98 protein-coding genes, 1 pseudogene and 1 riboswitch (2 of these 100 running past the window's edge) are annotated in these 112,515 nt (G+C 74.2%); of the genes and pseudogenes, 66 read left to right on the plus strand and 33 right to left on the minus strand.

Annotated features, from left to right (window positions below; all coding sequences use genetic code 11):
* Window positions 1–517, plus strand: partial view of a glycerol-3-phosphate dehydrogenase/oxidase gene (locus tag ACZ7LK_RS07045; RefSeq protein ID WP_392272482.1) — the 3' end only. It extends 1,190 nt beyond the left edge of the window; the window shows 517 of its 1,707 coding nt (coding positions 1,191–1,707); its start codon lies off the left edge, out of view; it ends in the stop codon at window positions 515–517.
* Window positions 518–619: 102 nt separating this feature from the next.
* On the opposite strand, the gene ACZ7LK_RS07050 is transcribed toward ACZ7LK_RS07045, so the two are convergent.
* Entirely contained in the window at window positions 620–1,696 is a 1,077-nt protein-coding gene (locus ACZ7LK_RS07050; RefSeq protein WP_471138801.1) for a serine hydrolase domain-containing protein, read from the minus strand.
* Window positions 1,697–2,013: 317 nt separating this feature from the next.
* Between ACZ7LK_RS07050 and ACZ7LK_RS07055 the strand changes: the two genes are divergently transcribed.
* The 6 genes from ACZ7LK_RS07055 (at window position 2,014) to ACZ7LK_RS07080 (ending at window position 15,009) form a co-directional block, all read left to right on the plus strand.
* The gene (locus ACZ7LK_RS07055; protein WP_471138804.1) at window positions 2,014–4,479 is read left to right on the plus strand and encodes a serine/threonine-protein kinase; all 2,466 of its coding nucleotides are present in this window, start codon (window positions 2,014–2,016) and stop codon (window positions 4,477–4,479) included.
* 155 nt (window positions 4,480–4,634) lie between these two features.
* Window positions 4,635–7,235 carry a protein kinase gene (locus tag ACZ7LK_RS07060; RefSeq protein ID WP_471138806.1) on the plus strand — a complete coding sequence of 867 codons (2,601 nt, stop codon included), beginning with the start codon at window positions 4,635–4,637 and terminating at the stop codon, window positions 7,233–7,235.
* 163 nt (window positions 7,236–7,398) lie between these two features.
* Complete coding sequence (locus ACZ7LK_RS07065; protein WP_471138808.1) at window positions 7,399–9,210, plus strand: serine/threonine-protein kinase; 1,812 nt, start codon at window positions 7,399–7,401, stop codon at window positions 9,208–9,210.
* Between the two features lie 100 nt (window positions 9,211–9,310).
* Entirely contained in the window at window positions 9,311–11,242 is a 1,932-nt protein-coding gene (locus ACZ7LK_RS07070) for a serine/threonine-protein kinase (protein WP_471138811.1), read from the plus strand.
* Between the two features lie 103 nt (window positions 11,243–11,345).
* Window positions 11,346–12,971 carry a succinic semialdehyde dehydrogenase gene (locus tag ACZ7LK_RS07075; protein ID WP_471138814.1) on the plus strand — a complete coding sequence of 542 codons (1,626 nt, stop codon included), beginning with the start codon at window positions 11,346–11,348 and terminating at the stop codon, window positions 12,969–12,971.
* 232 nt (window positions 12,972–13,203) lie between these two features.
* Window positions 13,204–15,009, plus strand: coding sequence for a GMC oxidoreductase (locus tag ACZ7LK_RS07080; protein WP_392272475.1), 1,806 nt, complete (start codon window positions 13,204–13,206; stop codon window positions 15,007–15,009).
* Between the two features lie 75 nt (window positions 15,010–15,084).
* Here the strand turns inward: ACZ7LK_RS07080 and ACZ7LK_RS07085 are convergent, their stop codons facing one another.
* Together ACZ7LK_RS07085 and ACZ7LK_RS07090 are read right to left on the minus strand one after the other, a co-directional pair.
* On the minus strand, window positions 15,085–16,224 hold the full coding sequence (locus ACZ7LK_RS07085) for an LPXTG cell wall anchor domain-containing protein (protein WP_471138817.1): 1,140 nt from the start codon (window positions 16,222–16,224) through the stop codon (window positions 15,085–15,087).
* Window positions 16,225–16,920: 696 nt separating this feature from the next.
* Window positions 16,921–17,232 carry a chorismate mutase gene (locus tag ACZ7LK_RS07090; protein WP_392272473.1) on the minus strand — a complete coding sequence of 104 codons (312 nt, stop codon included), beginning with the start codon at window positions 17,230–17,232 and terminating at the stop codon, window positions 16,921–16,923.
* Between the two features lie 307 nt (window positions 17,233–17,539).
* On the opposite strand from ACZ7LK_RS07090, the gene guaA reads away from it, so the two are divergent.
* Window positions 17,540–19,123 (plus strand): glutamine-hydrolyzing GMP synthase, encoded by a 1,584-nt coding sequence (gene guaA, locus ACZ7LK_RS07095; protein ID WP_392272472.1) that lies wholly within the window; start codon window positions 17,540–17,542, stop codon window positions 19,121–19,123.
* Between the two features lie 47 nt (window positions 19,124–19,170).
* Here guaA and ACZ7LK_RS07100 read toward each other — a convergent pair whose 3' ends face one another.
* Window positions 19,171–19,635, minus strand: coding sequence for a cupin domain-containing protein (locus ACZ7LK_RS07100; RefSeq protein WP_392272471.1), 465 nt, complete (start codon window positions 19,633–19,635; stop codon window positions 19,171–19,173).
* 217 nt (window positions 19,636–19,852) lie between these two features.
* Here ACZ7LK_RS07100 and ACZ7LK_RS07105 point away from each other — a divergent pair, with 217 nt between their 5' ends.
* Window positions 19,853–20,371, plus strand: a complete 519-nt coding sequence (locus tag ACZ7LK_RS07105; protein ID WP_392272689.1) for a DoxX family protein — start codon at window positions 19,853–19,855, stop codon at window positions 20,369–20,371.
* Here ACZ7LK_RS07105 and ACZ7LK_RS07110 read toward each other — a convergent pair.
* Window positions 20,278–20,565 (minus strand): hypothetical protein, encoded by a 288-nt coding sequence (locus tag ACZ7LK_RS07110; RefSeq protein WP_392272470.1) that lies wholly within the window; start codon window positions 20,563–20,565, stop codon window positions 20,278–20,280. The genes ACZ7LK_RS07105 and ACZ7LK_RS07110 overlap by 94 nt on opposite strands.
* The gene (locus ACZ7LK_RS07115) at window positions 20,552–21,853 is read right to left on the minus strand and encodes a PspC domain-containing protein (protein WP_471138822.1); all 1,302 of its coding nucleotides are present in this window, start codon (window positions 21,851–21,853) and stop codon (window positions 20,552–20,554) included. The genes ACZ7LK_RS07110 and ACZ7LK_RS07115 overlap by 14 nt, the downstream gene beginning before the upstream one ends.
* 150 nt (window positions 21,854–22,003) lie before the next feature.
* On the opposite strand from ACZ7LK_RS07115, the gene ACZ7LK_RS07120 reads away from it, so the two are divergent.
* The 3 genes from ACZ7LK_RS07120 (at window position 22,004) to ACZ7LK_RS07130 (ending at window position 25,396) form a co-directional block, all read left to right on the plus strand.
* Window positions 22,004–23,278 (plus strand): PspC domain-containing protein, encoded by a 1,275-nt coding sequence (locus ACZ7LK_RS07120; RefSeq protein WP_469463662.1) that lies wholly within the window; start codon window positions 22,004–22,006, stop codon window positions 23,276–23,278.
* Entirely contained in the window at window positions 23,275–23,967 is a 693-nt protein-coding gene (locus ACZ7LK_RS07125; protein ID WP_469463663.1) for a LuxR C-terminal-related transcriptional regulator, read from the plus strand. The genes ACZ7LK_RS07120 and ACZ7LK_RS07125 overlap by 4 nt, the downstream gene beginning before the upstream one ends.
* 91 nt (window positions 23,968–24,058) lie before the next feature.
* On the plus strand, window positions 24,059–25,396 hold the full coding sequence (locus ACZ7LK_RS07130; protein ID WP_392272466.1) for an alpha/beta hydrolase: 1,338 nt from the start codon (window positions 24,059–24,061) through the stop codon (window positions 25,394–25,396).
* 59 nt (window positions 25,397–25,455) lie between these two features.
* On the opposite strand, the gene ACZ7LK_RS07135 is transcribed toward ACZ7LK_RS07130, so the two are convergent.
* A complete protein-coding gene (locus tag ACZ7LK_RS07135; protein WP_471138826.1) occupies window positions 25,456–26,484 on the minus strand; it encodes a C40 family peptidase in 1,029 nt (342 codons plus the stop codon).
* Window positions 26,485–26,735: 251 nt separating this feature from the next.
* On the opposite strand from ACZ7LK_RS07135, the gene ACZ7LK_RS07140 reads away from it, so the two are divergent.
* The gene (locus ACZ7LK_RS07140) at window positions 26,736–27,089 is read left to right on the plus strand and encodes a hypothetical protein (RefSeq protein ID WP_392272464.1); all 354 of its coding nucleotides are present in this window, start codon (window positions 26,736–26,738) and stop codon (window positions 27,087–27,089) included.
* A 16-nt stretch (window positions 27,090–27,105) separates the two neighbouring features.
* On the opposite strand, the gene ACZ7LK_RS07145 is transcribed toward ACZ7LK_RS07140, so the two are convergent.
* Complete coding sequence (locus ACZ7LK_RS07145; RefSeq protein WP_471138830.1) at window positions 27,106–28,263, minus strand: C40 family peptidase; 1,158 nt, start codon at window positions 28,261–28,263, stop codon at window positions 27,106–27,108.
* 329 nt (window positions 28,264–28,592) lie between these two features.
* Between ACZ7LK_RS07145 and pcrA the strand changes: the two genes are divergently transcribed.
* Window positions 28,593–31,061, plus strand: a complete 2,469-nt coding sequence (pcrA, locus tag ACZ7LK_RS07150) for a DNA helicase PcrA (RefSeq protein WP_469463664.1) — start codon at window positions 28,593–28,595, stop codon at window positions 31,059–31,061.
* 89 nt (window positions 31,062–31,150) lie between these two features.
* Here pcrA and ACZ7LK_RS07155 read toward each other — a convergent pair whose 3' ends face one another.
* Window positions 31,151–32,671 (minus strand): M23 family metallopeptidase, encoded by a 1,521-nt coding sequence (locus ACZ7LK_RS07155; protein ID WP_471138833.1) that lies wholly within the window; start codon window positions 32,669–32,671, stop codon window positions 31,151–31,153.
* A gap of 227 nt (window positions 32,672–32,898) precedes the next feature.
* Window positions 32,899–33,738, minus strand: a complete 840-nt coding sequence (locus ACZ7LK_RS07160) for a lipase family alpha/beta hydrolase (protein ID WP_392272460.1) — start codon at window positions 33,736–33,738, stop codon at window positions 32,899–32,901.
* Window positions 33,739–34,034: 296 nt separating this feature from the next.
* On the opposite strand from ACZ7LK_RS07160, the gene ACZ7LK_RS07165 reads away from it, so the two are divergent.
* Window positions 34,035–34,448, plus strand: a complete 414-nt coding sequence (locus ACZ7LK_RS07165) for a cobalamin B12-binding domain-containing protein (RefSeq protein ID WP_064069885.1) — start codon at window positions 34,035–34,037, stop codon at window positions 34,446–34,448.
* A 112-nt stretch (window positions 34,449–34,560) separates the two neighbouring features.
* Here ACZ7LK_RS07165 and ACZ7LK_RS07170 read toward each other — a convergent pair whose 3' ends face one another.
* Both ACZ7LK_RS07170 and ACZ7LK_RS07175 read right to left on the minus strand, forming a co-directional pair.
* Window positions 34,561–36,195, minus strand: a complete 1,635-nt coding sequence (locus tag ACZ7LK_RS07170) for a DUF5691 domain-containing protein (RefSeq protein ID WP_471138838.1) — start codon at window positions 36,193–36,195, stop codon at window positions 34,561–34,563.
* A gap of 15 nt (window positions 36,196–36,210) precedes the next feature.
* Window positions 36,211–37,563, minus strand: a complete 1,353-nt coding sequence (locus ACZ7LK_RS07175) for an SWIM zinc finger family protein (protein ID WP_469463667.1) — start codon at window positions 37,561–37,563, stop codon at window positions 36,211–36,213.
* A 132-nt stretch (window positions 37,564–37,695) separates the two neighbouring features.
* Here ACZ7LK_RS07175 and ACZ7LK_RS07180 point away from each other — a divergent pair, with 132 nt between their 5' ends.
* From ACZ7LK_RS07180 to sucD, 8 genes are all read left to right on the plus strand, one after another.
* Window positions 37,696–38,118 carry an MmpS family transport accessory protein gene (locus ACZ7LK_RS07180; protein WP_469463668.1) on the plus strand — a complete coding sequence of 141 codons (423 nt, stop codon included), beginning with the start codon at window positions 37,696–37,698 and terminating at the stop codon, window positions 38,116–38,118.
* Window positions 38,119–38,241: 123 nt separating this feature from the next.
* Window positions 38,242–39,366 (plus strand): ATP-binding protein, encoded by a 1,125-nt coding sequence (locus tag ACZ7LK_RS07185; RefSeq protein WP_392272688.1) that lies wholly within the window; start codon window positions 38,242–38,244, stop codon window positions 39,364–39,366.
* On the plus strand, window positions 39,363–41,732 hold the full coding sequence (locus ACZ7LK_RS07190) for a DUF5682 family protein (RefSeq protein WP_471138841.1): 2,370 nt from the start codon (window positions 39,363–39,365) through the stop codon (window positions 41,730–41,732). The genes ACZ7LK_RS07185 and ACZ7LK_RS07190 overlap by 4 nt, the downstream gene beginning before the upstream one ends.
* Window positions 41,729–42,895, plus strand: coding sequence for a VWA domain-containing protein (locus tag ACZ7LK_RS07195; RefSeq protein ID WP_471138843.1), 1,167 nt, complete (start codon window positions 41,729–41,731; stop codon window positions 42,893–42,895). Before ACZ7LK_RS07190 ends, ACZ7LK_RS07195 begins: the two co-directional genes overlap by 4 nt.
* Window positions 42,896–42,988: 93 nt before the next feature.
* Window positions 42,989–43,858, plus strand: coding sequence for a hypothetical protein (locus ACZ7LK_RS07200; protein ID WP_471138845.1), 870 nt, complete (start codon window positions 42,989–42,991; stop codon window positions 43,856–43,858).
* 110 nt (window positions 43,859–43,968) lie between these two features.
* Window positions 43,969–44,880 carry a hypothetical protein gene (locus tag ACZ7LK_RS07205; RefSeq protein WP_471138848.1) on the plus strand — a complete coding sequence of 304 codons (912 nt, stop codon included), beginning with the start codon at window positions 43,969–43,971 and terminating at the stop codon, window positions 44,878–44,880.
* A 318-nt stretch (window positions 44,881–45,198) separates the two neighbouring features.
* Entirely contained in the window at window positions 45,199–46,377 is a 1,179-nt protein-coding gene (gene sucC, locus ACZ7LK_RS07210) for an ADP-forming succinate--CoA ligase subunit beta (RefSeq protein ID WP_392272452.1), read from the plus strand.
* A gap of 20 nt (window positions 46,378–46,397) precedes the next feature.
* Window positions 46,398–47,282: a succinate--CoA ligase subunit alpha gene (gene sucD / locus ACZ7LK_RS07215; protein ID WP_392272451.1), complete on the plus strand. Its 885-nt coding sequence runs from the start codon at window positions 46,398–46,400 to the stop codon at window positions 47,280–47,282.
* Window positions 47,283–47,402: 120 nt separating this feature from the next.
* Here sucD and ACZ7LK_RS07220 read toward each other — a convergent pair whose 3' ends face one another.
* Window positions 47,403–48,722 (minus strand): sigma factor-like helix-turn-helix DNA-binding protein, encoded by a 1,320-nt coding sequence (locus tag ACZ7LK_RS07220; RefSeq protein ID WP_471138850.1) that lies wholly within the window; start codon window positions 48,720–48,722, stop codon window positions 47,403–47,405.
* 116 nt (window positions 48,723–48,838) lie between these two features.
* Between ACZ7LK_RS07220 and ACZ7LK_RS07225 the strand changes: the two genes are divergently transcribed.
* Complete coding sequence (locus ACZ7LK_RS07225) at window positions 48,839–50,701, plus strand: cell division protein PerM (protein WP_471138852.1); 1,863 nt, start codon at window positions 48,839–48,841, stop codon at window positions 50,699–50,701.
* Window positions 50,702–50,715: 14 nt separating this feature from the next.
* Here ACZ7LK_RS07225 and ACZ7LK_RS07230 read toward each other — a convergent pair whose 3' ends face one another.
* Window positions 50,716–51,507: a hypothetical protein gene (locus tag ACZ7LK_RS07230; RefSeq protein WP_392272448.1), complete on the minus strand. Its 792-nt coding sequence runs from the start codon at window positions 51,505–51,507 to the stop codon at window positions 50,716–50,718.
* A 250-nt stretch (window positions 51,508–51,757) separates the two neighbouring features.
* Here ACZ7LK_RS07230 and purN point away from each other — a divergent pair, with 250 nt between their 5' ends.
* Both purN and purH read left to right on the plus strand, forming a co-directional pair.
* Window positions 51,758–52,375: a phosphoribosylglycinamide formyltransferase gene (gene purN / locus ACZ7LK_RS07235; protein WP_392272447.1), complete on the plus strand. Its 618-nt coding sequence runs from the start codon at window positions 51,758–51,760 to the stop codon at window positions 52,373–52,375.
* A complete protein-coding gene (gene purH / locus ACZ7LK_RS07240; protein WP_392272446.1) occupies window positions 52,362–53,918 on the plus strand; it encodes a bifunctional phosphoribosylaminoimidazolecarboxamide formyltransferase/IMP cyclohydrolase in 1,557 nt (518 codons plus the stop codon). Before purN ends, purH begins: the two co-directional genes overlap by 14 nt.
* 145 nt (window positions 53,919–54,063) lie before the next feature.
* Here the strand turns inward: purH and ACZ7LK_RS07245 are convergent, their stop codons facing one another.
* A complete protein-coding gene (locus ACZ7LK_RS07245; RefSeq protein WP_392272445.1) occupies window positions 54,064–54,654 on the minus strand; it encodes a hypothetical protein in 591 nt (196 codons plus the stop codon).
* Between the two features lie 257 nt (window positions 54,655–54,911).
* Between ACZ7LK_RS07245 and ACZ7LK_RS07250 the strand changes: the two genes are divergently transcribed.
* The 5 genes from ACZ7LK_RS07250 (at window position 54,912) to ACZ7LK_RS07270 (ending at window position 60,611) form a co-directional block, all read left to right on the plus strand.
* A complete protein-coding gene (locus tag ACZ7LK_RS07250) occupies window positions 54,912–55,775 on the plus strand; it encodes a bifunctional methylenetetrahydrofolate dehydrogenase/methenyltetrahydrofolate cyclohydrolase (protein ID WP_392272444.1) in 864 nt (287 codons plus the stop codon).
* A gap of 23 nt (window positions 55,776–55,798) precedes the next feature.
* The gene (locus ACZ7LK_RS07255) at window positions 55,799–56,500 is read left to right on the plus strand and encodes a DUF3017 domain-containing protein (protein WP_392272443.1); all 702 of its coding nucleotides are present in this window, start codon (window positions 55,799–55,801) and stop codon (window positions 56,498–56,500) included.
* 143 nt (window positions 56,501–56,643) lie between these two features.
* Entirely contained in the window at window positions 56,644–57,864 is a 1,221-nt protein-coding gene (locus ACZ7LK_RS07260; protein ID WP_471138857.1) for an NADP-dependent isocitrate dehydrogenase, read from the plus strand.
* 390 nt (window positions 57,865–58,254) lie between these two features.
* Window positions 58,255–59,472, plus strand: a complete 1,218-nt coding sequence (locus ACZ7LK_RS07265; protein WP_392272441.1) for a DUF2690 domain-containing protein — start codon at window positions 58,255–58,257, stop codon at window positions 59,470–59,472.
* 149 nt (window positions 59,473–59,621) lie between these two features.
* Window positions 59,622–60,611 carry a malate dehydrogenase gene (locus tag ACZ7LK_RS07270; RefSeq protein WP_392272440.1) on the plus strand — a complete coding sequence of 330 codons (990 nt, stop codon included), beginning with the start codon at window positions 59,622–59,624 and terminating at the stop codon, window positions 60,609–60,611.
* A gap of 63 nt (window positions 60,612–60,674) precedes the next feature.
* Here ACZ7LK_RS07270 and ACZ7LK_RS07275 read toward each other — a convergent pair whose 3' ends face one another.
* Window positions 60,675–61,841, minus strand: a complete 1,167-nt coding sequence (locus ACZ7LK_RS07275; RefSeq protein ID WP_392272439.1) for an acyltransferase family protein — start codon at window positions 61,839–61,841, stop codon at window positions 60,675–60,677.
* A gap of 106 nt (window positions 61,842–61,947) precedes the next feature.
* On the opposite strand from ACZ7LK_RS07275, the gene ACZ7LK_RS07280 reads away from it, so the two are divergent.
* From ACZ7LK_RS07280 to ACZ7LK_RS07310, 7 genes are all read left to right on the plus strand, one after another.
* Window positions 61,948–62,202, plus strand: coding sequence for a helix-turn-helix transcriptional regulator (locus ACZ7LK_RS07280; protein WP_392272438.1), 255 nt, complete (start codon window positions 61,948–61,950; stop codon window positions 62,200–62,202).
* Window positions 62,199–62,741 (plus strand): hypothetical protein, encoded by a 543-nt coding sequence (locus ACZ7LK_RS07285; protein ID WP_392272437.1) that lies wholly within the window; start codon window positions 62,199–62,201, stop codon window positions 62,739–62,741. Before ACZ7LK_RS07280 ends, ACZ7LK_RS07285 begins: the two co-directional genes overlap by 4 nt.
* Window positions 62,742–62,876: 135 nt before the next feature.
* Window positions 62,877–64,373, plus strand: coding sequence for an aldehyde dehydrogenase family protein (locus ACZ7LK_RS07290; protein WP_392272436.1), 1,497 nt, complete (start codon window positions 62,877–62,879; stop codon window positions 64,371–64,373).
* Between the two features lie 52 nt (window positions 64,374–64,425).
* Complete coding sequence (locus tag ACZ7LK_RS07295; protein WP_469463694.1) at window positions 64,426–65,958, plus strand: GMC family oxidoreductase; 1,533 nt, start codon at window positions 64,426–64,428, stop codon at window positions 65,956–65,958.
* Entirely contained in the window at window positions 65,958–67,058 is a 1,101-nt protein-coding gene (locus ACZ7LK_RS07300; protein ID WP_471138862.1) for a quaternary amine ABC transporter ATP-binding protein, read from the plus strand. Before ACZ7LK_RS07295 ends, ACZ7LK_RS07300 begins: the two co-directional genes overlap by 1 nt.
* The gene (locus tag ACZ7LK_RS07305; RefSeq protein ID WP_471138865.1) at window positions 67,055–68,956 is read left to right on the plus strand and encodes an ABC transporter permease subunit; all 1,902 of its coding nucleotides are present in this window, start codon (window positions 67,055–67,057) and stop codon (window positions 68,954–68,956) included. Before ACZ7LK_RS07300 ends, ACZ7LK_RS07305 begins: the two co-directional genes overlap by 4 nt.
* A gap of 1 nt (window position 68,957) precedes the next feature.
* Complete coding sequence (locus ACZ7LK_RS07310; protein WP_471138868.1) at window positions 68,958–69,920, plus strand: ABC transporter substrate-binding protein; 963 nt, start codon at window positions 68,958–68,960, stop codon at window positions 69,918–69,920.
* Window positions 69,921–69,991: 71 nt separating this feature from the next.
* Here the strand turns inward: ACZ7LK_RS07310 and ACZ7LK_RS07315 are convergent, their stop codons facing one another.
* Window positions 69,992–70,552: a TetR/AcrR family transcriptional regulator gene (locus ACZ7LK_RS07315; RefSeq protein ID WP_392272431.1), complete on the minus strand. Its 561-nt coding sequence runs from the start codon at window positions 70,550–70,552 to the stop codon at window positions 69,992–69,994.
* Between the two features lie 105 nt (window positions 70,553–70,657).
* On the opposite strand from ACZ7LK_RS07315, the gene ACZ7LK_RS07320 reads away from it, so the two are divergent.
* Both ACZ7LK_RS07320 and ACZ7LK_RS07325 read left to right on the plus strand, forming a co-directional pair.
* Window positions 70,658–71,269 carry a DUF2867 domain-containing protein gene (locus ACZ7LK_RS07320; RefSeq protein WP_471138871.1) on the plus strand — a complete coding sequence of 204 codons (612 nt, stop codon included), beginning with the start codon at window positions 70,658–70,660 and terminating at the stop codon, window positions 71,267–71,269.
* Window positions 71,259–71,738, plus strand: coding sequence for an LIC_13387 family protein (locus tag ACZ7LK_RS07325; RefSeq protein WP_392272429.1), 480 nt, complete (start codon window positions 71,259–71,261; stop codon window positions 71,736–71,738). Before ACZ7LK_RS07320 ends, ACZ7LK_RS07325 begins: the two co-directional genes overlap by 11 nt.
* 69 nt (window positions 71,739–71,807) lie before the next feature.
* On the opposite strand, the gene ACZ7LK_RS07330 is transcribed toward ACZ7LK_RS07325, so the two are convergent.
* Entirely contained in the window at window positions 71,808–74,732 is a 2,925-nt protein-coding gene (locus ACZ7LK_RS07330) for an ATP-binding SpoIIE family protein phosphatase (RefSeq protein ID WP_471138874.1), read from the minus strand.
* A 44-nt stretch (window positions 74,733–74,776) separates the two neighbouring features.
* Window positions 74,777–75,274 carry an SgcJ/EcaC family oxidoreductase gene (locus ACZ7LK_RS07335; RefSeq protein ID WP_392272427.1) on the minus strand — a complete coding sequence of 166 codons (498 nt, stop codon included), beginning with the start codon at window positions 75,272–75,274 and terminating at the stop codon, window positions 74,777–74,779.
* A gap of 184 nt (window positions 75,275–75,458) precedes the next feature.
* Here ACZ7LK_RS07335 and ACZ7LK_RS07340 point away from each other — a divergent pair, with 184 nt between their 5' ends.
* On the plus strand, window positions 75,459–76,052 hold the full coding sequence (locus ACZ7LK_RS07340; protein ID WP_471138878.1) for a GNAT family N-acetyltransferase: 594 nt from the start codon (window positions 75,459–75,461) through the stop codon (window positions 76,050–76,052).
* Window positions 76,049–77,128 (plus strand): GNAT family N-acetyltransferase, encoded by a 1,080-nt coding sequence (locus ACZ7LK_RS07345; RefSeq protein WP_392272425.1) that lies wholly within the window; start codon window positions 76,049–76,051, stop codon window positions 77,126–77,128. The genes ACZ7LK_RS07340 and ACZ7LK_RS07345 overlap by 4 nt, the downstream gene beginning before the upstream one ends.
* Here the strand turns inward: ACZ7LK_RS07345 and ACZ7LK_RS07350 are convergent.
* Both ACZ7LK_RS07350 and ACZ7LK_RS07355 read right to left on the minus strand, forming a co-directional pair.
* Complete coding sequence (locus ACZ7LK_RS07350) at window positions 77,107–77,832, minus strand: isocitrate lyase/PEP mutase family protein (protein ID WP_469463685.1); 726 nt, start codon at window positions 77,830–77,832, stop codon at window positions 77,107–77,109. The genes ACZ7LK_RS07345 and ACZ7LK_RS07350 overlap by 22 nt on opposite strands.
* A complete protein-coding gene (locus tag ACZ7LK_RS07355) occupies window positions 77,829–78,341 on the minus strand; it encodes a carboxymuconolactone decarboxylase family protein (RefSeq protein ID WP_392272423.1) in 513 nt (170 codons plus the stop codon). Before ACZ7LK_RS07355 ends, ACZ7LK_RS07350 begins: the two co-directional genes overlap by 4 nt.
* A 47-nt stretch (window positions 78,342–78,388) precedes the next feature.
* Here ACZ7LK_RS07355 and pdxR point away from each other — a divergent pair, with 47 nt between their 5' ends.
* The gene (pdxR, locus tag ACZ7LK_RS07360; protein ID WP_471138883.1) at window positions 78,389–79,825 is read left to right on the plus strand and encodes a MocR-like pyridoxine biosynthesis transcription factor PdxR; all 1,437 of its coding nucleotides are present in this window, start codon (window positions 78,389–78,391) and stop codon (window positions 79,823–79,825) included.
* An 89-nt stretch (window positions 79,826–79,914) separates the two neighbouring features.
* Here the strand turns inward: pdxR and rocD are convergent, their stop codons facing one another.
* Window positions 79,915–81,117: an ornithine--oxo-acid transaminase gene (gene rocD, locus ACZ7LK_RS07365; protein WP_392272421.1), complete on the minus strand. Its 1,203-nt coding sequence runs from the start codon at window positions 81,115–81,117 to the stop codon at window positions 79,915–79,917.
* Window positions 81,118–81,224: 107 nt separating this feature from the next.
* Window positions 81,225–81,316, plus strand: a riboswitch (ZMP/ZTP riboswitch).
* 36 nt (window positions 81,317–81,352) lie between these two features.
* Here rocD and ACZ7LK_RS07370 point away from each other — a divergent pair.
* The 3 genes from ACZ7LK_RS07370 (at window position 81,353) to ACZ7LK_RS07380 (ending at window position 84,521) form a co-directional block, all read left to right on the plus strand.
* Window positions 81,353–82,630, plus strand: coding sequence for a serine hydroxymethyltransferase (locus ACZ7LK_RS07370; protein ID WP_471138886.1), 1,278 nt, complete (start codon window positions 81,353–81,355; stop codon window positions 82,628–82,630).
* A 161-nt stretch (window positions 82,631–82,791) separates the two neighbouring features.
* On the plus strand, window positions 82,792–83,805 hold the full coding sequence (gene trpS, locus ACZ7LK_RS07375; protein WP_471138889.1) for a tryptophan--tRNA ligase: 1,014 nt from the start codon (window positions 82,792–82,794) through the stop codon (window positions 83,803–83,805).
* A 125-nt stretch (window positions 83,806–83,930) separates the two neighbouring features.
* Window positions 83,931–84,521: a 2'-5' RNA ligase family protein gene (locus ACZ7LK_RS07380; protein WP_392272418.1), complete on the plus strand. Its 591-nt coding sequence runs from the start codon at window positions 83,931–83,933 to the stop codon at window positions 84,519–84,521.
* A gap of 87 nt (window positions 84,522–84,608) precedes the next feature.
* Here ACZ7LK_RS07380 and ACZ7LK_RS07385 read toward each other — a convergent pair whose 3' ends face one another.
* Together ACZ7LK_RS07385 and ACZ7LK_RS07390 are read right to left on the minus strand one after the other, a co-directional pair.
* Complete coding sequence (locus ACZ7LK_RS07385) at window positions 84,609–85,370, minus strand: decaprenylphospho-beta-D-erythro-pentofuranosid-2-ulose 2-reductase (RefSeq protein WP_471138893.1); 762 nt, start codon at window positions 85,368–85,370, stop codon at window positions 84,609–84,611.
* Window positions 85,371–85,385: 15 nt separating this feature from the next.
* A complete protein-coding gene (locus ACZ7LK_RS07390) occupies window positions 85,386–86,780 on the minus strand; it encodes an FAD-binding protein (protein WP_471139556.1) in 1,395 nt (464 codons plus the stop codon).
* Between the two features lie 187 nt (window positions 86,781–86,967).
* Here ACZ7LK_RS07390 and ACZ7LK_RS07395 point away from each other — a divergent pair, with 187 nt between their 5' ends.
* From ACZ7LK_RS07395 to ACZ7LK_RS07410, 4 genes and pseudogenes are all read left to right on the plus strand, one after another.
* A complete protein-coding gene (locus ACZ7LK_RS07395) occupies window positions 86,968–87,624 on the plus strand; it encodes a phosphatase PAP2 family protein (RefSeq protein ID WP_471138896.1) in 657 nt (218 codons plus the stop codon).
* On the plus strand, window positions 87,575–88,531 hold the full coding sequence (locus ACZ7LK_RS07400) for a decaprenyl-phosphate phosphoribosyltransferase (RefSeq protein ID WP_392272415.1): 957 nt from the start codon (window positions 87,575–87,577) through the stop codon (window positions 88,529–88,531). Before ACZ7LK_RS07395 ends, ACZ7LK_RS07400 begins: the two co-directional genes overlap by 50 nt.
* A pseudogene (locus ACZ7LK_RS07405) lies at window positions 88,492–88,936 on the plus strand (GtrA family protein). Before ACZ7LK_RS07400 ends, ACZ7LK_RS07405 begins: the two are co-directional and overlap by 40 nt.
* Window positions 88,924–89,826 carry a YihY/virulence factor BrkB family protein gene (locus tag ACZ7LK_RS07410; protein ID WP_392272414.1) on the plus strand — a complete coding sequence of 301 codons (903 nt, stop codon included), beginning with the start codon at window positions 88,924–88,926 and terminating at the stop codon, window positions 89,824–89,826. Before ACZ7LK_RS07405 ends, ACZ7LK_RS07410 begins: the two are co-directional and overlap by 13 nt.
* Here ACZ7LK_RS07410 and ACZ7LK_RS07415 read toward each other — a convergent pair.
* Window positions 89,759–91,039, minus strand: coding sequence for a D-alanyl-D-alanine carboxypeptidase family protein (locus ACZ7LK_RS07415; RefSeq protein WP_392272413.1), 1,281 nt, complete (start codon window positions 91,037–91,039; stop codon window positions 89,759–89,761). The genes ACZ7LK_RS07410 and ACZ7LK_RS07415 overlap by 68 nt on opposite strands.
* Before the next feature lie 85 nt (window positions 91,040–91,124).
* Here ACZ7LK_RS07415 and ACZ7LK_RS07420 point away from each other — a divergent pair, with 85 nt between their 5' ends.
* On the plus strand, window positions 91,125–91,376 hold the full coding sequence (locus ACZ7LK_RS07420) for an SCO4848 family membrane protein (RefSeq protein WP_392272412.1): 252 nt from the start codon (window positions 91,125–91,127) through the stop codon (window positions 91,374–91,376).
* A gap of 14 nt (window positions 91,377–91,390) precedes the next feature.
* Window positions 91,391–92,662, plus strand: a complete 1,272-nt coding sequence (locus tag ACZ7LK_RS07425; RefSeq protein ID WP_392272411.1) for a metallophosphoesterase — start codon at window positions 91,391–91,393, stop codon at window positions 92,660–92,662.
* Window positions 92,663–92,843: 181 nt separating this feature from the next.
* On the opposite strand, the gene ACZ7LK_RS07430 is transcribed toward ACZ7LK_RS07425, so the two are convergent.
* The 7 genes from ACZ7LK_RS07430 to ACZ7LK_RS07460 form a co-directional block, all read right to left on the minus strand.
* Entirely contained in the window at window positions 92,844–93,035 is a 192-nt protein-coding gene (locus ACZ7LK_RS07430) for a ferredoxin (RefSeq protein ID WP_392272410.1), read from the minus strand.
* Between the two features lie 11 nt (window positions 93,036–93,046).
* Complete coding sequence (locus ACZ7LK_RS07435; protein ID WP_392272409.1) at window positions 93,047–94,237, minus strand: cytochrome P450; 1,191 nt, start codon at window positions 94,235–94,237, stop codon at window positions 93,047–93,049.
* A 163-nt stretch (window positions 94,238–94,400) separates the two neighbouring features.
* A complete protein-coding gene (locus tag ACZ7LK_RS07440; protein ID WP_392272408.1) occupies window positions 94,401–95,159 on the minus strand; it encodes a succinate dehydrogenase iron-sulfur subunit in 759 nt (252 codons plus the stop codon).
* The gene (gene sdhA / locus ACZ7LK_RS07445; RefSeq protein ID WP_469465034.1) at window positions 95,159–96,913 is read right to left on the minus strand and encodes a succinate dehydrogenase flavoprotein subunit; all 1,755 of its coding nucleotides are present in this window, start codon (window positions 96,911–96,913) and stop codon (window positions 95,159–95,161) included. The genes ACZ7LK_RS07440 and sdhA overlap by 1 nt, the downstream gene beginning before the upstream one ends.
* 22 nt (window positions 96,914–96,935) lie before the next feature.
* Complete coding sequence (locus ACZ7LK_RS07450; protein ID WP_392272406.1) at window positions 96,936–97,415, minus strand: succinate dehydrogenase hydrophobic membrane anchor subunit; 480 nt, start codon at window positions 97,413–97,415, stop codon at window positions 96,936–96,938.
* A gap of 8 nt (window positions 97,416–97,423) precedes the next feature.
* Window positions 97,424–97,804 (minus strand): succinate dehydrogenase, cytochrome b556 subunit, encoded by a 381-nt coding sequence (gene sdhC, locus ACZ7LK_RS07455; protein WP_005313117.1) that lies wholly within the window; start codon window positions 97,802–97,804, stop codon window positions 97,424–97,426.
* A gap of 135 nt (window positions 97,805–97,939) precedes the next feature.
* The gene (locus ACZ7LK_RS07460; protein WP_392272405.1) at window positions 97,940–98,581 is read right to left on the minus strand and encodes a 2-oxo-4-hydroxy-4-carboxy-5-ureidoimidazoline decarboxylase; all 642 of its coding nucleotides are present in this window, start codon (window positions 98,579–98,581) and stop codon (window positions 97,940–97,942) included.
* Between the two features lie 144 nt (window positions 98,582–98,725).
* Here ACZ7LK_RS07460 and ACZ7LK_RS07465 point away from each other — a divergent pair, with 144 nt between their 5' ends.
* The 11 genes from ACZ7LK_RS07465 (at window position 98,726) to ACZ7LK_RS07515 (ending at window position 108,718) form a co-directional block, all read left to right on the plus strand.
* Window positions 98,726–100,369 (plus strand): beta-N-acetylhexosaminidase, encoded by a 1,644-nt coding sequence (locus ACZ7LK_RS07465; RefSeq protein ID WP_392272404.1) that lies wholly within the window; start codon window positions 98,726–98,728, stop codon window positions 100,367–100,369.
* Between the two features lie 209 nt (window positions 100,370–100,578).
* Window positions 100,579–101,307 carry a DUF4328 domain-containing protein gene (locus tag ACZ7LK_RS07470; protein WP_469465032.1) on the plus strand — a complete coding sequence of 243 codons (729 nt, stop codon included), beginning with the start codon at window positions 100,579–100,581 and terminating at the stop codon, window positions 101,305–101,307.
* A 58-nt stretch (window positions 101,308–101,365) separates the two neighbouring features.
* The gene (locus tag ACZ7LK_RS07475; RefSeq protein WP_471138907.1) at window positions 101,366–101,872 is read left to right on the plus strand and encodes a hypothetical protein; all 507 of its coding nucleotides are present in this window, start codon (window positions 101,366–101,368) and stop codon (window positions 101,870–101,872) included.
* A 64-nt stretch (window positions 101,873–101,936) separates the two neighbouring features.
* Window positions 101,937–102,617, plus strand: coding sequence for an SMI1/KNR4 family protein (locus tag ACZ7LK_RS07480; protein WP_471138910.1), 681 nt, complete (start codon window positions 101,937–101,939; stop codon window positions 102,615–102,617).
* A 168-nt stretch (window positions 102,618–102,785) separates the two neighbouring features.
* On the plus strand, window positions 102,786–103,808 hold the full coding sequence (locus ACZ7LK_RS07485) for a hypothetical protein (protein ID WP_471138913.1): 1,023 nt from the start codon (window positions 102,786–102,788) through the stop codon (window positions 103,806–103,808).
* A gap of 99 nt (window positions 103,809–103,907) precedes the next feature.
* Entirely contained in the window at window positions 103,908–104,189 is a 282-nt protein-coding gene (locus ACZ7LK_RS07490; RefSeq protein ID WP_392272399.1) for a hypothetical protein, read from the plus strand.
* 148 nt (window positions 104,190–104,337) lie between these two features.
* Complete coding sequence (locus tag ACZ7LK_RS07495; RefSeq protein ID WP_392272398.1) at window positions 104,338–105,000, plus strand: DinB family protein; 663 nt, start codon at window positions 104,338–104,340, stop codon at window positions 104,998–105,000.
* 76 nt (window positions 105,001–105,076) lie between these two features.
* Window positions 105,077–105,637 carry an RNA polymerase sigma factor gene (locus ACZ7LK_RS07500; protein WP_392272397.1) on the plus strand — a complete coding sequence of 187 codons (561 nt, stop codon included), beginning with the start codon at window positions 105,077–105,079 and terminating at the stop codon, window positions 105,635–105,637.
* The gene (locus ACZ7LK_RS07505) at window positions 105,634–106,647 is read left to right on the plus strand and encodes a hypothetical protein (protein WP_471138917.1); all 1,014 of its coding nucleotides are present in this window, start codon (window positions 105,634–105,636) and stop codon (window positions 106,645–106,647) included. Before ACZ7LK_RS07500 ends, ACZ7LK_RS07505 begins: the two co-directional genes overlap by 4 nt.
* A 263-nt stretch (window positions 106,648–106,910) precedes the next feature.
* Entirely contained in the window at window positions 106,911–107,597 is a 687-nt protein-coding gene (locus ACZ7LK_RS07510; protein ID WP_392272686.1) for an RNA polymerase sigma factor, read from the plus strand.
* Entirely contained in the window at window positions 107,597–108,718 is a 1,122-nt protein-coding gene (locus tag ACZ7LK_RS07515; RefSeq protein WP_471138920.1) for a hypothetical protein, read from the plus strand. Before ACZ7LK_RS07510 ends, ACZ7LK_RS07515 begins: the two co-directional genes overlap by 1 nt.
* Window positions 108,719–108,959: 241 nt before the next feature.
* Here ACZ7LK_RS07515 and ACZ7LK_RS07520 read toward each other — a convergent pair whose 3' ends face one another.
* The gene (locus ACZ7LK_RS07520) at window positions 108,960–109,802 is read right to left on the minus strand and encodes a L,D-transpeptidase family protein (RefSeq protein WP_392272394.1); all 843 of its coding nucleotides are present in this window, start codon (window positions 109,800–109,802) and stop codon (window positions 108,960–108,962) included.
* A 183-nt stretch (window positions 109,803–109,985) separates the two neighbouring features.
* Between ACZ7LK_RS07520 and ACZ7LK_RS07525 the strand changes: the two genes are divergently transcribed.
* The 3 genes from ACZ7LK_RS07525 to ACZ7LK_RS07535 all read left to right on the plus strand — a co-directional run.
* Complete coding sequence (locus tag ACZ7LK_RS07525) at window positions 109,986–111,566, plus strand: acyl-CoA mutase large subunit family protein (protein ID WP_392272393.1); 1,581 nt, start codon at window positions 109,986–109,988, stop codon at window positions 111,564–111,566.
* Window positions 111,567–111,648: 82 nt separating this feature from the next.
* Complete coding sequence (leuE, locus tag ACZ7LK_RS07530) at window positions 111,649–112,308, plus strand: leucine efflux protein LeuE (RefSeq protein ID WP_392272392.1); 660 nt, start codon at window positions 111,649–111,651, stop codon at window positions 112,306–112,308.
* A gap of 80 nt (window positions 112,309–112,388) precedes the next feature.
* Window positions 112,389–112,515 carry the 5' end (the start) of a MerR family transcriptional regulator gene (locus ACZ7LK_RS07535; protein ID WP_392272391.1) on the plus strand. It continues 704 nt past the right edge of the window, so 127 of the gene's 831 nt are visible here — the first part of the coding sequence; the start codon lies at window positions 112,389–112,391; its stop codon lies off the right edge, out of view.

Here is a 112,515-nt window from a genome sequence, read left to right on the forward strand (position 1 = left end):
CGACGCGCGGGTGGCGGCCTGCGTCACCGAGGACGTGCCGCTGATGGGCGCCGAGGGGTACCGGGCGCTGTGGAACGCGCGCGCCAGGATCGCCGCCCGGACGGGTCTTCACGTGGCGCGCGTCGAGCACCTGTTGAACCGGTACGGCTCGATGGCGCAGGAGGTGCTGGAACTGGTCGTGGCCGACCCGAAGCTCGGTGAACCGCTCGGCGGCGCCGACGACTACCTGCGGGCCGAGGTCGTCTACGCCGCCTCCCACGAGGGCGCCCGGCACCTGGACGACGTACTGACCCGGCGCACCCGGATCTCCATCGAGACCTTCGACCGGGGCACGCGCTGCGCCCGCGAGGCGGCCGGGCTGATGGCACCCGTCCTGGGATGGGACGAGGGGCACGTCGAGCGGGAGGTGGAGCACTACGAGAAGCGGGTGGAGGCCGAGCGTGAATCGCAGCGGCAGCCGGACGACCTGACCGCGGACGCCGCCCGCCTGGGCGCGCCGGACATCGTCCCGCTGTAACCGGGTGGCCCGGGCGCGCCGGCCCGGGTCCGTCGGGCGGGGGCTCGTCGATCCGGGGCTCGTCGTCCCGGGGCCGCCGGTGGGGGCGCGCGGGGGCCGGATTCAGCGCGCCCCGGCACGGGGCGGGGCGGCGCCGCAGAACTCGGCTTCGAGGAGCGCCGGTTCCAGGGTGGCGAGGGTGTCGACCGGCACGGCGTCCGTGTTGACGCGGAAGGTGACGGTCCGCCGGCCGTCGCCGGTCGCGGCGCTGCGGACGTAGCCGCCGGGGACACGGCCGTTGTGGCCCCACACCGTGGTGCCGCAGGACAGCGTGTGCGGATAGATGCCCAGGGCGTAGACGCCGTGCGTCGGGCGGGTGTCGAGGAGCGCGCGGAGCTGGGGCGGGGGGAGGAGGCGGCCGGTGAGGAGAGCCGCGTAGAAGCGGTTCAGGTCGTCGAGGGTGCTGATGAGTTCACCCGCCGCGTCGGCGGTGCGCGGGTCGAACACGGTGACGTCCCGTCCGGCGGCGTCGTAGGCCCCGCCGTGCGGGGCGGGCAGGGCGCTGCGGGAGCCGGGGAAGGACGTGCCCTTCAGACGCAGGGGGGTGATGATGCGCCGGTGGGCCTCGGCCGCGTAGGGGTGCCGGGTGACCCGCTCGATGACCAGGCCCAGCAGGACGTAGTTGGTGTTGGAGTACGTGTAACGGCCGAGGGGACCCGGCGGGTCGTCCATGACGCGGTGGACGGCCTCGCGCGCGGCGGTCCCCGCCGTGGGGGACCGGCCGTCACCGTGGGCGGTGTAGTCCGGCAGCCCGCTGGTGTGGGTGAGCAGCGCCCGCAGCGTCACGTTGCGGGCGGCGCCGGCGGGTACCAGTCCGGGCAGGTGGCGGCCCAGGGGGTCGTCGAGGTGCAGCCTGCCCTCGGCGGCGAGTTGGAGCACCACCGTCGCGATGAACGTCTTGGTGACGCTGCCCGCCCGGAACCGGTCGGCGCGGTCGATCCCCGGCCCGGCGGCCTGGAACCGTGAAGCGGTGGGCGAGTCGGCCAGCATCGCCGCGGCCGGGGCATGGCCCTCGGAGACGAGTCGCGGTAGAACGGCGGAGGGAGGGGTGGGGGAGGGTTCCCCGGAGAGCTGGCCGGCGCCCAGCCCGAGCAGGGCGGTGACCAGCGGAGCGGCGAGCCGGGCGCGGGGCAGTGGCATCGTGGGGTCCCTCCTTCGGGGGCCATCCTGGCGGACTGAGGACCCGGGAGATTCACCGGTCCCGGAGTGAGAGACAATGGACGCTCTTCCAGGGCGGGTTACCGCATCGCGCGGAAGCGGCAGGCGCGGGCGAGGATCAGGGATCGCAGAGGGGACGCATGTCGGGAGCGGAGCAGTCGCGGAACGCGGCTCGGGAACCTCAGCGGGACACGGCGGAATCGGGTGCCGGAGCGGACGGGCCGGACACGAAGCCCGGCGCCGTACCGGCCGAGGACGCACCCGCCACGCCGGGTACCGAGCCGGTCAAGGACGCCACCATGAAGCTGAGCGCGAGCCGGCCCGGAGCGGCGGCCGGCAGATCGGGCGGCCCCTCGGGCGGGAGCAAGGGCCACGACACGGGCGCGGACCGGGACACCGGCGCCGGTACGGGCGGTTCCGTACCCGGCCCCCGGTCGGACGGGGACGCGCGGGCGGCCACGCCCGGTGACGCCACCGGTAAGGACGCGGGCCCGGAGCGGGCCGCGGGCCGCAAGGGCGCGGCGAGCTCGGCTGACGGTGACGGCGATGGTGACGGGACGTCGGGCGAGGCGCCGGCGTCCAGCGGCGCGGAGGCGGGCGGCCGTTCGGTGCCGCCGGCCCGCGTGGGCACGGCCGGCGACGCCCGGGCTGCCGACCCGGCCAAGGCACCCAGGACCGCCCAGGGGGCGTCCAAGGCGCCCAAGGACTCCGGGAGCCCCGAGGACGCCACGGCGGGCCCGGCTGCGCCCAGGGACGGCAAGGCGGCGGCGCCCAAGGGCGCCACGGCGGGCCCGGCGGCGTCCGAGGACGGCAAGGCAGCGGCACCGGCGGAGGCCGGGGCCAAGCCGGCCGCGGCCGCCGGCGGGCGCGGCACCGCGCGGGCCGGCGCCACGCCGGCCCCCCGCCCGGCCTCCGAGGGACGGCTCCTCGCCGGCCGCTACCGGCTCGGCGCCGTCCTGGGCCGCGGTGGCATGGGCACGGTCTGGAGGGCCGTCGACGAGACGCTCGGACGCACCGTCGCCGTCAAGGAACTGCGCTTCCCCAGCAGCATCGACGAGGACGAGAAGCGCCGCCTCATCACGCGCACCCTCCGCGAGGCCAAGGCCATCGCCCGGATCCGCAACAACGGCGCCGTGACCGTCTACGACGTCGTCGACGAGGACGACCGGCCCTGGATCGTCATGGAGCTGATCGAGGGCAAGTCGCTCGCCGACGCCATCCGCGAGGACGGCGTCCTCACGCCCCGGCGCGCGGCCGAGGTCGGGCTCGCCATCCTCGACGTGCTGCGCTCCGCGCACCGCGAGGGCATCCTGCACCGCGACGTGAAGCCGTCCAACGTCCTCATCGCGGACGACGGCCGGGTCGTCCTCACGGACTTCGGCATCGCCCAGGTCGAGGGCGACCCGTCCATCACGTCGACGGGCATGCTCGTCGGCGCGCCCTCGTACATCTCGCCCGAGCGGGCCCGCGGCCACAAGCCCGGCCCGGCGGCGGACATGTGGTCGCTGGGCGGCCTGCTCTACGCGTGCGTGGAGGGCTGCCCGCCGTACGACAAGGGCTCCGCCATCGCGACGCTGACCGCCGTGATGACCGAGCAGCTCGACCCGCCGAAGAACGCGGGCCCGCTGGAGGAGGTCATCTACGGCCTGCTCCACAAGGACCCGGCCAAGCGCCTCGACGACGCGGGCGCCCGGGTGCTGCTCAACGACGTGATCCACGCGCCCGAGGCGGTGGCGGCGACCGCCTCCGAGCCGTCGCCGGAGGTCACCCGTATTGTCCCGTTGCTCCCGCTGCCCGGCGAGGAGGCCACCGCCAAGCCCAAGGAGGCCGACGACCCGGCCGCCGAGCGGATGCGCGGCGCGCTGCGCTCGGTGCGCAACGCGGCGGCGTTCGCCAAGGCGGAGCCGGCGGCCGGGCCGCGGACCGCCGAGCGCTCCGCGCCGGTCGCGCCCGCGCGGGCGCCGCTCACCGACGTGGTGCCGCGCCGGACGCTGGTCCTCATCGCGGTGGTCGTGGTGCTCGCGGTGCTCGCCACCGTGCTCGTCCTCACCCTGGGCGGTGACGACGACAAGGGCGCCAAGGGCGGGGGCACGCCCGGCACCGACCGGACGGCGTCGGCCGGGTCCGCCGTCGCGCAGGGCGCCACGGGCGGCAACGCCGGCCGGCCGGACGGCGAGCAGGGCGAGGAGCAGGGCGGCGCGAAGCCCGGTGAGCAGACCGCCACCGGCGGCGCCGGCACCGGGGGCTCCGGGAGCGGCGCCGCCAAGCCCTCCGGCGGTCCCTCGGCGGGCACCGGCGGCACGTCGCTCCCGGCCGGGTACGTCATGGTCGACGACGGGCAGTTCCACTTCGGCATGGCCATGCCGTCGGACTTCCGGAAGACGTCCATAGCGGGACAGAACTCGGGCGGGATCTACAGCCGCGGCGGTGGGTTCCCGCGCGTCCAGGTGGACTTCACCAAAAGCCCCAAGGACGACGCCGCGGCCGCCTGGGGGGCCGCCTGGCTCGGTCTGAAGGCCAGTGTCAGTGGCTACCGGCACCATGGGATCGACAAGGTGGACTACAAGGGCTACCCGACGGTCGCCGACTGGAAGTTCGAGCGCGAGCAGAACGGGAAGCGGGTACGGGTGCTCAACCGGGGCTTCAAGGTCGACGCCACGCACGGCTACGCGATCATGATCACCTGTGAGTCCGCGGAGTGGGACGGCGCGGAGTGCCGGACGCTGCGGGACACGGCGTTCGCGACGTTCAGCCCCAAGGACTGACCGGGGCCACGTATCGTGAGAGCTCGTGGACCGTACGCAGCCGGAATCGGCGGGTAACTGCACGTCGGACGACCGGGTTTGACGGGTTGACGGGTTCAACGGGCTCGTACGGTCCGTGAAACCGGGGGACAGCGCGCTCGTGGGGAGGCGGCGTCGTGGACGAGTACGCGGGAAGGGTGCTGGCCGACCGCTATCGCCTGCCCCTGCCGCCCTCCGACGAGTACGAACTCGTGGAGACGCGCGCCTTCGACACCTACAGCGGGCAGGAAGTGCTGGTCCGGCAGCTTCCGCTGCCGGAAGTCGTGGACGCGGAGGTCATGGAGCCCGAGGGCCCGTACGGGCCGGCGACGCCGCCCGGTGTGCGTGTGCCCCCGCGTGGGGCGGCCGCCTCCGGTCGGGCGGTCCGGCGGTCCGGCGACCCCGCCGTCCGGCGCGCCATCGAGGCCGCGCAGGCGGCGGCCCAGATCCCGGACCATCCCCGGCTCGACCAGGTCTTCGACGTCTTCGCCGAGGCCGGGTCCCTGTGGATAGTGAGTGAACTGATCGCGGCCCGGCCCCTGGCGGCCCTGCTCGCGGAGAATCCGCTCAGCCCGTACCGGGCGGCCGAGATCGGCTCGGACGTGCTGACCGCGCTGCGCGCGCTGCACGCCCACGGGTGGGTGCACCGCAACATCACGTCGCGCACGGTGCTGGTGTGCGACGACGGGCGGGTCGTGCTGACGGGCCTCGCGGCGGGCGCCGCCGAGGAGGCCCTGTGCGGCTACGCCCCGGTCCCCGACCCGGACGCCGACGACGACTTCCCGCCCCCGCCGCCTTCTTCGGGGCCCGTCCCCGCACCGCTCCCGGCCCTCGCCCCCGGGTACGAGCCGGCCGCACCGACGCTGCCGGGCCCGTCCGCGCCCGCGCTCCCCGAGGCGCCCGGCGCCGGCACGCCCGGCCCCGAGGGGCGCGCCTCCCGGGCCGGCGCCATCGCCGCCTACCAGGCGGGTGTGCGTGCCGCGGCCCGGGCCGAGGAGGCCGGCGCAGCCCTCTCGCTCCCGCCCCCGCCGCTGGGCCCCGCGGCCCCGGCGGGCGGCACCCCGGAGGAGTACCAGCCCCGGTGGTGGTCCCGGGCCGCGGAGCTGGACGACGACGAGGACGACGACACCGGCGAGGGGGAGGACGGGGGCCGGGGCCCGCGCCGCGCCCTGCTGGCCGGTACCTGGAGCGACGGGCCGGGCACCGGGCCGGGCTCCGTCCCGGCGGGCGGGGGCGTCTCCCCGTACGGCACCCGGGACGCGCTGCGCGCCGACGCCCGGCGCCAGGCCCGCACCTCCGACCCGTCCCGCACCCCCGACCCGTCCCGCGCCCCCGATCCCTCTCGCACCCCGGGCGCGGACCACGCCTCCGGCCCGGACCCCGCCGGCGATCCCGCCGGGCCGGGCCGCTGGGACGAGGTCGTGGCCGGCGGCGCGGCCACCGCTCCCCGCTACCGGGGCCCCGCCACGCCCCTGGCCGCCGAGCGCGCCCGCCAGGCCCGGATCGCCGTCGTCGGAGCCGTCACCGAGCGGTGGGCGCCCGAGCAGGCCGGGCCCGTCCACGACACCTGGCAGCTCGCGCCGCCCATCGGCCCCGCCACCGACCTGTGGGCGCTGGGCGCGCTGCTCTACCGCGCCGTCCAGGGCCACGCCCCCTACCCGGAGGAGAACGCCGCCGAGCTGGTCCAGATGGTCTGCGCCGAGCCCCCCGCGTTCGCCGAGGAGTGCGGCCCGCTGCGCCCGGTCGTGGAATCGCTGCTGCGCCAGGACCCCACCGAGCGCCCCGACTTCGAGGAGCTGCGCGGCTGGCTGCGCTCGCTCGTCCGGTCGGCGCCGGAGCCCGACGCGGGCACCGGGGTCGTCCCGATGCCGTCCGTCGACGCCACCCGGCTGCCCGTCGTGCGCCGCCGGGGCGAACTGGTCCGCAGACGCCGCCCCGGCGCGCCCGGCACCACCCACGGCCGCCACCGGCACAGCAGGAGGACCGGCCCCGCGAAGGGCGCCGCGAGCGCCGCCCGGCCCCGCGCCCCGCGCGCCCTCGGCCGTACGCTCCTGGTGGCCATCCTGCTGGTGCTCGCCGCCGCCGTGGCGTACGCCCTGGTGTTCATGCCCGAGGCGGAGCCCCGCACCGGGGGGCAGGCCCCGCAGCAGCCCCGGCCGTCCCAGGGGACCCGAGGGCCCCAGCAGCCGCAGGACCCGCAGCAGCCGGATCCGTCCCAGCAGCAGCCCGCGCCGAGCGGCCCGGCACCCTCCACCAACACCGTCACCCCCGACTCCCCGGACCCGGCCGCCGGTTATACGGTGCGTGACGATCCGGAGGGCTTCCGGGTGGGCGTCGACAGGACCTGGCGGCGCAGCCCCATCAACGACGTCGGGCAGGTCCGTTACACCGGCGGCGACTTCACCCTGATCGTCGTCCCGGGCCGGGACACGATCCTGACGGGCGGCAGCGACCCCCTGGAGTACCAGCGCACCAAGGAGCGCGAACTCCAGCCGTGGCGGGACAGCAGCTGGGCCACCGCGTCCGGTCTGCGACGGGTGGACGTGGGCCGACAGGTCATGGCGGAAGGGCAGTTCACCTGGTCGGACGCCAACGGCCAGGAGGTGTACGTGCGGAACCTGGCCCTGGTCATCGGCGACCGCTACCACGTCGTCCAGGTCATCGGTCCGGAGAGCCAGCGCGACAAGGTGTCCGAGATCTACCAACAGGCCGTCGGCGCCTACCGGTCGACCCGCTAGCCGGTGCCCGCCCGGCCGCCCACACACCGCAAATGCGTCCGAAACCCCGGTTGCGGATCACAGAGCGGTCTCCTTGGCAACCCCGAGGTTTCGGCCACGGCACAACCCTCCGTAACCTGGAGACCGAAGGAACGGGCGGGGGACAGTGGAACATTCACCAGGCATGGGCGCGGGACTCGTGCTCGCCGGACGCTACCGGCTGAGCGAGGCCATCGGCCGCGGGGGCATGGGCAAGGTCTGGCGCGCCCACGACGAACTGCTGCACCGCACCGTCGCCGTCAAGGAACTCACGGCCGGGAAGTACGTGTCCGAGGCGGACCGGGCCGTCCTGCACGCCCGGACGCAGAAGGAGGCGCGCGCCGCCGCCCGCATCACCCACCCCGGCGTGGTCACCGTCCACGACGTGCTGGAGCACGACGACCGTCCGTGGATCGTGATGCAGTACGTCGACGGGCCCTCGCTCGCGGACGCCGCCAAGGCGGCCGAAAATCGCCGTATCGACGCCCGGGAGGCCGCCCGTGTGGGACTGCACGTCCTGGGCGCCCTGCGGGCCGCGCACGCCGCCGGAGTGCTGCACCGGGACGTCAAGCCCGGCAACGTCCTGCTCGCCCGCGACGGGCGGGTGCTGCTCACCGACTTCGGGATCGCCGCCATCGAGGGCGACTCCACCATCACCCGCACCGGGGAACTCGTCGGCTCCATCGAGTACCTGGCACCCGAGCGGGTACGGGGCGGCGACCCGGGCCCCGCCTCCGACCTCTGGTCCCTGGGCGCCACGCTCTACACCGCCGTCGAGGGCACCCCGCCCTTCCACCGCACGTCCCCCCTGAGCGTCATGCAGGCCGTGGTGACCGAGGAACCGCCGCCCGCCGAGCACGCCGGCGCCCTCGCGCCCGTCATCGTCGCCCTGCTGCGCAAGGACCCGGCCGACCGCCCGGACGCCGCCGAGGCCGAACGCATGCTGCTGGAGGCGATGGAGGGCCGTACCCCGGCCGCTGCGCAGGCGTACGTCCCCACACGGTCCATGAGCCGCGAGGACCTGCCGGCCGCCGCGCGACTCGCCGAGCCCGGGGGACGGGGCACCGCCGGGCGCGACGCGCCGGACGGGGCCACGGAGGACGGCCCGGCCGAGGACGGGGCCGCCGGGGACCGCGGGGCCGCGGGGGGCCACGCGGACGCCACCCCGCACGCCGCCGGGGGCACCGGTGCCACCCGCACCGCCACCACCGGCCCGGGGACGACAAGGCCCCTGCCGCGCCCGGGCGGTGAGGACGCCGCCGCCGGCTCCGGGACCCGCCCGGGCACCCCGTCCGCCCCCGGCCGCCCGGGCACCGCGGGCACGCCCCGTGACCGGTCCGCCGGTGACGCGTCCGGGCGCCCCCGGCGTTGGCGGGCGGTGGCCCTCATGACCGTCCTCGCCGCCGTCGTGGGCGGCGCCGCGGGTTTCGCCGTGATGCGGTACGGGAACGACGACACGGCCCGCGCCGCCACGGCCGACCGGGACGGACGGGCACCGTCGGTCCCCGACGGCTGGAACCGGGTCGAGGACCCATCGGGTTTCAGCCTTCTCGTCCCGGAGGGCTGGAAGCGCCGGGCGGAGGGCGGTCAGATCGATTACACGCCCGACAACGGCCGCCACCTCATCCGTATCAGCGCCGACGCCTCACCGGACTTCGAGAATCCTTGCCTGCACATGCTCGACATCGAGAAAGGGCTGAAGAAGCGGCTTCCCCGGTATGAGCGGAAGAAGCTGCACACGAACACGTTCCGTGATCAACTGGAATCCTGTCTGTGGGAGTTCAGCTGGGTCGAGAAGAACGCCAACGCGGGCGAGCGGCACGCGATCGACCAGGTGTACTACACGGACGACGGAACCGAGTACGCGTTGTTCATGTCCGCTCCCGCGGCCGACTGGCCGGTGACCCGGGAGCAGTTCGACATCGTGCTGCGCGGCTGGCGTCCCGCCGAGGAGTGACCCTCGGCGCGAGCAGAGGGGATGTGCCGTGTCCGGATCGGGGCAACAGCGGCGGATCGTCGGACGCTACCGGCTGGAGGCCCGGCTCGGTCGGGGAGGCATGGGCACGGTCTGGCGGGCGTACGACGAGTTGCTCGGCCGCCGTGTCGCCGTCAAGGAGCTCCACGTCGACGTGGGGACCGCCGTCCACCCCACGCTCCGCGAGGCGCGTGCCATCGCGCGCGTGCACCATCCGCACATCGTCTGCGTCCACGACGTGGTCGAGGAGGACGGCGTCCCGTACATCGTGATGGAGCTGGTCGAGGGCGGCTCGCTCGCCGAGCGGATCGCCCGGAACGGCCCGCTCGACGCGCGGGAGGCGGCCCGCGTCGGCCTGGCGCTTCTGAGCGCCCTGCGGGCCGCGCACGCGCTGGGCGTGCTGCACCGGGACCTGAAGCCCGCCAACGTCCTGCTGGAGGAGGGGACCGGACGGGTCGTCCTCACCGACTTCGGCATCGCCCAGCTCGCCGGCTCGACGACGATCACGGAGGCGGGGATGTTCGTCGGCTCGCCCGAGTACACCGCACCCGAGCGGATGCAGGGCGCGCAGGCGGGGCCGGAGACGGACCTGTGGTCCTTGGGGGCGCTGTTGTGCGCCACGCTCACCGGCCAGTCGCCGTTCCACCGCGACTCGCTGGGCGGGGTGCTGCACGCGGTGGTCGAGGAGGACTTCCGGCCGCCCGCCGCGGCGGGACCGCTGCTGCCCGTCGTACGGGGCCTGTTGCAGCGGGACCCGGCCCGGCGGATGGGCGCGGGCGAGGCCGAACGGGTGCTGCGGGCGTACGCGGAGTCGGGGCGGCCGCCGCGCGGGTACGAGGGGCGGGGGTACGAGGGACGTGCCGGCGAGGCGCGCGGGTACGAGGCGCGCGGACAGGGGCGGCGCGGGTACGGGGTGGCCGACGACGCCCCGGTGTCCCACGGCGGCCGGGCGGCCGGCGCCGCCGACCCGTACGCCGACGCCGTCCCGCCCCACGCGGACGCCCCGCGCCCCGGACCCTCCGACGCCGTACCCGATCCCGCCGGCCCCGACGGCCGCGCGGACGCCCGCCCCCGCGCCCGTGACCGCGTCCGCCCCGGGAACCGCGTCCGCCCCGACCGCCGTGACCGTGACCGCGACGGCGACCGCGGCGACCGGGCCCGCAGCGGCGACCGCACCGACCGCCGCCACCGCACCGACCGCACCGGCGACCGCGGCCCCGACCACCCCCGCGCCCCGGGCCGCGCCGCCCCGCCCCACGGGACGGACGCCGTCCCCCCGCGCGCGGGCCACCCGTCCCGGCACCGGCTCCGTACGCCCCTGGTGGCCGCCGCGCTGCTGGTGGCCCTCGCCGGGGCGGGCGCCGCGGGCGTCCTGCTGCTGAAGGGCCACGGCGACGGCGGGGGCGGCGGGGGCGGCCGGCGCACCGCCACCGCGTCCCCCTCGCCGGACACGCCCACCGCCCCCAACACCCCGGGCGCGGCCGCCGGCACCGGCGCCGGTCCGGGCGTCACCGGCGGCCCGTCGTCCCGTCCGCCCGCCGCCACGGCGGGCACCCCGTCGCCCCGCGTCCCGGCCGGCTACCGCTCCAGCTCCGATCCGCGCGGGTTCTCGCTGACCGTCCCCCAGGGGTACGCGCGCTCCACCGACGGCAGACGGGTCTACTACACGGCGCCCGACCGGGCGTTGCGCATCGGCGTCCGCGTCCAGGCCCCGGCCGCCGGCGGCCCGCTCGGCCACATGCGCCGCGCCCACGCGAACGGCCCGCGCGACCAGCCCGGTTACCGCCAGGCGAAGGTCACCCCGACGACGCACAACGGGCTTCCGGCCGCGCTCAGGGAGTTCACCTGGGACGGCTTCTCGCACACGGAGGGCCCCCGGCGGACCTACGACATCTGCTGGGACGAGGGCGGCCGGATGTACGACGTGTGGGTCTCGGCGCCGGTGCCGCGGCTGGACGAGCTGAAGCGTCACTTCGACACCGTTCTCGATTCCTTCCGGGTACGGCACCCCTGATCAGGGCTTATTTGCCAGTGAACGCTGGCACGGTGTGAGCGCCCGGTGAAAAGCTGTTACCGGCGGGTACCGCACGGGCCGCATCCGGCATACCCTCGCCCCCATGACGGACACCACGGACCCGCAGGCCCCCGCCACGCCGCTCGGTACGAACCCGACAGCCCCCGCCCCGGCCGGCGCCCGCACCGCCGCCGACGTGGTGACGCCCGAGGTGGTCGCCCAGCTCACCCGTGGCGTCGTCGGCTCCGGCCGGACCGCCAACCACACGCCGTTCACCGGGGAGCGGCTGGCCGAGCTGCCCGAGTCCACCCCCGAGGACGTCGCCGAGGCGTTCGCCCGCGCCCGCGGCGCGCAGCCCGTCTGGGCCGCCACCCCCGTACGCGAGCGGGCCGCCGTGCTCCTCCGCTTCCACGACCTGGTCCTGGAGCGGCAGGCCGAGGTCCTCGACCTCATCCAGCTCGAGACCGGCAAGGCCCGGCTGCACGCGCACGAGGAGGTCCAGGCCGTCGCCGTCGCCGCCCGCCACTACGGCCGCCGCGCGGCCGCGTACCTCAAGCCCCGGCGCCACACCGGCGTCGTGCCGGCCCTCACCAAGGTCACCGAACTGCGCCGGCCGCGCGGGGTCGTCGGCCAGATCGCCCCGTGGAACTACCCCCTCGAACTGTCCGTCGGTGACGCGCTGCCCGCCTTCGTCGCCGGCAACGCGGTGGTGATGAAGCCCGACACGGAGACCGCGCTCACCGCCCTGTGGGCCCGCGACCTGCTCGTCGAGGCGGGCCTGCCGGCCGAGGTCTTCCAGGTCGTCATCGGCGAGGGCCCGGTCGTCGGCCCCGAGGTGGTCAGGCACGCCGACTACGTGTCCTTCACCGGTTCCACCCGCACCGGCCGCGAGGTCGCCCAGGGGGCGGCCGCCCGCCTGGTCGGCGTCTCCCTCGAACTGGGCGGCAAGAACGCCATGCTGGTGCTGCACGACGCGGACGTGGAGAAGGCCGCCGCCGGCGCGGTGCGCGCCTGCTTCTCGTCGGCCGGCCAGCTCTGCATCTCCATCGAGCGGCTGTACGTCCACGAGTCGATCGCCGACGACTTCGTCGAGCGCTTCGCCGCCCGCACGAAGGCCATGCGGCTGGGCCGTTCGCTCGCGTACGGGGCCGACATGGGCTGCCTGGTGGGCGAGCGGCAGCTCGAGACCGTCACGCGGCACGTCGAGGAGGCCGTCGCCAAGGGCGCCACGCTCGTCGCGGGCGGGGTGGCCCGCCCCGACATAGGCCCGCTGTTCTACGAGCCGACCATCCTGGAGGGCGTCCAGGAGCCGATGGCCGTGTGCGCCGAGGAGACCTTCGGCCCGGTCGTGTCCGTCTACCGCTTCACCGACGAGGACGAGGCCGTCGAGCGCGCCAACGCCACGGCGTACGGGCTCAACGCCAGCGTCTGGACCAAGGACGGACGCCGCGGACACGCCGTCGCCGCCCGCCTGCGCACCGGGACGGTCAACATCAACGAGGGGTACGCGCCGGCGTACGGCAGCGTCCAGTCGCCGATGGGCGGGATGAAGGACTCGGGCCTCGGCCGCCGGCACGGCTCCGAGGGCATCCTCAAATACACCGAGGCCCAGACGGTGGCCCAGCAGCGGGTGATCCCGCTCGCGCCCGCCTTCGGCATGGACGACGAGCAGTACGCGGCGTTCATGAGCCGCAGCCTGCGGCTGATGAAGGCGTTCCGCCTGCGCTAGGGGGTGTCCTGTCGATCAGGCCGGATCAGCGATCGGCGGCCGGTGCCGTGCATCGCAAGGCGGAGGAGGGAGGCATGGCGGAGCCATGGCGACCGACGACAACGCAGCGAGGCGCGGTGCCGGGCGTCGTGAGCCTGGCGTGATCGGCCAGACACCCCCTACAGGGCGTCCGGCCCCGAGACGCCCTTTCCCCGAGACGCCCCCTTCCCCCCTTCCGGTACGAGGAGAGCCCATGTCCCAGGTCACCCCTGCCCAGAACCAGGACGCGCCCGGCGGTCACGACTACGACGTCATCGTGATCGGCTCGGGTTTCGGCGGGTCGGTGTCGGCCCTCCGGCTGACCGAGAAGGGCTACCGGGTCGGCGTGCTGGAGGCGGGCCGCCGGTTCACCCCGCAGACGCTCCCCAAGAGCTCCTGGGACGTGAAGAACTACCTGTGGGCCCCCGCCCTCGGCCTGTTCGGGCTCCAGCGCATCCATCTGCTCGGCAACGTCATGGTGCTGGCCGGCGCCGGGGTGGGCGGCGGCTCCCTCAACTACGCCAACACCCTCTACGTACCGCCGGAGCCGTTCTTCCGCGACAAGCAGTGGGCGTCCATCACCGACTGGCAGGAGGAGCTGGCCCCGTACTACGACCAGGCCAAGCGCATGCTGGGGGTACGGCTCAACCCGACGATGACCCCCTCCGACGTCCACCTCAAGGCGGCGGCCCAGGCGATGGGCGTCGGCGACACCTTCCACCTCGCGCCCGTCGGGGTCTTCTTCGGCGACGGCCGGGACGCCGACGGGAAGGCGAGGGCGAAGCCGGGCCAGCGGGTCGAGGACCCGTACTTCGGTGGCGCCGGCCCGGCCCGGCACGCCTGCACCGAGTGCGGCGAGTGCATGACCGGCTGCCGGCACGGCGCGAAGAACAACCTCACGCAGAACTACCTGCACCTCGCCGAGAAGGCCGGGGCCGTCATCCACCCGATGACCACCGTCACCGCCGTCACCGAGGCACCCTCCGGGGACGGCTACCTCGTCACCACCGTCCCTACGCACCGCCGCCGCAAGGCCGCCCGGAAGACCCTCCGCTGCCGGTACGTGGTCGTCGCCGCCGGCACCTACGGCACCCAGACGCTGCTGCACCGGATGAAGGACGAGGGGAAGCTCCCGCGCCTCTCCGCCCGCCTGGGCGAGCTGACCCGCACCAACTCCGAGGCCCTGGTCGGCTCCCAGACCACCGACCGCCGCTACCGCAAGCGGCACGGCCACGAGCGGGCGGACTTCACCCGGGGCGTCGCCATCACCTCGTCCGTCCACCCGGACGCCAACACCCACATCGAGCCGGTCCGCTACGGCAAGGGTTCCAACGCGATGGGGTCCCTCTCCATCCTCCAGGTCCCGTACTCCGAGCACCGCGTACGGGCCTGGCTCGGCAACGTGGCCCGCCACCCCCTGCTGGCCATGCGCTCGCTGTCCAACCGCCGCTGGTCGGAGCGGACCATCATCGGCCTGGTGATGCAGTCCCTGGACAACTCCCTGACCACCTACCGCAAGCGCGACGGCCTGGGCAAGGGCCTGCTCACCGCCCGCCAGGGCCATGGCGCCCCGAACCCCAAGCAGATCGCCGAGGGCACCCGCGCCGCGAGCCTGCTGGCGGAGGAGATCAACGGCTTCGCCGGCTCCAACGTCGGCGAACTGATGGGCACCCCGCTCACCGCCCACTTCCTGGGCGGCTGCGTGATCGGCGCCAGTGCGGAGGACGGCGTCATCGACCCGTACCACCGCCTCTACGGCCACCCGGGCATCTCGGTCGTCGACGGCGCGGCCGTCTCCGCCAACCTCGGCGTGAACCCGTCCCTGACGATCACCGCCCAGGCGGAGCGGGCCATGTCCTTCTGGCCCAACAAGGGTGAGGACGACCCCCGTCCGGCGCAGGACGCGGCCTACGAGCGCCTCGCCCCCGTCGCGCCCACGTCCCCCACCGTCCCGGCGGACGCCTTCGGCGCCCTGAGGCTCCCGTTCCTCGGCATGCCGGCGGTCCCGCCGAAGCCCTGACGGGCCCGACGGACGACAGAGAGGCGCTGCACCCCCCTCCGAGTGCAGCGCCTCTCCAGCTCCGTGGTGCGCGTGTTACGCGGCGGCGCCACCGTTGCGGCGGCGCAGGGCGAAGACGACACCGGCACCGGCGACGACCGTGATGCCACCGGCGATCCCGATGGTCGGCAGCATCGACGACGAACCGGTCTCGGCGAGCTCACCCTCGACCTTGATCGGGGTCGAGCCGCCCTGCGGCTTCAGGTCGGCCGGCTTCTCGTCGGACGGCTTGGCCTCGCCGCCGTCACCGCCGGTGCCACCGGCCGCGACGACCTGGAACTCGTAGGACGCGTAGTCCTCGTAGCACTCGTCGTCCTTGTCGTAGCCCGTGGCGGCGAAGCCGAGGGCGGCGCCGGCCGGGGCGGCCTTGTCGATCGAGATGCGCAGCTGGATCGTGCGGTTCTCGTCCTTCTTCAGGTTGACGACGTCGAAGAAGAAGCCGATGTTCTGGCCCGAGAGGTTCGCGCCGTTCTTCCACTGGCCGTCGGGCAGCTTGTACTCGATCTTGGCGTACTTCTCGACCAGGCGGTCGGTGTACGCCTCCTCGTCGACGTCCTTCGCGTACGAGGCCCAGGCGCCGACGACGACCTCGTCCAGGGCGGCCTTGCTGTTGTTCTTGACGTTGAGCTGGAAGTTCTTCCAGCCACTGCCCGCGACGATCTTGCCGGGGAGGTGGGAGAGGGAGACGTCGACGGCGGCCTGCTTGCAGACCTCCTCCTCGATGATCTCCTCTTCCTCGTCGACGACCTCGTCCTCGCCGGCCTCTTCCTCGTCCTTGCCGGTCTCGGTGCCGGTGCCGGGCTCGGTGCCGGGCTTCTCGGCGCCGTCGGTGCCGCCGGTGACCGTGTCGTCGGCGGGCTTCGTGCCGTCGTCCGTCTTCGGCTCGTCCTCGGTCTTGGCGCCGTCCTCGGTGGCGGCGGCGGCGTCGTCGGCCGGCGTGCCGTCGTCGGTCTTCGTGGCGTCCTCGGTGGTGGCGGCGCCGTCGCCGGCCGTGGTGCCGTCGTCCGTGGTGGTCGTGCCGCCGGTGGTGGTGCTCTCCGTCTCGCCCGAGGCGCCGGAGGTGGAGGTCGTGCCGGTGGTGCCGTCCGTCGCGTACGCGGCCGGAGCCGCCAGGAAGGCGGCAGGGGCTATGACGGCGGTCGCGGCGGCGACCGCCATGGCGCGGCGAAGCTTCATGAAGACCTCAGGGAAGTCCAGGCGTACCGCTCGATGCGGCACGGTGTCGTGGGGGCCGACCCGGTGTGGGGGTGTCACGGATGTGGCCGTTGTTTCGCATGCATGACCTGCGACGGGTGGGAATGGTTGCACACCACCTGATGGAATCTTTATGTGGGCTGCATCACAGGTTCCGCTTGTGTGCATCGCTTCCGGGGCCCACCCGTGAGCCGCCGCCGGGCACCGTCCGGTGCGCCGGGCACAGAACAAGGGCCCCCGCGGAAGCGTCTTCCGCGGGGGCCCTCGGCCGTCGGCACCGGCGTCAGGGCAGTGCCGGTGCCGGGGAGGCGGCGCCGGGGGGTGACGCCGCTCGGTGGCAGTGGTCGTGCGAGTGGGAACGAGGTGAGAGTGGGAGCGGGGGCGGTGACGGTGCGTCGTGCCGGACGGGGAGGGCCGGCGCAACCGGTCGGACCGGATGCGGTCGGCTCCGGGCGTCCCCGGAGCCGACCGCCTTTTCGGGTGACCGGGCTGCTGTCCCCTGCCGTCCGGTCACGCACGCTGGAGCGAGGTCCCACGACGTACCCAGGAGGTACGCCACACGCCCCAGCGGAGCCACGCGTGGTTTCTACGGCCCGCCCCTGGCTGACACGGACAACCCCTCCAACGAAACCCGGTGCGGCGCGGTCACGCGCCGTACGGGTGAGACGCCGGCCGAACTCAGATCCGGCCCCGGCACAGCTCCAGCATCGTCATCGCCAGCGACGTGCCCGGCCGGCCCAGCGCGTCCCGGTAGTGCGCCAGCACCTCCATCTCGCGCGCCAGGTTCACCCGGCGGCCCCCGGAGGAGATCCGCGCCTCCTGGATGACGGCCGAGACGGCCATCCGTTCCTGGATGAGGCCGATGATCCGGTCGTCGAGCGCGTCGATGCGCTCCCGCGCGCCCGTGATCACGCCCGCGGCCTCGTCGGTGCGGGCGCCGGTCTTCTCGATGGTGGTCCGTGTGGTGTGCGTGGTCTGCGTGGCGGTCATGGCGGGGCTCCTTTGCGGGGAGGGCCGCGGGCCGGCGACAGGGTCCGGGAGAACGACAGGCGCCCCGGACCTTGTCGGCCCGGGGCGCCTGGGGAAGTCGCTTGTCAGTGGCTCAAGCAGCACGACCATGGCAGCCGGACGGGCCCGGTGCCATAGGTAAAGACGAAGGTCGAGAGCTTGCGCATGCCGCCAGTATGGACCATCGACCGAGCCGGAGGGCCCCGGGTTCGGATGGTGAGACGAAGGCTCCCCCGGCCGCGCCGGTAGAATCGACATACAGACTCCTCCCCGCCGGAAGGCCGCCGTAGTGTCATCAGCGAATCCCGCTGCCGCGCCCGACGCCGTACTGGTCGTCGACTTCGGCGCGCAGTACGCCCAGCTCATCGCCCGCCGCGTCCGTGAGGCCCGGGTCTACAGCGAGATCGTCCCGTCCACCATGCCGGTGGCCGAGATGCTGGCCAAGAACCCCAAGGCGATCATCCTCTCCGGCGGCCCGTCCTCCGTCTACGAGGAGGGCGCCCCCCAGCTCGACCGCGCGATCTTCGAGGCCGGTGTCCCGGTCTTCGGCATGTGCTACGGCTTCCAGCTCATGGCGACGACCCTCGGCGGCACGGTCGACAACACCGGCGCGCGCGAGTACGGCCGTACGCCGCTGCACGTCTCCAGGGCCTCCTCCACCCTCTTCGAGGGCACCCCGGTCGAGCAGCCGGTGTGGATGTCGCACGGCGACGCCTGCTCCGCCGCTCCCGAGGGGTTCACGGTCACCGCGTCCACGGACGTCGTGCCGGTCGCGGCCTTCGAGAACGACGAGAAGAAGCTGTACGGCGTGCAGTACCACCCCGAGGTGATGCACTCCACGCACGGCCAGCAGATCCTGGAGCACTTCCTCTACCGCGGCGCCGGCCTGCGTCCCGACTGGACCACCGGCAACGTCATCGAGGAGCAGATCGAGGCGATCCGCGCCCAGGTCGGCGAGAAGCGCGCCATCTGCGGCCTGTCCGGCGGCGTGGACTCGGCCGTCGCGGCCGCCCTCGTGCAGAAGGCCATCGGCTCCCAGCTCACCTGCGTGTACGTCGACCACGGTCTGATGCGCAAGGGCGAGACCGAGCAGGTCGAGAAGGACTTCGTGGCCGCCACCGGCGTCCAGCTCAAGGTCGTCGACGCGCAGGAGCGCTTCCTGAAGGCGCTCGCCGGGGTCTCCGACCCCGAGGAGAAGCGGAAGATCATCGGGCGCGAGTTCATCCGGGTCTTCGAGCAGGCCCAGGCCGAGATCGTCGCCGAGGCGCCGGACGACCACCCGGTCGAGTTCCTCGTCCAGGGCACGCTCTACCCGGACGTGGTCGAGTCGGGCGGCGGCACCGGCACCGCCAACATCAAGTCGCACCACAACGTGGGCGGGCTCCCCGAGGACCTCGAGTTCCAGCTCATCGAGCCGCTGCGCAAGCTGTTCAAGGACGAGGTCCGGATGGTCGGCGCGGAGCTCGGCCTGCCGGAGGAGATCGTCCAGCGCCAGCCCTTCCCGGGCCCCGGCCTCGGTATCCGGATCGTCGGCGAGGTCACCAAGGAGCGCCTGGACCTGCTGCGCGAGGCCGACGCCATCGCCCGCGAGGAGCTCACGGCCGCCGGCCTCGACCGTGACATCTGGCAGTGCCCCGTCGTGCTGCTCGCCGACGTCCGGTCGGTGGGCGTGCAGGGCGACGGCCGTACGTACGGTCACCCGATCGTGCTGCGGCCGGTGTCGTCCGAGGACGCCATGACCGCGGACTGGACGCGGATGCCGTACGACGTGCTGGCGAAGATCTCGACGCGGATCACCAACGAGGTGAAGGACGTCAACCGGGTCGTGCTCGACGTGACGTCGAAGCCCCCGGGCACCATCGAGTGGGAGTGATCCCCCGGCGGGAATGATCCCGCCCCGCGCCCGACCGGAGCCGCCGCCTACGTCCCGTGGGCGGCGGCTCCCAGCGTGAAGTCGTCGTAGTGGAAGCCCGGCGCGACCACGCAGGTGACCAGGACCGGCTCGTCGCCCGCCGGTTCGGCCGCCTGCCAGGTGCCGGCCGGGACCAGGAGCTGCGGCTGTTCGCCGGTCTCGACGGACGGCCCCAGGACCAGCTCCCACGGCTCGGACGGGGCGTCGCCCTCGCCGCCCAGCGAGAGGCGCAGCGGGCCGCCGCGGTGCCAGAGCCACAGCTCGTCGGAGCGCACCCGGTGCCAGCGCGACCGCTCGCCGGGGTGCAGCAGGAAGTAGATGCCGGTCGCGTACGTGCGGGGGCCGGTGTAGCCGTCGGGCGTGGTCCTGCCGGTGGTCTTCCAGGTCTCCCGGAACCAGCCGCCCTCGATGTGGGGCTCCAGTTCCAGCAGGTCCACCAGGGGCGAGGGCGCGGTGCGGTCGTCGTCCGTCATGCGGTGCATTGTGCTCCGGCGGACCGGTCCGGTGTGATCTCCCCGGCCGGTTGTCGTGACCGGCGCCGCCTTCCCCCGCCATGAGCGGACGCGCCATGAGCGGAGCCGACCGCGTCCGTCCTCCGTCTGAACCGGCCCTCCGCCCGCCGCGTATCCATGGACGGGAATGCCGAGGAGAATCGGTTCCGGGGACAGCCGTGTGGAGAGGCAGGCCGGCGTGACGCACACCTACCGGACGACAGCGACCTACCGGAACGCGGGCGGGCCACCCGGCTGGCGGGCGACCGCCGCCGAGTACGCGCTGCTGCCGCTGCGCGTCTTCCTCGGCGTCACCTTCGTCTACGCCGGGCTGGACAAACTCACCGACGACCGGTTCATGGCGGCCTCCGGCAGCGGGTCCATCGGGGAGATGATGCGGTCCGTCCGGGACTCCTCGGCCGTGCCGTGGCTCGTCGACCTGGCGCTGAAGAGCCCGGAGGGCTTCGGGTACGGCATCGCCCTCGGCGAGCTGGCCGTGGGGATCGGCACGCTGGTCGGGCTGCTCGCGCGGCTCGCCGCGCTGGGCGGGGCGCTGATCTCGCTGAGCCTGTGGCTGACCGTGAGCTGGCAGTCCACCCCGTACTACTACGGCAACGACCTCGCCTACTTGATGGCGTGGCTGCCGCTGGTGCTGGCCGGTGCCCCGCTGCTGTCGCTCGACGCCGCCCTGGCCGCACGGCGGCGCCGGGCCCGGTAGCCGACCCAGCCGGCCACGCCCGCCAGCACCAGCCCCCCGGCCAGCAACGGCAGCGCCGCGAACCAGGGCGTGTCCCAGGCGCCGGCCACGTCGCCCCCGTAGAGCGCCGCGATGCCGAGGGCCGTGAGGCCCAGGACCAGCCGGCCCGGGCGGAAGCCGTGGCGCCGGGCGTCCCGCTGCTCATGGTGCGGCACGGGTGACCTCCAGTTGTCCGAGCGCGACCTCCAGGGCGAGGTCGAGCGTGCCCCCGGGGGCCGTCCCCCGGGGCGGGGCGATCGTGCGGGTCACGTCGCGGGCCGGGGCGATGTCCACGTCGCCGGCCGGTTCGGCGGGCAGGCGCAGGTCCCCGAGCCCCACCTCCGCGCGCACCCGCACCGTCACGTCCCGCGGGACGATCACATGGAGGCGGCCGGCGCCGACCTCGGCGGTGGTGCGGGCCGTCCGCCGCACCGGGACGTCCAGCCGGGACAGGTCCAGGGTGGCCACACCGCTGCCCAGTTCGTAGCGCGGCCGGAGGTCCGCCGTGGTCGCCGGCCTCCAGTCCGTACGCGTCCACTCCGTGCCGATCTGCCCGGGCACCAGTGACGCGCCCGCCAGGAGCACGGCCGTGACCACCGTCATGAAGACCGTGCCCACCCCCGTCCGCCCCGCGAACGACCCCGCCACCAGCCCGAGCGCGAACACCACCAGCGCGCACACCAGCCCGGTCACCAGGCAGGTACCGAGCGGCCGCGACCCCCAGGGCACCGCCGTCCCCACCCCGCCCGCCACCAGGGCCAGCAGGAAGACGGGCCCGCCGAGGGAACGCGGACCCCGGGCCGCGGGCGCCTCCCCCGTCCCGGCGCTCCTCGCGGGGCGCCGCCGGATCGCGTCCTCCACCCCCACGCCGTCCGCCGGCCCCCACAGGTACCCGAGCGGGACCGGCCCCGACGTACCGTCCTTGACGATCGGCTCCCGCCACCACGACGGGTACTCCGGCGGCGGGGGCGCCTTCGTCTCCGGGGGCGCCTCGGCCACCGTGTGCGCCGTCACCGGGTCGGCCACCGTCTCGTGGCCGTCGGCCAGCCGGCGCCGCTGCGACCAGACCGCCGCCCCGCAGACCGCGACGATCAGCAGCAGGGAGAAGGAGATCGTGCTGCCGTTGCCCAGCATCGACAGGAACAGGCCGCAGCCGACGAGCGCCATCAGCAGCGCGATCAGCGTCGCCCCGTCGACCCGCCCGGACAGCAGCCGCCGCGCCTCGTTCTCCTCGTCACCGTCGGCCGCGATGAGCAGCCAGGCGAAGCCGTAGAACACCAGCCCGAGGCCGCCGGTCACGGCGAGCACCCCGATCGCGACCCGGAAGACCACCGGGTCCAGGTCGAAGTGCCGCCCCAGCCCGCCGCACACGCCGGCCACGACCTTCCGCCCCGTCGTGCGCCGCAGCGGCGGGTGGGGAGGGGCTTCATCGGCCTCGGCGGGAGCGGGGGTCGTACGCGTCATACGTCCATGGTGACGGCCCGTGAGCCGCACCGGCACCTCCCGCGACCCTGGCCCGTCCCTGATATCGCCCCCCGGGCCACGGCCGGTTCTCAGGGTCGGATGAGGGACGGCCCTGATGTCCCGCGCCGGCCGGCGTGTGACGATCGGGGCATGCCCGTCGCCGCCCGCCCGCCCGAGACGACCGCCGAACCGCCCGTGCGCAAGCTCTACCGCAGCGCCGACGGACGGATGCTCGGCGGTGTCGCGCGCGGCCTGGCGGGCCACCTCGGGCTGCCCGTCATCTGGGTGCGGCTGGTCTTCCTCGCCCTGTTCATCGCCGACGGCCTCGGCGTCCTGCTGTACGCCGTCTTCTGGATCGTCGTCCCGCTGGGCGTCGGCGGCAGGTCCGCCGAACCCCGCCCGCTGTTCGCCGCCGGCCCCGACGGGCGGCGCCGGCTGCGCAAGCCCGACAAGGGTCAGGTCGTGGCGCTCGTCGCGCTCACCGTCGGCGCGATCGGCTTCGTCACCAGCGTCGACCTCGGCAGCGACGCCGGGCGGTACGTGTGGCCGATCCTCCTCGTCGGTGTCGGCGTCGTCCTGGTGTGGCGGCAGGCCGACAACGCGCGGCGGGCGAGCTGGACCCAGCCGGGCGGCCGCAAGCGGATCTTCCAGCTCGTGCGGAGCCTCGCCGGTGTCGCGCTGGTCGGCATGGGCCTGACCGTCTTCATGGTGGTGCGCGGCTCGGCCGCCCAGCTCGGGACGGCGCTCACCGCCGCGATAGCCGTCCTCGCCGGGATGACCCTGCTCGCCGGCCCCTGGCTGGTGCGGATGTCGCAGGACCTGTCCGAGGAGCGCACCATGCGCATCCGCGCCCAGGAGCGGGCCGAGGTCGCCGCCCATGTGCACGACTCCGTCCTGCACACCCTCACCCTGATCCAGCGCAACGCCGGCGACCCCGGCGAGGTGCGCCGGCTCGCCCGCGCACAGGAACGCGAGCTGCGCAACTGGCTCTACCGGCCGGAGGGCACCGGCAAGGACGAGGAGCAGGAGCCGGACACCCTGGCGGAGGCGGTCAGGAGGACCGCCGCCGAGGTCGAGGACAAGCACGGGGTGCCCCTGGAAGTGGTGATCGTCGGCGACTGCCCGCTCGACGAGCGGCTGGCCGCCCAGATGCAGGCCGCGCGCGAGGCCATGGTCAACGCCGCCAAGTACGGTGGCGAGGGAGGGGCGGTGCAGGTGTACGCGGAGGTCGAGGGCCGTACGGTCTTCGTGTCCGTACGGGACCGGGGGCCCGGCTTCGACCTCGGTTCCGTACCCGCCGACCGGATGGGCGTACGAGAATCGATCATCGGCCGGATGCAGCGCAACGGCGGGACCGCGCGGCTCCGCGCGGTGCCGGGCGGTGGCACCGAAGTGGAGCTGGAGATGGAGAGGGCGGACGGATGACCGACGAGACGACGACGGCCGGCGAGCAGCGCCGGGTACGGGTCGTGCTGGTGGACGACCACCGGATGTTCCGCACCGGGGTGCAGGCCGAGATCGGCCGCACCGAGACGACCGGGGTCGAGGTGGTCGGCGAGGCCGCCGACGTCGACCAGGCGGTCGCCGTGATCACCGCCACCCGCCCCGAGGTGGTCCTCCTCGACGTCCATCTGCCGGGCGGCGGCGGCGTCGAGGTGCTGCGCCGCTGCACGGGCCTGATGTCCGCCCGCGAGAACCCGGTCCGGTTCCTGGCCCTGTCCGTCTCGGACGCCGCCGAGGACGTCATCGGCGTCATCCGGGGTGGCGCCCGCGGGTACGTCACCAAGACCATCACGGGCGCCGACCTGGTCGACTCGGTCTTCCGGGTGCAGGACGGCGACGCCGTGTTCTCGCCCCGGCTGGCCGGCTTCGTCCTGGACGCGTTCGCCTCCACGGACGCCCCGCCGGTCGACGAGGACCTGGACCGGCTCACCCAGCGGGAGCGGGAGGTGCTGCGGCTGATCGCCCGGGGGTACGCGTACAAGGAGATCGCCAAGCAGCTCTTCATCTCGGTGAAGACGGTCGAGTCGCACGTCTCGGCGGTGCTCAGGAAGCTCCAGCTCTCCAACCGCCACGAACTGACCCGCTGGGCGACGGCCCGCCGGCTGGTGTGACCCCCGGGGCGGCCGGGCCGGAGTATTTGTGAGGTAAACGGTACATAGGAGCGGCAACCAGTCCGGCGACGGTGCCCTCCTACTCCCCGTGATGAGCCTGACAGGTACTCCCTTCCTCGTGACCGCGGTCGTGCTGTCCGTGATCGCCGTCCTGCTGCCCCTGGCGCTGTGGAGCCGTGTGCGCGGCCCCGTCCTCGTCCGGGCCGCGACGCGGTTGGGCATGGTGGCCTTCGCGCAGCTCACGGCGATCGTCGTGGTCTTCGTCGCGGTGAACAACGTCAACGGGCTGTACGACAGCTGGGACGACCTGCTGGGCACCAGCGACCACGTCGACTCCGCCATCGACCTCGGCCCGGACGGCATGGGCGGCAAGCGCGTCGCCGACCTGCCCAGGGTCACCCAGACCTTCACCCCGGTCGACGACCCCGCCATGGGCCCCGGCGTCCGCCGGACGGTCCTCCAGGGCGGCATCTCCGGGGTCAAGGCCGAGGTGTACGTCTGGCTCCCGCCGCAGTACGACGACCCGGCCTACAAGGACAAGAAGTTCCCGGTGGTGGAACTGCTCTCGGGCTTCCCCGGTTCGCCGAAGTCCTGGTTCGTCGGCATGCGCGCCAACCAGCAGCTCGAACCCCTGATGCGCGACGGGACGGTCGAGCCCTTCATCCTGGTGGCGCCCCGCAGCCACCTCCTCGGCCACACCGACACCGGCTGCGCCAACGTGCCGGGCAAGGTCAACGCCGACACCTGGCTCAGCGTGGACGTGCGCAAGATGGTCACAGACAACTTCCGCGTCTCCGGCGCGGCAAACGACTGGGCCCTCGTCGGCTTCTCGGCGGGCGCCCACTGCGCCATGAAGCTCGCCATCGCCCACCCCGACCGCTACCGGTTCGGCGTCAGCATGTCCGGCTACAACGACCCGGCCGCCGAGCCGTCCTCGCTCACCGGCAAGGACCCCGCGCTGCGCCACGCCCACAACCCGCTGAACATGCTCCGGGCCGCCCCGGTGCCGCCCCGGATCACCCTGCTCGTCACCGGTGACGGCGGCGACGGCTACCAGCAGGGCGTCGCCCTCCAGGAGGCGGCCAAGGCGCCGACGCGCGTCGACGTCCAGCAGGTGTACGGCGGTCACCGGGTAAGCACCTGGGTGCGGGAGGTGCCGTCGGTGTTCCGGTGGCTGACGCGGCAGTTCCGCGCGGAGGCGGCGGGTGCGTCCGGCGACGCGGGTTCCGGTGCGGGCGCGGACGCGGGTGCGCCCGGGGACGCGGGTCCCGGTACGGGCGCGGGCGGCGAGGTTCCGGAGACGGGTCCGGGTGCGGGCGTTCCGGAGACGGGTCCGGGTGCGGGCGCCGGCGTCCCGGGGGCGGGCACGGGCGCCGGGGCCGGAACGGGGACCGGCCGCGGGACGCTCCCGGCCGGCGCCCGCCCGTAGCCGGCGCGCTCGGGCCGGGCCGTACGGTCCGGGCGGCACCCGGGCCGGGTGCGCGCGGGTCAGGCCACGCGGGTCGCGCCCGCCCAGGGCATCTCGTCGATCGGCGCGATCCGTACCGGGGCGCCGGGCCGGGGGGCGTGGATCATCCTGCCGTCGCCGATGTACAGCCCCACGTGGCTCACGCCCGAGTAGAAGAACACCAGGTCGCCCGGGGCCAGCTCGGAGCGGGACACCCGCCGGCCGGCGTCGATCTGGCTGTACGTCGTCCGGGGCAGCGACACCCCGGCCGAGCGCCAGGCGGCCTGGGTGAGCCCCGAGCAGTCGAAGGCCGACGGGCCGGTGGCCCCCCACACGTACGGCTTGCCCAGGGACCCGTACGCGAACGCGACCGCCCGGGCCGCGCGCGGGTTCGCGGCCCGGACCGAACCGGGCGCGGGAGCCGGGCCGTCCGGCGCCGCACCGGAGCGGCCGTCGTACGCGGCGCGCTGCGCCGCCGTGAGACGGGCCAGCAGCCTCTCGGCGGCGGCGATCCGCTCCCGGACGGTCGCCTTGTGGCGGGCCAGCTCGGTCTGCCGGGCCGTCAGGTCGCGGAACCGGCCGGCCGCCTCCGCGCGCAGCCGGGCGAGCTCGGCCACCTGGCCCCGGGCGGCGGTGACGGCCGTGGCCTGACGGTCGCCGACCCGGTCCGCGAGCGCCGCGCCGCGGAGGTAGGCGTCGGGGTCGCTGGAGAGCGCGAGCCGGGCGGCCGGGCCGAGGCCTCCCTCGCGGTACTGGGAGGCGGCGATGGAGCCGAGCGCGTTGCGGGCGGCGTTGAGGCGGGCGGTCCGGCGGGCCGCCTCGTCGCGCAGCGCGTCCAGCGCGGCTCTCGCCCGTACCGTCTCCTCCTTGGCGCCGTTGTACTTCTCGGTGGCCTCCTCGGCCTCCCGGTAGAGCCGGTCGGCCTCGGCCCGCACCTGGGCGGGCGTCCGCGGGGGTTCGGCGTGTCCGGAACCCTCGAAGGCGGTGGCGGTGGCCGCCCCGGCGAGTGCCAGGGTGACGGCGGCGCGGCCGCTCAGCGGGTGCTGCCTGGGTTTCCGGTGCGCTGCCACGGGGGCGGTCACTTCCCTTCGGCCGGGTGGGGCCCGGGGGAGGGGTGGGGGCCCGGGGGAGGACGCTAAACCTGGGGGTCACGGGCGGGCGGCGGCATGACCGCAACTGGCCGCAGGTGTGGGTTTCCGGATCGGTTCCGACAGGCCCCGTACGCACGGAATCGCGCATTCCGTACCCGCCGTGACCGAGGCGACGAAGGCGGCGACCCCGACCGGCCTCCGGTGATATGGCCCCGGCTAGGCTCCGCCCCATGGACGTACTCATCAATGTCTTCGTCGCGCTGCACGTCATCGGTATCGCCGCCCTTCTGGGCGGCTTCCTGACCCAGATGAAGGCGATGGGCGCGGGCACGGCGCGCTTCGGCCCGGCGATGCTGCACGGCGCGCTGACCATGCTGGTCACGGGAGTGGTCCTGGTCGGCCTCAACCAGGCCGACGACCAGACCGTGAACAACGTCAAGATCGGCGTGAAGCTGGCGATCCTGGTCGTCGTCCTCGGGCTGGTCTACGTGAAGCGGGACGAGGAGCGGGTCGACAAGGCGCTCTTCGGCGCGGTCGGGGGCCTGACGGCGGCCAACGTCTTCATCGCCACGCTCTGGACCTGACCGGCCTCACCCGGCGTCAGGCCGGGCGCACACCGCTGTGGACGGGCAGGCAGTGGATGGTCTCCTCGCGGACGTTCGCCCCGGGCCGCGGGGCGTGGATCATCATCCCGTCGCCCTTGTAGACGCCGACGTGGCTGAGGTCGTCGTGGAAGAACACCAGGTCGCCGGGGCGCAGGTCCTCCGTGGCGACCCGCGTGCCGGCCCAGGCCTGGCCCGGAGCGGTACGGGGCAGGTCGACGCCCGCCGCCCGCCACGCCGCCCGCGCGAGCCCGGCGCAGTCGTACGAGCTCGGGCCGGTCGCCCCCCACACGTACGGCTTGCCGATCTGGGCCTCCGCGAAGGCCAGCACCTCGCGGGCCTTGGCCGTGTACCCGAGGTCGTGCGCCACGTGCCGCCCGGGCGCCGGGTACGCCGTCTCCGCGCACGCCGTCTCCCGCGCGGGCACCGTCTCCGCGACGTGCGTCGCTTCGGTGGGGTACGCCGGGGCGTCGGCCGCCGCCCGCCGCAGCAGCTCCCGGGCGTCGCCGAGCTTGCGCTGCACGGCCTGCTTGGCGGCCCGGAGGGAGGCCTGCGAGGGGCCGGCCGTCCCGGCCTTCGGCGTCGGGTCCGCCCACGCCCCCTCCACGGCCCCGGTCCCGGCCTCCCGAGCCGGTGACTGCGCCACGGGCGCGGGTGACTGCGCCACGGGCGCGACGGGCGCCACGGGCACCGCGTGCCCCTGGGCGGGGATCCGGTCCAGCAGCCGCGTCCGGTCCACGGGCTCGGCGGAGACCTCCGTCAGGACCGGTGCCGCGGCCGGCGCGGGACCGCCCGCCCGGCCGGCGGGGGCGTCGCGCGGCCCGTCCGGCGCTTCCGTGCGCCGGGCGCCGCGGTCGGGCGTCCCGACCGCCTCGCGCCGCTGCCGCTCCGCGGTCTCCGCCGGGCTGCCGTACCGCTGCGTCGTCCCCGTGCCCGCCTGACGGTAGAGGTCGTCGACCTTTCTCCGGACCTCCTCGACGGAGGGCCTGTGGTCCTGGTCGCCCGCCGTGACCGGCGCGGCGGTCGCGCTCTGTGACGACAGGAGCGTGACCGAGGCCAGGGCGGCGGCCGTCGTGACCCCGACGGCGGGGGAGTGGGCATGCAGGGTCTGCAAGGTGCGCGTGCGCGGCTTGCGATGCGACGCCAAGGCCGGCATCTCCTTCCATGGGCCGCCTACCGGGTGCGGACTGCAGGTTCGGGCGGAACGGAAGGTGCCCTGGGGGGTCCCGGTTCCGAACTGCCGCGAGGGCAGCACGAATTCGGCGTGGACGGTCCGTCCGGCGTGGTTCGCCGAAGGGAGAACGGACCGCTTGGGCGAGCACGCTAGCCAACGTGTGGCGGTGCTGTGAAGGATGATGTTCGATATGCCCGATACGTATTCGTGACCTTGGCGTGATGTCGTCGACTCGGTACGGACGGTGACGAACCGGACCTGTTTTCGGTTCGTCCACGACTGTCGGTGGGGCCGCCTAGACTCGATAGGCGATGAGCAGCCTCTTTGACGACAGCTTCCTGGCGGACCTCCGGAACCACTCCGAGGAGCCCCCGCCGCCGCCCGAGGACTCCGAGGGCCCCGGGGACGCCCCGGCCGCGGAGGAGGTCCCGCACGACCTCTTCGGGGACCGGTTCGACGTGCCCCCGCCCCGGGACACGTACTACCGCGACGGCGCCCACCGCCCGGTCGTCGACGCCGCCGCGCTGCTCGAGGGGCTGAACGAGCAGCAGCGCGCCGCCGTCGTGCACACCGGCTCCCCGCTGCTCATCGTCGCCGGGGCCGGCTCGGGCAAGACCCGGGTGCTGACCCACCGCATCGCGCACCTCCTGGCCACGCGGCACGTGCACCCCGGCCAGATACTGGCGATCACCTTCACCAACAAGGCCGCCGGTGAGATGAAGGAGCGCGTCGAGCAGCTCGTCGGCCCGCGCGCCAACGCCATGTGGGTCATGACCTTCCACAGCGCGTGCGTCCGCATCCTGCGCCGCGAGTCGAAGAGGCTCGGCTTCACCTCGTCCTTCTCGATCTACGACGCCGCCGACTCCAAGCGGCTGATGGCGCTGGTCTGCCGGGACCTGGACCTCGACCCCAAGAAGTTCCCGCCCAAGTCGTTCAGCGCCAAGATCTCCAACCTGAAGAACGAGCTGATCGACGAGGAGACCTTCGCCGACCAGGCCGCCGACGGTTTCGAGAAGACCCTCGCCGAGGCGTACCGGATGTACCAGGCGCGGCTGCGCGAGGCCAACGCCCTGGACTTCGACGACATCATCATGACGACGGTCCACCTGCTCCAGGCCTTCCCGGACGTCGCCGAGCACTACCGCCGCCGCTTCCGGCACGTCCTGGTCGACGAGTACCAGGACACCAACCACGCGCAGTACACCCTCGTCCGCGAACTGGTGGGCACCGGGTACGAGGACCTGGCCCCGGCCGAGCTGTGCGTCGTCGGCGACGCCGACCAGTCGATCTACGCCTTCCGCGGCGCGACCATCCGCAACATCCTCCAGTTCGAGGAGGACTACCCGGACGCGACCACCATCCTGCTGGAGCAGAACTACCGCTCCACGCAGACCATCCTGTCCGCCGCCAACGCGGTGATCGAGCGCAACGAGAGCCGCCGCCCCAAGAACCTGTGGACCAACGCCGGCGAGGGTGCCCGCATCACCGGGTACGTCGCGGACACCGAGCACGACGAGGCGCAGTTCGTCGCCGACGAGATCGACCGGCTCACGGACGCGGGCGACGCCAAGGCCGGCGACGTCGCCGTCTTCTACCGGACGAACGCCCAGTCCCGTGTCTTCGAGGAGATCTTCATCCGCGTCGGCCTGCCGTACAAGGTCGTCGGCGGCGTCCGCTTCTACGAGCGCAAGGAGGTCCGCGACGTCCTCGCGTACCTGCGCGTCCTCGCCAACCCCGAGGACAACGTCCCGCTGCGCCGCATCCTCAACGTCCCCAAGCGCGGCATCGGCGAGCGCGCCGAGGCGATGATCGACGCCCTGGCGCTGCGGGAGAGGATCACCTTCCCGCAGGCGCTGCGCCGCGTCGACGAGGCGTACGGCATGGCGGCCCGTTCGGCCAACGCCGTGAAGCGGTTCAACACCCTGATGGAGGAGCTCCGCACGATCGTCGACTCGGGCGCCGGCCCGGCGGTGGTCCTGGAGGCCGTGCTGGAGCGGACCGGATACCTCGCCGAGCTCCAGGCGTCGACCGACCCGCAGGACGAGACCCGGATCGAGAACCTCCAGGAGCTGGCGGCCGTCGCCCTGGAGTTCGAGCAGGACCGCGGGGAGGGCGAGGGCACCGGAACGCTGGCCGAGTTCCTGGAGCAGGTCGCGCTCGTCGCCGACTCCGACCAGATCCCCGACGAGGACGAGGAGGGCTCCGGCGTCATCACGCTGATGACCCTGCACACCGCCAAGGGCCTGGAGTTCCCGGTGGTGTTCCTCACCGGCATGGAGGACGGCGTCTTCCCGCACATGCGGGCGCTCGGGCAGACCAAGGAGCTGGAGGAGGAGCGCCGCCTGGCGTACGTGGGCATCACCCGCGCCCGTGAGCGGCTCTACCTGACCCGGTCCACGATGCGCAGCGCGTGGGGTCAGCCCTCGTACAACCCGCCCTCCCGGTTCCTGGAGGAGATCCCGGGGCAGCACCTGGAGTGGAAGCGTACGGGCGCGACGGCCAAGCCCGCCGGGCCGACGTCCGGGATCGCGTCGTCGCTGTCCTCGTCGCTCTCGGCGCGCTCGCGCGGCGGCGGCCCCTCGGGTTTCGCCACCCGGCGGACGACGGACAAGCCGGTGATCTCGCTGGCGGTCGGGGACCGGGTGACGCACGACCAGTTCGGGCTCGGGACGGTGCTGGCGGTGACCGGAGCGGGCGGTGACGCGCAGGCGACGATCGACTTCGGCGACGAGAAGCCCAAGCGGCTGCTGCTGCGGTACGCGCCGGTCGAGAAGCTGTAGGGCGGTCCCGGGGGCTCCGGCCCCCGGGGTCACGAGGGCCGCGAGGCCGGGTCGAGGCCGCGAGGCCGGCCCGGGGCTACGGGGCGGGGCTACGAGGTCGGGTCGAGGCCGTGGCCGCGCAGCCACGGCAGCGGGTCGATCGCGGCGCCGCCACCGGGCCGTACCTCGAAGTGCAGGTGCGGTCCGGTCGAGTTGCCGGAGTTCCCGGAGTACGCGATGACCTCGCCGGCCTTCACCTCGCCGGACCGGATCTTGGTGCTGCTGAGGTGGCAGTACCAGGTCTCGGTGCCGTCCTTGGCGGTGACGATCGCCATGTTGCCGTAGGCGCTGTTCCACTGGGTGCGCACGGTGCCGTCGGTCGCGGCCATCACCGGCGTCCCGTACTGGACGGGGAAGTCGATACCGGTGTGCAGGGACATCCAGTTGACGCCCGCCTGCCCGTAGCGCGCGCTGAGCTGGTGCAGCGCGACGGGGAGGGCGAACTTGGGGCGCATCGCCTCGCGGCGGGCCGCCTCCTCCTCGCGCTTCTTGCGCTCCGCCTCCTGGCGGGCCTTCAGGTCGATGCGCTCCTGGGTGCGGCTGGCGCGGTCACCGAAGTCGCGGGCGTCGGCGCTGAGCGCGGCAAGCTGGGTGTCGAGCTGGCTGTTGGCGACGACCGGCTGGACCGAGGCCGGGTCGGCGGCGGTCACCGCCTTCTCGTCGCTCTTGGTCTCGCCCGTCGCGCTGCCGGTGAGGCCGCTGACGGAGGCGGCGGCGATACCGGCGACGCCCATCACACAGGCGGACGGCACGGCGACGGTGAGGAGCGCGGAACGCTTGGCGGGGGTGCGGCGACGACCCCGGCTGCCGCCACCGCCATTGCCGCCGCCGCTGCCCGCGCGGCGGCTGGGCCGGGGGGCGACGGGCATCATCGCGGTCTGGGTGGGGCTGTCGTGCACGGCGGCGGGATCGGCCGGGACGCCATGTCCGGCGTCGTCGAGCCCGGTCTCCGGCTCGTAGGCCGCCTCCGGCTCGTACGGAGCTTCGTTCTCGTACGACGCCTCGTTCTCGTACGGGGCTTCGTGCGCCGGTTCGGCGGGGGCCGCGGATTCCGTCAGGGACTCGGAAAGCGGTTCCGGCGTGGGCAGTTGGTCGGCGGCCGCGTAGTCGTACTGCTCGGGGACCGTGAACGTCTCGGTCGGCGCGGCGGCGTAATTCCAGGCGGTGGCGTCGTAGGCGCCGGTCTCCTGGGGGGCGGCGGCCGCGGTGGCGCCGGGGGCGGCGTTCCACTGGCCGGTGGCGTCGTACCCGCTGGTGTCGTTCCAGGCGCCGGCGTCCCACTGCCCGGTGTGCTCGGAGTACTCGACGTACCCGGTGGTGTCCGTGGTGGCCCACTGCTGGGTGGCGGTGGCGGCGGCCCAGTGGGAGGAGCCGTACTGCCCGCTGTGGTCGGCCGTGTACCCCGCCTGGTAGGTGCCACTGCTCTGGTAGGTGTTCTCGTACGCGCCGGGAAGGGCGCCGAAGAGGGGGTCCGTGGCGAAGCTGCCGGTTTCGACGCTGCCGGCCTCGAAGCTGCCCGTGGAATACGTGGCGTCTCCGACGTACCCGGCGTGGGGGTGCTGGTCGTTCACCAACTTCTCTCTCGCCTCGGCAGCAGGACCAGGTCTGGGGCAGCCCCGGAAAACGGGGGACCCAGAGGGAAAGCAGTGGGCGCGACTGTACCCGGCGGTACGCGCAACCGACAATCTTCCGCCGGGTTTAGGCCCTGGGGAAACGGGCATTCGGCCGCCTTTCGGCGGAGTGTGGGCAGAGCTTTGGCCCTACGTTCGAGAAGTGTTCGAAGTTTGCGGGAGCTGTTTCAGGCCACGGACGCGGAATCGGATGTTCCGGCGGTGGCCGGTCCGTCCGCCTCCAGCGCCTGACGGACCCCGGCCGCGACGGCGGGGTGCACGGGCAGGGCCAGATGGCCGATGCCGGTGACCCGTACGTTCCGCGTGATCAGGTCCGGATGGTCGAGGCGTGCCGTCTCCACCGGGACCATCCACTGGTCCAGGTCGCTCCAGAAGCTGACGAAGCGCGTGCGGCACCGCGGCGCCGGCTCGCCCAACTCCCGCAGGACGGACGAACCCGGACGCATCTGGCGCACCAGCGGGTGCACGGCGGCGAGCGGTGCGGCGGTCGTGCCCGCGTGCGGTGTCCCGAGGGTGACCAGCACGCGCACGCGCCGGTCGCCGCCGAGCCGCTGGACGTAGTAGCGGGCGATCAGTCCGCCGAGGCTGTGCCCGACGATGTCGACCTCGGGGTGCCCGGAGCGGTCGCAGATCTCCTCGACATGGCGGCCGAGGAGCTCGGCGGCGGCGCGGATGTCGCAGGTGAGCAGCGAATGGTTGAGGGACTCCACCTGGGTCCGGCCGTGCCGGGCGAGGGACCGGCGCAGCAGGACGAAGACGGAGCGGTTGTCCACGAACCCGTGGAGCAGCACGACCGGTGGGTGCGGCGGGCGGGGAAGGGACGGGTCCGGGAGCGCCGGACGGGCGGCGGGTCCGGGGGCGGGGCGCCGTTCCGGAGCGATGCCGGTCGGGTACAGGACCAGATGGCCGGCGAGGACGGCCAGCTCCAGCGCGGTCGCCCTGAGCAGTGCGGCGGGCAGCCGTAAGGGGAGGAAGGGCAGCGCTTTCCAGGGTGAGAGGACCTTCACGGCCGACCTCCGAACTGGGGTGCCGTCCCGGAGGAGGGTGGCGATGGGGCCATACCGCCGTGCCGCGCGGCTGGCGGCACGGTGATACGACGACCTCGTGGCGGCTCCCGTAGCGCTCGCCCCGGCGCTACCGTGGCCCCTGGGCCGAGCGGTGCGGGTACGACGCGCAGCGAACATGTCCCACGTGTGATTTCCCCCTCCCTGTCCACCGCGAAACGGTCGGTTGCGGGATGCTGTCGATAACGTTCGTTCACCTCCCCGGCATATAGGTACGGGGGACGCATGTGGAGGCAGTGATGGGTGTGACCGGTCCGATCCGCGTGGTGGTGGCCAAGCCGGGTCTCGACGGCCACGATCGCGGCGCGAAGGTGATCGCGCGTGCGCTGCGTGACGCCGGTATGGAGGTCATCTACACCGGCCTGCACCAGACGCCGGAACAGATCGTCGACACGGCGATCCAGGAGGACGCGGACGCGATCGGTCTGTCGATCCTCTCGGGCGCCCACAACACGTTGTTCGCGAAGGTGATCGAGCTGCTGAAGGAGCGCGACGCCGAGGACATCAAGGTGTTCGGCGGCGGGATCATCCCGGACGCGGACATCCCGCCGCTGAAGGAGAAGGGCGTGGCGGAGATCTTCACGCCCGGCGCGACGACGGCGTCGATCGTGGACTGGGTCAACGCCAACGTCCGGGTCTCCGCCGAGGCGTGACCCGCCGTCCCGCGGGGCGGTCCCCGGCGCGGGCCGCCCTCCGGGTGCGTCCCTCGGCCGCGTCCCGGGCGCGTCCCCCCGGCGCGTCCCTCTCCGGAGCGGGCGCGCCCGCTCACCTGCCCGGCTCCGCCGGAGGGGCCGGGCGCGCCGGGGCCAGTTCGGCCTGCATGGCGGCGCGCAGCCGCAGGGTGGCGACCAGCCGCTGGAACGCTTCCGACCAGTAGCCGCCCGCTCCCGGTGACGCGCCCTCCGGCTCGTCCGGGACGGCCGTCAGGATCTCCAGGCGGTCCGCCTGCCCGGGGTCGAGGCAGCGTTCCGCCAGTCCCATGACCCCGCTGAAGCTCCAGGGGTAGCTGCCCGCGTCGCGGGCGATGTCGAGCGCGTCGATCACCGCCCGGCCGAGCGGCTCGGCCCACGGCAGCGTGCAGACGCCCAGGAGCTGGAACGCCTCGGACAGTCCGTGCGCCGCGATGAAGTCGGCGACCCAGGCGGCGCGTTCCCCGCCGGGCAGGACGGACAGCAGTTTCGCGCGCTCGGCGAGCGAGGACGTGCCCGGCCCGGTGGCCGGGGGCGTCGTGGGCGGCCCGAGCAGGGCGCGGGCCCAGGCGGGGTCCCGCTGGCGGACCGCCGCCCGGCACCACGCGGCGTGCAGCTCGTCCCGCCAGTCGTCGCCGACCGGCAGGGCCACGATCTCCGCGGGCGTACGCCCTCCCAGCCGGGACGGCCACACCCTCAGGGGGGCCGACTCGACGAGCTGGCCCAGCCACCAGGACCGCTCGCCCCGGCCGGCCGGCGGGTCGGCCAGGACGCCGTCGCGCTGCATGGCGGCGTCGCACTCGTGCGGCGCCTCGACCGCGATCGTCGCCTCCGAGCCCGTACGGTCCAGGTGCACGCACGTGGACGCCCGGGCGGCCATGCGGTGGGCGAACGCCGAACCGGGCAGGGCGGAGAGCAACTCGGCGGCGGTGGCGCGGACGTTGCGGCTGCGGTCGGCGAGGGCCGCCTCCAGGAACGGCTCGTCGGCGTCGGACAGTCCGGCCCGCAGCGAGTCGAGGAACATCAGCCGGTCCTCGGCCCGCTCGGTGGGCCAGGTGGAGCCCAGCAGGCCGGCCGCGGCCGCCGGGTCGTGCGCCCGTACGGCGCCGAGCAGGGCGACCCGCTCGGCGAACAGGCCCTCCTCCCACAGGCGCCGCACGGCGGCCTCGTCGGCGGGGTCGGGCAGCGCGGCCCCGCCCGGGGCGCCGCGCAGCGCGAACCGCCAGTCGGGGTTGAGCCCCGCCAGCCACAGACCGCGCGGCCCGGCGAGGGCCAGCGCGGCGGGGCGCAGGTCGGTACGGGCCCGTGCCGCGTCCAGCAGCGCCGGGAGGAGGGACGCGGGCGCCCGGTAGCCGTGCCGGTTCGCCGCGGCCAGCCACTGCGGCAGCAGTTCGGTGAGGTCGGGCGCCGCGCCCCGGCGGCCGCCGCCGGTGGACGCCCCGGACCGCTCGGCGAGCAACCGGGCGAGCCGGCGCCGGGCCGCTCCGGGCAGCGCCGGCCGGTCGTCGTGCGGCGCCGGTTCGGGCAGGGTGGCGGCGGGCCCGGGAAGCAGGCCGGCCCGGCGCCGTACGGTGTGCACCGCGGCCGCGTCCAGCAGCGCGAGGGGCGCGTCCCCGCCGGGCGGCCGTCCCGCGACGCCGGTGGCCGGGGCGCGGCGGTCGGTGCCGAGCAGCGCCGAGGTGACGAGGTCTTCCCAGGTCGTGGTGGTCATGGTGATCCTCCTGCGTCAGGTCAGCGCGACCGTCTCGGGCGTGTCCGCGGACCAGGCGGCCAGTGGGGTGAAGCCGCGGTGCCCGCACTCGCCGAACACCGTGACCGGCCGGCCGCCGGAGACGGCGACCAGCCGCCACAGGCCGGGCCGGCCGAGCGCGGCCGGGGTGACCGGCAGGGCGGTCGTGCCGTCCGCGTCGGCCACCTGCCAGGCGCCGTCCCGGGACGGCACGGGTATGACGCCGGTCAGCGTCACCGGCCAGGAGTCCAGCCACGGATCGTCCCGCAGGGCAGCCCCGTACGCCGCCAGCGCGTCGCCCGTCGAGCCGCCCGGGGGCGGCGCCGCGCCCGGCACGGGGAGGGAGAAGCGCTCGCCGAGCTCGGCCCGAAGCTGTCCCGCGCCCGCGTACGCCCGGACCTCGGCGTCCATCACCGTGCCCACCGGCAGGGCGAGCGCGGGAGCGCGCCCCGCCGCGCCGAAGGAGAGCAGCAGGGCCGCCCGCCCGCTGTCCCTCCCGTGCAGCCAGACGCGGCGCGTGGTCAGTTTGCCGTCCGAGGTGTCGTACTGGGCGAGGACCGACCAGTGGTCGCGCACGGCCGGCCCGCCGGCGGGCGCGGTCAGCCCGACCCTGGTGCGCACCGTCGCGGCCAGCGGCTCCGGCAGCCGCCCCAGGTCCAGCCAGGCCCGGTCCAGCAGGTGCGTCAGGGAACACTCCTCCAGCAGCCGCACCGGCCAGCCGGCCCCGGAGCCGGGTATCGCGCCCAGCTCCCTGACCCGGCCGGCCAGGCCGGGCGCCTGGGCGTCGACCATCCGGGCCGCGGTCTCCTCCCACAGCCCGTACCCCGACCGGTCCGCGGCGGCCAGTCCACCGCGCAGCAGGTCGGCCAGGCGCTGCTCCAGCTCCTCGGCGCCCGCGGTGATCCGGGCGGCCCGCTGCTCGGCCCGCCGCCTCGCCGCCCCGGGGTCGGCGCTCCCGCCCGGCGCGCCGCCGCCCGCCTCGCCCTCCCGCTGCCCCTCGCCGCGGGCGCGGCGCCCCGCCAGCCACTGCTCCGCCCAGTCCGGCACCTCGGAGCCGCGCAGCGGTTCCCCGTCCGCGGCCCAGAGCAGCAGCAGTCCCAGCGCGTGCTTGCACGGGAACTTCCGGCTCGGGCAACTGCACGTGTACGCCGGGCCCGTGGTGTCCACGACCGTCCGGTAGGGCTTGCTCCCGCTGCCCCTGCACAGCCCCCAGACCGCCCCCGCGCCGTCACTCCCGCCGTCCGACCACGGCCCGGCCGTGCCGAGCGCGGCGCCCGCCTCGCGTGAGGCATCGTCAGGAGCCAGGGCCAGCACCTGTTCCGCCGTCGGGCGCACCCCCTGCTGATTCATGACGACGACCGTAGGCGGCCCCACTGACAATCGGCCCTGACCAGCGATTTCGCTGGGAGGCAAAGCAGTTGACTTTGCTTTCCCTTTACTGTTTTCTGCCGAAGAAGCACATCACTCACCCGGGGGGTCAGCATGAACCGCACCAGCCGCTCCATCGCGTCGGCATTCGTCGCCGCCGGTCTCGTCCTCGGCCTCGGAGCCTGCTCCGAGATCGCCGACGAGGCCGCCAAGCAGGTCGACAAGGAGGTCAACGAGCAGTACGAGGTGACGTACGAGATCACCGGCAAGGGCATCGACTCGATCGACTACCACGTCGACGGCGGGGACGCGACGAAGCCCAAGGTGGAGTCGGTCAGCAAGCCCACGCTGCCCTGGAAGAAGACCGTGAAGCTGCGCGGTCTGCTGCCGCCCGGCGTCCTCCCCGTCGCCGTCGACCCCGCGGGCGTCGAGATGACCTGCAAGATCGTCTACAAGGGCAAGGTGATCCAGGAGCAGACCGCGAAGGGCATGGCCGCCGCCACGGGCTGCATCGCCGTGTCGCCCGTCGCCGGCTGACGCCCCGCCACCCCCCCCGTACCTCGCCCCGAACGGGCCGCCGGTCGCACGGACGACCGATTGTCAGTGGCATGGTGCACGGTGGATCCCACAGCCGGTCGCACACGATCTGGAGGGGGATCCATCACCGTGTCCGCAACCACCGAAGAGGCCACCGGAGCATCCCGCGGCGAGGCCCTGCGCCCGCACGCCGAGGACGCGTTCGCGCACGAACTGAAGGCCCTGGCCGCGGCCGACGACCGGCCCCGCCCGGCCCGCTGGCGGCTGTCGCCGTGGGCCGTGGCCACCTATCTGCTCGGCGGCACGCTGCCCGACGGCACCGTGATCACCCCGAAGTACGTGGGACCGCGCCGGATCGTCGAGGTCGCCGTCAGCACCCTCGCCACCGACCGCGCCCTGCTCCTGCTCGGCGTCCCCGGGACGGCCAAGACCTGGGTGTCCGAACACCTCGCCGCCGCCGTCAGCGGCGACTCGACCCTCCTGGTGCAGGGCACGGCCGGCACCCCCGAGGAAGCCATCCGGTACGGGTGGAACTACGCGCGGCTGCTCGCCCACGGCCCCAGCCGGGACGCCCTCGTGCCCAGCCCCGTCATGCGCGCCATGTCCGACGGCATGACCGCCCGGGTCGAGGAGCTCACACGCATCCCCGCCGACGTGCAGGACACCCTGATCACGATCCTGTCCGAGAAGACCCTGCCCGTCCCCGAACTCGGCGAAGAGGTCCAGGCGGTCCGCGGGTTCAACCTCATCGCCACCGCCAACGACCGCGACCGCGGCGTCAACGACCTGTCCAGCGCACTGCGCCGCCGCTTCAACACCGTCGTCCTCCCGCTGCCCGCGACCCCCGACGCCGAGGTCGACATCGTCTCCCGGCGCGTCGACCAGATGGGCCGCTCCCTCGACCTGCCGACCGGCCCCGAGGGACTCGACGAGATCCGCCGGGTCGTCACCGTGTTCCGCGAACTGCGCGACGGGGTGACCACCGACGGCCGCACCAAGCTCAAGTCGCCCTCCGGGACCCTGTCCACGGCGGAGGCCATCTCCGTCGTCACCAATGGGCTCGCCCTCGCCACCCACTTCGGCGACGGCGTCCTCCGCCCCGGTGACGTGGCCGCCGGCATCCTCGGCGCGGTGGTCCGCGACCCCGCGGCCGACCGGGTCGTCTGGCAGGAGTATCTGGAGACCGTCGTCCGCGAGCGGGACGGCTGGAAGGACTTCTACCGGGCCTGCCGCGAGGTGTCGGCATGACGGGCACCGCCGGGCCGTTGCTGCTGGGCGTCCGCCACCACGGCCCCGGATCGGCCCGCTCGGTGCTGGCCGCGCTCGACGCCGCCAAACCCCCGGCCGTGCTGATCGAGGGCCCGCCCGAGGGGGACGCCCTGCTGCCGCTCGCCGCCGACGAGGGGATGACACCGCCGGTCGCGCTGCTCGCGCACGCCGTGGACGACCCCGCCCGCGCGTCGTTCTGGCCGATGGCCGCGTTCTCCCCCGAATGGGTCGCCCTCCGCTGGGCGCTCGACCACGGCGCCGCCGTCCACTTCGTCGACCTGCCCGCCACCCACACGCTCGCCATGGCCAAGGACCCCACCTGGGAGGACGGCGAGGGCGAGGGGACGGACTCCGGCGACGCCGACGAGGAGGGGTACGGACTGCGTGTCGACCCGATCGCCGAACTCGCCCGGACCGCCGGGTACGACGACCCCGAGCGCTGGTGGGAGGACGTGATCGAGCACCGGGGAACCGGGGCCGCGCCCAACGGACCGCCCGGCGCCGGGGACCACGACCCGATCGCCGTCTTCGCCCAGCTCGCCGACGCCATGACGGCGCTGCGCGAGGCGTACGGACACGGCGGACGCGCCCGCGACCTCGTCCGCGAGGCGTACATGCGCCTCCGGCTCCGGGCGGCCCGCAAGACCCACGGCGACGGCGTGGCCGTCGTCTGCGGGGCCTGGCACGTCCCGGCGCTCGCCGCCCGCACCACCGTCGCCGCCGACCGGGCCCTGCTGAAGGGGCTCCCCAAGACCAGGACGGAGATCACCTGGGTCCCCTGGACCCACCGCAGGCTCGCCCGGCACAGCGGTTACGGCGCCGGCATCGACTCGCCCGGCTGGTACGGGCACCTGTTCGACGCCCCCGACAGGCCGGTCGAGCGCTGGATGACCAAGGTCGCCGGACTCCTCCGGGACGAGGACCGGCCCGTTTCCTCCGCCCATGTCATCGAGGCCGTACGGCTCGCCGGGACGCTCGCCGCGATGCGCGGACGTCCCCTCCCCGGACTCACCGAGACGGTCGACGCCGTCCGGGCGGTGATGTGCGACGGGTCCGACGTCCCGCTCGACCTCATCAGGGACCGGCTGGTCATCGGCGACGCGCTCGGGGAGGTACCCGAGCACGCCCCCGCCGTGCCGCTGCAACGCGACCTCACCCGGCTCCAGCGCACCCTGCGCCTCAAGCCCGAGGCCCTGGAGCGCGAGCTCGACCTGGACCTGCGCAAGGAGACGGACGCCGCGCGCAGCCGGCTGCTGCACCGCCTGCGGCTCCTCGGCGTCGGCTGGGGCGAACCGGCCGTGGGACGCGCCGGGACGGGCACGTTCCGGGAGAGCTGGCGGCTGCGCTGGGAACCGGAGCTGCACGTGCGGGTCGCCGAGGCCGGGGTGTGGGGCACCACCGTCCTCGCGGCGGCCACCGCCCGGGCCGAGGCGGACGCCGCCTCCGCGACCGCGCTGGCCGGCGTCACCGCCCTCGCCGAGCGGTGCCTGCTGGCCGGCCTGTCCGACGCGCTGCCCACCGTGATGGCTGCCCTCGCGGACCGGGCCGCGCTCGACGCGGACGTCGGCCACCTCGCCCAGGCGCTGCCCGCGCTGGCCCGCGCCCTCCGGTACGGCGACGTGCGGTCCACCGACACGGCCGCGCTCGGCGGGGTCGCCACCGGACTCGCCCTGCGGATCTGCGTCGGCCTGCCGCCCGCGTGCGCGGGACTCGACGCGGACGGCGCCGCCGGGATGCGCGGCCATCTGGACGCCGTCCACGCCGCGGTCCGGCTCCTCCCGGAGACCGGGGAGGACGTCACCGGCCGCTGGACGGGCGTCCTCCGCACGCTCGCCGCCCGGGACGGCGTGCCCGGCGTCATCCGGGGGCGGGCGGCCCGGCTGCTCCTGGACGACGGCCGGCTCGCCGAGGACGAGGCGGCCCGGCTGATGGGCCTCGCGCTCTCGCCCGGTACGCCCCCCGCCGACGCCGCCGCCTGGATCGAGGGCTTCGTCGGCGGCGCGGCCGACCCCGGCGGCGGCATGCTGCTGGTCCACGACGAGCGGCTGCTCGGGCTCGTCGACGCCTGGCTCACGCGGGTTCCCGCCGAGGCGTTCACCGACGTACTGCCGCTGCTGCGGCGCACCTTCTCCGCGTACGAACAGAGCGTCCGCCGCACGCTGGGCGAACTGGTGCGCCGCGGCCCGGCGGACGGCGGACCGGCCCGCGCGGACGCCGGTCCGCCCGGCTTCGCACCCGAGCCGGACGGGGCCCGGGCGGACGCGGTGCTGCCGCTGCTGCGGCTGCTGCTGGGCGGGGACACCGACGGCGGCGGGAACGACGACCTCGTGGGGGCGGGACGATGAGCGGAACCGACGACGAACGGCTGCGGCGCTGGCGCCTGGTGCTGGGCGGGGGCGCGGCCGACGGCACCGGCCGGGCGCTCACCGGCACCGACGCCGCCATGGACGGCACGCTGTCCGCGCTGTACGGGGAGGAGGACGGCGGCCGCGGGCGCGGCGGCCGGGACCGGTCAGGGGGCCTCGGCGCCTCGGCACCGTCCGTCGCCCGCTGGCTCGGCGACATCCGCGCCTACTTCCCCAGCTCGGTCGTCCAGGTGATGCAGCGGGACGCGATCGACCGGCTGGGCCTGTCGACGCTGCTGCTGGAGCCCGAGATGCTGGAGGCCGTCGAGGCCGACGTCCACCTCGTCGGCACCCTCCTCTCGCTCGACAAGGCGATGCCCGAGACGACCAGGGAGACCGCGCGGGCCGTCGTCCGCAAGGTCGTCGACGACCTGGAGAAGCGGCTCGCCACCCGTACCCGGGCCACGCTCACCGGCGCGCTCGACCGCAGCGCGCGCGTCAGCAGACCACGCCACCGGGACATCGACTGGAACCGCACCATCCGGGCGAACCTCCACAACTACCTCCCGGAACACCGCACGATCGTGCCCGAGCGGCTCATCGGGTACGGGCGGGCGGCGCGGTCCGTGAAGAAGGACGTGGTGCTCTGCGTCGACCAGTCCGGATCGATGGCGGCGTCCGTGGTGTACGCCTCCGTGTTCGGCGCGGTGCTGGCCTCGATGCGCTCCCTCGCGACCCGGCTGGTCGTCTTCGACACGGCCGTCGTCGACCTCACCGACCAGCTCGACGACCCGGTCGACGTCCTGTTCGGCACCCGGCTCGGCGGCGGCACGGACATCAACCGGGCGCTGGCGTACTGCCAGTCGCGGATCACCCGGCCGGCCGACACCGTGGTCGTCCTCATCAGCGACCTCTACGAGGGCGGTATCCGGGACGGGATGCTGAAGCGGGTGGCGGCCATGAAGGCGTCGGGCGTGCAGTTCGTGGCGCTGCTCGCGCTCTCCGACGAGGGCGCTCCGGCGTACGACCGGGAGCACGCGGCCGCGCTCGCGGCGCTCGGCGCACCGGCGTTCGCCTGCACGCCGGACCTCTTTCCGGAGGTGATGGCGGCCGCGATCGAGAAACGGCCGCTGCCCATACCGGACATGGTGACCCATCAGTAACACAGGACTTGCGTCACCCCGGGAGGCTCGTGCGAGCATCGGCGCGACATACGCGGAACACTCGGTTCCGCGCTGGGGAGGGTTCGGGACACCGTGGTGGCCGCAGCAGCCGTCGTGCCTGCCGCCCCGCGCCTCGCGCGCGGAGCGGTGACGCGGCGCGCCCTGACGGTGGTGCTGTTCCTCGGCGGTCTGCTGGCCCTCGGCTTTTTCCTGGGGGACGCCGCGCACGCGGCGGACCGGCTTCCGGCGGTTCCCGCCGGTCCCGCCGAGCGGCCGGCCGTGGCCGAACGGCTCCCCGGCACGCCCGGCACCGCCCCCGCCACCACGGCCACCGCCCGTGCCACGGCCACGGTCCATGAGGTCACGGAGGCCGTCGAGCCGGTGGTCCGGTCCCTGACCGGCCCCGTGCGGGACGCCGTCCGCGAGGTCGCCGGGGCGTTGCCCGAGGCGCCGGTCACGCTGCCCCCGGGCCCTGCCCTGCCCCCGGGCACCGCCCTGCCCCCGGTCGCCCCGGCGCCCGTGCCGCAGCCGGGCCCCGCCTCACCGCCGGCCGGTACCGTCCGGCCCGCCGACGCGGTGCGGGACGGGGCCGCCCAACCGGAGCCCGCCCGCCCCGGGGCCGCCGCCCGGCACACGGCCGCCCACCACGAGGCCCCGGCCCCGCCCGGTGCGGGGGCGACGGCCCGCCCGGGCGCCACGGGCGCCGTCGCCACCACCCGTACCGGCGGGCACGGCTCCCCGGACGCGGTCCTCACCGCACCGTCACCCCTCACACCCGGCCCGTGCCCCGGCGCCGTCCGGCAGTCGGCGACCGGCGACAGCGGCACACCCCGGCCGGGCGACCAGCACGCCGTGGCGTCCCGCGCGGACGCGCACACCGCCCTTGGCCGCGGCACCGTGCTGCCCGCGACCGCCGCGCCCACCCGGGAGCGGCCCCGCACGATCCTCGAATTCCCCGGCTAGAGCAGGCCTTCCCCCGCCTCAGGACCTGCCGCGCGGGGGCGGGACAGGTCTGCCCGCCGTCTCCACCCGAGCACCGACTCGGGAACCGAATCCGAAGGATCGACGCACCCATGCACAAGAACATCCGCCGTTCCATAGCCGTCGCCGCCACCGCCACCGGGATGTGGGCCATCGGCACCACCGCCGCCGGCGCGGCCGAAGTGACCCTCCCGGCGCCGCTCTCCACCCCGGACCGGGCGGCCGCCACGGCGGACGATGCCGCCACCGCCACTGCGGACGAAGCCGCCGCCACCGCCACCACCGACGCCCGGTACGCCGCCGCCACCGCGACCGACCGCGCCCACGAGACGGCGACCGCGACCACCGGCGCCCACGACACCGCCACCCGGGCCCACGACACCGCCACCGGCAGGGCCACCACGGCGACCACCGACGCCCACGACACCGCCACCGAGGAGATCGACTACCTGTTCGGCCCGCTCGACGCCTTCGCGCACGAGTTCGGCAGCGACCCCGCCGCCACCGCCGGCCCCGTCGCGGACGCCGCCGCGCAGGACGCGCTGCCGCCGGTCGCGTACCGCGCCGTCCACTCCGCCGTGCCGGTCGTGGACCGGGCGGCCGGGGACGCGGGCGTGCTCGCCGAGGACGTGGTCGTCGACGCGTACCCCTTCGCCGGGGGCGCCGTCGCCGGGGTCCGGCCGCTCGCGGACGGCGTGACCGCCCAGGTGCACCCGTTCGCCGACGGCGTCACCGACTCCGTGCGGCCGCTCGTCCGGGCCGTCACCGACCAGGTCCAGCCGGTCGCCGGGGGCGTGGGCGGCAGCGCGGCCGGCCTGGCCGACGGCGTGACCGGCGAGGTGGCGCCGTTCGCGTACGGCGTGGCCGGCGGCGTCCAGCCGCTCGCGACCGGCCTGGCGCGGGGCGTCACCTCCGACGCCCGGCCGCTCGCCGGCAACGCCGTCTCCGGCGTGTCGGGGACGGTCGGCACGGTCACCCCGGACTACCTCCCGTACGGCGTCTGACGGCGTCCGGCGGCGTCCGGCCGGGTGCTCGGCGGGGTACCCGGCCGGACGTCTGATCCGGTACGAAATCCGCAGCGACGGGCGGTCTCACAGCCAGGGGGGCCGCCCGGAGGAGGTCCGTGCTTGTGACAGGTATCACCGCTCAGGTGTGATCTGCGATTTAGGTGCCCCGGTCCCACGGGGATAATCTGCGAGACGGACATGCCGCGTCCACGGACACCGTGTACGCCTCCCTAGTGACAGCGCAGTCACGTTGCCCTCCGCGGCACGCCCACGCAGACAACGGAACCGCGATCACCAGAAAAGGGACGGACGCGCGTGGACCTGTTCGAGTACCAGGCGAGGGACCTCTTCGCCAAGCACGGTGTACCGGTGCTGGCCGGTGAAGTCATCGACACGCCTGAGGCGGCGCGCGAGGCGACCGAGCGACTGGGCGGCCGTTCGGTCGTCAAGGCGCAGGTGAAGGTCGGCGGCCGCGGCAAGGCCGGCGGCGTCAAGCTGGCCGCCACGCCGGACGAGGCCGTCGCCCGCGCGACGGACATCCTCGGTATGGACATCAAGGGCCACACGGTCCACAAGGTGATGATCGCCGAGACGGCGCCCGAGATCGCCGAGGAGTACTACGTCTCGTACCTCCTCGACCGCACCAACCGCACCTTCCTCGCCATGGCCTCCGTCGAGGGCGGCATGGACATCGAGGAAGTCGCGGCCACCAAGCCCGAGGCCCTGGCGAAGATCCCGGTCGACGCCAACGAGGGCGTCACCGAGGCCAAGGCCCGCGAGATCGTCGAGGCCGCCAAGTTCCCGGCCGAGGTCAAGGACCAGATCGCCGAGATCCTGGTGACCCTGTGGAAGACCTTCGTCGCCGAGGACGCCCTCCTCGTCGAGGTCAACCCGCTGGCCAAGGTCGCCGACGGCCGCGTGATCGCGCTGGACGGCAAGGTGTCGCTGGACGCCAACGCCGACTTCCGCCAGCCGGAGCACGAGGCCCTCGAGGACAAGGCCGCAGCCGACCCGCTCGAGGCTGCCGCCAAGGCCAAGAACCTCAACTACGTCAAGCTCGACGGCGAGGTCGGCATCATCGGCAACGGCGCCGGCCTGGTCATGTCGACCCTGGACGTCGTCGCGTACGCCGGTGAGGCCCACGGTGGCGTCAAGCCGGCCAACTTCCTCGACATCGGTGGCGGCGCGTCCGCCCAGGTGATGGCGAACGGCCTGGAGATCATCCTCGGCGACCCGGACGTCAAGTCCGTCTTCGTCAACGTCTTCGGTGGCATCACCGCCTGCGACGAGGTCGCCAACGGCATCGTCCAGGCGCTTCAGCTCCTCGCCGACAAGGGCGAGGACGTCACCAAGCCGCTGGTCGTGCGCCTCGACGGCAACAACGCGGAGCTGGGTCGCAAGATCCTGTCGGACGCCAACCACCCGCTCGTACAGCGTGTGGACACCATGGACGGCGCGGCCGACAAGGCCGCCGAGCTCGCGGCTGCGAAGTAAGGGACGAGGTCGGAAACACCATGGCTATCTTCCTGACCAAGGAAAGCAAGGTCATCGTCCAGGGCATGACCGGTGCCACGGGCATGAAGCACACCAAGCTCATGCTGGGTGACGGCACCAACATCGTCGGTGGCGTCAACCCGCGCAAGGCGGGCACCTCCGTCGACTTCGACGGCACCTCCGTCCCGGTCTTCGGCTCGGTCGCCGAGGCGATGAAGGAGACCGGCGCGGACGTCTCCGTCCTCTTCGTGCCGCCGGCCTTCGCCAAGGCCGCCGTCGTCGAGGCCATCGACGCCGAGATCCCGCTGGCCGTCGTCATCACCGAGGGCATCGCGGTCCACGACTCCGCCGCGTTCTACGCGTACGCCGTGGAGAAGGGCAACAAGACCCGGATCATCGGCCCGAACTGCCCCGGCCTGATCACGCCGGGCCAGTCCAACGCCGGCATCATCCCGGGCGACATCACCAAGCCCGGCAAGATCGGTCTGGTGTCGAAGTCCGGCACGCTGACCTACCAGATGATGTACGAGCTGCGGGACATCGGCTTCTCGTCGGCCGTCGGCATCGGTGGCGACCCGGTCATCGGCACCACCCACATCGACTGCCTCAAGGCCTTCGAGGCCGACCCCGAGACCGAGCTGATCGTGATGATCGGTGAGATCGGTGGCGACGCGGAGGAGCGGGCGGCCGACTTCATCAAGGCCAGCGTCACCAAGCCGGTCGTCGGCTACGTCGCGGGCTTCACCGCCCCCGAGGGCAAGACGATGGGCCACGCCGGTGCGATCGTGTCCGGTTCGTCCGGCACCGCGCAGGCGAAGAAGGAGGCCCTCGAGGCCGCGGGCGTCAAGGTCGGCAAGACGCCGACCGAGACGGCCAAGCTGGCGCGCGCCATCCTGGCCGGCTGAGCCGGCGCGGAACACTGCCGCACCACGATGGGCCCGCCCCCGGACGAACGTCCGGGGGCGGGCCCATCGCCGTTGCCGCGGTCACCGCGGTCACCGCGGTCACCGCCTTCGCCGCCGGGGTCAGTGCGGGGCGGGCACCAGACGGGCGGGGCCGGTGACCGGCCGGGCGCGGAGGAGGTCCAGCAGCGCCCGGTCCTGCGGGGTGAGCCGCTGCGGTCCGCTGAGGACCGGGACGCCCGTGACCGCCTCGCCCGGTGCCAGCGGCGGCCGGTAACCCGTCGGCGCGGTGGCCAGGGTGAACGCGGTCGCCCCGACGATGATCGCCGTCAGCCCGATGGCCGCCCTGGTCCACGTCCTCGCCCGGCGCTCGCTGCCCGTGCGGACGGTCCGGGGCGCGGCCAGCACCATGGCGGGGCCCTTGTCGAGCAGTGCCGCCAGCCGCCGCTGGAGGGCCTCGGGGTCGGCGAGCTCCGGGATGCGCTCGGCGAGCGTCGCGCGGGCGTGCAGGACGCGGTTCCCGGCGGCGGGCGTGCTCGCCTCCGTCTCGGCCGCCGTCTCCGGCAGGTCCAGGCCGAGCCCGTCGTACAGCAGCACGGTGCGGCGGTACGCGGGCGGCAGGTCGAGCAGCGCGTCCCGCAGCGCCTGCGCCGACCGGTCGGTGGGCGGGGCGTCGGGATGCCGGTGGGAGCGGCGCAGCCGGTGCCAGGGCGACAGCGCGTAGTCGTGTGTCGCCGCCCTCACCCACCCGGCCGGGTCGCGGTCGACGGCCACCTCCGGCCAGCGCTCCCAGGCCAGGTGGAACGCGTACTCGACCGACTCGCGGGACAGCCGTCTCCGCCCGGTGAGCACATAGGCCTGCTGTACGAGGGTGGCGGCGGCGTAGGTGTACAGCGCGTCGAACGCGTCCGCGGGCGACGGCCCGCCCTCCGTCCCGGTCTTCGCGCCCGCCTCGGTCGCGGTCCCGGCCTTCGCACCGGCTCCCTTGCCCGCCTCGGTCCCGGCCTTCGCACCGGCTCCCTTGCCCGCCTCGGTCCCGGCCTTCGCTCCCGCTCCCTTGCCCGCCTCGGTCCCGGCCTTCGCCCCGGCTTCCGCCGCGTTCGCGGCGGCGGGCCGCGACGACGCCGGTTCGCCGGACCGCGCGCCCTTCTTCCCCGGGGCCGGCTTCTCCGACGGCGGCTGCGCCTCCGGTGATGCCTGCGGGTCCCGCGGGCCGTCCTCCCGGGCGGTGGCCAGAAGCCTGGCGTACACCTCCCGTTTCCGCCCGCGCGGAGTGGTGCGGCCCGTCTCCCACGAGCGCACCGTGGCGCGCGTGACCCCGATCAGTTGGGCGAGCTGCTCCTCCGTCATGGACAGCGCCTCGCGCAGCCGGCGCCGCTCCTTGGGGGAGGGCAGCGCGGTCGAGGAACGGGTGGCAGCGGGCGTGGTCGCAGTCTGGGTCATGGCCGGCCCCCGGCAGGGCTGCACTCCGCGAAAAAGTACATAACCGTATATTGCGCGCCACACCGTCCATTCCGGCGTTACGTGGATCAAGCGCGTGTCGTTGGCAGCATGGCGCCGTGACCGAAGCCACCGACCATCCGCCGGCCCTCGTGCAGGGCGGCCGGACCGCCGCGCTGGCCGGAGCCTTCGTACGGGGCGGCCTCGCCGCCGGGCTCGGGCTCGGCTCCCTCACCGTCCTCGTGCTGGTGATGTGGATCAGTTCCCCGTACCCGGACAGTGGGCCGGAGGGCGCCCTGCACGTCGCGGCCGGCGTCTGGCTGCTCGCCCACGGCGCCGAGCTGGTGCGCCCGGCCGCCCAGTCCGGGGCGGCCGCGCCCGTCGGTGTGGTGCCGCTGCTGCTGGTGGTGCTGCCGGTGTGGCTGGTGTACCGGACCGCGCGGGACGCCGTGGAGCAGTCGGCCGGCCCCGGAGAGATGGGTGCCCCGCAGTCCTCGGCGGGCGGCGCGGTGGCCGCGGCCACGGGCGGCTACCTGCTGGTCGCGGCCGCCGCGGTGGGCTATGCGGCCGGTGGTCCGCTGCCCGCCGACCCCCTCGGCGCTGCCCTCCACCTCCCGCCGCTGGTCGCGCTCGCCGCGGCCGCCGGGGTGTGGACGGCGCACGGGCGGCCGACGGGGCCGCTGCCCGGGTGGGTGCCGGAGCCGGTCCGGATCCGGCTCGCCCGCTCCCGGACGGCCGTCGCCGTGCGGGCGGGGGGCGCCGGGCTGGGCGTGCTGGCGGGCGGGGGAGCGGTGCTGGTGGCGGTGTCGCTGGTGTGGCACGCGGGCGCGGCGCGCGACGCGCTGCTGGGCCTGTCCGGCGGCTGGTCGGGGCGGCTGGCGCTCCTGCTGCTGGCCGTCGCCCTCGCGCCGAACGCAGCGGTGTGGGGTGCGGCGTACGGGCTGGGTCCCGGGTTCGCGGTCGGTACGGGAGCGGCGGCGACCCCGCTGGGGGTGACCGGCGCGGCCGGGCTGCCCCCCTTCCCGCTGCTGGCCGCGGTACCGGCGGACGGGCGCGGGACCTGGCCGAACTGGACGGCCGCGGTGGTGCCCGTGGCGGCGGGCGCGGTGGTCGGGTGGTACTGCGGGTGGCGGGCCCGGGAGGCGGGCGCGCGCGGGACGGGCGCGCGGGACGTGGACGTGCCGCCCGGCGGCGTACGGCCCGGTGGCGGGTGGGAGCCGGGGCTGAAGGACACGGCGTGGGCGGTGCTGGTGGCGGCCGTGCTGGCCGGCGCGGCGATGGCGGTGCTGGCGGCGGCCGCGGGCGGGCCGCTGGGGACGGGGCGCCTGGCGGCGTTCGGCCCGGTGTGGTGGCAGGCCGGCGGGGCGGCGATGGCGTGGACCGCGGGGCTGGGCCTTCCGGTGGCCCTGGTGCTGCGGGTGTGGCGGCGGCGGGGCGAGCGCGCGGCGGCGGCTCCGCCCCCGGTGCCCGCGCCGGAGCGTCCGCCGGTGGCGAAGGTGGCGAAGGTGGCGAAGGTGGCGAAGGCCGCGGAGACGGCGTCGGAGGCCGCATCGGAGATGGCGTCGGAGGCGGCGGCGGTACGGGCGCCGGAGCGGCCGGCGCCGGAGGACGACCCCGGGGACCCGGCCTTCGAGCCCTACGACGTCCTGCCCGCGACATGGGAGGACCCTGCCGCCCGCGAGGCCCGCTGGTCGGCGCTCAAGGAGGCCTCGGGCGGCCTCATGGCCCCGTTCCCGCCCGCCCCGACGGCCGCCCCGCCCGTACCGGCGGCCGGAAAGGCCCCGGACCACCCCGCGCCGGACCACCCCGCGCCGGACACCGGCACCGGACCGGCCGACGCCCCGGACACCCGCACCGGACCCGATGCCCCCACCGGACCCGACGCCCCCGCCGATCAGGACGCCCCCGCCGCCCCCGAGCCCCCGGACATCGCCCCGGACGCCGCGGACGGCGGCGCCGAGGGTGGCGTACCGCCCCGGTAGTCCTCCCGGTAGTCCTACTCCTGCACGCCGAAGACGTCCCGCAGGGGCTCCGGGAGCAACTGGTTGCAGGAGAGCTGACCGGTCTTGGTCAGGGCGTCGTCGACGCACGCGTAGTAGTCGCGGTAGACGATCTGGATCGTGAACGTCGCCGCCACGATCACCAGCGCCAGCGCCGCCGTCACCAGACCGCTCACCGCGGCGGTCGTCTGCGAGCGGCCCGAGCCGGGCGGCGGGCCCGCCGGGGCGGGCGGCACGGACGGGGCGGGCGGCACGGACGGGGCGCCCGCCGCGGCTCCGGCCGGGGACCGCGGAGCGGCGGCCGGGCGGCGGCCCTTGGCGCGCAGGGAGCTGGTGCCCCAGTACAGGGCCAGGGCGCCCAGCAGCAGGCCGATCTCCGGGAAGTCGAAGATCGCGAACAGGAACGCCCACATGCCCGACAGCAGCGCGTAGCGCGCGCGGCGCTGCGCCGGATCGGTCGGGTCCCAGCGCGGGGCCGGGGCCTCGGGGCCGCCCTGGCCCTGGCCGCCGCCCTGCTGCTCGCCGTTCGGCCGGTTGCCGAAGCCCCCGGAGGATCGCCCCGGCTGCCGGGGGCTCCACTGGCTGCCCCAGGCCGGGCGGTCACGGTCCTGCTCCTCGGACGAGCCCTCCGGGGCGTCGTCGCCGTGCGAAGGCCGGCGCGGCTGCCAGGGCTGGTCCGGCCGGCCCTCCGGCGGCGGCGCGAACGGGTTGTCCTCGTCCCTGGGCTCCGTGGACTGGCGTTCCCGCGGCAGGAGATGGATGGCCGTGCGGCGGCGTCGGTCCGGCATGTGGTGAACGTCTTCCCCTCAGACCCCGGGCCGGCGCGACAGCGCGGGCGGGAGTCTCGTGTCGTCGTGTCCGTCCGGTCGGGGGACGGCCCTGCCCCAGACGCTACCCCCCGGCCCCGCCCCCGTCCCGTGGGGGCGGCCCGGTGTGCCGGTATCGTTGCTGACAGTCGGCTCTCTCGTAGAGTTCCCCGTATCGAGGGGCCCGATTCATTCGTAGGACCACACAAAGCAACGCGAAAAGGGTTTCCCCGTGGCTGCCGCCCGCCTCGTCGTCCTGGTCTCCGGATCGGGGACGAACCTGCAAGCTCTGCTCGACGCCATCGGTGACGATCCCGATGGCTTCGGGGCCCGGATCGTCGCCGTCGGCGCCGACCGCGACGGCATCGCCGGCCTGGAGCGGGCCGAGCGGGCCGGGCTGCCCACCTTCGTGTGCCGGGTCAAGGACCACGCCACGCGCGACGCGTGGGACCACGCGCTGACCGTGGCGACCGCCGCGTACGAGCCGGACCTGGTCGTCTCGGCCGGGTTCATGAAGATCCTCGGCCGGGAGTTCCTGGCCCGGTTCGGCGGCCGGATCGTCAATACGCACCCGGCCCTGCTGCCCAGTTTTCCCGGTGCCCACGGTGTGCGGGACGCCCTCGCGCACGGGGTGAAGGTCACCGGCTGCACCGTCCACTTCGTCGACGACGGCGTCGACACCGGCCCGATCATCGCCCAGGGCGTGGTCGGGGTCCGGGACGAGGACGACGAAGACGCTCTCCATGAGCGCATCAAGGAAGTCGAGCGCTCGCTGCTCGTCGAGGTCGTGGGGCGTCTGGCCCGGCACGGCTACCGCATTGAGGGACGAAAGGTTCATGTCGGTGAATAAGCCCATCCGTCGCGCGTTGATCAGTGTCTACGACAAGACGGGGCTGGAGGAGCTCGCCCGCGGGCTGCACGAGAACGGCGTCGAGCTGGTCTCCACCGGCTCCACCGCCGGGAGGATCGCCGCGGCCGGCGTCCCGGTCACCAAGGTCGAGGAGCTGACCGGCTTCCCCGAGTGCCTGGACGGCCGCGTCAAGACGCTGCACCCGCGCGTGCACGCCGGGATCCTCGCCGACCTGCGTCTGGACGCCCACCGCGAGCAGCTCGCCGAGCTGGGCGTGGAGCCGTTCGAGCTGGTCGTGGTGAACCTGTACCCGTTCCGCGAGACGGTCGCCTCCGGGGCCACGCCGGACGAGTGCGTCGAGCAGATCGACATCGGCGGCCCCTCCATGGTCCGCGCCGCCGCCAAGAACCACCCCTCCGTCGCGGTCGTCACCTCCCCGGCGCGGTACGGCGACGTCCTCGACGCCGTCAAGGCGGGGGGCTTCGACCTGACCGCCCGCAAGCGCCTGGCCGCCGAGGCGTTCCAGCACACCGCGGCGTACGACGTCGCCGTCGCGTCCTGGTTCGCGTCCTCCTACGCCCCGGCCGACGAGAGCCGCTTCCCGGACTTCCTGGGCGCGACCTACGCCCGCCGGAACGTGCTGCGCTACGGCGAGAACCCGCACCAGGACGCCGCGCTGTACGTCACCGAGGAGGGCGGCGGCCTCGCCGAGGCCGAGCAGCTCCACGGCAAGGAGATGTCGTACAACAACTACACGGACACCGACGCCGCGCGCCGGGCCGCGTACGACCACTCCGAGCCGTGCGTGGCGATCATCAAGCACGCCAACCCGTGCGGCATCGCCATCGGCGCCGATGTCGCCGAGGCGCACCGCAAGGCGCACGCCTGCGACCCGCTGTCGGCCTTCGGCGGTGTCATCGCCGTCAACCGCCCGGTCTCCGTGGCGATGGCCGAGCAGGTGGCCGACATCTTCACCGAGGTCATCGTCGCCCCCGACTACGAGGACGGCGCGGTCGAGGTCCTGGCCCGCAAGAAGAACATCCGCGTGCTGCGCGCCCCCGGCGCCCCCGCCGCCCCGGTCGAGGTCAAGCCCGTCGACGGCGGTGCGCTGCTCCAGGTCACCGACCGTCTCCAGGCGGAGGGCGACGACCCGGCCGACTGGACCCTCGCCACCGGCGAGGCGCTGTCGGCGGAGGAGCTGGCCGAGCTGGCCTTCGCGTGGCGCGCCTGCCGCGCCGTCAAGTCCAACGCGATCCTGCTCGCCAAGGACGGCGCCTCGGTCGGCGTCGGCATGGGCCAGGTCAACCGGGTCGACTCGGCCAAGCTCGCCGTCGAGCGCGCCGGCGAGGAGCGCGCCCGTGGCGCGTACGCCGCGTCCGACGCGTTCTTCCCGTTCCCCGACGGGCTGGAGATCCTCACCGCCGCGGGCGTCAAGGCCGTGGTCCAGCCGGGCGGTTCGGTCCGTGACGAACTGGTCGTCGAGGCCGCGAAGAAGGCGGGCGTGACGATGTACTTCACCGGCACGCGCCACTTCTTCCACTGAGCCGTACCCCCTCGTACCCCGTTCGTACGCCGTCGTACGACGCCGAAGGCCGGGGCCCCCGCTGTCGAGCGGTGGGCCCCGGCCTTCGGGCGTGCTGCGTGTGTGTCAGCAGTGGCGCGTAGCGGTACGCGGATCGGTACGCGTGTCAGTAACGCGGGCGGTTGAACCAGGCGCTGGCGCTGCTGGTCACCATCGAGGCGAGGATGATGCCGCCGATGGCGAGACCGATGATGCCGCCGACCGCCGAAGAGGCCTCGCCGCCCGCGAAGTTGGCGAGGCTCAGCAGCAGGTACAGCGCCGAGTAGACGATCGTCGTCACCCGGATGCCGTTGCCGCCCTTGGAGAACTTGACTCCGAGGAAGATGGCCAGGCCCGCGAAGGCGAGCAGGATGACCACGACGATGAAGCCGAGACCGGCCAGTCCGTCGGTCGCGTCACCCGCGCCCACCGAGTCCGACACGTCCTGCGCCGCCGCGATGACGAAGGCGAAGACGATGCCGAAGATGATCTGGAGACCGGCGACGATGAAGAGCAGCACGCGGGCCGTCTGCATCAGGCCCGGCATCGTCATCGGCGCGCCGCCCGGGTAGCCGGCACCGTAGGCCGGCGGGGGCGGGGCGGCCGGGTAGCCGTAGCCGGGCTGCTGGGGCTGACCCTGCTGCGGGTAGCCGTAGCCCGGCTGCTGGGGCTGGCCCTGGGGCTGGCCGTAGGGATTGTTCGGGTCGCCGAAGCTCATGGCGGGTTTCCTCCGTTGGTGTGCGGGGACGGCGCGGCCCGCGCGGAGGAACTTCACATACTTTTGAGCGGTTTTGCCCCCCGGCACTGCCCGCGGCACTGCGCGGATCATCGTCGTCGTATAGTCGACTTCTTGTCCAGTCGGAATAACAGAGCGTTGTGCAAGTGCAACCTCACCCGCCGTCCGGCCGGCCACCGCGTACGGCCGGGCGCCGCGCGAATTGGAACCGGGGCGGGGTCATCCGCGAGGATGGGCACATGACCGCCCAGATTCTCGACGGCAAGGCCACCGCAGCCGCGATCAAGTCCGACCTGACCGCCCGCGTGGCGGACCTCAAGGCCCAGGGCATCACCCCCGGCCTCGGCACCGTCCTGGTCGGCGACGACCCGGGCAGCCAGAAGTACGTCGCGGGCAAGCACCGTGACTGCGCGCAGGTGGGCATCGCCTCCATCCAGCGCGAACTGCCCGCCACCGCCACGCAGGAGGAGATCGAGGCGGTCGTCCGGGAGCTGAACGACGACCCGTCCTGCACCGGCTACATCGTGCAGTTGCCGCTCCCCAAGGGCATCGACGAGAACCGCATCCTGGAGCTGATGGACCCGGCCAAGGACGCGGACGGGCTGCACCCGATGAACCTGGGCCGCCTCGTGCTGAACGAGCCCGCGCCGCTGCCCTGCACCCCCAACGGCATCATCACGCTGCTGCGCGCGCACGGCGTCGAGATCAACGGCGCGGAGGTCGTGGTCGTCGGCCGCGGTACGACCATCGGGCGCCCGATGCCGCTGCTGCTCACCCGCAAGTCCGAGAACGCGACGGTCACGCAGTGCCACACCGGTACGCGGGACCTCGCCGCGCACCTGCGGCGCGCCGACATCATCGTGGCCGCGGCGGGCGTGCCGCACCTGATCAAGCCGGAGCACGTCAAGCCCGGCGCCGCCGTCCTGGACGTGGGCGTCAGCCGTGACGAGAGCGGCAGGATCATGGGTGACGTGCACCCGGGCGTCAACGAGGTCGCCGGCTGGCGCGCCCCCAACCCCGGCGGCGTCGGCCCCATGACGCGTGCCCAGCTGCTGGTCAACGTCGTCGAGGCGGCCGAGCGCGCCGCCGCCACCGCGAGCTGAGCCGGACCGGAGAGGGCGACCCCATGGGCGTACGGGCGAACGACGACTCCGCCACCCCGACCCGGCCGTCCGCGGCCGGGCGCGGATCCGGTCCCGGCACCGGCCGGGAGGCGGCGGGCCCCCCCGCCGCGCCCGCGCCCGCCGGGGGCCCCGCCTCCGGCGCGGACGCCCCCGACCGGGAGGCGCCCGCGACCGCGCCCGCCGCGGACGCGGGCCGCACCCCGGACTCCGGCCCCGCGCCGGACGGGCAGACGCCCGCTCCGGACGCGGGCCCCACGGACTCCGCACCGGACGCCGGCACCGCCCCCGAGGGGGCGCGGCGGGCCGGGGGGTCGCGGAGGCCGCCGACCGTGACGCGGGACACCGCGCGGCCGGAGGGCGGCGGCCGGGCCGCGCCGGGGGACGCGCCGGCGCCCGCCCGGCAGTGGCCGCTGCTCACCGTGCTGGGGCTGGCCGCGCTCGGCCTGCTGGTCGTCGGGTTCGACCCGTTCCCCCAGGCGTCCCGCATCGGGGCGATGCTCATCGGCGTCGCGCTGCTCACCGGCGCCGTCATGCGGCGCGTCCTGCCCTCGGTGGGCATGCTCGCCGTCCGCTCCCGCTTCACCGACATGGCCGCGTACGGCGTGCTCGGGCTCAGCATCGTGCTGCTGTCCCTGATGACCCAGCCGCGCCCCTGGCTGGAGGTCCCCTTCCTGGAGGACGCCGTCCGGTTCGCGGTCCGCTAGGGCGTGTCCACAGGGCGGGTGCCGACACACGCCCTTGGGCGTGTCCGGCGGCGCGCCGCGCCGCGTGTCGGGGGCCGGGTGCGTCCTCGCGAGTACCTTGACGGCGAGAGATGCCTCGCCGCGCGAGAGGGACGTACCGCCCCATGCCCAAGACCAAGGTTGCCCGGCCCGTCGTCGAGCTCGACGGTGACGAGATGGCCCGCATCGTCTGGCGGTTCATCAAGGACCGGCTGATCCTGCCCTACCTCGACGTCGACCTGGTGTACTTCGACCTGGGCATCCAGAACCGCGACGCCACCCGCGACCGGGTGACCGTGGACGCCGCCGAGGCGGTCGCCGAGCACGGCGCCGGCGTCAAGTGCGCCACGATCGCCCCGGACGAGGCGCGCGTCGAGGAGTTCGGCCTCAAGGCGATGTACCGGGCGCCCGACGCCACCGTCCAGGACGTCCTCGGGGGCGTGCTGTTCCGCGAGCCGGTCATCATGGACGGCGTGCCGCGGCCCGTCCCGTCCTGGACGCGGCCGATCGTCGTCGGCCGGCACACCTTCGGCGACCAGTACCGCGCCACCGAACTCAAGGTCCCCGGCCCCGGCACGCTCACCATGACCTTCACGCCGGAGGACGGCTCCGACCCGGTCGAGCTGGAGGTGTGCGCGTTCCCGGGCGCGGGCATCGCGCTGTCGATGTACAACCTCGACGAGTCGGTCCGGGACTTCGCCCGGGCCTCCTTCCGCTACGGCCTGACCCGCGGCCTCCCGGTCGTCCTGACCACCAAGAACACGGTCCTGAAGAAGTACGACGGGCGGTTCAAGGACGTCTTCCAGGAGGTCTACGACGCCGAGTTCCGGGCCGGTTTCGACGAGGCGGGGCTGACCTACGAGCACCGGCTCATCGACGACGTGGTCGCCTCCGCCCCGAAGCAGGCGGGCGGCTTCGTCTGGGCGTGCAAGAACTACGACGGCGACGTCCAGGCGGACGCCGTGACCCAGGGCTTCGGGTCCCCCGGCCTGATGACGTCGGTGCTGATGACGCCCGACGGACGGACCCTCCTGGCGGCGCCCGCGCACGGCACGGTCACCCGCCACTACCGCCGCCACCAGCAGGGCCGGTCCACCTCGACGAACCCGGTCGCCTCGGTGTTCGCGTGGACCCGGGGCCTCGCCCACCGCGGCGCCCTGGACGGCACGCCGGAGGTGGTGCGGTTCGCGCGGGCGCTGGAGGAGGTCTGCGTGGAGACCGTGGAGGGCGGCCAGATGACCCGGGACCTGGCCGGGCTGATCTCTCCCGAGCATCCGTGGCTGACCACGGAACAGTTCCTGGACGTCCTCGACACCGGGTTCCAGAAGCGGATGCTGTCGATGTGAGTCGTACGACACCCGTGGCCGGGCGAGCCGCGGCGCCCGTCCTCTCCCCCGAGCAGGACGGGCGCCGTGACCTGCACAAGAGCGTCATGCACCCGCCAAGCAGGATCAAGACATGTCCGGGGCCTGTGGCACGGAGGTGACCATTCCGGCATGGTGTGATCGACCCGCAACGGATGCGAAACTGGGGCGGCACTCGGGACAGGGGCGCGTAAGGGGGCACGCTCAGGTTCCGGATGCGCCCGTGCGCCCCCGCTCCAGGAACTGTCATCCTGGCTCCGCGCATCCCTCTCGGTGGACTCCCGGGTGAACACCCGGCGAGCACCGGGAGGCGTCAGGGGGCACGCAGCGCGGGGAGCACATCAGGCACGTACGGGGGACAAGGGGGAAGCAATGCCTCGTTGGAAGGCGCTACCGGAAGAACTCGATCCGCAGGTCAAGGAGTTCGCGAGTCAGCTGCGCCGGCTGGTGGACCGCAGTGGTCTGAGCATCGCCGCGGTATCGGACCGCACCGGGTACAGCAAGACATCGTGGGAGCGCTATCTCAACGGGCGGCTCCTCGCCCCCAAGGGAGCGATCGTCGCACTGGCCGAGGTCACCGGGACGAACCCGGTGCACCTCACGACCATGTGGGAGCTCGCGGAGCGCGCCTGGAGCCGCGCCGAGATGCGCCACGACATGACGATGGAGGCCATACGGATCTCCCAGGCGCGCGCCGCGCTCGGCGAGTTCGGCGGCACCGCCGGACCCGGGGCCGACGGCTCCTCGCGGGTCAAGGCGGCCCCGGGCACGGGCCGCGGGGCGCGCGGCACCGGCCGCGGCGTGGACCGCGGCGCGGACCCGGGTCCCGACCGGGACACCGACCGGGGCGCGGCCTCCGCGCCCGGCTCCTCCGCGCCCTCCTCCGCACCGGGCTCCTCCGCGCCGGGCGCCGACGACCGGGGCTCCGCCGTCACCGTGACGGGCCCCGGCCGGAGCGCCGGCCGCCCGTCCGTCATACCGCCCGACGGCGGCCCCAACGGGCCGGCCCGCCGCGGTCCGGCGCCCCGGCCGGCGGCGCACGCGCCGGGTTCCGCGCCCGCGCCGGGGCCGGCCAAGGCCTCCGGCGGCAGGCGCAAGGCGACCATGTTCGCCATCGGGCTCGTCGGAGCGCTGCTGGTGATAGCCGCGGCCGTCCTGCTGAGCGACCTCGGCTCGGGCGGCGACGCCCCCGCCAAGGACGTCGCCCGGTCACCGGCGGCCACCCCCAGCACCAGCGCGCCCAAGGCACTGCCCGCCGGAGTGAAGTGCAGCGGCGACGACTGCACGGGCCAGGATCCCGAGGCCATGGGCTGCGGCGGCGAGTACGCCGTGACGTCGTCCTCGGCGACCGTCGGCGCCTCGAAGATCGAGGTCCGGTACAGCAAGACGTGCGGAGCGGCCTGGGCCCGCATCACCCGGGCGGTGGCCGGTGACAAGGTCACGATCAGCGCGGGCGGCGAGGCGCAGAACGGCTCGGTGAAGATCGACAAGGACGCGTACACGCCGATGGTGGCGGTGGCCACCGGCACCGAGCCGAAGGCCTGCGCCACGCTGGCCGACGGCACGGAGGGCTGCACGACCGGGCAGTGAGCCGCGACACAAGGGGGCGGGGGTTGCGGGGGGCCCGGGTCGGATAGCCTGACCGCTGGATATCTCTTCATGTCGAGAGATCGATCAGAGAGAGACGTCCAGCACCAGGGGCAGGGACCCCCACCGCCAGCTGTCTTACGGAGATCGCCATGACCCGCACTCCCGTGAATGTCACCGTGACCGGCGCGGCCGGCCAGATCGGTTACGCGCTGCTCTTCCGCATCGCCTCCGGCCACCTGCTCGGCGCGGACGTGCCGGTCAAGCTGCGCCTCCTGGAGATCCCGCAGGGCCTCAAGGCCGCCGAGGGCACCGCCATGGAGCTCGACGACTGCGCCTTCCCGCTGCTGCGCGGCATCGAGATCACCGACGACCCGAACGTCGCGTTCGACGGTGCGAACGTGGCCCTGCTGGTGGGCGCCCGTCCGCGCACCAAGGGCATGGAGCGCGGTGACCTGCTGGAGGCCAACGGCGGCATCTTCAAGCCGCAGGGCAAGGCCATCAACGACAACGCCGCGGACGACATCAAGGTCCTCGTCGTGGGCAACCCGGCCAACACCAACGCGCTCATCGCGCAGGCCGCCGCCCCGGACGTACCGGCCGAGCGCTTCACCGCGATGACCCGCCTGGACCACAACCGCGCGATCTCGCAGCTCGCGAAGAAGACCGGCGCCCCGGTCACCGACATCAAGCGCCTGACGATCTGGGGCAACCACTCGGCCACCCAGTACCCCGACATCTTCCACGCGGAGATCGCCGGCAAGAACGCCGCCGAGGTCGTGGCCGACCAGCAGTGGCTGGCCGACGACTTCATCCCGACCGTCGCCAAGCGCGGTGCCGCGATCATCGAGGCCCGTGGCGCCTCCTCGGCCGCCTCCGCCGCGAACGCCGCGATCGACCACGTCCACACCTGGGTCAACGGCACCGCCGAGGGCGACTGGACCTCCATGGGCATCCCGTCGGACGGCTCCTACGGCGTCCCCGAGGGCCTCATCTCGTCCTTCCCGGTCACCTGCAAGAACGGCACGTACGAGATCGTCCAGGGCCTGGACATCAACGAGTTCTCCCGCGCCCGCATCGACGCCTCCGTGCAGGAGCTGGTCGAGGAGCGCGACGCGGTCCGCGGTCTCGGCCTCATCTGAGCCACCGCCCGGCGGACGGACCCCCCGCTCCATGGACGGGGTCCGGTCCGTACGGTCACGTCCTCACCGCCCCCGGTGGCCCTCGCGCTGCCGGGGGCGCGGTGTCTCCGCGGCCGCGCCGGCGCCGAGGTAGGGGCGGCGCAGCCGGAGGAACGGCAGCTCGATGGCGTGGTACGTCAGGAACGACACCGCGACCGTCAGCGGGAGCGCCACCAGCAGCGTCACCAGGAAGGCCGCCCACACCGGGGGCAGGCCGCCCGGGAACCACCCGGACCCGCCGACCAGGTACTCGCCGGTCACCGTCAGCACCATGAAGTGCGTGAGGTAGACGGAGAAGCTCACCTCCCCGAGCCTGGCCGCTGCCCGCGACGGCCACCCGTCGGCCGCGCTCCGGTGGCCGGCCACGTACGCCGCCACCACCAGGGCCCACACCGCCCCCTCCACCCCGCTCCAGGCCAGCTTCAGCGGGCTGTCCGAGACGAACCCGTGCACCTGGTTGAACGACCAGAGCAGGCCCAGCGCCAGCGCCAGCGCGACCGGCGGCAGCCACCTCGCCCGCAGCCGCTCCCGGTGGTGGACGTACACCCAGGCGGCCAGCATCCCCAGCAGGAACTGGTCGATCCGCCCGGCCAGCCCCAGGTAGAGCGAGGCGGTGTGCGGCCCGGGCGCCGGACTGCTCAGCCACACCAGCGCCCGCAGCAGGAACACCGCGGCCAGCAGCCGCAGCAGCGCGCCGGGGCCGCGCTCGGCGAGGAGCCGGCCCAGCAGCGGGAAGACCAGGTAGAACTGCATCTCCACGCACAGCGTCCAGAAGACGCCCCCGTACGGCTGGGCCGGTGTCGCGAAGGTCAGGATCCGCAGCAGGTCCTGGAACGTGGGCAGGGTGACCTGGGTGGCGAGGCCCAGGACGGCGACGACCAGGTAGAGCGGGTAGATGCGCAGCAGCCGGTTGGCGAGGAACCGGCCGTAGCGGACCGGCTTGCCGTACGTGCCGACGGTGAAGATGAAGCCGGACAGGACCATGAACAGCGCCACGCCGGTGTGGCCCTCGAAGACGAGCGTGGCGGCGGGGTTGGAGGAGTACAGCCAGTCCGTCGCCGGGACGAAGCGCCGGCCCTCGATGCGCGCGCTCAGCAACTGGCACCCGTGGTAGAGGACGACGAGCACGGCGGCGACGGCCCGCAGGTGGTCGACGGGGGCGAGGTAGACGCGGTCGTCGCTGCTGCGCATGGTCGCACCCTAGGGCGGCCCGGCGGTCCCGGTGGGGAGCGACGCCCGTACCGGTCATCCATTCGGATCATTGCGAAAGCGCTATGAGATGTAGTACTTCTTATGCATGAGCGAGCAGGTGCACAACAGGCTGGCGGTGATCCGGGCGGAGCGGAAGGTGTCGCGTCAGGCACTCGCCGACGCCCTCGGCGTCCACTATCAGACCATCGGCTATATCGAGCGGGGGCAGTACAACCCCAGCCTCGACCTGGCGTTGAAGGCGGCGCGTCACTTCGGGCTGCCCGTGGAGGCGCTGTTCTCCCTGGAGCCGTTCCCGCCGCTCACCGAAGAGGTCTACGGGGTACACGGGAGGAAGAAATGACCACGACCGCGACGCGCTACGACCGGCGGTTGTACGCGATCATGAACCGGCCGGAGGGGCGGGCGCTCAGCCGTACGGCCGGCCGCCGGCGCGCCTGGGTGGCGGCGCACATCGCGCTCACCGCCGCCGAGGTCGCGCTCTGGCTCGGCAGCGTCCACGGGGACTCGCGGTGGGCGCCGTTCGCCCTCCTCGGGGTGATCCCCCCGTGGTGCGTCGCCATGGGCGTCATCAACGGCAGCACCCGCGGGCTGCTGGAGCTGCGCGGCAGGATGCTGGACGAACGGCAGCTCGTGGAGCGCGACCGGGTGCGGGCCGTCGCCCACCGGATCACTCTCGGGCTGCTGTGCGCGGGGGCGGCCGGGACGGGGGGCGCCGCCTGGCTCGGCGGAGTCCGCTTCGACGGGACCGCGCTGTTCCCGGTGCTGTTCGCCCTGCTGGTCACGCACTGGATGCTGCCGGCGTGGGTGGCCTGCCTGCGGGTCCAGGACGACGCTCCCGACGAGATCGACGAGGTGCCGCACCTCGCCGCCGCTCACTGAGAGTAATCATCTCGCTCGTCCGGCACGGAGTGAGCAAGCCCACTTTCGCGCATGCTTTCCCCTCTTGGGGGCAGGGACCCGGGTCGCCGACCACCGTCGGTGACGAATCAACCGGGAACGGAAGGCAAACGCGACGTGTCGGACCAACAGACCATCCACGTGGGCGGAGAGTGGCGAGCGGCCGCCACCGGCGCCACGCGCGAGATCCTCGACCCCGCCGACGCCACGACCCTCGCCGTCGTGGCGGAAGGCGGGACCGAGGACACGGACGCCGCGATCGCCGCCGCCCGCGCCGCGTTCGACCGGGGCCCGTGGCCCCGCACCCCCGTCGCCGAGCGGGCCGCGCTGCTGCGCCGCGTCGCCGACCTCCTCCAGCGCGACCGCGAGGAGATCGGCCTCCTGGAGAGCCGGGACGCCGGAAAGACCCTGGAGGAAGGGCGCGTCGACGTCGACTGCGTCACCGACGCCTTCCGCTACTTCGCCGACCTCGTCATCAACGAGGGCGGCGGCCGGGTCGTCGACGCCGGGTCACCCGACATCCACAGCGTCGTCGTCCACGAGCCCGTCGGCGTCTGCGCGCTGATCACGCCCTGGAACTACCCCCTGCTCCAGGCCAGTTGGAAGATCGCCCCGGCGCTCGCGGCGGGCAACACATTTGTGATCAAGCCGAGCGAGATCACCCCGCTCACCACCGTCGCCCTCATCCGGCTCCTCGCCGAGGCGGGCCTCCCCGAGGGTGTCGCCAACCTGGTCACCGGCCCCGGCGATCCGGTCGGCGCCCGCATGTCCGAACACCCCGACGTCGACCTGGTGTCGTTCACCGGTGGACTCGTCAGCGGCACGAAGGTGATGCGCGCCGCCGCCGACAGCGTCAAGAAGGTCGCCCTGGAGCTGGGCGGCAAGAACCCCAACGTCGTCTTCGCTGACGCCTGCGCCACCGACGAGGGCTTCGACACCGCCGTCGACCAGGCGCTCAACGCGGCCTTCATCCACAGCGGCCAGGTCTGCTCGGCCGGCTCCCGCCTCATCGTGGAGGAGTCCCTGCGCGAGCGGTTCGTCACCGAACTCGCCCGCCGGGCCGAGCGGATCCGCCTCGGGCGCGGCACCGAGAAGGGCGTCGAGTGCGGCCCCCTGGTCTCCGCGCAGCAACTGGCCCGCACCGAGGAGTACGTCGCCTCCGCGCTCGCCGAGGGCGCCGTCCTGCGCGCCGGCGGCGAACGCCCCACCGGCCCGGCGTACGGCGACGGGTACTTCTACCGCCCCACCGTCCTGGACCGCTGCCACCGCGGGATGCGGGTCGTGCGCGAAGAGGTCTTCGGCCCGGTCCTCACCGTCGAGACCTTCCGCACCGAGGACGAGGCCGTCGCCCTCGCCAACGACACCGAGTACGGACTGGCCGGCGGCGTCTGGTCCGCCGACCCCGGCCGCGCCCGGCGCGTCGCCGGACGGCTCCGCCACGGCACCGTCTGGATCAACGACTTCCACCCCTACCTGCCGCAGGCGGAGTGGGGCGGGTTCGGCAAGAGCGGCATCGGCCGCGAGCTGGGCCCGGCCGGTCTCGCCGAGTACCGCGAGACCAAGCACGTCTACCAGAACCTCGCCCCGCGCCCCGTGCGCTGGTTCGCGGGCTGACGAGGACGAGGGAAACACCACCATGAGCGACACCACCACGAGCGGCACCACCATGAGCGACAGCGACACCACCACGTACGACTACGTCATCGTCGGCGGCGGCACCGCCGGCAGCGTCATCGCCCACCGCCTCACCGCGGACCCCGGCGTCACCGTCGCCGTCATCGAGGGCGGGCCGTCCGACGTCGACCGCCCCGACGTCCTGACCCTTCGCCGCTGGATGGGCCTGCTCGGCGGCGACCTCGACTACGACTACCCCACCACCGAACAGCCACGCGGCAACTCCCACATCCGGCACAGCCGCGCCCGTGTCCTCGGCGGCTGCTCCTCGCACAACACGCTCATCTCCTTCAAGCCGCTGCCCTCCGACTGGGACGAGTGGGAGGAGGCCGGGGCCCACGGCTGGAACGCCGCCGCCATGGACCCGTACTTCGACAAGCTCCTCAACAACATCGTCCCGGTGGACGAGAAGGACCGGAACGCCATCGCCCGCGACTTCGTCGACGCCGCACAGGCCGCGCTGGGCGTCCCGCGCGTCGAGGGCTTCAACACCAAGCCGTTCCACGAGGGCGCCGGGTTCTTCGACCTCGCCTACCACCCGGAGGACAACAAGCGTTCCTCCGCGTCGGTCGCGTACCTCCACCCGATCATGGGCAAACGTCCCAATCTGCATCTGATGCTGGAGACCTGGGCGTACAAGCTGGAGCTCGACGGCACCACGGCCCGCGGCGTCCACGTCCGGACCAAGGACGGCACCGAGCGGCTCGTCACCGCCCGCCGCGAAGTCCTCGTCTGCGCGGGCGCGGTCGACACCCCCCGGCTGCTGCTGCACTCCGGCATCGGCCCGGCCAAGGACCTCGAAGCGCTGGGCATCCCGGTCGTCCACGACCTGCCGGGCGTCGGCGAGAACCTGCTCGACCACCCGGAGTCGGTCATCGTCTGGGAGACCGACGGGCCCATCCCCGACAACTCCGCCATGGACAGCGACGCGGGCCTGTTCGTCCGGCGCGACCCGGAGTCCAGGGGCCCGGACCTGATGTTCCACTTCTACCAGATCCCGTTCACCGACAACCCCGAGCGGCTGGGCTACGAACGCCCCGCGCACGGCGTGTCGATGACGCCGAACATCCCCAAGCCGCGCAGCCGCGGCCGGCTCTACCTCACCAGCGCCGACCCCGAGGCCAAGCCCGCCCTCGACTTCCGGTACTTCACCGACGAGGACGACTACGACGGCCGCACCCTCGTCGACGGCATCCGCATCGCCCGCGAGATCGCCAGGACCGAACCGCTCGCCGGCTGGCTCAAGCGCGAGGTCTGCCCCGGCCCCGACGTCACCGGGGACGAGGAGCTCAGCGAGTACGCCCGCAAGGTCGCGCACACCGTCTACCACCCCGCCGGCACCTGCCGCATGGGCGCCGTCGACGACGAGCGGGCCGTGGTCGGCCCCGACCTGAGGATCCGCGGACTCGACGGCATCAGGATCGCCGACGCGTCCGTCTTCCCGACCATGCCGGCCGTCAACCCGATGATCGGGGTGCTGATGGTCGGCGAAAAGGCCGCCGAACTACTGGGAGGTGGTGCCTGATGAGCGCCCCCGTGAGTACCCCCGCACCGACCCCCGCCGACACGTCCCCCGGCACGTCCGCGCCCACCCCCGTCTTCTCCGTCGACGGCCTGTGGAAGGTCTTCGGCCCCAAGGCCGGCCGCGTGCCCGGCTCCGATCTCGCCGAGCTCCCCGCCGCCGAACTGCGCGAGCGCACCGGCTGCACCGCCGCCGTCCGTGACGTCTCCTTCGACGTCCGCAAGGGCGAGGTCTTCGTCGTGATGGGCCTGTCCGGCTCCGGCAAGTCCACCCTCGTACGCTGTCTGACCCGGCTCATCGAGCCGACCTCCGGCACCGTCGCCATCGACGGCGAGGACATCCTGGCGATGGACACCTCGCGCCTGCGCGAACTGCGCCGCCACCGCGCCGCCATGGTCTTCCAGCACTTCGGCCTGCTGCCCCACCGCTCGGTCCTCGACAACGTCGCCTACGGCCTGGAGATCCAGGGCATGGGCCGGGCCGAACGGCGCGCCAGGGCCGCCGAGGTCGTCACCAAGGTCGGCCTCGCGGGCATGGAGGAGCGCAGGCCCGGCCAGCTCTCCGGCGGCCAGCAGCAGCGCGTCGGCCTCGCCCGCGCCCTCGCCGTCGACCCCGAAGTCCTGCTCTTCGACGAGCCGTTCAGCGCGCTCGACCCGCTGATCCGGCGCGACATGCAGGAGGAGGTCATCCGGCTCCACCGCGAGGAGGGCCGCACGATGATCTTCATCACCCATGACCTCAACGAGGCGCTGCGCCTCGGCGACCGGATCGCGCTGATGCGCGACGGCCGGATCGTGCAGCTCGGCACGCCCGAGGAGATCGTCGGCTCGCCCGCCGACGACTACGTCCGCGACTTCGTCCGGGACGTCCCGCGCGAGCAGGTGCTGACCGTACGCACCGCCATGCGGCCGCCGTGCGCCGGGGAAGCCGACTCCGGCCCCGCCGTCGCGCCCGGCGCGACCGTGTCCGAGGCCATCGAGGCGGTCGCCCGCAGTGGCGGCCCGGTGCGGGTCGTCGACTCCGGCCGCTGCGTGGGCGTCGTGGACCACGCGGGGCTGCTCTCGGTCGTCGCGGGCGTCCCCGCCGGGAAGGCGGCGGCATGACCGCGGCCGTCACCGCCCCCGCCCGCCCCCGGATACCGGCCGCCGCACGCCGCTACTGGCCGCTGGCCGCCGTCCTCCTCCTCGTACCGCTCGGCTTCCTCCTCGCCGGGCGCGGCACCTGGCCGGCCGCGCTCCAGGTCGACCTGTCCGGGCCGCTCGGCGACGCCAGCGACTGGATCGTCGACAACCGCGACAGCCACCCGCTGTTCCTCTACTTCCTCGGGCACGTCAGCAACGCCGTCGTCCTGTCCGTGCGCGGCGTCTACCTCGTGCTCCTCGCCGCCGGCTGGGCCGGCGTCACCGCCGCCGCCGGCCTGATCGCCTGGCGGGTCGCCGGAGCGCGCCTCGGGATCCTCGCCGTCGCCGCGTTCGCCGTGTGCGGGCTGCTCGGCATGTGGGTCCCGACCATGCAGACGCTGGCCCTCATGGTCGTCGCGGTCGCCGTGTCCGTCGCCCTCGGCGCCCTCCTCGGACTCGCCGCCGGACTGTCGGAGCGCACCCACCGGGCCCTGCGGCCCGTCCTCGACACCATGCAGGTGCTGCCCGCGTTCGCGTACCTGCTGCCGGTCGTCCTGGTCTTCGGCATCGGCGTCCCCGCGGCCGTCCTCGCCACCGTCGTCTACGCCGCCCCGCCCATGGCCCGCCTCACCGCGCTCGGCCTGCGCGCCGCCGACCCCGGCGTCCTGGAGGCGTCGGCCTCGCTCGGTGCCACCGGCCGGCAGCGGCTGCTGACCGCCCGGCTGCCGCTGGCCCGCAAGGAACTGCTCCTCGGCGTCAACCAGTCGATCATGATGGCGCTGTCGATGGCCGTCATCGCGTCCGTCATCGGCGCCGGTGGCCTCGGCGACCGCGTCTACCAGGCGCTCGCCTCCGTCGACGTGGGCGCCGCCCTCGCCGCCGGCATCCCCATCGTGCTGCTGGCCGTCGTGCTCGACCGTACGGCCACGGGCGCGCGCTCGCGGTCCGGTTCGGCACGCGGGCGGATCACCGCCGTCGTCGCGGTGGCCGCCGCGGCCCTCGCCGGCCGCCTGGCCGGCGGGCCCACCTGGCCCGAGGCGTGGCACGTCGGCATCGCCGAGCCCGTCAACCGGGGCGTCGACTGGATGACCGCCCACCTCTACTCGGGCGTCCCCGTCGTCGGCGGCACCGCCGACTGGGCGGCCCACTTCACCGGCTGGGTCCTCGACCCCGTACGGGACGGCCTCCAGGCCCTGCCCTGGTGGGCGCTGCTGCTGCTGGTCGGCGCGCTGGCGCTGCTCGTCGGCACCTGGCGCACCGCGGTGACGGCCGTCGCCGCGATGGCCGCCATCGGTGTCCTGGGCGTGTGGGACGCGTCGCTGGACACCCTCTCGCAGGTGCTGGCCGCCGTGGCCGTCACGCTGCTGCTGGGCTTCGCCGTCGCGGTGGCGGCGGCACGCGGCACGCGGGTGGAGCGCGTGTTGCGGCCGGTCCTGGACGTCTTCCAGACCATGCCGCAGTTCGTGTACCTGATCCCGGTGGTCGCCCTCTTCGGCGTGGGCCGCGCCCCGGCGGTCGCCGCCGCCGTGGTGTACGCCCTGCCCGCCGTCGTCCGCATCACCACGCAGGGCCTGCGGGGCGTCGACCCGGTCGCGCTGGAGTCCGCCCGCTCGCTCGGCGCGACGCCGTGGCAGCAACTGCGCCAGGTCCAGCTCCCGCTGGCCCGGCCGGCACTGCTGCTGGCGGTCAACCAGGCGGTCGTCCTGGTCCTCGCCGTCGTCATCATCGGCGGCCTGGTCGGCGGCGGCGCGCTCGGTTACGACGTCGTCTTCGGCCTCGCGCAGGGCGACCTGGCGACCGGCCTGGTCGCGGGCGCCGCCATCGTCTGCCTGGGCCTGATGCTCGACCGGGTGACCCAGCCGACCGGAAAGGAGGCCTGACGTGCGTACGCGTACGACGGTCGCCGCAGCCGGGGCGCTCGCCCTGCTGACCATCCCCCTGGCCGGCTGCGGCGCGGCCGACATGACCAAGCAGGCGTCCCCCTACGCCGCCGCCCAGGGCACCAGGACGGTCACGCTGTCCGTGCAGTCCTGGGTGGGCGCGCAGGCCAACGTCGCCGTGGCGAAGTACCTGCTCGAACACGAACTGGGCTACCGCGTCGACACCGTCCAGGTCGACGAGGTCCCCGCGTGGGACGCCCTCAGCCAGGGCCGGGTGGACGCCCTCCTGGAGGACTGGGGCCACCCCGAGCAGGAACAGCGGTACGTCAAGGACAAGAAAACCATCGCGCCCGGTGGTGACCTGGGCGTCACCGGCCACATCGGCTGGTTCGTCCCCACGTACTTCGCGAAGGCGCACCCGGACGTCACCGACTGGAAGAACCTGAACAAGTACGCCGACCGGCTCCGCACGGCGGAGAGCGGCGGCAAGGGCCAGCTCATGGACGGCTCCCCGTCGTACGTCACCAACGACAAGGCGCTGGTGAAGAACCTCGGCCTGGACTACAAGGTCGTCTTCGCCGGTTCCGAGGCGGCTCAGATCACCCAGATCAAGCAGTTCGCCAAGGAGAAGAAGCCGTTCCTGACGTACTGGTACAAGCCTCAGTGGCTGTTCGAGAAGGTGCCGATGACGGAGGTCAAGCTGCCCGCGTACAAGGAGGGCTGTGACGCCGACCCCGAGAAGGTCGCCTGCGCCTATCCGCACACGCCCTTGCAGAAGTTCCTCAACGCGGACTTCGCGGAGAAGGGCGGGAAGGCGGCCGCCTTCCTGAAGAACTTCCGCTGGACGACCGAGGCGCAGAACGACGTGGCGCTGATGATCGCCGAGCAGAAGCTCTCACCGGAGGCGGCGGCCGAGAAGTGGGTCAAGGCCAACGAAGCCACCTGGCGTCCGTGGCTGCCCTGATCCCCGGCGGGCCCGCCCCCCGGGGCCGGTGACGGGTCCCCCCGGGGCGGGGACCCGTCACCGGCCCTCGGCTACCGCAGGAGCCACTGCTTGGTCAGGTCCATGACCTCCTCGCGGCTGCGGCCCGCGTGGTCGGCGGCGACGACGTACGCGCCGATGCGCACCGAGAAGGTGACCATGCAGCGGACCTCGACATCGGCGGGGTCGGGGCAGAAGGACGCGAAGAGCGAGCGCAGATAGTCCATGCGCCGGTTGTCGACCCGCCGCAGCCGCTCCGCGACGGCCTCGTCGCGGCGGGCCCAGTCGCGGACGGCGAGATCGAGCACCGGGCCGCGGGGAACCTCGTCGCCGGACGCGGCGACGAAGGTGAACAGCCGCTCCAGCCTCTCCCGGCCGTCCCCGCCGCCTTCGTCCACGTGGGTGATCACGGCTTCGGTGACCTCCCGCTCCCAGGTGTCCAGCATCTCGGTGAGCAGCGCCTCCCGGTTGGCGAAGTACCCGTAGAAGCCGCCCTTGCTGACGCCGAGCGCCTGCGCGAGCGGCTCGATCCGCACGGCGTCCGGGCCACCGGCGGCGAGGGCGCGCAGCCCCTCCTCGATCCACTTGCCGCGCGGCGTACGAGCCACGGCCATGGTGTGTCACCTCTCACGTCCCACCCCATCTATACGGTGCCGTACAGATGGGGCTATCGTCGATCTGTACGCCATCGTATAGACCGGATGGATCGGGGTACCCCCATGAGACTTCCCCAAGCCGCGCACACGTCCCGCCCCTGGCGGATCCACGAGATCGCCGGCGACTTCCAGGTCGAGGACGTGTGGGAGCTGCCGACACCGGGCGGCCCGGACGATCTCGACCGGCTGGTGCGCCAGTTCACCGAGGGGAAGGGGGGCGGCGACGGCGACCGCACGGGGAGCCCGGTCTCCTCCCCGGTGCCCCGCGCGCTCTTCGCGCTCCGCCGGAAGCTGGGCGCCCTGCTCGGCTGGGACGATCCCGCCTCCGGGGTCGGCGGCCGCGTGCCGAGCCTCCGGGACCGGCTGCCGGCGGACCTCCGCGACGGCCCCCGGGGCCCGGACTTCCGGACGGTGTCGTTCACCTCGATCTACCAGACCCACGACGAGTGGGCGGCCGAGATGGCCAACCGGACCGTGCACACGGTGATGCACATCGGCTGGGTCGCGGACGGCAAGGGCGGCCACCACGGCCGCATGGCGGTGCTGGTGAAGCCCAACGGCCGGGCGGGAGCCGCCTACATGGCGGCCATCAAGCCGTTCCGGTACCTCGGCGTGTACCCGGCGATGCTCCGCATGATCGGACGCGAGTGGAAGGAACGCACGGATGCCGCCTGAAACGGGAGCGGGGAGAGCGGCCCGCCGGGCACCGGCCGCGTTCCGCGCAGGGGCCTGGGCGTGGATCCTCACCGGCGCGGGTCACCTCACCCTGGAGCTGGTGATGGCGCTGCGCCCGGAGGACCCCGGGCGGGCCCGCGCCGTGGCGGCGATGCGGGCGTACGAGATCGGGCTCGGCGGTGTCTCGCGCAGCCTGCGCGACATCGACCTGGGCATGTCGATGGTCATGGGTACGGCCCTGGTCTTCGGCGGGCTGATCTGCCTGCTCGTGGCCCGCGCCGCCCCCGCCCTGATCACCGGGTCGCGCGCGCTGAGCGGTCCGGCCCTGGCCGCCTCGCTGGTGGTGCTCGGCCTGTCGGTGGCGCTGCTGCCCCTCCCTCCCGTCGTCCTGTTCACCGTGGCGTGCGTCGGGTTCGGCGTGGCGGTCGCCACGGCCCGGCCGGCGGCGTCCGGCGCCCGCGCGGGATAGCCGGCGGGGACCGCCCAAGGGAGACGGCGGGGGACGGCCCACGGGGGATGGCGGGCCGGGGCGGCCGGGTCAGTCCGGTTCGTCGAACATGGCGAGCAGCGTCTCCTCGTCCGGTTCCGGGGCGGGCGGGCCGGAGCGGGGGACCTGCTCGGCCCAGACCGTCTTGCCCTGGGGCATGAACCGGGCGCCCCAGCTCTTGGTGAACTGGGCCACCAGGAACAGACCGCGCCCGCCCTCCTCGGTGGTCGCCGCGCGGCGGATGCGCGGTGAGGTGTTGCTGCGGTCGGAGACCTCGCAGATCAGCGAGCCGTTCCGGAGCAGCCGCAGGGACACGGGGCCGTGGCCCCCGTACCGCACGGCGTTGGTGACCAGCTCGCTGACCACCAGTCCGGTGCTGAAGTCCAGCTCCGTCAGGCCCCATTCGGTGAGCTGCCGGTGCGTCAGCTCGCGGGCCCTGGCGACCATCGCGGGGTCGGAGGGCAGCTCCCAGGACGCCACCCGCTCGTCGGGCAGCGCGCGCACCCGGGCCAGCAGCAGCGCCACGTCGTCATGGGGCCCGTCGGGCAGCAGCGTGTCCGTGATCCGGTCGCAGACGCGCTCCAGCGACGGCTCCGGCCCCGCGAGCGCGTCGAGGAACCGGCCGGTGCGGGCGTCGGTGTCCGTGTCGCCGAAGGCGCGGCCCTCCTTCAGCAGGCCGTCGGTGTACAGGGCCAGCAGGGTGCCCTCCGGCAGCTCGACGTCGGCGGACTCGTACGGCTGGAGCCCGCCGAGACCGAGCGGCGGGCCGGCCGGCAGGTCGAGCAGGCGCGGCTCGCCGTCCGGCGGCACCAGCGCGGGGGGCGGGTGGCCGGCCCGGGCGGCGGCGCAGCGGCAGGACACCGGGTCGTAGACGGCGTACAGGCAGGTCGCCGCCGTGGCCGGGTCCTCGGTGTCGGTGGGACCCCGGCTGACCAGGTCGTCCAGATGGGTCAGCACCTCCTCGGGCGGCAGGTCCAGAGCGGCCAGGGTGTGCACCGCCGTGCGCAGCCGCCCCATGGTGGCTGCCGCCTGGAGCCCGTGCCCGGCCACGTCCCCGACCACCAGTGCCACCCGCAGCCCGGACAGCGGGATCGCGTCGAACCAGTCGCCGCCCACACCGGCCCGGGCGTCCGCCGGCAGGTAGCGGCAGGCGAGGTCGGCGGCGGTCAGCCGGGGCACCTCGCGCGGCAGCAGGCTGCGCTGGAGGGTGAGCGAGGCCTCGTGCTCGCGGCTGTAGCGGCGGGCGTTGTCCAGGCTGATCGCGGTACGGGCCGCCAGCTCGCCCGCCAGCGTCAGGTCGTCCTGCTCGTACGGTCTCGTCCTGCCCCGCCGGTAGAACCCCGCCACGCCCAGTACGACCCCCCGGGCGCACAGCGGGGCGCCCAGACAGGAGTGCACGCCCTCGCCGAGGAGGGCTGCCGGGTGCCCGGCGTCGTCCGGCCGCCCGCCCGCCGCGTCCGGCCCCCCGCCCGCCGTCCCGGCCGGACCGGTGACCGTCACCGTGTCCGCGGCCGGCCGCCCGGTGTCGAGGCAGCGCGCCTGCGGGGTGCCGGCCGGATGGCGCACCGGCTCGTCCACCCCGGCCGTCCGGGCCTCGCCGGAGCCCTCGCCCGTCCAGGCCACGACCCGCCGCAGCGCGCTGCCGGGGCCGGGCCGCCCGTGCGGGGGCTCCCCGCCCGCCAGGGCGTCCTCCAGCAGGTCGACCACCACGAGGTCGGCCAGGCGCGGTACGGCGATCTCCGCCAGCTCCTGGGCGGTGCGCCGCATGTCCAGGGTGGTGCCGAGGCGCACGCCCGCCTCGTTCAGCAGCGACAGCCGGCCCCGCGCCTCGGCGGCCAGGCGTCCCACGCCCGGCTCGCCGACCAGCAGCGGCCACTCGCCGGCCCCGTCCTCCCGCGCCCCGCCGGGGTCCAGCAGCGGCACGTCCCGGCCGTCCGGGGCGGTGGCGGTCGGGGTCGCGGCCCCGGTGACGTCCGTGGCCGCGCCGCCCCCGGCACCCCGGGAGCCGGTGCCGGTGCCGGTATCGGTGCCGGTGGCGGTGGCGGTGGCGGTGGCTGGGCCGGTGGCGGTCCTGGAGCCGGTGGCGGGGCCGGTGCCGCCCCGGACGCCGAAGCCCACCTCGACGGCCGCGCCCTCCGCGTCGCCGTGCCGCAGCTCCCGGCGGCGCAGCGTGGCCACCCGGCCGCCCGCCAGCGGCACCTCGGTGAACGCCCCGCCGCCGGGGGAGGCCGGTGCGGAGATGAGCTCGATGGCGCTCTCCAGCAGCGCCAGCCGCTCCTCGGGGGTCAGCCGGGGCGCCCCCGCGCCCAGGCGGCCGAGCTCGCCGGAGCCGGGGTGGAGCCGGGCGTGCGCGCCGCGCTCCCGGGCCTGGAGGAAGGCGCTCAGCAGATTGCGCTCACGGGTCGTGCTCAGTTCCAGCAGGCGCTCCGATATGCGCTCGGTGGCCTCCTGGAGGACCAGCGCCATGCCCGGTTCGGCCAGGTCACGGGGTACGGAGAGGTTGACCGCGCCCTGCACGGTGCCGCCCACCGGGTCACGCACGGGCGCGGCCATGCAGGTCAGCTCCTTCAGGTTGTGCAGGAAGTGCTCGTGACCCACCACCACGAAGGGCGAGCGGGTGCTGAGCACCATGCTGACGCTGCTGGTGCCCATGAACCGCTCGTCGACGTTGGCGCCCGGGACCAGGGAGGCGGCGTCCATGAGCGCCAGCCCCGCCGGGTCGCCCCGCCGGTCCACGACGATGGCCCGGGCGTCGGCCAGCGTCACCGTGACGGGCAGGCCGGGGAACCGTGCGCACAGGGCGTCCAGCACCGGCGCGGCCGCCCGGACGAGCCGGGACTCCGGGTCGAGGTCGGCCTCGACCGGCAGCGCCGCCCCCTCGGTGTCGATCCCGAGCGACCGCGAGCGCTGCCAGGAGGCGAGAATCTCCGGACGCACTCCGCCGCCGGGCGGCCGCTGCTCACCGCGATCTTCCACAGAACCAGGATAATCGGGCAAATCGCCCATGTGCTCCCGGGGCGTCAGCCGGCGGCGAGCGTCTCCGGGTCGATGACCTTGGTGTTCTGGGCGGCGGCGACCCGCCACACCCCGTCGTCCTTGGCCAGCACGTACAGCGGCGAGCCCGGCACCGCGTCGGGATGGGAGTCCACCAGGGACGCCGGGTCGGCCTGCCCCCGGAACACCTCGTCCAGCCGCTCGCCGTCCCGGGTGACCGGGCGCTGGCGCACCTTGACGGCGGCGACGTCGGGGCGGACGAACAGGATGTGCTCGACCTCGTAGGTGGCCGTCAGGTCCTGCCCGGCGGTGCGGGGCAGGACCGCGCGCGTGAAGGCGTCGATCTCGCCGAGGCCGGTCAGCCGCTTGCCGTGCGCGGTGGTCCAGATCGCGTCCTGGCGGAAGCCGCTCAGGAAGGCGTCGGGCAGGGCCTTCTGCTGCGCGTCCTGCACGCCCGCGACGAACGCGACGATGGCCTCCACGTCGTCCTGCGGGACGGCGACGCCGCTGGTTCGAGGGCTCATGATGTTCCTCCGGGAGTGGTGGTCCGTTGCGCGTCCCAGCCTCCGACCTCAACCGCGCTTGATGTCAACACCGTTGGGCGGCCCCGTCGAGTGGCGCGCCCCACCGTTCCGTCGGCGCCCGGCGGGTGACGAGCCGACAGGGGTTCCCTCGCGCCGGCCGCGGTCCGTGTGCTTGGATCCCACGATGGATCAGGTACGCCCCCGGCAACCGGCGGACATCGACGCCTGTGTGCGCGCCCTGGCACACGTGCACGCGCACGACGGGTACCCGGCCGACTGGCCGGCCGATCCGGGCGGCTGGCTCACGCCGGACCGCCGGACCGGGGCGTGGGTCGCCGTCCTGGACGGACGCGCCGTCGGGCACGTCGCGCTGTCGGAACCCGGTGAGGGGGACCTCGCCGCCGCGCTCCGGGGCGCCGGGCCCACGGCCGTGGTCGGGCGGCTGTTCGTCGACCCCGCCGCCCGGGGGCGCGGCCTCGGGGCCCGGCTGGTGGAGCGGGCCGTGCGCGAGGCGCGGGAGCGGGGCGCGCACCCGGTGCTGGACGTCCTGCCCGGCGACCGGGCGGCGATCGCCCTGTACGAACGCCTCGGGTGGCGGCGGATCGGCACCGGCGAGCAGGAGTGGGGGCCGGGCCGGAAGGTGACGGTGCACTGCTACGCGGCCCCCGCCGCCGGGCCGCTCCCCGGGCCGCTCCCCGGGCCGCTCCCCGGGCCGCTCGCCGGGTCGCCGAACGCGATGGCGCCCGGACGCGGACACGACCAGGGGCCGACGGCATGACGGCCATGGGTGCACACGACGTGGACGAGGCGGTCGCGGTCGTCGTCCGGGCGCTGGGCGGCGTGACGGACCGGGACTGGTCGGGGCGGGCGGCCGGTCTGGAGTGGAGCTGCCACGACACGGCCCTGCACATCGCCGACGACTTCACCGGCTACGCCACCCAGTTGACCGGCCGCGCCACCGACTCCTACGCGCCCTTCCGGCTCAGGGCCGAGCCCGGCACCACCCCGGCCGGTCTGATCCGCGTCATCGGGGCGACCGGCGGGCTGCTGTCCGCCGCCGTCCGCACCACGCCCGCCGGCGTACGGGCCTGGCACCCGTCCGGAATGGCCGGGGCGGACGGTTTCGCTGCGATGGGCGTCGTCGAGGCGCTGCTGCACACCCACGACATCCTCGGCGCCCTCGACGGGACCGACAGCGCCGACGGCACCGGCTGGCGCCCGCCCGGCCGGCTGTGCGCCCGCGTCCTGGACCGGCTCTTCCCGCACGTCCCCGGATCCGGCGACCCGTGGCGGACCCTGCTGTGGGCCACCGGCCGCGCCGGCCCGGACCGCCGGACCCGCCCGGCGGCCTGGCGCTGGTACAACGAGCCGGTCCGGTCCGGGCGCCTCGTGCTGTGCGAGGTGTCCCCGAACATCGGGGCCGACCTGCACGCCGGCGGCGACGGCGGGTTCACCTGGGCGGACGGGGGTCCGCCGGAGGGCACCCGGTTCGCCGGCGGGATGGTGGCCCGGGCCCGCGAGGCGGGGACGTACCGCCCCGGCTGGGGCCCGTACGCCATCGTCCGCGCCTCCGACCGCCGGGCGATCGGCGCCATCGGCTTCCACGCCGCCCCGGACACCGACGGCCGGGCCGAACTCGGCTACGACCTGGTGGAGGGCGCCCGCGGCCACGGCTACGCCACCGAGGCGCTGCGCGCCCTCACCCGCTGGGCGTTCGGCCGGCCGGAGCCGGCGGTGCTGGTCGCCACCGTCGACCACGACAACGCGCCCTCGCACGGCGTGGTGACCCGCGCCGGCTTCACCCGGGCCGCCGACACCGGGGGGAGCGTGGTCTACGAACTGCGCCGGAGCTGACCGGCGATGTCCCGCACCGCGGCCATCGCGCGGTGCAGCAGCCACGGCCCGAAGGTGATCCGGGTGGCGCCCAGGCGCCCCAGCTCGGCCACCGCCGGGCCGCCGGGGAACGGCGCCACGTTGAGCGGCCCCTCGATCCGGGCGCGCAGCAGCGGCAGGTGCGCGGGCGGCACGCCGATCGGGTAGACGCAGTCGGCGCCCGCCGCGGTGTACAGCCGCGCCCGGGCGATCGCGTCCTCCGGGTCGTCCAGGCCCCGCACGAAGGTGTCCACCCGGGCGTTGACGAACAGCCGGCCGCCCGCCTCCGCCCGTACCTCCGCGAGCAGTTCGGCCTGCTCCCGGGGGTCCACGAGCACGCCGGCGCGGGAGTCCTCCAGGTTCACGCCGACCGCGCCGGCGTCCAGGACGCGGGCGACGAGCTCCCCGGGCGCCAGGCCGTAACCGGCCTCCACGTCCGCCGACACCGGGACCGACACCGACCGGGCGATCCGGGCGACGGCCGCGAACATCTCGCCGGCGGGCGTCGCCCCGTCCGCGTACCCCAGCGACGCCGCCACCCCCGCGGAGGGCGTGGCCAGGGCCGGGAAGCCGGCCTCCTCGAAGGCCCGCGCGCTCGCCGCGTCCCACGGCCCCGGCAGCACCAGCGGGTCGCCGGGGGCGCGGTCGTGGTGCAGGGCGCGGAACGCCGCGGCGGCGTCGGTCACTTGCCGGTCCCGGCGAACTGCCCCGGTGTGTAGTGGCCCGGCACCAGCCGGCTGGTGACGGCGAACCGGTTCCAGGCGTTGATGACGGTGATCGCGGCGATGAGCTGGGCCAGTTCCCTCTCGTCGAACTGCTTCGCCGCCTTCTCGTACACCTCGTCGGGGACGAAACCGTCCGTCAGGACCGTGACCGCCTCCGTCAGTTCGATCGCCGCCAGTTCCCTCGCGGTGTAGTAGTGGCGCGACTCCTCCCAGGCGCTGAGCTGGATGATCCGCTCCACCGACTCACCGGCCGCCAGCGCGTCCTTGGTGTGCATGTCGAGGCAGTAGGCGCAGTGGTTGAGCTGCGAGGCCCGGATCTTCACCAGTTCGAGGAGCACCGGGTCGAGGCCCTGCCGCGCCGCGGCGTCCAGCCGGACCATGGCCTTGAACACCTCGGGCGCGTGGTCGGTCCAGGCGAGGCGGGGGGTGTGCTCGCTCGCGTACTCGGTGGTCTTCGTCTCTGTCGTCATGGCTACGACCGTACGGGGCGTGTGGCGCACCGGTATGGTCCACTTCCATGACGGATTCCTGGGCCACTTTCGGTGCCGACCTGCACCTGGAGCTACGGGGCCGCGGACTGCGCTCCGGTCTGATGGAGGCCCTGCGGGAGGCCGTCCGCAGCGGGCGGCTCGCGCCCGGGAGCCGGCTGCCGTCCTCCCGGTCGCTCGCCGCCGACCTGGGCGTGGCCCGCAACACGGTCGCCGACGCCTACGCCGAACTCGTCGCCGAGGGCTGGCTCACCGCCCGGCAGGGCTCCGGCACCCGGGTCGCCGACCGTGCCGCCCCCCGTCCCGGCCGGGCCGCGCCGGCCCGCACCCCCACCCGGGGCGGCGCGCCGTCCGCCCCGCCCCCGCCCCGCCGCCCGTCCACCCGCCGCCCGGCCGCGCACACCCTGCACCCGGGCACCCCGGACCTGGGGTCCTTCCCCCGGGGCGAGTGGCTCAAGGCGGCCCGCCGCGCGCTGGCGTCCGCCCCGAACGAGGCGCTCGGCTACGGCGGGGCGCACGGCCGGATCGAACTGCGCACCGCCCTCGCCGACTACCTGGCACGGGCCCGGGGCGTCCACGCCGACCCGGACCGCATCGTCGTCTGCTCCGGCTTCGTCCACGGGCTGCGGCTGATGGCCCGGGTGCTGCGCGCGCGGAAGGTGCGGGAGGTCGCCGTCGAGTCGTACGGGCTCGACATCCACCGGAACCTGCTCGCCGCGGCCGGACTGGCCACCCCCGCGCTGCCGTACGACGAACACGGCACCCGCACCGGCGAGCTGGACCGCCAGGGCGCCCTGCTGATCACGGCCGCCCACCAGTTCCCGCTCGGCGGCGCGCTGCCACCTGACCGGCGCGCCGCCGCCGTGGACTGGGCCCGCCGCACGGGCGGGCTGATCCTGGAGGACGACTACGACGGCGAGTTCCGCTACGACCGCCAGCCGGTCGGCGCCCTCCAGGGCCTGGACCCCGAGCGGGTGGTCCACCTCGGTACGGCGAGCAAGTCCCTGACGCCCGGGCTGCGGCTGGGCTGGATGGTGCTCCCGGAGGCGCTGGTGGGGGACGTGCTGGCGGCGAAGGGGCACGCCGACTGGGTGTCCAGCGCCCTGGACCAGCTCACGCTGGCGGAGTTCATCCGCTCGGGCGCCTACGACCGGCACGTGCGCGGCATGCGGCTGCGCTACCGCCGGCGGCGCGACCAGCTCGTGGCCGCGCTCGCCGAGCGGGCGCCGGACATCCGGGTGAGCGGCATCGCGGCCGGGCTGCACGCCGTGCTGGAACTCCCGCACGGCACCGAGCGGTCCGTCGTCCAGGCGGCCGCCTGGCAGGGCCTGGCCGTCCAGGGCCTGGACCGCTTCCGCCACCCGGACGTGCCGCCCGGCCGCGACGCGCTGGTGGTGGGCTACGCCACCCCGACGGACAGCGCCTGGTCCGGCGCCCTGGACGCGCTGTGCCGGGCGCTGCCCTGACCCGCCGCGCCGCCGGGCCTACCGGCTCCCCCCGCCGGGCCTACCGGCCGCCCCGCCGGGCCCGGCCGCCGCCCCGCCGGGGGCCGCCGTCACCGCAGGACCTGGCGCAACTGCTCCAGCGCGAAGTCCAGGTCCTCCTTGCCGATCACCAGCGGCGGGGCGATCCGGATCGTCGAGCCGTGGGTGTCCTTCACCAGGACCCCGCGGTCCATCAGCTTCTCCGAGATCTCCCGGCCCGTGCCCAGGGCCGGCACGACGTCCACGCCCGCCCACAGGCCGCGCCCGCGCACCGCCTCCACGGCGCCGCCGCCCACCATGAGCCCCAGCTCGTGGTGGAGGTGGTCGCCCAGCTCGGCCGCCCGCTGCTGGTACTCGCCGGTGCGCAGCATCGCCAGCACCTCCAGGGCCACCGCGCAGGCCAGCGGGTTCCCGCCGAACGTCGACCCGTGCTCGCCCGGCCGGTGCACCCCCAGGACCGCCGCGCTCGACACGACCGCCGACACCGGCACCACGCCGCCGCCCAGGGCCTTGCCCAGCACGTACATGTCCGGGACCACGCCCTCGTGTTCGCACGCGAACGTCCGGCCCGTGCGGCCGAGGCCCGACTGGATCTCGTCCGCGATGAACAGCACGTTCCGCTGCCGGGTCAGCTCCCGGACCGCCGGCAGGTACCCGGCCGGCGGCACCAGCACGCCCGCCTCGCCCTGGATGGGCTCCAGCAGCACGGCCACGGTGTTGTCCGTCATCGCCAGGTCCAGCGCCGCCAGGTCCCCGTACGGCACGATCTCGAACCCCGGCGTGTAGGGCCCGTAGTCCGCCCGCGCCTCGGGGTCGGTGGAGAAGCTGACGATCGTGGTCGTCCGGCCGTGGAAGTTGTCCGCCGCGACGATGATCTTCGCCATGCCGTCCGGCACGCCCTTGGCCCGGTACCCCCACTTGCGGGCGGTCTTCACGGCGGTCTCCACCGCCTCCGCCCCGGTGTTCATCGGCAGCACCATCTCCATGCCGCAGAACTCGGCGAGCTGCTCGCAGAAGTCGGCGAACCGGTCGTGGTGGAACGCCCTCGACGTCAGCGTCACCCGCTCCAGTTGCGCCTTGGCGGCCTCGATCAGCCGGCGGTTGCCGTGGCCGAAGTTGAGCGCCGAGTAGCCCGCCAGCATGTCGAGGTAGCGGCGCCCCTCGACATCGGTCATCCAGGCCCCCTCCGCCGTGGAGACGACGACGGGCAACGGGTGGTAGTTGTGCGCGCTGTGCGCCTCCGCGGAAGCGATCGCCTCTTGTGTTCTCGACACGGGGTCTCCGTTCGTCCTGCGGCGTGGGGCGGTGGTGGCGCCCCCTTCTATCGTCGCTCGCCATACGGACGGGGAAACCTCGCGGCGAGACACCCCTTAAGGTGACCGGTACGCACGGCGACTGGCGTACGGGGAAGCGACCCCGGGGGAGCCGTGCGCGGCAGACCACACGAGGGTGCCGCCCGCCTGGGCACCCCACGACCTCGTCCGTGCTGCCGGCCCCCTGGAGGACGCCATGACCAGCCTTCCCCTTCCCGCGCACCATCCCGCCCTCGCCGCGGGCGACCCCGAGATCGCCGCGCTCGTCGGCGCGGAGGAGCGGCTCCAGTCCGAGACGCTGCGGCTGATCCCCAGCGAGAACTACGTCTCGCAGGCCGTCCTGGAGGCCTCCGGGACCGTCCTCCAGAACAAGTACAGCGAGGGCTACCCGGGCCGGCGCTACTACGAGGGCCAGCAGAACATCGACCAGGTCGAGCTGCTCGCCGTCGGCCGCGCCAAGGCCCTGTTCGGCGTCGACCACGCCAACGTCCAGCCCTACTCCGGCTCCCCGGCCAACCTCGCCGTCCACCTCGCCTTCGCCGAGCCCGGCGACACCGTGATGGGCATGGCCCTGCCGATGGGCGGTCACCTCACCCACGGCTGGGGCGTCTCGGTGACCGGCTCCTGGTTCCGCGGCGTCCAGTACGGCGTGCGCCGGGACACCGGGCTGATCGACTTCGACGAGGTGCGGGAGCTGGCCCTCAAGGAGCGGCCCAGGATCATCTTCTGCGGCGGCACCGCGCTGCCCCGCACCATCGACTTCGCCGCCTTCGCGGAGATCGCCCGCGAGGCGGGCGCCGTCCTGGTCGCCGACATCGCCCACATCGCCGGCCTGATCGCGGGCGGCGCCCACCCCTCGCCGGTGCCGCACGCCGACGTCATCTCCACCACCACCCACAAGACGCTGCGCGGCCCGCGCGGCGCGATGCTCATGTGCCGCGAGGAGCACGCCAGGGCCATCGACAAGGCGGTCTTCCCCGGCCTCCAGGGCGGCCCCCACAACCAGACCACCGCCGCCATCGCGGTCGCCCTCCGCGAGGCGTCCCAGCCGTCCTTCCGCAACTACGCGCAGCAGGTCGTCGCCAACGCCAAGGCCCTCGCCGTCGAGCTCATCGCCCGTGGCTTCGACCTGGTCTCCGGCGGTACGGACAACCACCTGGTCCTGATGGACCTCACGTCCAGGGACGTGCCCGGCAAGGTCGCCGCGAAGGCCCTGGACCGGGCCGGCATCGTCGTGAACTACAACACCGTCCCCTACGACACCCGCAAGCCCTTCGACCCCTCCGGCATCCGCATTGGCACCCCGTCCCTCACCTCCCGCGGGCTCGGCACCGGGGACATGGCGGCGGTCGCCGGCTGGATCGACCGGGGCGTCACGGCCGCCCGTACCGGCGACGAGGCCGCCCTGGCTGCGGTCCGGGCCGAGGTCGCCGAGCTGATGGCTGCCCACCCGGCCCCCGGCATCCCCGTCTGACGGCCCGGCCGGGGCCCGGCCGCACCGGGCCCCGACGGGCGCCCCGCCGCCCGTCCCGTCCCGGCCCGTCGGCGCCGGGGCGGGCCGCCGGGGGACCTGTGTCGCTCGTCTCATCCGGCGGCGTTCCCGACCTGTCGGCGGCAACTGAGAGAATGAGGGACATGGCCTCTGATCGTCCTCGCGTGCTCTCCGGGATCCAGCCCACCGCCGGCTCCTTCCACCTCGGCAATTACCTCGGTGCGGTCCGCCAGTGGGTGGCGCTCCAGGAGACCCACGACGCCTTCTACATGGTCGTCGACCTGCACGCGATCACCGTCCCGCAGGACCCGGCGGAGCTGCGGGCCAACACCCGGCTCGCCGCCGCCCAGCTCCTCGCCGCGGGCCTCGACCCGGAGCGCTGCACGCTCTTCGTCCAGAGCCACGTCCCCGAGCACGCCCAGCTCGGCTGGGTCATGAACTGCCTGACCGGCTTCGGCGAGGCCTCCCGCATGACCCAGTTCAAGGACAAGTCCGCCAAGCAGGGCGCCGACCGGGCCACGGTCGGCCTGTTCACCTACCCGATCCTCCAGGTCGCGGACATCCTGCTGTACCAGGCCGAGCAGGTGCCGGTGGGCGAGGACCAGCGCCAGCACATCGAGCTGACCCGCGACCTCGCCGAGCGTTTCAACGCCCGTTTCGGTGAGACGTTCACCGTCCCCGCTCCGTACATCCTGAAGGAGACGGCGAAGATCTACGACCTCCAGGACCCGGCGGTCAAGATGAGCAAGTCGGCCTCCACCCCGAAGGGCCTGATCAACCTCCTGGACGAGCCGAAGGCGACCGCGAAGAAGGTGAAGAGCGCGGTGACCGACACCGACACCGTGATCCGCTTCGACCCTGTCGACAAGCCGGGCGTCAGCAACCTGCTGACGATCATGTCCACCCTCACCGGCACCCCCGTCCCCGACCTGGAGCGGAGCTACGAGGGCAAGCTGTACGGCGCGCTGAAGACCGACCTGGCGGAGATCATGGTCGACTTCGTCACCCCGTTCCGGACCCGCACCCAGGAATATCTGGACGACCCCGAGACGCTGGACTCGATCCTGGCCAAGGGCGCGGAGAAGGCCCGCGCGGTCGCCGGCGAGACGCTCGCCCAGACGTACGAGAAGGTGGGCTTCCTGCCGGCCAAGCACTGAGCCCCGCCCCCGCGGGGTCCGGCGCACCGGTGCCGGAACCAACGACTCTGGCCACGCGACGGGTCCAGCCGCCACACTGGCGGCGGAAGACGACGACGACCGATTCGACACATGAGGAGAACGACGTGGGGACCGTAACGCTCGGCGTTTCGATCGCGGTCCCGGAGCCCTACGGCAGCCTGCTCCAGGAGCGGCGCGCGGGCTTCGGGGATCCCGCCGCGCACGGCATCCCCACGCACGTCACCCTGCTCCCGCCGACCCAGGTCGAGGCGGCCCGGCTGCCCGCGGTCCGGGCGCACCTCGCCGAGGTCGCGGCGGCCTCCCGGGCCTTCCCGATGCGGCTGTCGGGCACGGGCACCTTCCGGCCGCTGTCGCCGGTCGTCTTCGTCCAGGTGGTGGAGGGCGCGGCGGCCTGCTCCTGGCTCCAGCAGCGGGTCCGGGACACCTCCGGCCCGCTGGAGCGGGAGCTCCAGTTCCCGTACCACCCGCACGTCACCGTGGCGCACGGCATCTCCGAGCAGGCGATGGACCGGGCGTACGAGGAGCTGGCGGACTTCGAGGCGGCGTGGACCGTCGGCTCCTTCGCGCTGTACGAGCAGGGCGCGGACGGGGTGTGGCGCAAGCTGTCCGAGTACGACTTCGGCACCGGCCGCCCCGGGCCGTCGGTACCCGCCCAGGGCTCACCGGTCGACGAGCCGGCCACCACCCGGGGCTGACGCACCCGGCGCCGGTCCGGCCCGTCCGGAGCACGTCCGGACCCGGCCAGGCCCCGGTGCGGACCGGCCCCGGCCGCCCGGCAGTCGTCACATCGGCAGGCGCCGGAAGAGCGGGCGCGGCAGGTGCCGCACGGCCGCCATCACCGGCCGCAGCGCGCCCGGCACCCACACCGTCTCCGAGCGGCGCCGCAGCCCCAGCTCGATGGCGTGCGCCACCGCCTCCGGGGTCGTCGCCAGCGGCGCCTCCGGCATCCCGGCCGTCATCCCCGTCCGGACGAAGCCGGGCCGGACGATCATCACGTGCACGCCCGTGCCGTGCAGCGCGTCACCCAGGCCCTGGGCGAAGGCGTCGAGCCCGGCCTTGCTGGAGCCGTAGATGAAATTGGCCCGCCGGGCCCGCTCCCCGGCCACCGACGACAGCACCACCAGCGAGCCGTGGCCCTGGGCCTGGAGGGCGCCGGCGCAGACCAGCCCCGCGCTGACGGCGCCGGTGTAGTTGGTCTGGGCGACGCGGACGGCGTCCAGCGGGGCGGCCTCGTCATGGGCCTGGTCCCCCAGGACGCCGAACGCGAGCAGCACCATGTCGATGTCGCCCTCGGCGAACACCTTGCCCAGGACCTCCTCGTGCGCGCCCGGGTCCAGGGCGTCGAACGGGACCGTGCGGACGGCGACACCGGTGCGGAGCTCCCGGAGGGAATCCGCCGCGGCGTCCAGGGCGGGGGAGGGCCGGCCGGCCAGCCAGACCGTGCGGGTCCGGCGCGCGATCAGACGGCGGGCGGTGGCCAGGGCGATCCCGGACGTACCGCCGAGGACGAGCAGGGACTGGGGGGCGCCGAAGGCGTCCTTCATGACGGGCGTACTCCTTCACAGGGACAGGCGGCGGGCGAGGTCGGAGGTGAACACCGAGTCCGGGTCGAGCTCGGCGCGCAGGGCGAGGAAGTCCGGCAGCCGGGGGTACATGGCCCGCAGCGCGTCGGGACGCAGCCGGGAGTCCTTGGCGAGGTAGACGCGTCCGCCCGCGCCCGCCACCTCCTCGTCCAGCTCGTCCAGGAACGAGCCGAGGCCGCTGAGCCGGGCCGGGATGTCAAGGGCCAGCGTCCAGCCCGGCACGGGGAAGGAGAGCCAGCCGGGATCGCCCTCGCCGAACCGCTTCAGCACCGCCAGGAACGACGGGCAGCCCCGGCGCGCGATCCGGCGCACGATCCGGCGCAGGGTGTCCTCCCGCCCGTACCCGACGACGAACTGGTACTGCACGAAGCCGCCGCGCCCGTACACCCGGTTCCAGTGCGGGACGCCGTCCAGGGGGTGGAAGAAGGAGGACAGGCGCTGGAGTTCGCCGGTGCGGTGGCGGGGCGCCTTGCGGTACCAGAGCTCGTTGAACAGGCCCACCGCCGGGCGGCCGAGGAGCCGGTCGGGGACGAAGGCGGGCGCCGCCGGGAGCCGGCCGGGCCGGAAGGCCAGGGGGTCGCGCCGGGCGCGCCGGGGCAGGGCGTCATAGGGGGCGTGGTCGCCGCGGGTGAGGACGGCGCGGCCGGTGGCGGCGCCCCGGGCGAGCAGGTCGATCCAGGCGACGGAGTAGCGGTAGCCGTGGTCGTTGGCGGTGAGGCGGGCCATCAGGTCGTCGAGGTCGGTGGCCCGTTCGGTGTCGACCGACATCAGGGAGGTCTCCACGGGCAGCAGCCGGACCGTCGCGGAGAGGATCACCCCGGTCAGGCCCATGCCGCCGGTGGTCGCGTCGAACAGGTCGGTGCCGGGGAGGACGGTGCGGACCGTGCCGTCGGCGGTGAGGAGGTCGAAGGCCCGTACGTGGCGGGCGAACGAGCCGGAGACATGGTGGTTCTTGCCGTGGATGTCGGCACCGATCGCCCCGCCGACGGTGACGTACCGGGTGCCGGGGGTGACCGGCACGAACCAGCCGAGCGGCAGCAGCACCTGCATCAGGCGGTGCAGGCTGACCCCGGCGTCGCACACCACCAGCCCGGCGTCCGCGTCGATGGAGCGGATACGGGCCAGGCCGGTCATGTCGAGCACGGCGCCGCCGGCGTTCTGCGCGGCGTCGCCGTAGGCGCGGCCGAGGCCGCGGGCGATGCCCCCGCGGGTACCGCAGGCGCGGACGGCGGCGGCGGCCTCCTCGTAGCTGCGGGGGCGCAGGACGCGGGCGACGGTGGGAGCGGTGCGGCCCCAGCCGGTCACCGGCTCGGCGGACTCGATGAACGGGCCGGCGGGGGCGGGCGCGGGCGCGGGGGTCGCGGACGGCATGGACGGCATGGAGGCGACCGTATCGCCGCACTTGGGTCATTTGAGGGGTTTGTCGGTTGCGTCGTCCAACTCGCCGAAATGGGTGATTAAACGAGTGTCATCAAAGATTGCCGCGTTCTCCGGTGCGCGGCACGCCAGAGTCGCCCGTGGTGCACCCGTCCAGGGACGACGAAAGGGGTGGCGGAGGATGCGATTCGCGGGCGCCCGGTGGGAGGGCGCCGATCACCGGCTGTTGGACGCGCTGCACGGCTGCGGCCACCGCCGGCCGGTCGTGGCGGCGGCCGCGCGGACCCTGTCGTACGCGGGGGAGCACGGTGCGCTCTGGCTCGTGACCGGGCTGGCCGGCGCGGCGGCCGACCGCGCGCGGCGCGGCCCCTGGCTGCGGGCCACGGCCCTGACGGCCACGGCCCACCTGACGAGCATGGCCCTCAAGCGGCTGGTGCGCCGTCCCCGGCCGCGCCCGGCCGCCGCCCGGGGCGGTGCCGCCCGGGCGGTGGTGGGGCGGCATTCGTTCCCGAGCTCCCACGCCACGTCGGCCGTCGCCGCGGCGGCCGTCTTCGGCGTGCTGCGCCCGGGCGCCCGGCGGGTGGGGGCGCCGGTGGCGGCGGCCATGTGCCTGTCCCGCCTGGTGGTGGGCGTGCACTATCCGACCGACGTGGCGGCCGGCGCCCTGCTGGGGGCGGTGACCGCGCGGCTCGGCGGGCGCTGGGTGCTGCGCGGGGCGGGGGTGCCCCGGGCGGGGGCGGGGCGCCCGGAGCCGGATCGCGCGGGCGCCCGCCGCCTCGGGACCGGTCATGAGGCGGATCGTTTCTGCATCCGCCCCCCGGGGCGCCGCCGTGGGTGAGCCGACCGTCGCGGCACGGCCCGCCGCCCGCCCGGTGCCCCCGGCCGCCGCGCTGCCGCTGGGCCTCGTACGGGCCGCCCGCCCCCGCCAGTGGGTCAAGAACCTCCTCGTGGTCGCCGCCCCCGCCGCCGCCGGCCAGCTGGTGTCCCGGCACACCGCCCTGCACCTGGGCCTCGTCTTCGTGCTGTTCACCGCCGCTGCCGCCGCCGTCTACCTCGTCAACGACGCCCGGGACGCCGAGGCCGACCGCGCCCACCCGGTCAAGTGCCGCCGCCCCGTGGCCGCCGGGGACGTCCCCGTGCCCGTGGCGTACGGCACCGGCGCCGTGCTGGCGCTCGGGGCGCTCACCGGCGCCGCCACCCTGTGCAACGCTCTGACGGCCGCGCTGCTGGCCGCGTACCTCGCCATGCAGCTCGCCTACTGCCTGCGCCTCAAGCACGTCCTGGTGGTCGACCTCGCCGTCGTCACCACCGGGTTCGTGATGCGCGCCATGATCGGCGGGGTCGCCCTCGGCATCCCGCTCTCGCGCTGGTTCCTCATCACCACCGGCTTCGGCGCCCTCTTCATGGTCGCCGCCAAGCGCTACTCCGAAGCCGTGCAGATGGCCGGGCGGGGTGGGGAGACCCGCCTCCTGCTCACCGAGTACACCACCGGCTACCTGCGGTTCGTCTGGCAGCTCGCCGCCGGCGTCGCCGTGCTCGGCTACTGCCTCTGGGCCCTGGAACACAGCGGCACCTGGCGCCAGCTCTCCACCATCGCCTTCATTCTCGCCGTCCTCCGCTACGCCGTCTTCGCCGACCGGGGCACCGCCGGAGCACCCGAGGACGTCGTGCTGCGCGACCGCCCCCTCGCCGTCATCGGCCTGGTGTGGCTGGCGATGTACGGGATGGCGGTCGCGGCCCCGTGAGGCGAGAGGCCACCGGGTTCCTGCTCGCCGGCGGGGTGGCGTACGCCGCCGACCTGGCGCTGTTCCTGCTCCTCCGGCCGCACCTCGACCCGCTGCCCGCCAAAGGCCTCGCCTTCCTCGCCGGCTGCACGGTCGCCTACCTGGGCAACGCCCTCGGCACCTACCGCCGCCGCGCGCTCCACCTCCGCCGGTACGCGGCGTTCTTCGCCGTCAACCTCGCGGGCGCCGCCGTGCAGCTTGCCTGCCTCGGCGCCTCGCACTACGGGCTCGGACTCACCTCCCCGCTCGCCGACACCGTCTCCGGCCTCGGCGTCGGCATGGTCCTCGCCACCTGCGTGCGCTTCTGGGGGACCCGCACACTGGTCTTCGGGGCGAAGGGGTAGGGGCACGCCATGGACTGGCTGACCAAGCTCCCCGTCATCGGCCCCTGGGCCGCCCGGCTGACGCGCACCCACGCCTGGCGCTCGTACGAGACGCTCGACCGCGCCCACTGGACCCGCCTGGCCGCCGCCATCACCTTCACCAGCTTCCTCGCGCTGTTCCCGCTGATCACCGTCGCCGCCGCCGTCGGCGCCGCGCTGCTCGGCGACCAGCAGCTCCGTGACCTGGAGGAGAAGATCGCCGAGCAGGTCCCCGGGATCTCCGACCAGCTCGACCTCGACGCGCTCGTCGCCAACGCCGGCACCGTCGGGCTGGTCGCGGGCGCCCTGCTGCTGTTCACCGGCATCGGCTGGGTGGGCTCCATGCGCGACTGCCTGCGCGCCGTGTGGGGGACCGACGACTGCGACGAGGGCAACCCCGTGGTGCGCAAGGGCAAGGACGCCGTGATCCTGGCCGGCCTCGGCGCGACCGGCCTGGCGTCCTTCGCGGCGTCCGGCCTCGGCTCCACCGCCGTCGGCTGGACCGCCGAACGGCTCGGGATCTCCGGCAGCGGCGCCGGCGGGGTGCTCCTCCAGGCCGCCGCCGTGGCGGCCGCCGTCGTCGCCGACTTCCTGATCCTGCTGTACGTCCTGACGCTGCTGCCCGGCGTCCAGCCGCCGCGCCGCCGCCTGGTGGTCGCCGGGCTGATCGGCGCCGTCGGCTTCGAGGCGCTCAAGCTGCTGCTCGGCGGCTACATGAAGGGCGTGGCGGCGAAGTCGATGTACGGGGCGTTCGGGGTGCCGGTGGCGCTCCTGCTGTGGATCAACTTCACCGCCAAGCTGCTGCTGTACTGCGCCGCCTGGACCGCTACTCGCTCCCGGACCCGGACTGACGACGACGCCGTACCAGATCGGGCAGCGGCCAGCGTCGGTTGACCACGAACCAGCCGCCCGCCAGCAGCACCAGCACCCCGCCGGCCACCGCCAGCGCCGTCCCCGCGCCGTTCGAGCCGCCGGCCGCCGCGACGGTCGCCCGCCCGGAACCGTCACCGGCCGCCTGGTCGCCGCCGCCCGGCCCGGTCTGCGCCATGCCGCCGCCGTCCGTACCCTCCCCGGTCCCCGCCGACGTCGGCGGCACCAGCTCGCCCACCGGCTTCACCTTCCCGGCCGCCGTGAAGCCCCAGTCCAGCAGCCGGGCCGCCTCCTTGTAGACCGCGTGGCTCTCCTTCGCCGACGGGTTCATCACGGTGACCAGCAGCACCTTGCCGCCCCGCTCGGCGACCCCGGTGAAGGTGGCGCCCGCGTGCGTCGTGCTGCCGTTCTTCACCCCGGCGATGCCCTGGTAGGCGGGGATGCCGAAGTCACCGGTCAGGAGCCGGTTGGTGTTCTGGATCTCGAACGTGGAGCGCTTCTTGTTACCGGGCTTGACCTCCCCCGGGAACTGCGCGCGGGGCGTCGAGCAGTACTCCCGGAAGTCCTTGTTCTGCATGCCGCTGCGGGCGATGAGCGTGAGGTCGTACGCGGACGACACCTGGCCCGCGGCGTCGTACCCGTCCGGCGAGACCACATGCGTGTCGAGCGCCTGGAGCTCGGCGGCCCGGTCGTTCATGTCCTTCACCGTCTTGTCGACGCCGCCGTTCATGGCCGACAGCACGTGCACGGCGTCGTTGCCGGAGCGGAGGAAGACCCCCAGCCACAGGTCGTGGACCGTATAGGACTGCTTCTCCTTGACCCCGACGAGGCTGGACCCCGCGCCGACCTTCGCCAGGTCCTGCGGGGTGACCACGTGCGTTTTGGTGCGGGGGAGCTTGGGCAGCACCGTGTCCGCGAACAGCATCTTCAGGGTGGAGGCCGGGGGCAGCCGCCAGTGGGCGTTGTGCGAGGCCAGCACGTCACCGCTCTCCGCGTCCGCCACGATCCAGGAGCGGCCCGTCACCTCCTTGGGCAGCACGGGCACCCCCGGGGCCAGGTTCACCTGGGTGCCGGGCCTGCCGAGCTTCGTCCCGCCGACCGTCGACATCGCGGCGGGCGGCTTGGGCTGCTTGTCGCCCTCGTCGGCCGGCGGGGCGGCCAGGGCCGGAGCGGCGGCGAGGACGGGCAGCAGCGCGGCGGCGGCGACCACCGCGACGGTCTTCTTCAAAGCGGACACGGTCGAGAACGTACAGGGAGCGTCCGCGGAAGCCGGCACCACACCCCGCAGGAGGCCCCCGACCGGCGGCGGCGATACTGGCTCCATGAAGCTCAGCCGCTCCGCCTCCTGGTTCCTGCTCGCCTTCGGGGTGTGGAGCTGGTTCATCTGGATCACTTTCGTCAAGAATCTCTGGAACGACGGGAGCGGTCTCGCCTTCGACGACGCGGGCGACCCGACGGCCTACTTCTGGGTTCATTTGCTGCTCGCCCTCACGTCCTTTGTTCTGGGGACGGTCGTGGGCGTCATCGGGTTGCGTGGCGTCCGCGCCTCGCGCCGTGATCCGCGCGCCGAATAGGAGGTGGGGGGCCCGTGTTGCTCGTCCTGCTGGTGCTCGTCGGGGTCCTCGGCCTGCTGGCGGTGGTGCACTGGTACGTCTGGCGGCGCCTGGTGCGCGATGTGACCCTGCCGGGGAGCAGGGCGCGGCGACTGGGCACGATCGCCCTGGTCGTCCTGCCGCTGCTGTCGGTGGCCGCGCTGACGGCGGGCCGCGCGGGCGCGCCGTTCCCGCTCCAGCAGGCGGTGTCCTGGCCGGGCTTCCTGTGGCTGGCGCTGCTGCTGTACGTGGTGCTCGCGCTGGCGGTGGGTGAGGCCGTACGCCCCCTGCTGCACCGGGCCCTGGACCGCCGGGCGCCCGCCGCCCCGGACACGCCCGTCCCCGTCCCCGCCGCCACGGCCCCCGCACCGCCCGCGTCCGGTCCGGTGCCGCCCGCCGGCGACGCCCCCGCACCGCCCCCGGCCGCGCCCACGGCCCCGGCCGTCACCCGGCGGCTGCTCGTCTCGCGCGTGGTCGGCGGGGCCGCCGCCGCGGCGGCCGCCGGGACCGTCGGGTACGGGACGTACGGCGTCCTGCGGGGGCCGCGCGTCAAGCGGGTGACCGTGCCGCTGGCCAAGCTGCCCCGGGCGGCGCACGGGTACCGGATCGCGGTGGTGAGCGACGTCCACCTCGGGCCCGTCCTGGGCCGCGCCCACACCCAGCGCGTGGTCGACGCCGTCAACGCCACCCAGCCGGACCTGATCGCCGTCGTGGGCGACCTGGTCGACGGGGACGTCGAGGACCTCGGCCCGGCCGCCGAGCCGCTCGCCCGCCTCCGGGCCCGGGACGGCTCGTTCTTCGTGACCGGCAACCACGAGTACTTCTCCGGCGCCCAGCAGTGGGTGGACCACGTCCGCGAACTCGGGCTGCGCCCGCTGCGCAACGAGCGGGTCGAGAAGGCCGGGTTCGACCTCGCCGGGGTCAACGACGTCGCCGGGGAGAACTACGGCGACGGACCGGACTTCACCGCCGCCCTCGGCGACCGCGACCGGTCGCGCGCCGCCGTCCTGCTCGCCCACCAGCCCGTCGTCATCCACGACGCGGTGGAGCACGGGGTGGACCTCCAGCTCTCCGGCCACACCCACGGCGGCCAGCTCTGGCCCGGCAACTACCTCGCCGAGCTCGCCAACCCCACCGTCGCCGGGCTGGAACGGTACGGCGACACCCAGCTCTACGTGTCCCGGGGCGCGGGCGCCTGGGGTCCGCCCGTCCGGGTCGGCGCGCCGTCTGACATCACGGTCGTGGAACTGGCGTCGAAGCGGGCGTAGCCGCCGCGGAGGTCGTGTCCGTAAAGTCTCGCCTGGCCCGCGGTGTCCTGCACGCGCGCTCGCGGCGTTGTCGTCGGTCGCCGATGCTCCGCATCGACTCTCTCCTCCGCCTTGCGATCGCACGCACCGGACACCGCGGCCCCCGCCCTCCGGGCGGACCCCGATACTTTCCGGACACTCCCTAGGGCGAGACCTTGATCGCGCCCACCGGGCACGCCCGGGCCGCCTCGCGGGCCAGGGGGCTGCCGGCGCCGTCCTCCCTGCCCGGCAGCAGTTCGCCGAAGCCGTCGTCGTCCTGGGTGAACACGCCGGGCGCGGTCAGGGCACACTGCCCGGCACCGATGCAGAGGGCCCTGTCGATCAGAATGTCCATGCGTCCTGTCCTCACCATGTGACGGGGAGTTCGATCATCCCCTGGATCGTGTCCCCCGGCTTGAAGGGGATCTCCCCGGCCGGGGCCGCCAGCCGCAGTCCCGGCAGCCGGGCGAACAGCGTCCCCAGCGCGATCTCCATCTCGGCCCGTGCCAGGTTCTGCCCCAGGCACTGGTGGATGCCGAAGCCGAACGCCACGTGGTGGCGGGCCGACCGGTGCCAGTCCAGGGTGTCGGGGTCGTCGTACGCGGAGGTGTCCCGGTTGATGACGGACGTCGAGAAGACGACGCCCTCGTCCGCACGGATGGTCACCCCCGCCACCTCGATGTCCTCCGTCGCCACCCGCAGCATCCCGTCCGCGATCGACAGGAACCGCAGCAGCTCCTCCACGGCGGCCGGCATCAGCGCCGGGTCCGCCCTCAGCTCGGCCAGCTGTTCCGGGTGCCGGAGCAGCGTGAACGTACCGAGCGAGATCATGTTGGCCGTGGTCTCGTGACCGGCGACGAGCAGGATCGTGGCCAGCTCCACCAGCAGTTGCTTGTCGAGGTGGCCGTGGGCGAGCTGCTGGGCGACGAGGTCGTCGAGGACACCGTTCCCGGGTTTGTCGCGTTTCCGCTCAACCAGGTCGCCGAGGTAGCCCTCCAGTTGGTCGCGGGCGTCCTCGGTGTCCGCCCCGGTGGGGCCGCGCAGCAGCCGGCGCGATTGCGACTCGAAGAACTCGTGGTCGGCGTAGGGCACCCCCAGCAGGTCGCAGATCACGATGGAGGGCACCGGCAGGGCGAAGGCCGACACCAGCTCGGCCGGCGGTCCCTGCGCCACCATGGCGTCGACCAGGTCGTCCACGGTCCGCTGGATGCGCGGACGTAGGGCGGCCGTGCGCTTGAGCGTGAAGCTGGGGATCAGCATCCGCCGCTGGAGGTTGTGCTCCGGGTCGTCCACCCCCAGCAGGGCCGCCCGGCGGCGGCTGCGCACGGCCGCGAAGCGTTCCGTGGGGATGGGGAAGGACTCGTGCGTCGAGTCGGTGGACAGCCGCTGGTCGGACAGCAGTGCCCGGGCGGCGGCGTGCCCGGTGACGACCCAGACCGAGCGGCCGTCGTAGAGCGTGATCCGGGACAGCGGCCGCGCCTCGCGCAGCGGTGCGTAGGCGGTGGGCGGGTGGTAGGGACACGTGCGGTCCTGGGGGAACGCCACGGCTTCCGTCATGGGGGCCTCGCAAGCGAAGAGTCGGATGGCCGATCCCCACTACATGCCTCAGGCATCCATCCGGTCTACACCTAGTTCGGCCAAACCACCGGTACGGGCGACGGACAGCCCGAAGGGCCCGTTCCCCGGGGGGAACGGGCCCTTCGGCGGCGTGCCGGGAGGCTCAGAAGCGGCGCGTGATCAGCGCGCGCTTCACTTCCTGGATCGCCTTGGTGACCTCGATACCGCGCGGGCAGGCGTCCGTGCAGTTGAACGTGGTGCGGCAGCGCCACACCCCGTCCTTGTCGTTGAGGATCTCCAGCCGCTGCTCGCCGGCCTCGTCGCGCGAGTCGAAGATGAAGCGGTGGGCGTTGACGATCGCGGCCGGACCGAAGTACTGGCCGTCGTTCCAGAACACCGGGCAGGACGACGTGCACGCGGCGCACAGGATGCACTTGGTGGTGTCGTCGAACCGCTCGCGGTCCTCCGCGGACTGGAGCCGCTCACGCGTCGGCTCGTTGCCCTTGGTGACGAGGAAGGGCATCACGTCGCGGTACGCCTGGAAGAACGGCTCCATGTCCACGACCAGGTCCTTGAGGACCGTCAGGCCCTTTATGGCCTCGACCGTGATGGGCTTCTCCGGGTTGATGTCCTTGATCAGCGTCTTGCAGGCGAGCCTGTTCTTGCCGTTGATCCGCATCGCGTCGGAGCCGCAGATGCCGTGCGCGCAGGACCGCCGGAAGGTCAGCGAGCCGTCGACGTCCCACTTGATCTTGTGGAGACCGTCGAGCACACGCTCCTTCGGGTCGATCTCGATCTGGAAGTCCTGCCACTGCGCCTCGTCCGAGACCTCCGGGTTGAACCGGCGGATCCGGAAGGTGACCGTGATGTACGGGGAGGCGGCGGAGTCCGCCTCGACCTTGTCCAGTACAGGGGTAGCCATCAGTACTTACGCTCCATCGGCTGGTAGCGGGTCTGGACGACGGGCTTGTAGTCGAGACGCACGGTCTCGGAGCCGTCGGCGCCGACCTCGCGGTACGCCATGGTGTGGCGCATGAAGTTGACGTCGTCGCGGTTCGGGTAGTCCTCGCGGTAGTGACCGCCGCGGGACTCCTTGCGGGCGAGCGCCGAGACGGCCATGACCTCGGCCAGGTCGAGCAGGTTGCCCAGCTCGATGGCCTCCAGCAGGTCCGTGTTGAACCGCTTGCCCTTGTCCTGGATGGACACGTTCTTGTACCGCTCGCGCAGCTCGGCGATCTTCTCGACCGCCGTCTTGATCGTCTGCTCGGTGCGGAACACCATCACGTTGGCGTCCATCGTCTCCTGGAGCTCCTTGCGCAGCACCGAGACCCGCTCGCTGCCGGTGGAGTTGCGCAGGCGCTCGACCTGCTCCTTGACGAAGGAGGCCGGGTCCTCCGGCAGGTCGACGTAGTCGGCCTTGGCGGAGTACTCGGCGGCGGCGATGCCCGCGCGCTTGCCGAAGACGTTGATGTCGAGCAGCGAGTTGGTGCCCAGGCGGTTGGCGCCGTGCACCGACACGCACGCGACCTCGCCGGCCGCGTACAGACCCGGCACGACGGTGGTGTTGTCCGACAGGACCTCACCCTCGACGTTGGTCGGGATGCCGCCCATGGCGTAGTGCGCGGTGGGCTGGATCGGGATCGGGTCCGTGTAGGGCTCGATGCCGAGGTACGTCCGCGCGAACTCGGTGATGTCCGGGAGCTTGGCGTCGAGCTGCTCCGGCGGCAGGTGGGTCAGGTCCAGGTAGACGTGGTCGCCCTCGGGGCCGCAGCCGCGGCCCTCGCGGATCTCCGTGTAGATGGAGCGCGACACGACGTCACGCGACGCCAGGTCCTTCATGACGGGCGCGTACTTCTCCATGAAGCGCTCGCCGTCCTTGTTGCGGAGGATGCCGCCCTCACCGCGGGCGCCCTCCGTCAGCAGGATGCCCATGCGCCAGATGCCCGTCGGGTGGAACTGGAAGAACTCCATGTCCTCCAGCGGCAGACCGCGCCGGTAGCAGGCGGCCTGGCCGTCACCGGTCAGGGTGTGCGCGTTGGAGGTCACCTTGAAGAACTTGCCGGTGCCGCCGGACGCGTAGATCACGGCCTTGGCCTGGAAGACGTGGATCTCGCCGGTGGCCAGCTCGTAGGCGACCACACCGGCGGACTTCTTGACGCCGTCGACCTCGGTGATGAGCTGGTCCAGGACGTAGAACTCGTTGAAGAACTCCACGCCCTCCTTGACGCAGTTCTGGTACAGCGTCTGGAGGATCATGTGACCGGTGCGGTCCGCGGCGTAGCAGGACCGGCGGACCGGGGCCTCGCCGTGGTTGCGGGAGTGGCCGCCGAAGCGGCGCTGGTCGATGGTGCCGTCCGGGGTCCGGTTGAACGGCAGGCCCATCTTCTCCAGGTCGAGGACGGCGTCGATGGCCTCCTTCGCCAGGATCTCGGCGGCGTCCTGGTCGACCAGGTAGTCACCGCCCTTGACCGTGTCGAAGGTGTGCCACTCCCAGTTGTCCTCCTCCACGTTCGCCAGCGCGGCGGCCATGCCGCCCTGCGCGGCGCCCGTGTGGGAGCGGGTGGGGTAGAGCTTCGTCAGCACGGCGGTACGGCTGCGCTTCGTCGCCTCGATGGCGGCGCGCATGCCCGCGCCGCCGGCGCCGACGATGACGGTGTCGTACTTGTGGATCTTCATGCGGATTTCCTCAGCCCCGTGCCTAGCGGATGTTCGGGTCGAAGGTGAAGATCACCAGCGTGCCCAGAAGGATGGTGAACACCGTGGCGGTGTACAGCAGGCCCTTGAGCCACAGGCGCGTGTTCGGGCGCTCGGCGTAGTCGTTGATCACGGTACGCAGGCCGTTGGCGCCGTGCAGCATCGCCAGCCACAGCATCAGCAGGTCCCAGACCTGCCAGAACGGGGACGCCCACCGGCCCGCCACGAAGGCGAAGCCGATCTTGGAGACGCCGCCGTCCAGCACGAGCTGGATGAGCAGGTGGCCGATGACGAGGACGACCAGCACGATGCCGGACAGGCGCATGAAGAGCCACGCGGCCATCTCGAAGTTGCCGCGGGTCGACTTCGGGGTCTTCCCCGTCCGCTTGCGGGGCGGCTCGATGTACGGAGCCGGGTTGTCGACGTCGTACAGGCTCGCGCCCTCGACCGGGCCGACGGCGGACTTGGTGAGGTCAGTGGACATCTCGGACATCAGCTCCCGAACACTTCGCGTACGGCGTGGCCGAGGACGGGGTAGAGAGCGCCCACCATCAGGACGAACCAGATGGCCATCACGGACCAGAGCATCTGCTTCTGGTAGCGCGGGCCCTTGGACCAGAAGTCCACGGCGATCACACGAAGGCCGTTGAGCGCGTGGAAGAGGATGGCGGCCACGAGGCCGTACTCCAGCAGCGCGACGATCGGCGTCTTGTAGGTGGCGACGACCTCGTCGTAGGCCTCGGGAGAGACGCGGACGAGAGCGGTGTCCAGCACGTGTACGAACAGGAAGAAGAAGATGAGGACGCCGGTGACTCGATGAGCCACCCACGACCACATGCCTTCCCGGCCGCGGTACAGCGTTCCAGCCGGCACGGAAAAACCCTCCGGGAGCGGGGATCAGGGTCGGCCGGCTTCGATGTCGGTCTGACCCGGCCGGGTACGGTCCACCGGCCCCGGTCATCGTAGCGACGACTTGTCGGATCCCTCGCGCGGGGTCCTCAGGTGTGATCAAACAGGCACGGACGGGCTACCCGGGGGGTCGGCCCGTCCGATCAGACGGGACAAACGGGCACGAGCCAGACGGCGCAGCTCGTCGGCGGCGATCGCGCGCTCCTTCTCCGGGGGGTGGCTCATCCGGGTGTGGATGGCCGACAGCGCATGGTTGAGCTGCTCCTCGGGCCGGTGGCCGTCCAGGCAGATCACGAACGCGTGGTGGAAGCGGCTCTCGTACTCCGTGTGCGCGGCCTCCCACGCGGTGAGCGCGGCCGAGGGGGTGCCGGGCGGCAGGCCCGCCGACGTCTCGTCGGCCAGCGCCTCGTCCAGATCGGCGCCGGCCAGGTCGTACCCCGCCTCGTCGGCGGCGGCGAGCAGGGCGTCCAGCGTCGGGTAGGGGCGGTGGGCGGCGATCGTCCGCGCCCAGTGGCGGCTGCCGCAGCAGGCCAGCAGCGCTGCCTCGGCGGCACCGGCGGGCGCCGCGTTGAACAGCGCCAGGCTCTCCGGGGCGTGGCCCCCGTGCCCCTGGGCAGGTATGGCCCGGGCGTGTCGCGGACGGGCCCCGGCCGTGCCGGCGGGAGCCGCGCCGGGCATCCCGGCCCTCGCCGGGAGGGCGGGCGGTCGCTTCGGGGCACCTGCGGTGGGATCGCCGGCCATCGTGGGCTCCTCGACAAGGGCAGCGGGAGATGTGCGGATGGTGTGAGGGAAGGGGCACAACATTACCCAGGGTGAGCGTGTGCCGTACGGGAGATGCGAGAAGTTCACTCGGAAGGGAGAGTTTCCGTACAGCCATGGACACCCATGGACGGAGGTAAGCGCGTGAACCGGCACTGCACAGGGGGACTCGTCGCGGCCGTGGCCCTCGCCCTCACGGTCGCGGGCTGCGGAGGGGACGCCGGCGGCGACCCGGGCACGGCGGCGCCCGGCACCGCCACCACCCCCGCGACCACGGCACCGACCCCCGAGGCATCGACCACGCCGTCGCCCACGCCATCACCCACACGGACGTATCCGGTCTCCACGTGGCCCCGCACCATCCCCTCCGTACGCGACCACGAACCCGCCCGCGGACCCGGCTGGCGCCCCGGCCGGGGCAGCGCGGTCGTCGTCGCCAAGGGCAGCGGCGCCCTCGCGGACGAGGCCGGGCTCCTCGCCGGCGAGCTGGGGACCGCCTACCGCGGCGAGGCGCCGGCCCGCCCGGGCGACATCGAGCTGGCCCTGAACACCGGGCAGGCCGGCGGCCCCGAGTCGTACACCCTCACCACCCGCGGCGGACGGGTCCGGATATCCGGCCCCGACGAGGCCGGCGTCTTCTACGGCACCCGCACCGTCAAACAGGCCCTCCGCTCCGGCGGGATTGTGCCGGAGGGCGTCGTCCGCGACCGGCCCGGCAAGCCGCAGCGCGGCCTGAACCTCGACATCGCCCGCAAGCACTTCAGCGCGGCCTGGATCGAGGACCGGCTGCGCGACATGGCCGACCTCAAGCTCAACCAGCTCGGCCTGCACTTCTCCGACGACCAGGCCTTCCGCATCCAGTCCGCCTCGCACCCCGAGGTCGTCTCCCGCGAGCACCTGACCAAGGCCGAGGTCCGCCGCATCCTGGCCCTCGCCGCCCGGCTGCACATCACCGTCGTCCCCGAGATCGACTCGCCCGGGCACCTCGGCGCCGTCCTGCGGGCGCACCCCGAGCTGCGGCTGCTCAACGTCCAGGGCACGCCCCGGCAGGGCGCCATCGACATCTCGCGGCCCGCGGCGGCACGGATCGTCGACGACCTGCTGCGCGAGTACGCCGCGCTGTTCCCCGGCCGGTGGTTCCACGTCGGCGCCGACGAGTACCAGGCGCTGACCGTGCGCGACCCGGCCGCCTCCTACCCGCAGCTCGCCCGGGCGGCCCGCGAGCGGTACGGGCCGGGCGCCGGCGTCGAGGACCTGGCGACCGGCTGGCTGAACGACCGCGCGGCCGTGGTGGGCGCGGCGGGCAAGAGGGCCAAGGCCTGGAACGACGGCTTCTTCGCCGGGGGCGTGGTGGACGCCGGCAAGGACATCGAAGTCGAGTACTGGACCGGCAAGGAGATCGGCGCGCGCGAACCCGTGCAGTACCTGCGCGAGGGCCGCCGGGTGGTGAACCTCAACGACGAGTACCTCTATTACGTGCTCGGCGAGCCGAACCAGTTCACGTACCCCACCGGCCGCCGCATCTACCAGGAGTGGACGCCGCTGGTGCTGCGCGGCTCCTCGGCGGTGCCCGCCCGGTACGCGGACCAGATCCTCGGCGGCCGGTTCGCCGTCTGGTGCGACCTGGCCGGCGCGCAGACCCCCGCCCAGGTGGCCGCCGGCATCCGGATGCCCCTGCGGGCGACGGCCCAGAAGCTCTGGGACCCGGCCAAGCCCCGGCTGACCTGGGACGACTTCCGCGCACTGGCGAACCGGCTGGGCGGCGGCTGAGGTACGGTGCGCGGGCGGCCGAGGCCGGCCGCGCACCTGACGCCCCGGGGGAGGGGCGTCCGTCGTCCGGGGGGGGCAATCGGTCCATGTCGTGCGTGCACTGCGGAACCCATGCGGTTCCGACCGAGGAAGGCCGCTGCGGCGACTGCGCCGCGACGGCGCCCGGCGCGGCGCCCCGGCCGGCGCCGGCGGCCGGTTCCGTACCGCCGGTGAGCCCCGCGCCGGTGCCGGCCGGCGGCGGCGGTCCCCTCCTCCGGTCGCCCGTGGGGCTCGGGCACGCCGTCGTCACCCTGCTGTGCGCCGTGATCGCCGCGGACCTGTTCGCGGTGTTCGCCGACCTCCGTCTGTACGGGTTCATGAGCGACGTGGCGGCGGGCGGGTGGGACGGCGCGGAGGCCCGGGCCGAGCGGGCCGACCTGCTGATGACCACGGCCGGACGGGCCCAGGTGCTGACGCTGGTCGCCACCGCCGTCGTCTTCGTCGTGTGGCTCCACCGGGTACGGGTGAACGCCGCCGTGCTCGCCCCCGGCATCCCGACCAGCGGCGCGGGCTGGGCGATCGGAGGCTGGTTCGTCCCGGTGGTCAACCTCTGGATGCCGCGCCGGATCGTCCGCGAGAGCTGGCGGGCGAGCGGGCGCGCCCCGTACGGCGTCCATGCGGATGAGGAGCCGGCCACCGTGGTGAACGTGTGGTGGGCGCTGTGGCTCCTGACGGTCTTCGTCGGGCGGGCGGCCGCGATGGCGTACGACAAGGCGGACTCGCCCGAGCGGCTCGTGGCCGCCGCGCGGCTGATGGTGGCCGCCGACTCCCTGAGCGTCGCGGCGGCCGTGTGCGCCGTCCTCGTCGTCCGCCGGCTGACGGCGATGCAGCACACCAAGGCGCTGGGCGCGCCCGTGCCCGTCGTCGCCCAACCGATGGGTTCCCGCCACACGGAGTGACGAATTCCGGCCAGGCGGCGCAGTAAGGGGAGTACCGCGTCCGCGACGGGAGACGTCCATGAGTCAGAGCGCGCAGGAACTGATCGCCCGGGCAGGCGAACGGGGGCTGGCCGCCGCCGCGCTCGCCTGCCTCGACCGCTGCCTCCCCCTGCTCGGCCCCGCGCCCGACGACCTGCTGCGCCCGCTGTGGGGCAGCGTGGCCGAGGGCGGGGCGGGCTGGACCGGCCGGCTGGAGGAGGTCCGCGCCGCGGTGGCCGCCGACGCAGGCGGGGACGCCGCCGCACCCGTACGCGCCATGCTGGCCGCCGCCCCGGCCGCCTGGGAGGCGGCGGCGCTGCGCGTCTGGGCCGGCTCCTGCTCGGGCGCCGCGCTGGAGCTGCACCGGCGGCTCGGCGGCGGACCGCTGCTGGACGCCGAGGAACGGCGGCAGGTCCAGGTCCTGGAGCTCCTCGCGGACGCCCCGGCGGACGGCCGGCCCGTCGGCCTCCGCCCGGTGCTCGACGCCGCGGCCGAGGGCCGGCGGGTGCTGCGGGCCGTGGTCTCACGGCGCGAACGCGGCGCCTGACCGGGCGGACGCGGCGCGGCCGGCCGGATCCCGTTGTCACACCCGGCTGGTATCCATGGGCGCCATGAACACCGAACGGGCCGTACCGGCCGACCAGTCCGTACGCGCCGACCAGTCCGTACGCGCCGAGCGGCCCCCGCACGCCGAGCGGCCCGATCCGGCCGACCTCGCCCTCCTCCGCGCGGCCTTCGGCGCGGGCGACGGCGGCGCGCCGGCCCTGGGATGGGCGGCCGTGCACGCCTTCGAGGCGGAGCACGGGGTCGTCCTGCCCGAGCCGTACCGCACGTGCGTCGCCGAGGTGGCCGACGGCTCGCCCGCCGGGCCGCCGGACTACGGGATGACCGCGCTCGCCGAACTGCCCGCCTGCTGGGGCGACGACCGGCCCGAGCGTGACCTCTCCCGGCCCTTCCCGCTGACCGAGGCCTGGTCCTGGGAGGACGACGAACGGCCCGAGGAGGAGATCGAGCCGCTCGTCGACCGGGTCTTCGACCACGGCTCACTCGTCCTCGGGACGGACGGGTGCGGCATGTACTGGCACCTCGTCGTCACCGGACCCGGACGCGGGAGTGTCTGGCACATCAGCGGCGAGGGCGCGGTCCCCTTCGCCGCGCGGCCCGCCGCACAGCCCTCCACGGCGGAACCCGCCACGGCGGAGCCCCGTCACGCCCCCGGACCGGCCGGCGGGGGGTTCGCCGCGTGGGTGGCCCACTGGGCCGCGGGCAGACCGTGGTTCGACGGGGAATGACACCCGGAACGCGACAGCAGGGCAACCCTGTGGGGGAGTTGTGAGTCTCCTGAACGGTCACGCAGTGATCGGACCTACGAGGAGACCATCATCACCGCCATACGCAAGACCCTCACCGCCACCGCAGTCGTCGGCGCCGTCCTGGCGGGCTCGGCCGCCTGCGGCACGGTGGAGCAGCTCTCCGCCGGGAAGAAGCTGGACCAGGCCTTCGAGAAGCTGGGCAAGGAGAAGTCGCTCTCCTTCGAGCTGGACCTGGACGTCGACGCCAAGACCCTCAAGCAGCTGGACGCCGAGTCCGACCCGGAGCCCGGCGAGGAGATTCCCGACGAGGCCGCCGAGCTGATCAGCGGCGCGAAGATCAGCGTCACGGTGGAGTCGAAGAAGCCGATCGACGAGTCCGAGGAGAAGGACCTCGTCGGTATGGCCATGAAGGTCAGCAACCCCGACGGCGACCTCGTCGAGTACCGGGTCGTCGGCGACTACACCTACATCCGGTCCGACGTCGAAGCCCTCAGCAAGGCGATGGCCTTCCCGATGCCGCCCGCCGACGAGCTGCCTCCGGAGGCCGCGGGCCTCAAGAAGGCGATGGAGGGCGAGTGGGTCAGGTTCAACACCGAGGAGATGGAGAAGGCCGGCCAGGAGATGGGCCAGGCGCCCGGCACCAAGCCGTCGCCCGAGCCTTCCCTGGACGCCAAGACCCAGAAGAAGCTCTTGGAGGCCGTGCGCGAGGTCATCGCCCGAGAGGTCGACTTCAAGACCGCCGGCGGCGAGGACGGCACCGAGCACATCACCGCCACGGCCCCGTTCCGGACGCTGATCACGGAGCTGCTCGGCGAGATCCGTCCGCTCGCGAAGGACCTGCCGCCCGGCATGGAGCTGCCGTCGGACAGCGACCTGAAGGACGCCCCCGACACCAAGGTCTCGGCCGACTTCACGCTCAAGAACGGTGAGCTGACCGAGGTGTACGTCGACCTCGCCAAGCTGGCCGAGAACGCCAAGGTCAAGAAGTTCGGCCTGGTGCTGAAGATGGGCGGGGGCACCAAGCCCACGGCCCCGGCCGGAGCCACCGAGCTGGACCTGGAGGAGCTCCTCGGCGGCTTCGCCGGCGCCATGATGCAGGACGAGGAATTCGCCGAGAGCGACCTCTCCGAAGAGGGCCTCGAAGAGGGTCTCCCCGAGGACGCCGCCTAGGGAGGTGTTCCGACCGCGCTCGACGGGGGACTCGTCGCCACAGGTGGTGCAGAGCCCCGGAGCGGCGGGAGGTCGGCGGCGATGGCGCAGGGGCGGCGAGTGGATCCCGTGCAGATCCTCGTCCGGGTGGGCGACACCGACCCGGACGCCGGCGGCAACGAGGAGGCCTACCAGGAGTGGGTGTTCCTGGCCCGCGAGGCCGGGTGGGACGTGACGGAGAGCCCGGGCTTCCGGGAGCCGGCGGCGGGCGGTACGGAGTGCGGGCTGGTCGAGATCGAGGGGCTCGTCTACCGCGTCCACTACGGCCCGCGGGCCCGCCTGGACGTGGCGGACGGCGAGACGGTCCTCGCGTACGCCGCCTGGGCCGAGCCCGTCCGGTGACCACGGCGCCCGGAGCACCGGGCGGTGGGCACCCCCGGGCGGGACACCGGAATCGACCGGCGGGCCCGGCGGCCGCCGTGCGAAACTGCGGGCGCGGGGCCCGCGCGGAGGGGCTCGGCGGAACTGCTGTCGTGCGGCGAGGAGCACCATGAGCACCGAAGGACCGGCCGGCGCCGGCACCGCCCCCGTCACCGCCGAGGACGTGCGGAGCGCGGTGCGCCTGGCGGTGGACACTTTCCGCCCGGCGGAGAGCGCGTCCGACTGGGACGCCCCTGCCGGGTCCCTGGAGTGGACCTGCTGGGAGACCGCCGAGCACCTGGCCGACGACCTGTTCGCGTACGCCGCCCAGCTCGGCCCCGAGCGGCCACCGCTCGACGGCGACGTGCCCTTCCTCTGGGAGCCGCGCCGTCCGGGCGGGCCGGCCAACGTGACCTACGCGGACCGGAAGGCCGGGGTGGCCGGGCTGCTCCAGGTGCTGGAGGCGTGCGGGGCGATGCTGGCCGCGATGGCGCGGGTCACCCCGCCGGAGGCCCGGGCCCACCACGTGTACGGCGTGTCCGACGCCGAGGGCTTCGCCGCCATGGGCGTCGTCGAGACCCTGGTGCACGGGTACGACATCGCCCAGGGGCTCGGTCTGCCCTGGGAGCCCGCGCCCGGCCTCTGCCGCCGCGCGCTGGCGCGGCTCTTCCCCGACGCGCCGGCGGACACCCCCGCCTGGCCCACCCTGCTGTGGGCGACCGGCCGCGGTGACCTCCCGGGCCGGGAGCGGCCGGCCTCCTGGCGCTGGCACGCGGCGGTGGCGGGAGACTGACGGGGTGTGACACTTTCGCGTCGGCGGACGCAGAGCAGTACAGGGGAAGTGTGACGGGCGGCGCGAAGAGGGCAGTGTGGGGGCGTACGACACGGAACTCGGCGCTGCCGTCGAGCGCGCCCAGCAGGGGGACGAGGCCGCGTTCGCGCGGGCGTACCGGCTGGTCCACCCGGGGCTGCTCGGCTATGTGCGCGGGCTGGTCGGCGACGACGCGGAGGACGTGACCGCCGAGGCCTGGCTGGAGATCGCCAGGGACCTCGGGCGCTTCCGGGGCGACGGCGCCGGCTTCCGCGGCTGGACGGCGACCATCGCCCGCCACCGGGCGCTCGACCACCTGCGCAAACAGAAGCGGAGCCCCCGTACCGCTTTAATCGAACAGGACGTACTGGATCTGCCGGACGGTCAGGACACCGCCGCGGCGGCGCTGGAGAGCCTGTCGACGGAGCAGGCGCTCGCGATGATCCGCGGGCTGCCGCGCGAGCAGGCCGAAGCGGTGCTCCTGCGTGTCGTCGTGGGTCTGGACGGCCGGGCGACGGCGCGCGTGCTGGGCAAGCGGCCCGGAGCGGTGCGCACCGCCGCGTACCGAGGACTGAGAAAACTCGCCGGGCGACTGGCGCAGGGCGGAGCTAGGGGATGAGCAAGGACAGGAGGCCGCGGGGCGGTGACGCCCCGGACGGTGACGCGATGGACGCCGCCGGCGCGGTGTCGGCCGCGCTGCTGGCGGCGGTCGTACGGGACGGCGAGGTCGACCCGGCCCGCGAGGAGCGGGCGGTCGCGGCGTTCCGGGCGGCCAGGGACGAGGGCGCGCACGCGGCGCGCCGGACCCGGCGCCGCGACGACTGGCGGCCGGCCGGGATGCGGCACCGGCGGCGTACGGTGCGGACCGCCGCGATGGGGCTCGCGGCGACGGTACTGCTGGGCGGTGTCGCGATGGCGGCGCAGACCGGGGCGATCCCCTCGCCGTTCGGCGGTGGGGAGGGCGGGGCGGTGCCGGGGCCGCGGCCGTCGGTCGTGTCCCCGACCGGTGGCACGTCCCCGTCGCCGCTCACGGAGCGGCCCGGCGCCCGGCCCGGCCCGGCGTCCCGGCCGGCCGGTTCGCCGGCGGCCGGCACGGGCCCCGCCGGCGCCTCGGGGCAGGACGACGAGGCCAGGGAAAAGGGCAAGGGCAAGGGCGCCGGCCGGCACGGTGACGGGGACGAGGACGGGCGGAAGGGCATCGGGAGGACCGGCGGGCCGTCCGGACCGGATCACTCCCCGTCGAAGGGCGGTCACCGGCCGGACGGGACCGGCCCCACCGAGGGCCGGAAACCGGGTGCGCACCCGGGACAGGGCGGCGGTGAGACGGGCCACACGACCGGCCGGAAGCCCGGCGAGGGCGCGGGCGGAAAGCCCGGCCAGGGTGCCGACCGGAAGCCGGTCAAGGCTGCCGGAGGGAAGACCGGCGGGAAGAAGACCGCCGGGAAGCCGGGCCACGGCTCCGGCGCGAAGGGTTCCGGCGCGAAGGGCACCGGCGGAAACGGCTCCGGCGCGAAGCACTCCGGCGGGACCGGCGGCGTGAGCGGCGGGAAGAGCGGCGACGGGGCCGCCGGCGGCTCCGGTGGGCAGGGCGGCCGGCAGGGGGCCGGCGGCCCGGACGGGAAGCCGTGACCCGCACGTACGTCCGGAGCGGAGGACGACCGGGGCCGCCACCCCCCACAGGAGAGGCCCCGGTCGCCGTCCACGGGTCCGTGGTACGGCCCCGTACTCCTAACAGCGCCGCGGGTGCGTTTTCTGTCACACCGCTCTCGGTCAGTGTGATGTTGCAAGCTGTACAAGACGTGGACGGGATGCCGGACGACCACGTAGCGTGCTGCTGCGCGCCGGGCGTGACAACGGCGGTGACCAGCCGCGATGACGAACAGGTAGTGGGAGTGCTGGGGGACGACGCGGAGCTGACCACCGCGGTGCTCGCGGCGCAGGACGGGGACGAGGACGCCTTCCGTGCTGTGTACCGCGCCGTGCACCCGCGGCTGCTCGGCTACATACGCACGCTGGTCGGCGACGCCGACGCGGAGGACGTCGCGTCCGAGTCGTGGCTCCAGATATCCCGCGACCTCGACCGGTTCAGCGGGGACGCCGACCGCTTCCGCGGCTGGGCGGCCCGTATCGCCCGCAACCGCGCCCTCGACCACCTGCGCATGCGGGGCAGGCGCCCCGCGGTCGGCGGGGACGAGACGGAGCTCACCGAGAAGCCTGCCGAGTCCGACACGGCGGACGAGGCCATGGAGGCCCTCTCGACCGGCCGCACCATGGACCTCATCAGGCAGCTCCCCCAGGACCAGGCCGAGGCCGTGATCCTGCGCGTGGTCGTCGGGCTGGACGCGAAGAGCGCCGCCAAGACGCTGGGCAAGCGGCCCGGCGCCGTGCGCACCGCCGCCCACCGGGGACTGAAGCGGCTGGCCGAGCTGCTGGACGCCGACGCCGCCCACGGGGACGAACCGGCCGGAATCCCTGCCACCGCGCTCAGCGCCGTACCGCCACAGCCGGTGCGCCGCCCGGGTTCCGCCGTGCGTGCCGGTGTGACGCAATGGCGCTCGCGGACGCAGAAGGACATGTGATGGCCGACGAGCGGGACGCATGGCTCGACCAGGACGCGGCGGAGAACCTGCTGCGGGGTGAAGCGGCCGGCCCCGTCGACGATCACGCGCGGGAGCGGGCCCGGAAGGTGGCGCGGGCGCTGGACGCCCTGCGCGCCGCCGGCGACCCCGCCCCCGGCGGACTGCCCGGCGAGGAGGCCGCGCTGGCGGCCTTCCGGGCCGCGCGCGCGGAGCGGGCGTCCGGGACGCGCGCCGCGATGCCGGCGGCCTCCGCCCCGCGCGGGACGGGACCCGGCACGGCGCGCGACCGGTCCGGTCCCGGCGGGCGCACCCGCTGGGCGCGGCCCGTGCGGTGGGGCCTGGCCGCGTCGGTCGCCGGACTGGCGGTCGGCGGCGTGGCCGTGGGCGCCGGCACCGGTGTGCTGCCGGTCCTGGGCGGTGACGCCGGGCCGTTGCCGGCTTCGTCGGTGTCCGCCGCAGCCACTCCGGACGTGCCCGAGCCGGGCGCGTCGACCGGGGAGCCCGGCGCCGCCGCGTCCGGTACGCCCGGCGACACCGGGAGCGTGCCGCCGTCCGCGTCGGCGACGCCCGGGCCGGGTACGGAGCGCGTGCCGGGCCGGCCGGACCCGGGAACGGACGGCGGGGGCGGTGACGACGAGCCGGGCGACCGGCCCGGCGGTGACGCGGGCGACTCCGCGGGCGCGGACACCGGCGCGTCCGGTTCCTCCGGCTCCTCCGGCCCGTCCGGTTCCTCCGGCTGGAGCGCGGGCTGGCTGGCGCGGACCGCCGAGGACTGCCGGGACTACCGGGACGGCAGTCTCGACCGGGACCGGCGGGAGCGGCTGGCCACCGAGGCCAAGGGCACGGCCCACATCAGGACCCTGTGCGACAAGGTGCTGGCCGTCGTCCAGCAGAACGGCCCCGGTGGCCCGGGCGGCTCCGCCGGCGCCGGCAGCGGTGGTTCCGGCGACGACTCCGGCAGCGGCGGGGGCACCGGCACCGGCGGAGACGGCGGCTCCGGCGAGGGCGACGGCGACGACGACGGCCGTGACGGCGGCGACTCCGGGGCGGCCCGCCCCCCGGTCTCCTGGCGGCCGCCGCCCTCCGCCCTCTCCGTGCGCCCCACCGGCCTGGTCTTCTGACCCGCACGGCCCCGTCCGGAGCGGTCGAAGGCTCGCTCAGAGGGCTCTGACCAGCGGTTTCAAAAAAACTTCCGCGAGGGTGTGACGTTTTTCCGCCCGGCGGCGCAGTAATGAGTGAGCCGACTGGTCATCGGCAGCGCGAAGAGCCGGGGTTCCCCCCGTACCTACGGCTCAGCGCACATGGCGCGGGCGGGACACGTTCCCCCGGTCCCGCCCGCGCCCTCTCTTCCCTCCCGCCTGATCACCAGTGGACGACGACCTTGTCGCCGACCTTCACCTGGTCGAAGAGCGCCGACAGCTTCTGCTTGTCCCGGACGTTGACGCAGCCGTGCGAGCCACCGTTGTAGCCACGGGCCGCGAAGTCGGACGAGTAGTGCACGGCCTGGCCGCCGCTGAAGAACATCGCGTACGGCATGGGCGTGTGGTAGAGCGTCGACACGTGGTCACGGCTCTTGGAGTCGACCTTGAAGGTGCCCTCGCGGGTCGGCGTGTTCTCCGAGCCGAAGCGCACGTCCATCGCCGAGACGACCTTGCCGTCGATCATCCAGGCAAGGGTCCGGCTCTCCTTGCTGACGCACAGCACCCGGCCCGTCATGCACCGCGCGTCCGGCTTGTCCAGCTCGTTGGTGGTCGGCGGCCGCAGCTCGTCGGCGGTCGGCTTGCGCGAGGCGGACGTCAGCTCCGCCCAGGTGGTCCCGTCGACCTTGCCGGTCGCGGACAGCCCCCGCTTCTCCTGGAACGCCGACACCGCCTTGGCGGTCATCGAGCCGTAGAAGGCGGTGGGGCTGCGGTGGAAGTGGCCGAGCTGCCGCAGCCGCGCCTGGAGCTCACGCACCTGCTCGTTCTCCGTGCCCTCCGCCATCACCACCCGCGCGGCGGGCGACGAGGACGGCGCGGCGCCCGTCGGCTCGGCGCCACCGGCGGCCGACGCGCCGGACGACGGCGACGCCTCCGCCGAGGGCGCGGCGGACGAGGACGCCGACCCCCCGGCCGCCCCCACGGCCTGGGCGGTGCAGCCGGTGGCGGCGAGCGCGACGGCGGCCGCGGCGAGTACTGCTCTGCGTATGACGGACGTACGGTGCATGTGAGCCCCCCGAGTTGATGACCTGTACCTAATGGATGCCTGGCGGGGGTGCTTGGTTGCGCCCGGCGGCGCATGCTGTGAGCAAGGTCCCAGCCTGCGGCCCTCCACCGGCCGCACGCCCGCCGCTACAGTCCGTCGCGAGGGTCGGTACCAGCGAGTAGATCTCATCGGAAGGCACAGCACATGGCGCGCGAGACGGAGTCGGGACTGCCCATCGAGCCGGTGTACGGGCCGGACGCTCTGAGCGGGTGGGAGCCCGGGGAGAAACTGGGCGACCCGGGCTCGTACCCCTTCACGCGCGGTGTCTACCCGACGATGTACACCGGCCGTCCCTGGACGATGCGGCAGTACGCCGGTTTCGGTACGGCAGTGGAGTCCAACGCCCGCTACAAGCAGCTCATCGCCAACGGCACCATGGGCCTGTCGGTCGCCTTCGACCTGCCGACCCAGATGGGCCACGACAGCGACGCGGCGATCGCGCACGGCGAGGTCGGCAAGGTGGGCGTGGCGATCGACTCGATCGACGACATGCGGGTGCTGTTCGGCGGGATCCCGCTGGACAAGGTCTCCACGTCGATGACCATCAACGCCCCCGCCGCCCTCCTGCTGCTGCTCTACCAACTCGTCGGTGAGGAGCAGGGCGTCCCGGCCGACAAGCTGACCGGCACGATCCAGAACGACGTGCTCAAGGAGTACATCGCCCGCGGCACGTACATCTTCCCGCCGAAGCCGTCGCTGCGGCTGATCGCGGACATCTTCAAGTACTGCAAGGCCGAGATCCCCAAGTGGAACACGATCTCGATCTCCGGCTACCACATGGCGGAGGCCGGTGCCTCGCCCGCGCAGGAGATCGCCTTCACCCTCGCCGACGGCATCGAGTACGTCCGCACCGCCGTCGCCGCCGGCATGGACGTCGACGACTTCGCGCCGCGCCTGTCGTTCTTCTTCGTCGCCCGCACCACCATCCTGGAGGAGGTGGCGAAGTTCCGGGCCGCCCGCCGCATCTGGGCGCGGGTGATGCGGGACGAGTTCGGCGCGAAGAACCCCAAGTCGATGATGCTGCGCTTCCACACCCAGACGGCCGGTGTGCAGCTCACCGCCCAGCAGCCCGAGGTCAACCTGGTGCGCGTCGCCGTGCAGGGCCTGGCGGCCGTCCTCGGCGGCACCCAGTCGCTGCACACCAACTCCTTCGACGAGGCCATCGCGCTGCCCACCGACAAGAGCGCCCGCCTGGCGCTGCGCACGCAGCAGGTCCTCGCGTACGAGACCGACGTCACCGCCACCGTCGACCCGTTCGCCGGGTCGTACGTCATCGAGCGGATGACGGACGAGGTGGAGGCCGCGGCGCTGGAACTGATGACGAAGGTCGAGGACCTCGGCGGCGCGGTGAACGCCATCGAGCACGGCTTCCAGAAGAACGAGATCGAGCGCTCCGCCTACCGCATCGCCCAGGAGACCGACTCCGGCGAGCGGGTCGTCGTCGGCGTCAACCGCTACACGCTCGACGAGGAGGAGCCCTACGAGCCGCTCCGCGTCGACCCGGCCATCGAGGCCCAGCAGGCCGAGCGCCTCGCCAAGCTGCGCGCCGAGCGCGACCAGGCGGCGGTCGACGCGGCGCTCGCCGAGCTGAAGAAGGCCGCGGAGGGCACGGACAACGTCCTGTACCCGATGAAGGACGCCCTCCGGGCGCGGGCCACGGTCGGCGAGGTCTGCAACGCGCTGCGCGAGGTGTGGGGGACGTACGTCCCGACCGACGCGTTCTGACCCGGTCACCCGCCGTACCAGCGGTTTCCGCGATACGGAACCCAGGGGCGGAGTGTCGTACCCGTGTGCGACACTCCGCCCCATGCTGGGTGTCACCGATCTGCCGACCTACCTCGCCGGCCTCCTCCTGATCATTCTGCTGCCGGGGCCGAACTCGCTGTACGTGCTGTCCGTCGCCGCCCGGCGCGGGGTACGGACCGGCTACGCCGCCGCGTCCGGCGTGTGGTGCGGCGACACGGTGCTGATGACGCTCTCGGCGGCCGGCGTCGCCTCCCTGCTCCAGGCGAACGCGCTGCTGTTCGGCATCGTGAAGTTCGCGGGCGCCGGCTACCTGACGTGGCTGGCGGTCGGCATGCTCCGGGCGGCCCGGGCGATGTGGCGGACCCGCCGGGAGCGGGTGGCGGAGGAACCGGGCGAGGCCGCCCCGGCACCGGCGGCGGAGCGGCCGTTCCGGCGGGCCTTCGTGATCAGCCTGCTCAATCCCAAGGCGATCCTCTTCTTCATCGCGTTCTTCGTGCAGTTCGTCGACCCCGCCTACCAGTACCCGGCGCTGTCCTTCGTGGTGCTCGGCACGCTCGCGCAGGCGGCGAGCGTCCTCTACCTCACCCTGCTGATCTTCACCGGCACCCACCTGGCCGCCGCGTTCCGGCGCCGCAAGCGGCTGTCGGCCACGGTGACCTCGGCGGCGGGCGCGCTGTTCCTCGGCTTCGCGGTGAAGCTCTCGCTCAGCAGCGCGGCCTGACCGCCGGCCGGGCCCGACCGGCCCGGCCACGGGGCGGGCTTGACCCTGACACCGTGTGAGGCCGTGTCGTAGGAGGCGTCATGTTCACCATCGGAGACTTCGCCAGGCACGGCCGGGTGTCGGTCCGGATGCTGCGCCACTACGACGCCGTCGGACTGCTGCGCCCCGCCCGTGTCGACCCGTACAGCGGCTACCGCTACTACGAGG

The sequence above is a fragment of the Streptomyces sp. NPDC039423 genome, assembly GCF_055598725.1.

Excerpts from the sequence above, each read along its gene's own strand:
- ACZ7LK_RS07170 (WP_471138838.1), bottom strand. The coding sequence starts at position 36,195 with ATGACCACCACGACCTGGGAAGACCTCGTCACCTCGGCGCTGCTCGGC.
- ACZ7LK_RS07070 (WP_471138811.1), top strand. The coding sequence starts at position 9,311 with ATGGGCACGGTCTGGCGGGCGTACGACGAGTTGCTCGGCCGCCGTGTC.
- ACZ7LK_RS07230 (WP_392272448.1), bottom strand. The coding sequence starts at position 51,507 with ATGCCGGACCGACGCCGCCGCACGGCCATCCATCTCCTGCCGCGGGAA.
- ACZ7LK_RS07420 (WP_392272412.1), top strand. The coding sequence starts at position 91,125 with ATGAAGCTCAGCCGCTCCGCCTCCTGGTTCCTGCTCGCCTTCGGGGTG.
- ACZ7LK_RS07465 (WP_392272404.1), top strand. The coding sequence starts at position 98,726 with ATGGACGGAGGTAAGCGCGTGAACCGGCACTGCACAGGGGGACTCGTC.
- ACZ7LK_RS07265 (WP_392272441.1), top strand. The coding sequence starts at position 58,255 with ATGCCTCGTTGGAAGGCGCTACCGGAAGAACTCGATCCGCAGGTCAAG.
- ACZ7LK_RS07295 (WP_469463694.1), top strand. The coding sequence starts at position 64,426 with ATGAGCGACAGCGACACCACCACGTACGACTACGTCATCGTCGGCGGC.
- ACZ7LK_RS07125 (WP_469463663.1), top strand. The coding sequence starts at position 23,275 with ATGACCGACGAGACGACGACGGCCGGCGAGCAGCGCCGGGTACGGGTC.
- ACZ7LK_RS07120 (WP_469463662.1), top strand. The coding sequence starts at position 22,004 with ATGCCCGTCGCCGCCCGCCCGCCCGAGACGACCGCCGAACCGCCCGTG.
- ACZ7LK_RS07430 (WP_392272410.1), bottom strand. The coding sequence starts at position 93,035 with ATGGACATTCTGATCGACAGGGCCCTCTGCATCGGTGCCGGGCAGTGT.
- pcrA (WP_469463664.1), top strand. The coding sequence starts at position 28,593 with ATGAGCAGCCTCTTTGACGACAGCTTCCTGGCGGACCTCCGGAACCAC.
- ACZ7LK_RS07515 (WP_471138920.1), top strand. The coding sequence starts at position 107,597 with ATGGCCGACGAGCGGGACGCATGGCTCGACCAGGACGCGGCGGAGAAC.
- sucD (WP_392272451.1), top strand. The coding sequence starts at position 46,398 with ATGGCTATCTTCCTGACCAAGGAAAGCAAGGTCATCGTCCAGGGCATG.
- ACZ7LK_RS07275 (WP_392272439.1), bottom strand. The coding sequence starts at position 61,841 with ATGCGCAGCAGCGACGACCGCGTCTACCTCGCCCCCGTCGACCACCTG.
- ACZ7LK_RS07370 (WP_471138886.1), top strand. The coding sequence starts at position 81,353 with ATGACCAGCCTTCCCCTTCCCGCGCACCATCCCGCCCTCGCCGCGGGC.
- ACZ7LK_RS07300 (WP_471138862.1), top strand. The coding sequence starts at position 65,958 with ATGAGCGCCCCCGTGAGTACCCCCGCACCGACCCCCGCCGACACGTCC.
- ACZ7LK_RS07460 (WP_392272405.1), bottom strand. The coding sequence starts at position 98,581 with ATGGCCGGCGATCCCACCGCAGGTGCCCCGAAGCGACCGCCCGCCCTC.
- ACZ7LK_RS07520 (WP_392272394.1), bottom strand. The coding sequence starts at position 109,802 with ATGCACCGTACGTCCGTCATACGCAGAGCAGTACTCGCCGCGGCCGCC.
- ACZ7LK_RS07410 (WP_392272414.1), top strand. The coding sequence starts at position 88,924 with ATGGACTGGCTGACCAAGCTCCCCGTCATCGGCCCCTGGGCCGCCCGG.
- ACZ7LK_RS07255 (WP_392272443.1), top strand. The coding sequence starts at position 55,799 with ATGGGCGTACGGGCGAACGACGACTCCGCCACCCCGACCCGGCCGTCC.
- ACZ7LK_RS07495 (WP_392272398.1), top strand. The coding sequence starts at position 104,338 with ATGAGCACCGAAGGACCGGCCGGCGCCGGCACCGCCCCCGTCACCGCC.
- ACZ7LK_RS07315 (WP_392272431.1), bottom strand. The coding sequence starts at position 70,552 with ATGGCCGTGGCTCGTACGCCGCGCGGCAAGTGGATCGAGGAGGGGCTG.
- ACZ7LK_RS07340 (WP_471138878.1), top strand. The coding sequence starts at position 75,459 with ATGGATCAGGTACGCCCCCGGCAACCGGCGGACATCGACGCCTGTGTG.
- ACZ7LK_RS07385 (WP_471138893.1), bottom strand. The coding sequence starts at position 85,370 with ATGAAGGACGCCTTCGGCGCCCCCCAGTCCCTGCTCGTCCTCGGCGGT.
- ACZ7LK_RS07130 (WP_392272466.1), top strand. The coding sequence starts at position 24,059 with ATGAGCCTGACAGGTACTCCCTTCCTCGTGACCGCGGTCGTGCTGTCC.
- ACZ7LK_RS07085 (WP_471138817.1), bottom strand. The coding sequence starts at position 16,224 with ATGAAGCTTCGCCGCGCCATGGCGGTCGCCGCCGCGACCGCCGTCATA.
- pdxR (WP_471138883.1), top strand. The coding sequence starts at position 78,389 with ATGACGGATTCCTGGGCCACTTTCGGTGCCGACCTGCACCTGGAGCTA.
- ACZ7LK_RS07450 (WP_392272406.1), bottom strand. The coding sequence starts at position 97,415 with ATGTCCACTGACCTCACCAAGTCCGCCGTCGGCCCGGTCGAGGGCGCG.
- sdhA (WP_469465034.1), bottom strand. The coding sequence starts at position 96,913 with ATGAAGATCCACAAGTACGACACCGTCATCGTCGGCGCCGGCGGCGCG.
- ACZ7LK_RS07165 (WP_064069885.1), top strand. The coding sequence starts at position 34,035 with ATGGGTGTGACCGGTCCGATCCGCGTGGTGGTGGCCAAGCCGGGTCTC.
- ACZ7LK_RS07505 (WP_471138917.1), top strand. The coding sequence starts at position 105,634 with ATGAGCAAGGACAGGAGGCCGCGGGGCGGTGACGCCCCGGACGGTGAC.
- ACZ7LK_RS07355 (WP_392272423.1), bottom strand. The coding sequence starts at position 78,341 with ATGACGACAGAGACGAAGACCACCGAGTACGCGAGCGAGCACACCCCC.
- ACZ7LK_RS07115 (WP_471138822.1), bottom strand. The coding sequence starts at position 21,853 with ATGACGCGTACGACCCCCGCTCCCGCCGAGGCCGATGAAGCCCCTCCC.
- ACZ7LK_RS07090 (WP_392272473.1), bottom strand. The coding sequence starts at position 17,232 with ATGACCGCCACGCAGACCACGCACACCACACGGACCACCATCGAGAAG.
- ACZ7LK_RS07075 (WP_471138814.1), top strand. The coding sequence starts at position 11,346 with ATGACGGACACCACGGACCCGCAGGCCCCCGCCACGCCGCTCGGTACG.
- ACZ7LK_RS07195 (WP_471138843.1), top strand. The coding sequence starts at position 41,729 with ATGAGCGGAACCGACGACGAACGGCTGCGGCGCTGGCGCCTGGTGCTG.
- ACZ7LK_RS07280 (WP_392272438.1), top strand. The coding sequence starts at position 61,948 with ATGAGCGAGCAGGTGCACAACAGGCTGGCGGTGATCCGGGCGGAGCGG.
- leuE (WP_392272392.1), top strand. The coding sequence starts at position 111,649 with ATGCTGGGTGTCACCGATCTGCCGACCTACCTCGCCGGCCTCCTCCTG.
- ACZ7LK_RS07260 (WP_471138857.1), top strand. The coding sequence starts at position 56,644 with ATGCCCAAGACCAAGGTTGCCCGGCCCGTCGTCGAGCTCGACGGTGAC.
- ACZ7LK_RS07400 (WP_392272415.1), top strand. The coding sequence starts at position 87,575 with ATGAGGCGGATCGTTTCTGCATCCGCCCCCCGGGGCGCCGCCGTGGGT.
- ACZ7LK_RS07190 (WP_471138841.1), top strand. The coding sequence starts at position 39,363 with ATGACGGGCACCGCCGGGCCGTTGCTGCTGGGCGTCCGCCACCACGGC.
- ACZ7LK_RS07390 (WP_471139556.1), bottom strand. The coding sequence starts at position 86,780 with ATGCCGTCCGCGACCCCCGCGCCCGCGCCCGCCCCCGCCGGCCCGTTC.
- ACZ7LK_RS07440 (WP_392272408.1), bottom strand. The coding sequence starts at position 95,159 with ATGGCTACCCCTGTACTGGACAAGGTCGAGGCGGACTCCGCCGCCTCC.
- ACZ7LK_RS07320 (WP_471138871.1), top strand. The coding sequence starts at position 70,658 with ATGAGACTTCCCCAAGCCGCGCACACGTCCCGCCCCTGGCGGATCCAC.
- ACZ7LK_RS07220 (WP_471138850.1), bottom strand. The coding sequence starts at position 48,722 with ATGACCCAGACTGCGACCACGCCCGCTGCCACCCGTTCCTCGACCGCG.
- ACZ7LK_RS07065 (WP_471138808.1), top strand. The coding sequence starts at position 7,399 with ATGGGCGCGGGACTCGTGCTCGCCGGACGCTACCGGCTGAGCGAGGCC.
- ACZ7LK_RS07270 (WP_392272440.1), top strand. The coding sequence starts at position 59,622 with ATGACCCGCACTCCCGTGAATGTCACCGTGACCGGCGCGGCCGGCCAG.
- ACZ7LK_RS07325 (WP_392272429.1), top strand. The coding sequence starts at position 71,259 with ATGCCGCCTGAAACGGGAGCGGGGAGAGCGGCCCGCCGGGCACCGGCC.
- ACZ7LK_RS07525 (WP_392272393.1), top strand. The coding sequence starts at position 109,986 with ATGGCGCGCGAGACGGAGTCGGGACTGCCCATCGAGCCGGTGTACGGG.
- ACZ7LK_RS07305 (WP_471138865.1), top strand. The coding sequence starts at position 67,055 with ATGACCGCGGCCGTCACCGCCCCCGCCCGCCCCCGGATACCGGCCGCC.
- ACZ7LK_RS07395 (WP_471138896.1), top strand. The coding sequence starts at position 86,968 with ATGCGATTCGCGGGCGCCCGGTGGGAGGGCGCCGATCACCGGCTGTTG.
- ACZ7LK_RS07475 (WP_471138907.1), top strand. The coding sequence starts at position 101,366 with ATGAGTCAGAGCGCGCAGGAACTGATCGCCCGGGCAGGCGAACGGGGG.
- ACZ7LK_RS07335 (WP_392272427.1), bottom strand. The coding sequence starts at position 75,274 with ATGAGCCCTCGAACCAGCGGCGTCGCCGTCCCGCAGGACGACGTGGAG.
- ACZ7LK_RS07050 (WP_471138801.1), bottom strand. The coding sequence starts at position 1,696 with ATGCCACTGCCCCGCGCCCGGCTCGCCGCTCCGCTGGTCACCGCCCTG.
- ACZ7LK_RS07285 (WP_392272437.1), top strand. The coding sequence starts at position 62,199 with ATGACCACGACCGCGACGCGCTACGACCGGCGGTTGTACGCGATCATG.
- ACZ7LK_RS07145 (WP_471138830.1), bottom strand. The coding sequence starts at position 28,263 with ATGCCGGCCTTGGCGTCGCATCGCAAGCCGCGCACGCGCACCTTGCAG.
- purH (WP_392272446.1), top strand. The coding sequence starts at position 52,362 with ATGTCGGTGAATAAGCCCATCCGTCGCGCGTTGATCAGTGTCTACGAC.
- trpS (WP_471138889.1), top strand. The coding sequence starts at position 82,792 with ATGGCCTCTGATCGTCCTCGCGTGCTCTCCGGGATCCAGCCCACCGCC.
- ACZ7LK_RS07245 (WP_392272445.1), bottom strand. The coding sequence starts at position 54,654 with ATGAGCTTCGGCGACCCGAACAATCCCTACGGCCAGCCCCAGGGCCAG.
- ACZ7LK_RS07345 (WP_392272425.1), top strand. The coding sequence starts at position 76,049 with ATGACGGCCATGGGTGCACACGACGTGGACGAGGCGGTCGCGGTCGTC.
- ACZ7LK_RS07175 (WP_469463667.1), bottom strand. The coding sequence starts at position 37,563 with ATGAATCAGCAGGGGGTGCGCCCGACGGCGGAACAGGTGCTGGCCCTG.
- ACZ7LK_RS07435 (WP_392272409.1), bottom strand. The coding sequence starts at position 94,237 with ATGACGGAAGCCGTGGCGTTCCCCCAGGACCGCACGTGTCCCTACCAC.
- ACZ7LK_RS07100 (WP_392272471.1), bottom strand. The coding sequence starts at position 19,635 with ATGACGGACGACGACCGCACCGCGCCCTCGCCCCTGGTGGACCTGCTG.
- ACZ7LK_RS07205 (WP_471138848.1), top strand. The coding sequence starts at position 43,969 with ATGCACAAGAACATCCGCCGTTCCATAGCCGTCGCCGCCACCGCCACC.
- ACZ7LK_RS07180 (WP_469463668.1), top strand. The coding sequence starts at position 37,696 with ATGAACCGCACCAGCCGCTCCATCGCGTCGGCATTCGTCGCCGCCGGT.
- ACZ7LK_RS07055 (WP_471138804.1), top strand. The coding sequence starts at position 2,014 with ATGAAGCTGAGCGCGAGCCGGCCCGGAGCGGCGGCCGGCAGATCGGGC.
- ACZ7LK_RS07140 (WP_392272464.1), top strand. The coding sequence starts at position 26,736 with ATGGACGTACTCATCAATGTCTTCGTCGCGCTGCACGTCATCGGTATC.
- ACZ7LK_RS07250 (WP_392272444.1), top strand. The coding sequence starts at position 54,912 with ATGACCGCCCAGATTCTCGACGGCAAGGCCACCGCAGCCGCGATCAAG.
- ACZ7LK_RS07080 (WP_392272475.1), top strand. The coding sequence starts at position 13,204 with ATGTCCCAGGTCACCCCTGCCCAGAACCAGGACGCGCCCGGCGGTCAC.
- ACZ7LK_RS07480 (WP_471138910.1), top strand. The coding sequence starts at position 101,937 with ATGAACACCGAACGGGCCGTACCGGCCGACCAGTCCGTACGCGCCGAC.